126 protein-coding genes and 1 pseudogene (1 of these 127 only partly in view) are annotated in these 106,620 nt (G+C 71.6%); 47 read left to right on the forward strand and 80 right to left on the reverse strand.

What is annotated here, in order from left to right:
- On the forward strand, window positions 1–488 hold the end of the coding sequence (locus tag ACFRFH_RS04830; RefSeq protein ID WP_382461873.1) for an AAA family ATPase. Its footprint begins 634 nt before the window's first position; only the last 488 of its 1,122 coding nucleotides appear in the window; its start codon lies beyond the left edge, outside the window; it ends in the stop codon at window positions 486–488.
- 6 nt (window positions 489–494) lie between these two features.
- Here the strand turns inward: ACFRFH_RS04830 and ACFRFH_RS04835 are convergent, their stop codons facing one another.
- Together ACFRFH_RS04835 and ACFRFH_RS04840 are read right to left on the reverse strand one after the other, a co-directional pair.
- Window positions 495–1,373: an NmrA/HSCARG family protein gene (locus tag ACFRFH_RS04835; RefSeq protein ID WP_382461874.1), complete on the reverse strand. Its 879-nt coding sequence runs from the start codon at window positions 1,371–1,373 to the stop codon at window positions 495–497.
- A gap of 96 nt (window positions 1,374–1,469) precedes the next feature.
- Complete coding sequence (locus tag ACFRFH_RS04840) at window positions 1,470–1,733, reverse strand: hypothetical protein (RefSeq protein ID WP_382461875.1); 264 nt, start codon at window positions 1,731–1,733, stop codon at window positions 1,470–1,472.
- A 108-nt stretch (window positions 1,734–1,841) separates the two neighbouring features.
- Here ACFRFH_RS04840 and ACFRFH_RS04845 point away from each other — a divergent pair, with 108 nt between their 5' ends.
- Entirely contained in the window at window positions 1,842–2,663 is an 822-nt protein-coding gene (locus ACFRFH_RS04845; RefSeq protein WP_382461876.1) for an aldo/keto reductase, read from the forward strand.
- 7 nt (window positions 2,664–2,670) lie between these two features.
- Here the strand turns inward: ACFRFH_RS04845 and ACFRFH_RS04850 are convergent, their stop codons facing one another.
- Complete coding sequence (locus ACFRFH_RS04850; protein ID WP_382461877.1) at window positions 2,671–3,690, reverse strand: DMT family transporter; 1,020 nt, start codon at window positions 3,688–3,690, stop codon at window positions 2,671–2,673.
- Between the two features lie 116 nt (window positions 3,691–3,806).
- Between ACFRFH_RS04850 and ACFRFH_RS04855 the strand changes: the two genes are divergently transcribed.
- Complete coding sequence (locus ACFRFH_RS04855) at window positions 3,807–4,358, forward strand: CGNR zinc finger domain-containing protein (RefSeq protein ID WP_382458719.1); 552 nt, start codon at window positions 3,807–3,809, stop codon at window positions 4,356–4,358.
- Window positions 4,359–4,455: 97 nt separating this feature from the next.
- Window positions 4,456–5,505 carry a LacI family DNA-binding transcriptional regulator gene (locus ACFRFH_RS04860; protein ID WP_382461878.1) on the forward strand — a complete coding sequence of 350 codons (1,050 nt, stop codon included), beginning with the start codon at window positions 4,456–4,458 and terminating at the stop codon, window positions 5,503–5,505.
- A 90-nt stretch (window positions 5,506–5,595) separates the two neighbouring features.
- On the opposite strand, the gene ACFRFH_RS04865 is transcribed toward ACFRFH_RS04860, so the two are convergent.
- Window positions 5,596–6,231, reverse strand: coding sequence for a hypothetical protein (locus ACFRFH_RS04865; protein ID WP_382461879.1), 636 nt, complete (start codon window positions 6,229–6,231; stop codon window positions 5,596–5,598).
- Between the two features lie 26 nt (window positions 6,232–6,257).
- Window positions 6,258–7,145, reverse strand: coding sequence for an aldo/keto reductase (locus ACFRFH_RS04870; protein ID WP_382461880.1), 888 nt, complete (start codon window positions 7,143–7,145; stop codon window positions 6,258–6,260).
- Window positions 7,146–7,230: 85 nt separating this feature from the next.
- Here ACFRFH_RS04870 and ACFRFH_RS04875 point away from each other — a divergent pair, with 85 nt between their 5' ends.
- The 3 genes from ACFRFH_RS04875 to ACFRFH_RS04885 are packed head-to-tail and all read left to right on the forward strand — an operon-like array spanning window position 7,231 to window position 9,139.
- Window positions 7,231–8,148: a helix-turn-helix transcriptional regulator gene (locus ACFRFH_RS04875; protein WP_382461881.1), complete on the forward strand. Its 918-nt coding sequence runs from the start codon at window positions 7,231–7,233 to the stop codon at window positions 8,146–8,148.
- The gene (locus ACFRFH_RS04880; RefSeq protein ID WP_382461882.1) at window positions 8,145–8,366 is read left to right on the forward strand and encodes a hypothetical protein; all 222 of its coding nucleotides are present in this window, start codon (window positions 8,145–8,147) and stop codon (window positions 8,364–8,366) included. The genes ACFRFH_RS04875 and ACFRFH_RS04880 overlap by 4 nt, the downstream gene beginning before the upstream one ends.
- Window positions 8,363–9,139, forward strand: a complete 777-nt coding sequence (locus tag ACFRFH_RS04885) for an SDR family oxidoreductase (RefSeq protein WP_382461883.1) — start codon at window positions 8,363–8,365, stop codon at window positions 9,137–9,139. Before ACFRFH_RS04880 ends, ACFRFH_RS04885 begins: the two co-directional genes overlap by 4 nt.
- Window positions 9,140–9,217: 78 nt before the next feature.
- Here the strand turns inward: ACFRFH_RS04885 and ACFRFH_RS04890 are convergent, their stop codons facing one another.
- Window positions 9,218–9,880, reverse strand: a complete 663-nt coding sequence (locus tag ACFRFH_RS04890; RefSeq protein WP_382461884.1) for a fasciclin domain-containing protein — start codon at window positions 9,878–9,880, stop codon at window positions 9,218–9,220.
- A gap of 170 nt (window positions 9,881–10,050) precedes the next feature.
- Here ACFRFH_RS04890 and ACFRFH_RS04895 point away from each other — a divergent pair, with 170 nt between their 5' ends.
- Together ACFRFH_RS04895 and ACFRFH_RS04900 are read left to right on the forward strand one after the other, a co-directional pair.
- The gene (locus tag ACFRFH_RS04895; RefSeq protein WP_382461885.1) at window positions 10,051–11,604 is read left to right on the forward strand and encodes a molybdopterin-dependent oxidoreductase; all 1,554 of its coding nucleotides are present in this window, start codon (window positions 10,051–10,053) and stop codon (window positions 11,602–11,604) included.
- 18 nt (window positions 11,605–11,622) lie between these two features.
- Window positions 11,623–12,264 (forward strand): class I SAM-dependent methyltransferase, encoded by a 642-nt coding sequence (locus ACFRFH_RS04900; RefSeq protein ID WP_382461886.1) that lies wholly within the window; start codon window positions 11,623–11,625, stop codon window positions 12,262–12,264.
- Between the two features lie 148 nt (window positions 12,265–12,412).
- On the opposite strand, the gene ACFRFH_RS04905 is transcribed toward ACFRFH_RS04900, so the two are convergent.
- From ACFRFH_RS04905 to ACFRFH_RS04915, 3 genes are all read right to left on the reverse strand, one after another.
- Complete coding sequence (locus tag ACFRFH_RS04905) at window positions 12,413–13,507, reverse strand: ABC transporter substrate-binding protein (RefSeq protein WP_382461887.1); 1,095 nt, start codon at window positions 13,505–13,507, stop codon at window positions 12,413–12,415.
- Window positions 13,508–13,581: 74 nt separating this feature from the next.
- Complete coding sequence (locus ACFRFH_RS04910; RefSeq protein WP_382462730.1) at window positions 13,582–14,484, reverse strand: ABC transporter permease; 903 nt, start codon at window positions 14,482–14,484, stop codon at window positions 13,582–13,584.
- Between the two features lie 5 nt (window positions 14,485–14,489).
- Entirely contained in the window at window positions 14,490–15,344 is an 855-nt protein-coding gene (locus ACFRFH_RS04915) for an ABC transporter ATP-binding protein (protein ID WP_370055238.1), read from the reverse strand.
- 234 nt (window positions 15,345–15,578) lie between these two features.
- On the opposite strand from ACFRFH_RS04915, the gene ACFRFH_RS04920 reads away from it, so the two are divergent.
- Window positions 15,579–17,159, forward strand: coding sequence for an ATP-binding protein (locus ACFRFH_RS04920; RefSeq protein WP_382461888.1), 1,581 nt, complete (start codon window positions 15,579–15,581; stop codon window positions 17,157–17,159).
- Window positions 17,156–17,860: a response regulator gene (locus ACFRFH_RS04925; protein WP_382461889.1), complete on the forward strand. Its 705-nt coding sequence runs from the start codon at window positions 17,156–17,158 to the stop codon at window positions 17,858–17,860. Before ACFRFH_RS04920 ends, ACFRFH_RS04925 begins: the two co-directional genes overlap by 4 nt.
- Here ACFRFH_RS04925 and ACFRFH_RS04930 read toward each other — a convergent pair.
- Both ACFRFH_RS04930 and ACFRFH_RS04935 read right to left on the reverse strand, forming a co-directional pair.
- On the reverse strand, window positions 17,839–18,375 hold the full coding sequence (locus tag ACFRFH_RS04930) for a hypothetical protein (protein ID WP_382461890.1): 537 nt from the start codon (window positions 18,373–18,375) through the stop codon (window positions 17,839–17,841). The genes ACFRFH_RS04925 and ACFRFH_RS04930 overlap by 22 nt on opposite strands.
- A gap of 137 nt (window positions 18,376–18,512) precedes the next feature.
- Entirely contained in the window at window positions 18,513–19,403 is an 891-nt protein-coding gene (locus ACFRFH_RS04935) for a hypothetical protein (protein WP_382461891.1), read from the reverse strand.
- Between the two features lie 378 nt (window positions 19,404–19,781).
- Here ACFRFH_RS04935 and ACFRFH_RS04940 point away from each other — a divergent pair, with 378 nt between their 5' ends.
- The 3 genes from ACFRFH_RS04940 to ACFRFH_RS04950 all read left to right on the forward strand — a co-directional run bounded on the left by ACFRFH_RS04940 (window position 19,782) and on the right by ACFRFH_RS04950 (window position 22,209).
- Window positions 19,782–19,952, forward strand: a complete 171-nt coding sequence (locus ACFRFH_RS04940; RefSeq protein ID WP_382461892.1) for a hypothetical protein — start codon at window positions 19,782–19,784, stop codon at window positions 19,950–19,952.
- A gap of 80 nt (window positions 19,953–20,032) precedes the next feature.
- Window positions 20,033–20,641 carry an HdeD family acid-resistance protein gene (locus tag ACFRFH_RS04945; RefSeq protein ID WP_382461893.1) on the forward strand — a complete coding sequence of 203 codons (609 nt, stop codon included), beginning with the start codon at window positions 20,033–20,035 and terminating at the stop codon, window positions 20,639–20,641.
- Between the two features lie 44 nt (window positions 20,642–20,685).
- Window positions 20,686–22,209 (forward strand): ATP-dependent DNA ligase, encoded by a 1,524-nt coding sequence (locus ACFRFH_RS04950; protein ID WP_382461894.1) that lies wholly within the window; start codon window positions 20,686–20,688, stop codon window positions 22,207–22,209.
- Between the two features lie 261 nt (window positions 22,210–22,470).
- On the opposite strand, the gene ACFRFH_RS04955 is transcribed toward ACFRFH_RS04950, so the two are convergent.
- Window positions 22,471–23,874, reverse strand: coding sequence for an MFS transporter (locus ACFRFH_RS04955; RefSeq protein ID WP_382461895.1), 1,404 nt, complete (start codon window positions 23,872–23,874; stop codon window positions 22,471–22,473).
- Window positions 23,875–23,878: 4 nt separating this feature from the next.
- A complete protein-coding gene (locus ACFRFH_RS04960) occupies window positions 23,879–24,352 on the reverse strand; it encodes an ATP-dependent zinc protease (RefSeq protein ID WP_382461896.1) in 474 nt (157 codons plus the stop codon).
- A 25-nt stretch (window positions 24,353–24,377) separates the two neighbouring features.
- Between ACFRFH_RS04960 and rimK the strand changes: the two genes are divergently transcribed.
- On the forward strand, window positions 24,378–25,577 hold the full coding sequence (gene rimK, locus ACFRFH_RS04965; RefSeq protein WP_382461897.1) for a 30S ribosomal protein S6--L-glutamate ligase: 1,200 nt from the start codon (window positions 24,378–24,380) through the stop codon (window positions 25,575–25,577).
- Window positions 25,578–25,580: 3 nt separating this feature from the next.
- Here rimK and ACFRFH_RS04970 read toward each other — a convergent pair whose 3' ends face one another.
- Together ACFRFH_RS04970 and ACFRFH_RS04975 are read right to left on the reverse strand one after the other, a co-directional pair.
- Entirely contained in the window at window positions 25,581–26,522 is a 942-nt protein-coding gene (locus tag ACFRFH_RS04970) for a hypothetical protein (RefSeq protein ID WP_382461898.1), read from the reverse strand.
- Between the two features lie 121 nt (window positions 26,523–26,643).
- Window positions 26,644–27,783 (reverse strand): low temperature requirement protein A, encoded by a 1,140-nt coding sequence (locus ACFRFH_RS04975; protein WP_382461899.1) that lies wholly within the window; start codon window positions 27,781–27,783, stop codon window positions 26,644–26,646.
- Between the two features lie 41 nt (window positions 27,784–27,824).
- Here ACFRFH_RS04975 and ACFRFH_RS04980 point away from each other — a divergent pair, with 41 nt between their 5' ends.
- Entirely contained in the window at window positions 27,825–28,817 is a 993-nt protein-coding gene (locus ACFRFH_RS04980; RefSeq protein WP_382461900.1) for an aldo/keto reductase, read from the forward strand.
- A gap of 69 nt (window positions 28,818–28,886) precedes the next feature.
- On the opposite strand, the gene ACFRFH_RS04985 is transcribed toward ACFRFH_RS04980, so the two are convergent.
- Window positions 28,887–29,447, reverse strand: a complete 561-nt coding sequence (locus tag ACFRFH_RS04985) for a TetR family transcriptional regulator (RefSeq protein WP_382461901.1) — start codon at window positions 29,445–29,447, stop codon at window positions 28,887–28,889.
- Window positions 29,448–29,559: 112 nt separating this feature from the next.
- Between ACFRFH_RS04985 and ACFRFH_RS04990 the strand changes: the two genes are divergently transcribed.
- Window positions 29,560–30,486: an SDR family oxidoreductase gene (locus tag ACFRFH_RS04990; RefSeq protein WP_382461902.1), complete on the forward strand. Its 927-nt coding sequence runs from the start codon at window positions 29,560–29,562 to the stop codon at window positions 30,484–30,486.
- On the opposite strand, the gene ACFRFH_RS04995 is transcribed toward ACFRFH_RS04990, so the two are convergent.
- The 4 genes from ACFRFH_RS04995 to ACFRFH_RS05010 all read right to left on the reverse strand — a co-directional run bounded on the left by ACFRFH_RS04995 (window position 30,459) and on the right by ACFRFH_RS05010 (window position 33,768).
- Window positions 30,459–31,067, reverse strand: a complete 609-nt coding sequence (locus tag ACFRFH_RS04995) for a hypothetical protein (RefSeq protein ID WP_382461903.1) — start codon at window positions 31,065–31,067, stop codon at window positions 30,459–30,461. The two genes, ACFRFH_RS04990 and ACFRFH_RS04995, sit on opposite strands and share 28 nt — an antisense overlap.
- A gap of 9 nt (window positions 31,068–31,076) precedes the next feature.
- Window positions 31,077–32,501 (reverse strand): glutamate decarboxylase, encoded by a 1,425-nt coding sequence (locus ACFRFH_RS05000; RefSeq protein ID WP_382461904.1) that lies wholly within the window; start codon window positions 32,499–32,501, stop codon window positions 31,077–31,079.
- A 62-nt stretch (window positions 32,502–32,563) separates the two neighbouring features.
- Window positions 32,564–32,953 carry an META domain-containing protein gene (locus tag ACFRFH_RS05005; protein ID WP_382461905.1) on the reverse strand — a complete coding sequence of 130 codons (390 nt, stop codon included), beginning with the start codon at window positions 32,951–32,953 and terminating at the stop codon, window positions 32,564–32,566.
- 101 nt (window positions 32,954–33,054) lie between these two features.
- Complete coding sequence (locus tag ACFRFH_RS05010; protein WP_382461906.1) at window positions 33,055–33,768, reverse strand: esterase/lipase family protein; 714 nt, start codon at window positions 33,766–33,768, stop codon at window positions 33,055–33,057.
- A 98-nt stretch (window positions 33,769–33,866) separates the two neighbouring features.
- On the opposite strand from ACFRFH_RS05010, the gene ACFRFH_RS05015 reads away from it, so the two are divergent.
- Window positions 33,867–34,043 carry a hypothetical protein gene (locus ACFRFH_RS05015; protein WP_345838911.1) on the forward strand — a complete coding sequence of 59 codons (177 nt, stop codon included), beginning with the start codon at window positions 33,867–33,869 and terminating at the stop codon, window positions 34,041–34,043.
- Between the two features lie 29 nt (window positions 34,044–34,072).
- The gene (locus ACFRFH_RS05020) at window positions 34,073–34,255 is read left to right on the forward strand and encodes a hypothetical protein (protein WP_382461907.1); all 183 of its coding nucleotides are present in this window, start codon (window positions 34,073–34,075) and stop codon (window positions 34,253–34,255) included.
- 91 nt (window positions 34,256–34,346) lie between these two features.
- Here ACFRFH_RS05020 and ACFRFH_RS05025 read toward each other — a convergent pair whose 3' ends face one another.
- Window positions 34,347–34,652 carry a hypothetical protein gene (locus ACFRFH_RS05025; protein ID WP_382458678.1) on the reverse strand — a complete coding sequence of 102 codons (306 nt, stop codon included), beginning with the start codon at window positions 34,650–34,652 and terminating at the stop codon, window positions 34,347–34,349.
- A gap of 234 nt (window positions 34,653–34,886) precedes the next feature.
- Here ACFRFH_RS05025 and ACFRFH_RS05030 point away from each other — a divergent pair, with 234 nt between their 5' ends.
- From ACFRFH_RS05030 to ACFRFH_RS05040, 3 genes are read left to right on the forward strand one after another with little or no spacing between them, the layout of a single operon-like run.
- The gene (locus ACFRFH_RS05030; RefSeq protein WP_382461908.1) at window positions 34,887–36,062 is read left to right on the forward strand and encodes an imelysin family protein; all 1,176 of its coding nucleotides are present in this window, start codon (window positions 34,887–34,889) and stop codon (window positions 36,060–36,062) included.
- A complete protein-coding gene (efeB, locus tag ACFRFH_RS05035) occupies window positions 36,059–37,303 on the forward strand; it encodes an iron uptake transporter deferrochelatase/peroxidase subunit (protein ID WP_382461909.1) in 1,245 nt (414 codons plus the stop codon). The genes ACFRFH_RS05030 and efeB overlap by 4 nt, the downstream gene beginning before the upstream one ends.
- A 46-nt stretch (window positions 37,304–37,349) precedes the next feature.
- Window positions 37,350–39,020 carry a phospholipase C gene (locus ACFRFH_RS05040; RefSeq protein WP_382461910.1) on the forward strand — a complete coding sequence of 557 codons (1,671 nt, stop codon included), beginning with the start codon at window positions 37,350–37,352 and terminating at the stop codon, window positions 39,018–39,020.
- A gap of 92 nt (window positions 39,021–39,112) precedes the next feature.
- On the opposite strand, the gene ACFRFH_RS05045 is transcribed toward ACFRFH_RS05040, so the two are convergent.
- Window positions 39,113–40,006: an alpha/beta hydrolase gene (locus ACFRFH_RS05045; RefSeq protein ID WP_382461911.1), complete on the reverse strand. Its 894-nt coding sequence runs from the start codon at window positions 40,004–40,006 to the stop codon at window positions 39,113–39,115.
- A 33-nt stretch (window positions 40,007–40,039) separates the two neighbouring features.
- Between ACFRFH_RS05045 and ACFRFH_RS05050 the strand changes: the two genes are divergently transcribed.
- Entirely contained in the window at window positions 40,040–40,891 is an 852-nt protein-coding gene (locus ACFRFH_RS05050; RefSeq protein ID WP_382461912.1) for a MerR family transcriptional regulator, read from the forward strand.
- 132 nt (window positions 40,892–41,023) lie between these two features.
- Here the strand turns inward: ACFRFH_RS05050 and araA are convergent, their stop codons facing one another.
- The 6 genes from araA to ACFRFH_RS05080 all read right to left on the reverse strand — a co-directional run bounded on the left by araA (window position 41,024) and on the right by ACFRFH_RS05080 (window position 46,912).
- Window positions 41,024–42,541, reverse strand: a complete 1,518-nt coding sequence (gene araA, locus ACFRFH_RS05055) for an L-arabinose isomerase (RefSeq protein WP_382461913.1) — start codon at window positions 42,539–42,541, stop codon at window positions 41,024–41,026.
- Window positions 42,541–43,260, reverse strand: coding sequence for an L-ribulose-5-phosphate 4-epimerase (locus ACFRFH_RS05060; protein WP_382461914.1), 720 nt, complete (start codon window positions 43,258–43,260; stop codon window positions 42,541–42,543). The genes araA and ACFRFH_RS05060 overlap by 1 nt, the downstream gene beginning before the upstream one ends.
- Entirely contained in the window at window positions 43,257–44,873 is a 1,617-nt protein-coding gene (locus ACFRFH_RS05065) for a xylulokinase (protein ID WP_382461915.1), read from the reverse strand. The genes ACFRFH_RS05060 and ACFRFH_RS05065 overlap by 4 nt, the downstream gene beginning before the upstream one ends.
- Window positions 44,874–44,942: 69 nt before the next feature.
- The gene (locus ACFRFH_RS05070; protein ID WP_382461916.1) at window positions 44,943–45,941 is read right to left on the reverse strand and encodes a LacI family DNA-binding transcriptional regulator; all 999 of its coding nucleotides are present in this window, start codon (window positions 45,939–45,941) and stop codon (window positions 44,943–44,945) included.
- 123 nt (window positions 45,942–46,064) lie between these two features.
- Entirely contained in the window at window positions 46,065–46,469 is a 405-nt protein-coding gene (locus ACFRFH_RS05075) for an NUDIX domain-containing protein (protein WP_382461917.1), read from the reverse strand.
- Window positions 46,466–46,912 (reverse strand): SRPBCC family protein, encoded by a 447-nt coding sequence (locus ACFRFH_RS05080; protein WP_382461918.1) that lies wholly within the window; start codon window positions 46,910–46,912, stop codon window positions 46,466–46,468. Before ACFRFH_RS05080 ends, ACFRFH_RS05075 begins: the two co-directional genes overlap by 4 nt.
- 34 nt (window positions 46,913–46,946) lie before the next feature.
- Between ACFRFH_RS05080 and ACFRFH_RS05085 the strand changes: the two genes are divergently transcribed.
- Window positions 46,947–47,879 carry a 5'-3' exonuclease H3TH domain-containing protein gene (locus ACFRFH_RS05085; RefSeq protein WP_382461919.1) on the forward strand — a complete coding sequence of 311 codons (933 nt, stop codon included), beginning with the start codon at window positions 46,947–46,949 and terminating at the stop codon, window positions 47,877–47,879.
- 81 nt (window positions 47,880–47,960) lie between these two features.
- On the opposite strand, the gene ACFRFH_RS05090 is transcribed toward ACFRFH_RS05085, so the two are convergent.
- Entirely contained in the window at window positions 47,961–49,163 is a 1,203-nt protein-coding gene (locus ACFRFH_RS05090; protein ID WP_382461920.1) for a GDSL-type esterase/lipase family protein, read from the reverse strand.
- 100 nt (window positions 49,164–49,263) lie between these two features.
- On the reverse strand, window positions 49,264–50,193 hold the full coding sequence (locus tag ACFRFH_RS05095; protein WP_382461921.1) for an aldo/keto reductase family oxidoreductase: 930 nt from the start codon (window positions 50,191–50,193) through the stop codon (window positions 49,264–49,266).
- 102 nt (window positions 50,194–50,295) lie between these two features.
- On the opposite strand from ACFRFH_RS05095, the gene ACFRFH_RS05100 reads away from it, so the two are divergent.
- Together ACFRFH_RS05100 and ACFRFH_RS05105 are read left to right on the forward strand one after the other, a co-directional pair.
- Window positions 50,296–50,616, forward strand: coding sequence for a TetR family transcriptional regulator (locus ACFRFH_RS05100; protein ID WP_382461922.1), 321 nt, complete (start codon window positions 50,296–50,298; stop codon window positions 50,614–50,616).
- A complete protein-coding gene (locus ACFRFH_RS05105) occupies window positions 50,609–51,151 on the forward strand; it encodes a hypothetical protein (RefSeq protein WP_382461923.1) in 543 nt (180 codons plus the stop codon). The genes ACFRFH_RS05100 and ACFRFH_RS05105 overlap by 8 nt, the downstream gene beginning before the upstream one ends.
- A 31-nt stretch (window positions 51,152–51,182) precedes the next feature.
- Here ACFRFH_RS05105 and ACFRFH_RS05110 read toward each other — a convergent pair whose 3' ends face one another.
- Window positions 51,183–51,452: a hypothetical protein gene (locus tag ACFRFH_RS05110; protein WP_382461924.1), complete on the reverse strand. Its 270-nt coding sequence runs from the start codon at window positions 51,450–51,452 to the stop codon at window positions 51,183–51,185.
- A 56-nt stretch (window positions 51,453–51,508) separates the two neighbouring features.
- Here ACFRFH_RS05110 and ACFRFH_RS05115 point away from each other — a divergent pair, with 56 nt between their 5' ends.
- Both ACFRFH_RS05115 and ACFRFH_RS05120 read left to right on the forward strand, forming a co-directional pair.
- Window positions 51,509–52,129: a TOPRIM nucleotidyl transferase/hydrolase domain-containing protein gene (locus ACFRFH_RS05115; protein WP_382462731.1), complete on the forward strand. Its 621-nt coding sequence runs from the start codon at window positions 51,509–51,511 to the stop codon at window positions 52,127–52,129.
- Between the two features lie 10 nt (window positions 52,130–52,139).
- Complete coding sequence (locus tag ACFRFH_RS05120; RefSeq protein ID WP_382461925.1) at window positions 52,140–52,655, forward strand: tetratricopeptide repeat protein; 516 nt, start codon at window positions 52,140–52,142, stop codon at window positions 52,653–52,655.
- Window positions 52,656–52,784: 129 nt separating this feature from the next.
- On the opposite strand, the gene ACFRFH_RS05125 is transcribed toward ACFRFH_RS05120, so the two are convergent.
- From ACFRFH_RS05125 to ACFRFH_RS05140, 4 genes are all read right to left on the reverse strand, one after another.
- A complete protein-coding gene (locus ACFRFH_RS05125) occupies window positions 52,785–53,705 on the reverse strand; it encodes an AEC family transporter (RefSeq protein WP_382461926.1) in 921 nt (306 codons plus the stop codon).
- A 39-nt stretch (window positions 53,706–53,744) separates the two neighbouring features.
- Complete coding sequence (locus tag ACFRFH_RS05130) at window positions 53,745–54,191, reverse strand: VanZ family protein (protein WP_382461927.1); 447 nt, start codon at window positions 54,189–54,191, stop codon at window positions 53,745–53,747.
- Between the two features lie 63 nt (window positions 54,192–54,254).
- A complete protein-coding gene (locus ACFRFH_RS05135; RefSeq protein ID WP_382461928.1) occupies window positions 54,255–55,088 on the reverse strand; it encodes a tryptophan-rich sensory protein in 834 nt (277 codons plus the stop codon).
- A 57-nt stretch (window positions 55,089–55,145) separates the two neighbouring features.
- Window positions 55,146–55,928, reverse strand: coding sequence for a putative protein N(5)-glutamine methyltransferase (locus ACFRFH_RS05140; protein ID WP_382461929.1), 783 nt, complete (start codon window positions 55,926–55,928; stop codon window positions 55,146–55,148).
- A 78-nt stretch (window positions 55,929–56,006) separates the two neighbouring features.
- On the opposite strand from ACFRFH_RS05140, the gene ACFRFH_RS05145 reads away from it, so the two are divergent.
- From ACFRFH_RS05145 to ACFRFH_RS05165, 5 genes are all read left to right on the forward strand, one after another.
- Window positions 56,007–56,345 carry a hypothetical protein gene (locus ACFRFH_RS05145; protein ID WP_382461930.1) on the forward strand — a complete coding sequence of 113 codons (339 nt, stop codon included), beginning with the start codon at window positions 56,007–56,009 and terminating at the stop codon, window positions 56,343–56,345.
- A gap of 116 nt (window positions 56,346–56,461) precedes the next feature.
- On the forward strand, window positions 56,462–56,734 hold the full coding sequence (locus ACFRFH_RS05150; protein WP_382461931.1) for a hypothetical protein: 273 nt from the start codon (window positions 56,462–56,464) through the stop codon (window positions 56,732–56,734).
- Between the two features lie 101 nt (window positions 56,735–56,835).
- Complete coding sequence (locus ACFRFH_RS05155) at window positions 56,836–57,576, forward strand: hypothetical protein (RefSeq protein ID WP_382461932.1); 741 nt, start codon at window positions 56,836–56,838, stop codon at window positions 57,574–57,576.
- 119 nt (window positions 57,577–57,695) lie between these two features.
- The gene (locus ACFRFH_RS05160; protein WP_382461933.1) at window positions 57,696–57,959 is read left to right on the forward strand and encodes a Rho termination factor N-terminal domain-containing protein; all 264 of its coding nucleotides are present in this window, start codon (window positions 57,696–57,698) and stop codon (window positions 57,957–57,959) included.
- Window positions 57,960–57,985: 26 nt separating this feature from the next.
- Complete coding sequence (locus ACFRFH_RS05165) at window positions 57,986–58,867, forward strand: hypothetical protein (RefSeq protein WP_382461934.1); 882 nt, start codon at window positions 57,986–57,988, stop codon at window positions 58,865–58,867.
- Window positions 58,868–58,876: 9 nt separating this feature from the next.
- On the opposite strand, the gene ACFRFH_RS05170 is transcribed toward ACFRFH_RS05165, so the two are convergent.
- The 3 genes from ACFRFH_RS05170 to ACFRFH_RS05180 all read right to left on the reverse strand — a co-directional run bounded on the left by ACFRFH_RS05170 (window position 58,877) and on the right by ACFRFH_RS05180 (window position 61,664).
- The gene (locus tag ACFRFH_RS05170) at window positions 58,877–59,194 is read right to left on the reverse strand and encodes a hypothetical protein (RefSeq protein ID WP_382461935.1); all 318 of its coding nucleotides are present in this window, start codon (window positions 59,192–59,194) and stop codon (window positions 58,877–58,879) included.
- 74 nt (window positions 59,195–59,268) lie between these two features.
- The gene (locus tag ACFRFH_RS05175) at window positions 59,269–60,561 is read right to left on the reverse strand and encodes a sodium:proton exchanger (RefSeq protein WP_382461936.1); all 1,293 of its coding nucleotides are present in this window, start codon (window positions 60,559–60,561) and stop codon (window positions 59,269–59,271) included.
- Window positions 60,562–60,896: 335 nt separating this feature from the next.
- Window positions 60,897–61,664 carry an alpha/beta fold hydrolase gene (locus tag ACFRFH_RS05180; protein ID WP_382461937.1) on the reverse strand — a complete coding sequence of 256 codons (768 nt, stop codon included), beginning with the start codon at window positions 61,662–61,664 and terminating at the stop codon, window positions 60,897–60,899.
- Window positions 61,665–61,805: 141 nt separating this feature from the next.
- Here ACFRFH_RS05180 and ACFRFH_RS05185 point away from each other — a divergent pair, with 141 nt between their 5' ends.
- The 4 genes from ACFRFH_RS05185 (at window position 61,806) to ACFRFH_RS05200 (ending at window position 65,091) form a co-directional block, all read left to right on the forward strand.
- Window positions 61,806–62,801 carry a Gfo/Idh/MocA family protein gene (locus ACFRFH_RS05185; protein WP_382461938.1) on the forward strand — a complete coding sequence of 332 codons (996 nt, stop codon included), beginning with the start codon at window positions 61,806–61,808 and terminating at the stop codon, window positions 62,799–62,801.
- A gap of 103 nt (window positions 62,802–62,904) precedes the next feature.
- Complete coding sequence (locus ACFRFH_RS05190; protein ID WP_382461939.1) at window positions 62,905–63,924, forward strand: Gfo/Idh/MocA family protein; 1,020 nt, start codon at window positions 62,905–62,907, stop codon at window positions 63,922–63,924.
- Window positions 63,925–64,173: 249 nt separating this feature from the next.
- Window positions 64,174–64,353, forward strand: a complete 180-nt coding sequence (locus ACFRFH_RS05195; protein WP_370055298.1) for a hypothetical protein — start codon at window positions 64,174–64,176, stop codon at window positions 64,351–64,353.
- A gap of 36 nt (window positions 64,354–64,389) precedes the next feature.
- On the forward strand, window positions 64,390–65,091 hold the full coding sequence (locus ACFRFH_RS05200) for a hypothetical protein (protein ID WP_382461940.1): 702 nt from the start codon (window positions 64,390–64,392) through the stop codon (window positions 65,089–65,091).
- A gap of 13 nt (window positions 65,092–65,104) precedes the next feature.
- Here ACFRFH_RS05200 and ACFRFH_RS05205 read toward each other — a convergent pair whose 3' ends face one another.
- Window positions 65,105–65,476: a cupin domain-containing protein gene (locus tag ACFRFH_RS05205; RefSeq protein ID WP_382461941.1), complete on the reverse strand. Its 372-nt coding sequence runs from the start codon at window positions 65,474–65,476 to the stop codon at window positions 65,105–65,107.
- Between the two features lie 89 nt (window positions 65,477–65,565).
- On the opposite strand from ACFRFH_RS05205, the gene ACFRFH_RS05210 reads away from it, so the two are divergent.
- Complete coding sequence (locus ACFRFH_RS05210; RefSeq protein WP_382461942.1) at window positions 65,566–65,868, forward strand: hypothetical protein; 303 nt, start codon at window positions 65,566–65,568, stop codon at window positions 65,866–65,868.
- 62 nt (window positions 65,869–65,930) lie between these two features.
- Window positions 65,931–66,128, forward strand: coding sequence for a hypothetical protein (locus tag ACFRFH_RS05215; protein WP_382461943.1), 198 nt, complete (start codon window positions 65,931–65,933; stop codon window positions 66,126–66,128).
- A gap of 116 nt (window positions 66,129–66,244) precedes the next feature.
- Here ACFRFH_RS05215 and ACFRFH_RS05220 read toward each other — a convergent pair whose 3' ends face one another.
- From ACFRFH_RS05220 to ACFRFH_RS05230, 3 genes are all read right to left on the reverse strand, one after another.
- Window positions 66,245–66,496: a hypothetical protein gene (locus ACFRFH_RS05220; RefSeq protein WP_382461944.1), complete on the reverse strand. Its 252-nt coding sequence runs from the start codon at window positions 66,494–66,496 to the stop codon at window positions 66,245–66,247.
- 68 nt (window positions 66,497–66,564) lie between these two features.
- Window positions 66,565–68,811 (reverse strand): glycoside hydrolase family 3 C-terminal domain-containing protein, encoded by a 2,247-nt coding sequence (locus ACFRFH_RS05225; RefSeq protein ID WP_382461945.1) that lies wholly within the window; start codon window positions 68,809–68,811, stop codon window positions 66,565–66,567.
- A gap of 118 nt (window positions 68,812–68,929) precedes the next feature.
- Window positions 68,930–71,764 carry a hypothetical protein gene (locus tag ACFRFH_RS05230; protein WP_382461946.1) on the reverse strand — a complete coding sequence of 945 codons (2,835 nt, stop codon included), beginning with the start codon at window positions 71,762–71,764 and terminating at the stop codon, window positions 68,930–68,932.
- A 99-nt stretch (window positions 71,765–71,863) separates the two neighbouring features.
- Between ACFRFH_RS05230 and ACFRFH_RS05235 the strand changes: the two genes are divergently transcribed.
- Window positions 71,864–72,091 carry a hypothetical protein gene (locus ACFRFH_RS05235; RefSeq protein WP_382461947.1) on the forward strand — a complete coding sequence of 76 codons (228 nt, stop codon included), beginning with the start codon at window positions 71,864–71,866 and terminating at the stop codon, window positions 72,089–72,091.
- A gap of 84 nt (window positions 72,092–72,175) precedes the next feature.
- Here ACFRFH_RS05235 and ACFRFH_RS05240 read toward each other — a convergent pair whose 3' ends face one another.
- Window positions 72,176–72,364: a hypothetical protein gene (locus tag ACFRFH_RS05240; RefSeq protein WP_382461948.1), complete on the reverse strand. Its 189-nt coding sequence runs from the start codon at window positions 72,362–72,364 to the stop codon at window positions 72,176–72,178.
- Window positions 72,365–72,410: 46 nt separating this feature from the next.
- Window positions 72,411–73,004, reverse strand: coding sequence for a TMEM175 family protein (locus tag ACFRFH_RS05245; protein ID WP_382461949.1), 594 nt, complete (start codon window positions 73,002–73,004; stop codon window positions 72,411–72,413).
- An 82-nt stretch (window positions 73,005–73,086) separates the two neighbouring features.
- On the opposite strand from ACFRFH_RS05245, the pseudogene ACFRFH_RS05250 reads away from it, so the two are divergent.
- Window positions 73,087–73,518, forward strand: a pseudogene (locus ACFRFH_RS05250) (NUDIX hydrolase); the annotation flags it as partial.
- A 41-nt stretch (window positions 73,519–73,559) separates the two neighbouring features.
- On the opposite strand, the gene ACFRFH_RS05255 reads toward ACFRFH_RS05250, so the two are convergent.
- From ACFRFH_RS05255 to ACFRFH_RS05275, 5 genes are all read right to left on the reverse strand, one after another.
- Window positions 73,560–74,135, reverse strand: a complete 576-nt coding sequence (locus ACFRFH_RS05255) for a cysteine hydrolase family protein (RefSeq protein WP_382461950.1) — start codon at window positions 74,133–74,135, stop codon at window positions 73,560–73,562.
- 49 nt (window positions 74,136–74,184) lie between these two features.
- On the reverse strand, window positions 74,185–74,661 hold the full coding sequence (locus tag ACFRFH_RS05260; protein WP_382461951.1) for a hypothetical protein: 477 nt from the start codon (window positions 74,659–74,661) through the stop codon (window positions 74,185–74,187).
- A 253-nt stretch (window positions 74,662–74,914) separates the two neighbouring features.
- Window positions 74,915–75,130: a hypothetical protein gene (locus ACFRFH_RS05265; RefSeq protein ID WP_382461952.1), complete on the reverse strand. Its 216-nt coding sequence runs from the start codon at window positions 75,128–75,130 to the stop codon at window positions 74,915–74,917.
- 67 nt (window positions 75,131–75,197) lie between these two features.
- Complete coding sequence (locus ACFRFH_RS05270) at window positions 75,198–75,599, reverse strand: DUF6855 family protein (RefSeq protein WP_382461953.1); 402 nt, start codon at window positions 75,597–75,599, stop codon at window positions 75,198–75,200.
- 38 nt (window positions 75,600–75,637) lie between these two features.
- Window positions 75,638–76,666: a serine hydrolase domain-containing protein gene (locus ACFRFH_RS05275; RefSeq protein ID WP_382461954.1), complete on the reverse strand. Its 1,029-nt coding sequence runs from the start codon at window positions 76,664–76,666 to the stop codon at window positions 75,638–75,640.
- A gap of 102 nt (window positions 76,667–76,768) precedes the next feature.
- On the opposite strand from ACFRFH_RS05275, the gene ACFRFH_RS05280 reads away from it, so the two are divergent.
- Window positions 76,769–77,518, forward strand: coding sequence for a formylglycine-generating enzyme family protein (locus ACFRFH_RS05280; protein WP_382461955.1), 750 nt, complete (start codon window positions 76,769–76,771; stop codon window positions 77,516–77,518).
- A gap of 3 nt (window positions 77,519–77,521) precedes the next feature.
- On the opposite strand, the gene csrA is transcribed toward ACFRFH_RS05280, so the two are convergent.
- From csrA to ACFRFH_RS05430, 30 genes are all read right to left on the reverse strand, one after another.
- Entirely contained in the window at window positions 77,522–77,758 is a 237-nt protein-coding gene (gene csrA / locus ACFRFH_RS05285) for a carbon storage regulator CsrA (protein WP_382461956.1), read from the reverse strand.
- 65 nt (window positions 77,759–77,823) lie between these two features.
- On the reverse strand, window positions 77,824–78,573 hold the full coding sequence (locus ACFRFH_RS05290) for an ABC transporter permease (protein ID WP_382461957.1): 750 nt from the start codon (window positions 78,571–78,573) through the stop codon (window positions 77,824–77,826).
- 242 nt (window positions 78,574–78,815) lie between these two features.
- Window positions 78,816–79,592, reverse strand: a complete 777-nt coding sequence (locus ACFRFH_RS05295; protein ID WP_382461958.1) for a hypothetical protein — start codon at window positions 79,590–79,592, stop codon at window positions 78,816–78,818.
- Window positions 79,567–81,612, reverse strand: a complete 2,046-nt coding sequence (locus ACFRFH_RS05300; RefSeq protein ID WP_382461959.1) for a flagellar biosynthesis protein FlhA — start codon at window positions 81,610–81,612, stop codon at window positions 79,567–79,569. The genes ACFRFH_RS05295 and ACFRFH_RS05300 overlap by 26 nt, the downstream gene beginning before the upstream one ends.
- Window positions 81,609–82,730, reverse strand: coding sequence for a flagellar biosynthesis protein FlhB (locus ACFRFH_RS05305; RefSeq protein ID WP_382461960.1), 1,122 nt, complete (start codon window positions 82,728–82,730; stop codon window positions 81,609–81,611). The genes ACFRFH_RS05300 and ACFRFH_RS05305 overlap by 4 nt, the downstream gene beginning before the upstream one ends.
- Complete coding sequence (locus ACFRFH_RS05310) at window positions 82,730–83,485, reverse strand: flagellar biosynthetic protein FliR (RefSeq protein ID WP_370055329.1); 756 nt, start codon at window positions 83,483–83,485, stop codon at window positions 82,730–82,732. The genes ACFRFH_RS05305 and ACFRFH_RS05310 overlap by 1 nt, the downstream gene beginning before the upstream one ends.
- A gap of 2 nt (window positions 83,486–83,487) precedes the next feature.
- Complete coding sequence (locus ACFRFH_RS05315; protein WP_185275712.1) at window positions 83,488–83,760, reverse strand: flagellar biosynthetic protein FliQ; 273 nt, start codon at window positions 83,758–83,760, stop codon at window positions 83,488–83,490.
- 9 nt (window positions 83,761–83,769) lie between these two features.
- Window positions 83,770–84,567 (reverse strand): flagellar type III secretion system pore protein FliP, encoded by a 798-nt coding sequence (gene fliP, locus ACFRFH_RS05320; protein ID WP_382462732.1) that lies wholly within the window; start codon window positions 84,565–84,567, stop codon window positions 83,770–83,772.
- 71 nt (window positions 84,568–84,638) lie between these two features.
- Window positions 84,639–85,061 carry a FliO/MopB family protein gene (locus tag ACFRFH_RS05325; protein WP_382461961.1) on the reverse strand — a complete coding sequence of 141 codons (423 nt, stop codon included), beginning with the start codon at window positions 85,059–85,061 and terminating at the stop codon, window positions 84,639–84,641.
- A 3-nt stretch (window positions 85,062–85,064) separates the two neighbouring features.
- Window positions 85,065–85,757: a flagellar motor switch protein FliN gene (fliN, locus tag ACFRFH_RS05330; RefSeq protein WP_382461962.1), complete on the reverse strand. Its 693-nt coding sequence runs from the start codon at window positions 85,755–85,757 to the stop codon at window positions 85,065–85,067.
- A 14-nt stretch (window positions 85,758–85,771) separates the two neighbouring features.
- Window positions 85,772–86,659 (reverse strand): flagellar motor switch protein FliM, encoded by an 888-nt coding sequence (locus ACFRFH_RS05335; protein ID WP_382461963.1) that lies wholly within the window; start codon window positions 86,657–86,659, stop codon window positions 85,772–85,774.
- Window positions 86,656–87,489: a flagellar motor protein MotB gene (locus tag ACFRFH_RS05340; RefSeq protein ID WP_382461964.1), complete on the reverse strand. Its 834-nt coding sequence runs from the start codon at window positions 87,487–87,489 to the stop codon at window positions 86,656–86,658. Before ACFRFH_RS05340 ends, ACFRFH_RS05335 begins: the two co-directional genes overlap by 4 nt.
- On the reverse strand, window positions 87,486–88,307 hold the full coding sequence (locus ACFRFH_RS05345) for a motility protein A (protein ID WP_382461965.1): 822 nt from the start codon (window positions 88,305–88,307) through the stop codon (window positions 87,486–87,488). The genes ACFRFH_RS05340 and ACFRFH_RS05345 overlap by 4 nt, the downstream gene beginning before the upstream one ends.
- A gap of 2 nt (window positions 88,308–88,309) precedes the next feature.
- On the reverse strand, window positions 88,310–88,537 hold the full coding sequence (locus tag ACFRFH_RS05350) for a flagellar FlbD family protein (RefSeq protein WP_382461966.1): 228 nt from the start codon (window positions 88,535–88,537) through the stop codon (window positions 88,310–88,312).
- Between the two features lie 113 nt (window positions 88,538–88,650).
- Window positions 88,651–89,826, reverse strand: coding sequence for a flagellar hook protein FlgE (locus ACFRFH_RS05355; RefSeq protein ID WP_382461967.1), 1,176 nt, complete (start codon window positions 89,824–89,826; stop codon window positions 88,651–88,653).
- A 26-nt stretch (window positions 89,827–89,852) separates the two neighbouring features.
- Window positions 89,853–90,290, reverse strand: coding sequence for a flagellar hook assembly protein FlgD (locus tag ACFRFH_RS05360; RefSeq protein WP_382461968.1), 438 nt, complete (start codon window positions 90,288–90,290; stop codon window positions 89,853–89,855).
- Between the two features lie 16 nt (window positions 90,291–90,306).
- Complete coding sequence (locus ACFRFH_RS05365) at window positions 90,307–91,635, reverse strand: flagellar hook-length control protein FliK (protein ID WP_382461969.1); 1,329 nt, start codon at window positions 91,633–91,635, stop codon at window positions 90,307–90,309.
- Window positions 91,632–92,456: a C40 family peptidase gene (locus ACFRFH_RS05370; protein ID WP_382461970.1), complete on the reverse strand. Its 825-nt coding sequence runs from the start codon at window positions 92,454–92,456 to the stop codon at window positions 91,632–91,634. The genes ACFRFH_RS05365 and ACFRFH_RS05370 overlap by 4 nt, the downstream gene beginning before the upstream one ends.
- Complete coding sequence (locus ACFRFH_RS05375; RefSeq protein WP_382461971.1) at window positions 92,453–92,881, reverse strand: flagellar export protein FliJ; 429 nt, start codon at window positions 92,879–92,881, stop codon at window positions 92,453–92,455. The genes ACFRFH_RS05370 and ACFRFH_RS05375 overlap by 4 nt, the downstream gene beginning before the upstream one ends.
- Window positions 92,878–94,206, reverse strand: a complete 1,329-nt coding sequence (locus tag ACFRFH_RS05380) for a FliI/YscN family ATPase (RefSeq protein WP_382461972.1) — start codon at window positions 94,204–94,206, stop codon at window positions 92,878–92,880. Before ACFRFH_RS05380 ends, ACFRFH_RS05375 begins: the two co-directional genes overlap by 4 nt.
- Window positions 94,203–94,820: a FliH/SctL family protein gene (locus ACFRFH_RS05385; RefSeq protein WP_382461973.1), complete on the reverse strand. Its 618-nt coding sequence runs from the start codon at window positions 94,818–94,820 to the stop codon at window positions 94,203–94,205. Before ACFRFH_RS05385 ends, ACFRFH_RS05380 begins: the two co-directional genes overlap by 4 nt.
- Window positions 94,810–95,832, reverse strand: a complete 1,023-nt coding sequence (fliG, locus tag ACFRFH_RS05390) for a flagellar motor switch protein FliG (protein WP_382461974.1) — start codon at window positions 95,830–95,832, stop codon at window positions 94,810–94,812. Before fliG ends, ACFRFH_RS05385 begins: the two co-directional genes overlap by 11 nt.
- Entirely contained in the window at window positions 95,829–97,427 is a 1,599-nt protein-coding gene (gene fliF / locus ACFRFH_RS05395; protein WP_382461975.1) for a flagellar basal-body MS-ring/collar protein FliF, read from the reverse strand. The genes fliG and fliF overlap by 4 nt, the downstream gene beginning before the upstream one ends.
- Window positions 97,428–97,736: a flagellar hook-basal body complex protein FliE gene (locus ACFRFH_RS05400; protein ID WP_382461976.1), complete on the reverse strand. Its 309-nt coding sequence runs from the start codon at window positions 97,734–97,736 to the stop codon at window positions 97,428–97,430.
- Entirely contained in the window at window positions 97,736–98,128 is a 393-nt protein-coding gene (locus ACFRFH_RS05405; RefSeq protein ID WP_382461977.1) for a flagellar basal body rod protein FlgC, read from the reverse strand. The genes ACFRFH_RS05400 and ACFRFH_RS05405 overlap by 1 nt, the downstream gene beginning before the upstream one ends.
- A gap of 2 nt (window positions 98,129–98,130) precedes the next feature.
- Window positions 98,131–98,481, reverse strand: a complete 351-nt coding sequence (locus tag ACFRFH_RS05410; RefSeq protein WP_382461978.1) for a flagellar basal body rod protein FlgB — start codon at window positions 98,479–98,481, stop codon at window positions 98,131–98,133.
- A gap of 112 nt (window positions 98,482–98,593) precedes the next feature.
- Window positions 98,594–98,884, reverse strand: coding sequence for a hypothetical protein (locus ACFRFH_RS05415; RefSeq protein ID WP_382461979.1), 291 nt, complete (start codon window positions 98,882–98,884; stop codon window positions 98,594–98,596).
- Window positions 98,877–99,305: a flagellar export chaperone FliS gene (gene fliS, locus ACFRFH_RS05420; RefSeq protein ID WP_382461980.1), complete on the reverse strand. Its 429-nt coding sequence runs from the start codon at window positions 99,303–99,305 to the stop codon at window positions 98,877–98,879. The genes ACFRFH_RS05415 and fliS overlap by 8 nt, the downstream gene beginning before the upstream one ends.
- A 31-nt stretch (window positions 99,306–99,336) precedes the next feature.
- Window positions 99,337–100,782 carry a flagellar filament capping protein FliD gene (gene fliD / locus ACFRFH_RS05425; RefSeq protein WP_382461981.1) on the reverse strand — a complete coding sequence of 482 codons (1,446 nt, stop codon included), beginning with the start codon at window positions 100,780–100,782 and terminating at the stop codon, window positions 99,337–99,339.
- 82 nt (window positions 100,783–100,864) lie between these two features.
- Window positions 100,865–101,701 (reverse strand): flagellin, encoded by an 837-nt coding sequence (locus tag ACFRFH_RS05430; RefSeq protein WP_382461982.1) that lies wholly within the window; start codon window positions 101,699–101,701, stop codon window positions 100,865–100,867.
- Between the two features lie 200 nt (window positions 101,702–101,901).
- On the opposite strand from ACFRFH_RS05430, the gene flgN reads away from it, so the two are divergent.
- From flgN to ACFRFH_RS05455, 5 genes are all read left to right on the forward strand, one after another.
- Window positions 101,902–102,405: a flagellar export chaperone FlgN gene (gene flgN, locus ACFRFH_RS05435; RefSeq protein ID WP_382461983.1), complete on the forward strand. Its 504-nt coding sequence runs from the start codon at window positions 101,902–101,904 to the stop codon at window positions 102,403–102,405.
- A gap of 9 nt (window positions 102,406–102,414) precedes the next feature.
- Complete coding sequence (gene flgK, locus ACFRFH_RS05440; protein ID WP_382461984.1) at window positions 102,415–103,845, forward strand: flagellar hook-associated protein FlgK; 1,431 nt, start codon at window positions 102,415–102,417, stop codon at window positions 103,843–103,845.
- 7 nt (window positions 103,846–103,852) lie between these two features.
- On the forward strand, window positions 103,853–104,737 hold the full coding sequence (gene flgL, locus ACFRFH_RS05445; protein WP_382461985.1) for a flagellar hook-associated protein FlgL: 885 nt from the start codon (window positions 103,853–103,855) through the stop codon (window positions 104,735–104,737).
- On the forward strand, window positions 104,734–105,090 hold the full coding sequence (locus ACFRFH_RS05450; protein WP_382461986.1) for a flagellar assembly protein FliW: 357 nt from the start codon (window positions 104,734–104,736) through the stop codon (window positions 105,088–105,090). The genes flgL and ACFRFH_RS05450 overlap by 4 nt, the downstream gene beginning before the upstream one ends.
- A 100-nt stretch (window positions 105,091–105,190) precedes the next feature.
- Window positions 105,191–105,622, forward strand: a complete 432-nt coding sequence (locus tag ACFRFH_RS05455) for a flagellar protein FlgN (protein WP_382461987.1) — start codon at window positions 105,191–105,193, stop codon at window positions 105,620–105,622.
- A 7-nt stretch (window positions 105,623–105,629) separates the two neighbouring features.
- Here ACFRFH_RS05455 and ACFRFH_RS05460 read toward each other — a convergent pair whose 3' ends face one another.
- Window positions 105,630–106,421: a sigma-70 family RNA polymerase sigma factor gene (locus tag ACFRFH_RS05460; protein WP_382461988.1), complete on the reverse strand. Its 792-nt coding sequence runs from the start codon at window positions 106,419–106,421 to the stop codon at window positions 105,630–105,632.
- Between the last annotated feature and the right edge of the window lie 199 nt (window positions 106,422–106,620).

The following is a 106,620-nucleotide window of genomic DNA, read 5'->3' on the forward strand; positions in this document are numbered from 1 at the left end:
ACGTCCGCAATGCGCTCGAAGAGACCTTCTCGGCAAGCGGCATGAGCATCAGCCGTGAGCAGCTCACGCGCGCAGCGCAGTCGACGGGCGGCTACCCCTTCCTCATCCAGCTCGTCGGCTACCAGGTCTGGCGACTCGCGAACCGCCGAACTGATCGCACAGTCACCGACGAGGCCATGACGGAAGCCCTCGACGCCGCCCGGCGACGGCTCGGCAGCACGGTCATCGCGGCCGCCGTGAACGGGCTCTCCGACGTGGATAAGACCTTCCTGGTCATGATGGCCGACGACAACGGCCCGAGCCGAACGTCCGAGATCGCTTCGCGCCTGGGACAGACCACCAAGTACGCCGGCGTGTATCGCAAGCGTCTGATCGACGCTGCGATGATCCAAGCAACCGGTACCGGGCTGGTCGACTTCACCGTCCCGTTCATGAGGGAGTGGCTGCGCGAGCACGCCGCGTCGATGCATCGACCCGCTCGGCTCTGAACGGCGTCACCTCCCCGGCATCCACCCCGATTGCGCCAGCCACGCGCTCAGGTCCAGCAGCTCCGGGTCGAGCTCGCGCGTCGTCGCGAAATCGGCCTGGTACGCCGGCGTCTCCGCGAACCACCGGAACATCTGCGCCATGTCCCCGAACGACGCGACAGCTTCCAGCGGCAGCGCTTCATAGCGCGCGGGCAGCCCGGCGTGGCGTCCGATCGCCTCGGCGATGGCGTCTCCGGTGAGGCGGTCGCCCGCGATCTCCAGGCTCGACCCCTCCACCGGCGTCCCGCCGAGGAGGACCGCGGCGGCGACCCGCCCGATGTCGCGCACCGCGACCATCTCCAGCGGGACCTGCGCGGGCAGCGCCATCCGGACGACCACCTGGCCGTCCTCGACGCTGACCGACCGCGCCGCGAGGTTGTCCATGAAGAACACGGGCCGGATGATCGTGCGGTGCAGGCCGAGCGCGTCCAGGTGCTCCTCGACCCGGCGTTTGCTTTCGAAGTGCGGGATGCCCGTCCGCCGCTCCGCGCCGCCGACCGAGCTGTAGACGTAGTGCGGCACCCCGGCGCGGGCGGCCGCGTCGACCGCGGCGATCCCGGAGGTCGTCTCGTGCTCGATGCCCCCGCGCGGTGTGGTCATCGCGAAGGCGCCGGCGACGCCCGCGAACAGGCGGTCGAGGGAGGCCGGGTCGTCCAGGTCGCCGGCCGAGAGCTCGACGCCGCGCTCGGCGAGGCGCCGGGCAGCGGGCGCGTCGGGGTCGCGCACGAGCGCACGGACGCGAGCGCCACGCTCCAGGAGCGCGTCGACCACGGAGCCGCCCTGCTTGCCCGTGGCGCCGATCACCGCGAACGGGCCAGGGCCGGTCGAGCGCGCGTCAGTGTCCATGGTGTCCTCCTCCACGGCTCCGCTCATCGGGGCGTCACCGCGAACGTAGACCCCGGTCGGCCGATGCGGAACACCCGGAGCGCGGCCCGCGCCTGGTCACCTGTGCGCGTTGTCCTCCACGATGTGCCGCACGGCGCCGACGACGAGGTGCAGCATCCCGCCGAGCACCCCGAGCACACCGAGCCGGTTGCCCCAGGCGAAGACGTTCGCGGCTCCGGCGGCGTCGGTCCCGCGGATGGCGAAGCCGACGAAGTAGAGGACGACCGCGCTGATCAGCGCGACGACGTAGATGGTCACGAGGACGGTGATCGCGAGGTTCGGCGTCCGTCGGATCTTCGGCCTGCGCTCATCGGAGGACATGGCCGGATGGTAGCGACGGTGTGGAGGCGGTGGCTAGGACCGTCCCGGCGTCCCGAAACCCTCGGGGGCTACGATGACCGGCATCCGCCCGCCGAAAGGAGACCCCCTGTGCCCGTCCTCACCGACACCTTCGCCCTGTCCAACGGCGTCGAGATCCCGCAAGTCGGGTTCGGCACCTGGCAGATCCCAGACGGCCCGCTCACCTACGACTCGGTGCGCACGGCGCTCGACGCCGGCTACCGGCACATCGACACGGCGCGCGCCTACGGCAACGAGGCGAGCGTCGGGCGGGCGGTGCGCGACAGCGGCCTCCCGCGCGAAGACATCTTCATCACGACCAAGTGCCCGGCCGAGGTGAAGGACGCCGCGGGCGCGCGCCACGCGTTCGAGCGGTCGTCCGAGCTCCTGGACGTCGGGCCGATCGACCTCTACCTCATCCACGCGCCGTGGCCCTGGAACCACCAGGGCAGCGACCACCGCGCAGGGAACATCGAGGTGTGGAAGGTGTTCGAGGAGCTGTACGACGCCGGCCGGACTCGGTCCATCGGGGTGAGCAACTTCGTCGTCGCCGACCTGGAGTCGCTCATCGGCGGGACCAGTGTGGTGCCGCATGTCGACCAGATCCGCTGGTTCGTCGGGCACACGCAGCCCGAGACGACGGCCTATTGCCAGGAGCGCGGCATCCTCGTCGAGGGCTACTCTCCGCTCGCGACCGGGCGGCTGATCGGGGATGAGGACATCGCGCTGATCGCGGAGAAGTACGGCAAGACCGGCGCGCAGGTCAGCCTCCGCTACCTGCTGCAGAAGGACGTCCTCCCGCTGCCGAAGTCCACGACGCCGCACCGCATCGCGGAGAACGCCGAGCTGGACTTCGAGCTGAGCGCGGAGGATGTGGCCACGCTGGACGCACTCACCCCCCGCGGCCACTGACCGCAGTTCAGCCGAGGGGCACGTTGTTGTCGCTTGGGACGCCCGGAAGTGACAACGACGTGCCCTTCGAAGGCTCGGGGGTGAGGGAGGTGGGCTCGGCGGCGGCGGGCGCGGGCTCGGGCGCCGTGGGGTCGGCGCGCACCAGCGCGATCCCGCCGAGGATGAGCAGCCCGCCCACCAACTGCAGCGCGTTGAGCGACTCCCCGAGCAGCAGCCACGCGTAGAACGTCGCCGCCACGACCTCCAGCAGCCCGGCGAACGAGCCCAGCCGGGAGCCCAGCATGTTCGCGGCGGTGATGCCCGACGCGTAGGCCAGCGCGGTCGCGAGGACGCCGACCACGGCCAGCGGAACCCACCACGGTGCGGGGCCGCCGAAGAGCTGCACGTCGCGGGTGCTCACGACGAACGGGAGCAGGCCGGTCGCGCTCACCGCTGCCAGCGCGACGCCGCCGGTGAGCAGCCCGCCCGCGGCGAGAGCGACAGGCGGGAGGCCGTCGGACGGGCGCGCGGCGATGATGTAGTAGCCGGCGCAGCCGAGCATCGCGGTCACCGCGAGCGCGATGCCGACGAGGTCGAGCGGCTTCCCGCCGCCGGGCGACACGACGAGCAGCAGTCCGGCGATCGCGACGGCCGAGCCGGCGAGGACCACGGCCTTCGGCGCGCGGCGGGTGCGCGCCCACACGAACAGCACCAGCACCACCGGCGCCAGGTACTCGATCAGGATGGCCGTGCCGACCGGGATGCGCTCGATCGCGGCGAAGTAGAGCACCTGCGTCCCTGCCACGCCGACCAGGGCCATCCCGAGCAGGCGCCAGCGTCCCCGCCAGAGCGCGGCCCAGCGGCCCCGGAGGGCGAGGATCGCGAACGGCGCCAGCACGACGCCGCCGATCAGCACGCGCGCGGTGACCGCGGCGGCCGGCGACCAGCCGCTCTCCAGCAGCGGCTTGATGAACGCGCCGGACAGACCGAACGACGCGGCGGCGACGACCGCGACGACGAGGCCCTTGGACGTCTGGTTGTGTGCCATCGGAGGCCTCCTGCCTGCGTGTGCGAGACGGGTCCCGGCGGCACGGAAAGAGCCGGTGTCAGGACCGTAGTGGGTTATGATCCTGACGTTACTACTCGGCAAAGTAAGGAGTCAACTTGCATTTTGCCCCTGACGCGGAGGACGCCCTCCAGTTCGCCGTGGTCCTCTGCAACACCGTCCCGACGGCCTCCCGCAGCGGGGAGGACGAGCTCGCCACCCCGGCGCAGCTCGTCGCCCTGATGCACGAGAACCAGTACTCGGGGCGCATCGACGGCGACGAGGCGGAGCTCCAGCAGGTGCACGAGACCCGGGACCGCCTCCGCCGGGCCTGGACGATGGAGCGCGACGCCGCCGTCGCCGAGGTGAACGCCATGCTCGCCGACGCCCACGCCTCCCCCTACCTGATGCGGCACGACGGCTTCGACTGGCACCTGCACGCCACCTCACTGGACGCACCGCTCGCCGAGCGCATCAGGGTGGAGGTCGCGCTCGCGCTGGTGGACGTGATCCGCTCCAACGAGAACGACCGGCTGCGGAGTTGCGCGGCCTTCGACTGCGACGGGCTCGTCCTCGACCTGTCCCGCAACGGGTCCAAGCGGTTCTGCAGCGTGCGGTGCGGCAACCGGATGAACATGGTCGCGTTCCGGGCGCGGCAGGAGGCGGAGTAGCGGCTGCCGGGTGCGCGCCAGGTGCGTGAGAGGATGACGGACAGACCGATCCACCCCACCCGGAGCAGCCACACGCCATGACCACGGAGTACACGCAGTGACGGATGGGAAGCTGCCCACCATGCAGGCCGTCGCCGACACGGCCGGCGTCTCCCTGGCGACGGTGTCCAATGTCCTGAACCAGCCGTCCCGCGTCGCGCCGGTCACCCGGGAGAAGGTGCGGGCGGCGATCGAGTCGCTCGGCTACATCCGCAACGCCGCTGCGCGCGACCTCAAGCGCAGCCGGAGCGACGGCATCGGACTCATCGTGCCGGACATCCTCAACCGGCTGTTCGTGGACATCTCCCGCGGCGCGCAGATCACCGCGGGACGGAAGGGCCTGAGCCTGCTGATGGCCAACGCCGTCTACGCGTTCGAGTCGTTCGAGCCGCTGGTGGTCACCGACCAGCAGGACCAGTTCCTCGACTACTTCGCGGAGGAGCGCACGAGCGGCATCCTCTACGCGGCGATGAGCGACCCGACGGACGGGATCACCCGCATCCGCGGCCACGTCCGCCCCATCGTGGTGATCAACTACGACCAGCCGGGCGACTGGTGCTCCGTGCTGATGGACAACCGGCAGGCCGGGCGGATCGCCGCCGAGCACCTGGCCGGCATCGGCGTGCGTCGCGTGTTCTACGTGTCGCCGCCGGACGCCGCCCAGCCCATCGCCGACCGGCGCCGCGGGATCGAGGGGGCCGCGGCGACGCTGGGGCTGGAGCTGATCCAGGTGACCACGGAGGGCTTCCGCCCCGAGCACGGGCGCGCGGCGATGGCGGAGCTGCTGGCCGGCCGCCGCGATGACGAGCGCTTCGCGTTCGTCGGGCTCACGGACGACCTGGCGCTCGGCGCGCTCCGCGCCCTCCGCGAGCACGGCGGCCTGTGCATCCCGGAGGACGTCGCGGTCATCGGGCTCGACGGGACCCACGACGGCGCGGACTCCGACTGGGTGAGCCTGACCTCCATCACCCTGCCGGGCTACCGGATGGGCGAGGAGGCGATCCGGCTGGTGCTGGACGAGGCGCAGCCGGGGCACCGGCACGAGCGCGTGGTGCTGCCGGTGGGGATGCGCGTCGGGGCGAGCACGGTCCGGCCTGACGCCGGCTAGGCGCGCCCGCCCTTCAACAGGAAGACACGCCAGGATCTCCTTCTGAACGAGCTTCGGAAGGAGATTCCTAGTTGTGTCGCGGGCTTTCTCCTACTGGCGGTTGCGGGGTGGGAGGGGGGCGTGGTCGCGGGGTTGGGCGCGGAGCGCGAAACCGAAGGTGACGGCGGCGGCGAAAGCCGCGATCACGACCAGGAGGCCGAAGCCGAAGGCCGACGCCAGGGGATCGGCCAGGAGGGCGACAACCGCGACGATCCCGGAGACCACTTTCAGTCGTGTCCAGGCGCGAGGCGAGAGGGCCGACCGCACGCGTCCGATCGCGGGGCTCGGATCGTCGGCGATACGGAAGGCGGAACCCGCGAAGAGCGCCGCGCTCGTCATCCCGAAGAGGTGCGGGACCGCGAAGATCGCGAGTGCCGCTGTGCCGGCCGCCTCGGACCGCCGGAGCCATCGCACGTCGACATCGTCCCAGCGCGTGTACGCGCGAAAGCCGAACACCCACTGGGCCAACGCGACGGCGACGACGATCGAGGCCGTCGTGATCGCGTACGGCTTCAGCGACTGCGCCGGGAGGACCCAGGCGAGCACGACGGCCGGAACGGCGACGAGCAGCGGAGGCAGCAGCCAGTCCCACACCCGCAGCGGCACCCCGGGCGGCACGACGAGCGGCGCGCTGTCGTGCGCCGAGTCCGGCGCGGAGTCCGACGCCGGCGCATCACCCTGGGTCACGCCGCGAGCTTAGCGCCGCCCGCCCCTCACGCCTCGGGGATCACCATCGCGAACCGCTCCGGGCGCGCCACATCCGGGTCCGGCCCGTTGCGCACGCCCGCGTCGAGCGCGTCGATGCGGGCCAGCTCGTCAGCGCTCAGCGTGAAGTCGAAGACGTCGAAGTTCTCGGCGATGCGGCCGGGGTTCACCGACTTCGGGATGGCCGAGCGGCCCTGCTGGAGGTGCCAGCGCAGCATCACCTGGGCCGGGGACTTGCCGTGGGCGCGGGCGAGGTCGGCGAGCGCCAGGTCCTCCATCACGTTGCGGCGCTGCTCGCCCCAGCCCGGGTAGAAGGTGATCCCGCCGATCGGGGACCAGGCCTGGGTGACGATGCCGCGCGCGGCGTCCGCAGCCTGCACCTCCGGCTGGGTGAAGTAGGGGTGAAGCTCCACCTGGTTCACGGCCGGGACCACGCTGGTCTCGGCGAGCAGCCGGTCCAGGTGGTGCGGCAGGAAGTTGCTGACGCCGATGGCGCGCACGCGGCCGTCGGCGAGGAGGGTCTCCAGCGCTTTGTACGCGGCGACCGTCTGGTCGAAGCGGTCGGGCGCGGGCTGGTGGAGGATGAGGAGGTCGAGCTGCTCGAGGCCGAGCTTGGCCGTGGCCTTCTCCCAGGCGTGCAGAGTCCGGTCGTAGCCGTAGTCGGACACCCAGACCTTGGTCTCCACGAAGACGTCGGCGCGGTCGACGCCGGAGCGGCGCAGGCCCTCGCCGACCTCCCGCTCGTTGCCGTACGCGGCGGCGGTGTCTATGTGCCGGTACCCGGTCGCGAGTGCCGCCTCCACCGCCTGCGTGGTCTCCTCGGGCGGGCTCTGGAAGACGCCGAGCCCGAGCGCGGGCATCGTGACGCCGTTGTTGAGGGTGAGTTCGCTGGTCATGCCACCACGCTAAGCGCCCCCGCCGAGGGCAGGGAGGCCGCGCCAGTGCCTCCCTCGGCGCCCCCGCGCGGCGTAGCGTCGGGGTATGACCAACAGCGACGACGTGCGGGACTTCCTCACCTCCCGCCGCGCCCGGCTCACGCCGGAGCAGGCCGGGCTGCCCGCGTACGGCGGCAACCGCCGGGTGTCCGGGCTGCGCCGCGAGGAGGTCGCGATGCTCGCCGGGGTGAGCGTCGACTACTACACGCGGCTGGAGCGCGGGAACCTGTCCGGCGCCTCCGACAGCGTGCTGGAGGCGCTCGCCCGGGCGCTCCAGCTCGACGAGGCGGAGACCGCGCACCTCTACGATCTGGCGCGGGCCGCGGACGTCGCGCCGCGCATCCGCCGCCGGCGCAGCCCGCAGACGGTGCGGCCCAGCCTGCAGCGCGTCATCGACGCGATCACCGGCGCCCCCGCCTGGGTGCGCAACGACCGCGGCGACGTGCTCGCGGCCAACGAGCTCGGCCGGGCGCTGTACGTGGATCTGATGTCCGAGCCCGTGAAGCCGCCGAACGCCTCGCGGTTCACCTTCCTCAACCCGAAGTCGCGCGCGTTCTACGCGGACTGGGAGCGGGCGGCCGACGACATGGTCGCCATCCTCCGCTCTGCCGCCGGCCGCAACCCGTACGACAAGGACCTCACCGACCTCGTCGGCGAGCTGTCCACCCGCAGCGAGGAGTTCCGCACCCGCTGGGCGCGGCACGACGTCAAGTACCACCGCACCGGACGCAAGCGCGTGCACCACCCCATCGTCGGCGACCTCGACCTCGCCTTCGAGGCGTTCGAGTTGCCGGGCGAGCCGGGTCTGCGCATCAACGTGTACACGGCCGACCCCGGCACGCCGTCGGAGGACGCGCTGAAGCTGCTCGCGAGCTGGGCGGCGACGCAGCGGGAGGCGGAGGACGGCGCAGAGGCCGCCCGGCACGGCCCCGAGCACGCGACCGAACCCAGGAGCACGCCATGACCGCCCGCGAGACCGCGCGCGAGCGCCGCCGCTTCGCCCGGGACGTGCAGCGCACCATCGCCGCACTGCCGGAGGATGAGGACGCCCTGCTCCGGGTGGAGGCAGCGCTGCGGGCCGCGCCCGGGTTCGCCGCCGCTCCCCCGCTCTGGTGGCTGTTCCGCCGCCCGGCCGCCGATCTGGGCGCTGAGAAACCCGGCCGCACCAAGGAGAAGAAATGACCGACGACCCGCTCACCGTCCTCGTCGTCGGCGCCACCGGCAGCATCGGCCGGCTCGTCGTGGCCGAGGCTCTCCGGCGCGGACACCGCGTGCGGGCGCTGGTGCGCGACGCGGCCAAGGCCGAGCGCGTCCTCCCGTCCTCCACCGAGCTCGTCGTCGGCGACCTCACCCGGCCGGGGACGCTCGGCGCTGCGGTGGAGGGCGCCGACGCCATCGTCTTCACCCACGGCTCCGGCACCCGGGAGGCCGACGTGCGCGACATCGACTATGCCGGTGTCGTCAACGTGCTCGCGGCTGCGGCAGGCCGTCCCGTCCGGATCGCCCTCATGACCGCCGTCGGCACGACGCGGCCCGGCACTCCGTACGCGGCATGGAAGCGCCGCGGCGAGCGACTGGTCCGCGCGAGCGGGAACCGTTACACGATCGTGCGGCCCGGCTGGTTCGACTACAACAGCGCCGACCAGCGCGCGATCGTCTTCCGCCAGGGCGACACCGCCCAGTCGGGCACGCCCGCGGACGGCGTCATCGCCCGGGACGAGATCGCCCGCGTGCTGGTCGACAGCCTCACGAACCCGGCAGCGGATCACCGGACCCTGGAGCTCGTCGCGACCGACGGTCCCGAACAGGCCGACCTGACACCGCTGTTCGCGGCGCTCACACCGGATGCCCCCGGCGCCCTGGACGGCGCGCTCGACGCGGCGACCGCCCAGCCGGCGGCCGAGCCGCAGCGCTTCCGCGACGACCTCGCAGCGCTCGCGCACGTCTCCAGCTAAACCGAAGGGCACGTCGTTGTCGCTTTCCCGTGCGGGAAGCGACAACGACGTGCCCTTCGATGGTGTGCGCGGCTTCGGTTACTTGGCCGGGGGCATCAGCACCGAGTCGATGAGGTACACCGTCGCGTTGGCGGTGTGCACGCCGCCGCAGATGACGTTGGCGTCGTTCACCTTGAGGTTGTCGCCGGAGCCGGTGACCGTGACGGTCCCGCCCTCGACGGTCTTGTGGGTGCCCACGATGTCCTTCGGCGAGAGCTGGCCGGGGATGACGTGGTAGGTGAGGATGCTGGTCAGCGTCGGAGCGCCCGCGTCCGTCTTCAGCGTGTTGATCGTCGCGGGGTCGATCTTCTTGAAGGCGTCATCGACCGGGGCGAACACCGTGAACTGCCCGCTGTTGAGGGTGTCGACCAGGTTCACCTTGGGGTTGAGCTTGCCGGAGACGGAGGCGACCAGGGTGGTCAGCAGGGGGTTGTTGCTCGCCGCGGTGGCGACCGGGTCCTGGGCCATCCCCTGGACCGAGCCGGCGCCGGAGGGGACCTGCTTGGCGTAGGTCGCGCAGCCCGGGCCGACGAGGTCGGCCGCCGGGTCCATCGACGCGGACGCCGACGGGGACGACTTCGGCATGGACGAGCTCGTGTCGGTGGTCGAGGAGCCGGCTCCGGACGAGCAGGCGGTGAGCGCGAGCGCGGCGGCGGCGAGGATGCCGGCTGCGGCGAGGCGAGTGCGAGTGGTGGATCGCATGGTGTTCTCCTTCTTGGTGGTGCGCCTTGTGAAGCTCCGAGCAGATGCAGATCGGGAGGCCGCGTCGGTGGCCGTCAACAGGGATTCGTCCTCGGTGCCCGATCGGATTGGAAGTGGTCGCCGGCGCCCATGCCCCAATCCGCCGACCGCCCCCGCGCCGAACAGCACTCATGAGGATCAACAGGAGAAGCGTCGCGGCCTGGGGCTGGGCAGCACTCGCGGGAGCGGTGAGCGGTGGGGTCTTCGTCGCCGTGGCCGAGGTCGTCGCGCTCCTGGCGGCCCGGGAGGCCGGGCCGCTGATCGCAGTCGGATCATTCGTGATCGACATCGTGCCGCGCTGGGCGAAGGAGCTCGCGATCGAGCTGTTCGGCTCCAACGACAAGCTCTTCCTGCTGTCCTCGCTCGGGTTCGCGGTGTTCGTGGCGGCGGCCGTCACCGGCATCCTGGAGCTCTGGCGGCGGTGGGTCGGCGTCGCCCTGTTCGGGGTCGCGGGCATCGCGGCCGTCGCCGCCACCGTGACCCGGGCCGACGCGAGCCCGCTCGGGTTCCTGCCGTCCACGCTCGGCGCTCTCGCAGGTGCGGCGGCGCTGTACCTGCTCGTCGGAGCGCTGCGGCGCTGGCGGGATGCGCGCGACCATGACAGCGCGACGGCGGGCGTCGACCGCCGCCGGTTCCTCCTCTTCACCGGCGCCGGCGCGGCGTTCGCGGTGCTGGCCGGTGTCGGGTCACAGCTCGGGTCGGCCGCGACCTCCTCGATCGCGGCGATCCGTGCCGCGCTGCACCTGCCGGCGCCCCTGTCCAAGGTCACGGTCCCGGCCGGCGCCGACCTCCACCTGAAGGACCTGTCGCCGCTGTTCACTCCCAACAAGGACTTCTACCGGGTGGACACGGCGCTGTCCGTCCCCGCGATCGACCCGTCGACCTGGCGGCTCACCATCGACGGGATGGTCGAGCAGCGGGCGGAGTTCAGCTTCCGCGACCTGCTGTCGATGGGCCTGCGCGAGTATGCGATCACGCTGACCTGCGTCTCCAACCAGGTCGGCGGCAACCTGCTCGGCAACGCCCGCTGGCTGGGGGTGCCGGTGCGGGAGGTGCTCGCCCACGCCCGCCCCCGGAACGGCGCCGACATGGTGCTGTCCCGCAGCATCGACGGCTTCACCGCGGGCACGCCGCTGTCCGCGCTCACCGACCCGGGCCGCGACGCCATCCTCGCGGTCGGGATGAACGGCGAGCCGCTGCCGCTGGAGCACGGCTTCCCTGTGCGGATGGTCGTCCCCGGACTCTACGGCTATGTCTCGGCGACCAAGTGGCTCACCGAGCTGAAGGTCACGACGTTCGCCACCGACCAGGCCTACTGGACGCCCCGCGGCTACAGCGAGAAGGCGCCGATCAAGCTCTCCAGCCGCATCGACACGCCCCGGATCGACCGGTCGCTCGCGGCAGGACCGACGAAGATCGCGGGCGTCGCCTGGGCGCAGACGGTCGGCATCCAGAAGGTCGAGGTGCAGGTGGACGGCGGCCCCTGGCAGCAGGCCCAGCTCGCCGCACCCATCAACGCCGACACCTGGGTGCAGTGGTCGCTCGACTGGAACGCGACCTCGGGATCGCACACCATCGCCGTCCGCGCGACCGACCGCGCCGGACGGCTGCAGGAGGAGAAGCGCACGCCGATCGCGCCGAACGGGTCGACGGGGTGGCAGTCGACGCTGGTGCGGGTGGGGTAGAGCCGCCAGACTGGCGCCATGACCGACGCGAACACGGCCGCCTCGAAGGAGACGCAGCGCCAGCGTCGGACCTGGCGCCGGCAGGCCGCCCGCTACGACCGCTCGGTCGGCAAGGCGGAGCTGACCATGCTCGCGGGCAGCCGCGAGTGGGTCGGCGCGCGGGCGAGCGGGCGCGTGCTGGAGGTCGCCGTCGGGAGCGGGCGCAGCCTTCCGTACTATCCGGCCGGGGTCGAGGTGGTGGGCATCGATCTGAGCCCGGAGATGCTGGCGATCGCGCGCCGCAGAGCCGCCGAGCTCGGGAGAACCGTGGACCTCCGCGAGGGGGACGCCGAGGCGCTGCCGTTCGCCGATGGCGCGTTCGACACGGTCGTGTGCGCGCTCGCGCTGTGCTCTATCCCGCGGCCGGAGGCTGCGCTGGCCGAGATGGCGCGCGTCGTCGTGCCGGGCGGCTCCGTCGTGCTGGTCGACCACACCCGCAGCGACCGCGCCCTGGTCTATGCCGGGCAGTGGCTGCTCGAGAGGTTCAGCATCCCGCTGCAGGGCGAGCACCTGACCCGGCGGCACCGCGCCGAGGTGGAGGCTGCGGGCCTGGAGGTCGTGGAGCACGAGCGCCTGCGCTCCGGCGCGGTCGAGCGCATCCGCGCCACCCGCCCGCGCTGACCGCCGAGGGGCACGTAAACGCCCCTAAAAGCGCGTTTTAGGGGCGTTTACGTGCCCTTCGGCGAGGGCGGAAACGTGGAAGCCCGCCCGGTGCGTTGGATGGTTGGACAACACCGGGCGGGCTGGTCTTACAGAAGGGGCGAAACGATCAGCCGTTCGCGCCGGCCGGCGTCGTGGTGATCTTGGTGCCCTCCAGCTTGTTCGCGGCGTCCGCGTACTTGTTGGTGAAGGTGTCGCTGATCTTCACCTTCGAGGTGTCGACGCCGATGGTCTTCTCCATGTCGAAGATGACCTTCGGGCCGCCGGCGGGCATGATGCCGTCCGGGAGGAACTGACCCTTGTCGGTGGTCAGCCCGTCGATGTACTGCTGCTTGCTGATGGTGCTGTTCTGCACGAAGTCCTGCGGCATCTTGTTCGCGATGTCCGTGGCCGAGTGGTTCGCGATCCAGTGCATCGTGGCGACGAGCGCGTCGACGACCTTCTGCGCGGCGTCTTCGTGGCTCTTCACCCAGCTCGCGTTCGCGAGCAGACCGGCCGCGGGCCACGCGCCGCCGAGCGCCTTGGTCGCGCCCTTCGTGGTCGCCATGTCGACCGCCGAGACGGCGAGCTTCTGCGAGGTGAGCGCGCCGACCGTCGGCTGCGTGGTCATCACACAGTCCGCCGAGCCGCGCTGGATGGCCGCGATCGCGGTCGCTCCGGCGTGCACGGCGATGGTGTTGTACTCCTTCTTCGTCACGCCCTGCTTGGCGGCGAGGAACTGGGTGAGCTCGTCGGTGCCCGAGCCGAGGTCGGTGACGCCCATGTTCTTGCCCTTGAAGTCGGCGGCCGAGCTGACGTTCGCCTTCGGGTTGCACATCACCCGCTCGCCGGGGGCGCCGGAGAGCTGCACGAGGTTGATGACGTCCTTGCCCTTCGACTGGAAGTCGACGGTGTGGACGTACCACGCGCCCGCCATGTCCACCTGGCCGGAGGCCATGGCGTCCTCGGCGCCGACGCCGCCGTTCTGCTCGGTCGAGAGCTCGACGTTCACGCCGTACTTCTTGTAGAAGCCGAGCTGCTGTGCCAGCTGGTAGGGGAGGTAGATCTGCTTGTCGATGCCGCCGACCATCATCTTGACGGTCGGCACCGTGCCGGAGCTGCTGCCGGCCGCCGCGGTGCCGCCTCCACCGCCGGAGCAGGCCGCGAGGCTCAGGGCCACGACGACGCCCGCTGCCGCGATGGCACCGATGCTGCGCTTCTTCATGGGGGTTGTTCCTTTCTTCGTGCCGGACGGGTCCGGCGTTCTGCTTCGTTGCAGGACAGCTGGGGTTGGCGTGCTCAGATCGCCTGAGCCTCGGACCGGCTCGGCGGACGCCACTTGAGGAGGGACTTCTCCAAGAGGGTGATCAGGTACTCGGCCACGAGCGTGACCACGGCCACGATGACCATGCAGGCGAAGACCGTGTTCGGGTCGAAGCTGCCCTGCGCCTGGCTGATGATCAGGCCGACGCCGTGCTGGGCGCCGAGCACCTCGGCCACCAGAGCGCCGATGATCGCGAAGCCGAACGCCGTGTGGAGGCTGGCGATGATCCAGGTCATGGCCGACGGGATGGTGACGTGGCGGGCGACCTGCACCGGCGAGGCGCCGAGGACCCGGACGTTCGCGACCAGGTTCTGGTCGACCTCCCGCACGCCCTGGAAGGCGTTGAAGAAGACGACGAAGAACACGAGCACCGCCGCCAGGAGAACCTTCGGGAATACGCCGAGGCCGAAGGCCACGATGAAGATCGACCCGAGCACGATGCGGGGGATCGAGTTCACGACCTTGATGTACGGGCCGAACACCGACGCGAGGTAGCGGTTGGAGCCGAGCAGGATGCCGAAGACGACGCCCAGCAGGGTGCCGAGCAGGAAGCCGAGGAAGGCCTCCTGGACCGTGATCCAGAGGTTCTCCCAGATGGTCCCGAACGCCGTGCCCTGCGTGAACAGGTGCACCAGGCTGTCCCAGATGCCGGAGGGCTGGCCGTAGAAGAACTTGTCGACCCAGCCGGCGGAGGTGAACCACTGCCAGCCGCCGACCACGACGATGGCGACGGCGACCCGGCCGACCCAGATCCAGCCGACCCGGCGGCGGTGCGCGCGGCGCCCGGCGACCCGGAGTTCGGTCTCGCGCTCGGCGAGCGGGGTGGAGGCGGGCGTGCCCGTCTTCTTGTCTGCGTTGTTCTTCTCTGCGATCGTCATGGTGGTCACGCCGCCGCTCCTGCCGTCTGCTCGTAGGCCCGCGTGACCTCGTCACGGAGCGACTCCCAGATCCGGCCCTGGATGTCGAGGAATTTCTCCTCGTGCCGGATCTCCTGAACGTTGCCGCGCGGTCGCGGCAGGTCGATGTCGAAGACGTCCTTCACCGTCCCCGGGCTGCTGGTCATGATGACCACGCGGTCGGACAGCGCGACGGCCTCGTCGAGGTCGTGCGTGATGAACAGCACCGACGGCCGCAGCTCCTCCCACAGGGTGAGCAGCTCGGTCTGCATGATCGCCTTGGTCTGCACGTCGAGCGCGCCGAAGGGCTCGTCCATGAGCAGGATGCGCGGGTTGTTGATCAGCGCTGCCGCCATCGCGACGCGCTTGCGCATGCCGCCGGAGAGCTGGTGCGGGTAGCGGTCCTCGAAGCCGGCGAGGCCGACGCGGCGCAGCCAGTCCATCGCGAGGGCCGTGGCCTCCTTCTTCGGCGTGCCGAGGAGGATGGGGCCGATCATCACGTTGGCCAGCACGGTCTTCCACGGGAAGAGCGAGTCGGCCTGGAACATGTAGCTCACGCCGCTGGTGATGCCGTCCACGATCCGGCCGCCGACGCTGACGGAGCCGCCGCTCGGCCGCTCCAGACCCGAGACCTGGGCGAGAGTGGTGGACTTGCCGCAGCCGGTCGGGCCGACGATGGCGCAGAACTGGCCGGGCTCGACGGTGAGGGTCACGTCGCGGATGGCCGTGAAGGTCTCACCCTTCGGCGTGAGGAAGCGTTTCGTCAGTCCGACGATGTCGATGCGCGCCGCCTCCTCGGCCGCGGGGGCCGCGGCGGCGCTTCTGGGTCGGTGTTCGACCATGGTTCAAGACCTCTCTGTCTTCGGATGCACGAGTCGCGTGTGCATGCCGTGTGATCACCGATGCTCTCCCGCCGGCCCCGCAGCTGTCTCGCTTGCGCCCGATTCGCCGCGTTGTGTGCGTTGTCGCAGGTTTTGCGCATTCTGCGCGCACGCGCTCCCCAGCAGGAGGTGAAACAATCTCGGGTGATGCGACGACGGATCAGACGACTCTCGAGCCAGATACTCCTGGCTCAATTGGCGATCCTCGTCGTCTCGATGCTGGTCGGCTTCCTCCTGCTGGCGCAGACCGCCCGCAGCAACCTCGACTCCGACTACCAGGCGCGCGCCGCGGACATCGCGCAGACCTTCGCGGGCATCCCGAACGTGCAGAACTGCATGGCGAACGGCGGGACGGACTGCGACGCGACCATCCAGAACCTGGCCTCGCAGACCGCCAACAGCACCGGCGCCGCCTACGTCGTGGTGATCGACAGGAACCGCATACGTCACTCGCATCCCGACGCGGCGCTGATCGGGCAGAAGGTGTCGGAGCCCTTCGTCGTGGCGGACGGCAAGGTGCACCTGCGCACCGACACCGGTGCGACCGGCGTCAACGCGAACGCGAGGGTCCCGCTGTACGCACCCGCGTCCGACCAGATCGTCGGGGAGGTGTCGGTTGGCATCCGCGAGAGCTCGGTGGCGAGCGAGCTGCTGTCCGAGCTGCCCTCGTACGGCGCCTGGTTCGTGCTCGCGCTCGCCATCGGCGCGCTCGCCTCGTTCGGGCTGGCCAGCCTCCTCAAGCGCCGCACCTTCGGGCTGGAGCTGGACGAGATCGCGCGGCTGCTGCAGGAGCGCGAAGCCACGTTGCACGGCATCCGGGAGGGCGTCATCGCCATCGACCCGGCCGGCCGGATCACCGTCGTCAACGACGAGGCCCAGCGGCTGCTGCGGCTGCCGGAGGGAGCCAGGGGACGACTGCTCGCCGACGTGCTGGTCGCCGGCCCGATCCGCGACACCCTGACCGGCACCTCCGAGGTCAAGGACGCCATCGCGATCACCGACGACCACGTCCTCGTCATCAACCGGATGCCGGTGAAGCTCGGCAACCGGCCGCACGGCGCCGTGTTCACCCTCCAGGACCGCACCGAGCTGATCGGGCTGACCCGGGAGCTGGACGGCGAGCGCAGCTTCAGCGAGTCCATCCGGGCGCAGCAGCACGAGTTCTCCAACCGGATGCACGCGGTGTCCGGCCTCCTGGAGCTCGGCAGGACCAAGGAGGCGCTGGAGTACCTCAACGAGATCCGCGGCACGACCGCCGACCTGGACGCCACCCTGCGCTCGCACATCGGCTCGCCGCTGATCGTCGGCCTCCTGCTGGGCAAGGCCGCAGAGGCGAACGAGCGCGGCATCGAGCTGGTGATCGCGCCGGACACCGACCTCGGCGAGGCGCCGGAGCGGGTGCAGGCGCTGACGACGATCCTCGGCAACCTGATCGACAACGCGTTCGACGCCCTCTCCGGTGCTCCCGCGCCGCGGCGCACGGTGGTCAGCGTCGTGGAGACGCCGGGATCGGTGACGGTGCGGGTCGCGGACAACGGGCCCGGCGTCCCCAGCACCGAGCTCCCGCGCATCTTCGAGAGCGGGTACTCGACCAAGCGCGGCTCCCTCGTGCGGCACAGCGGCCTCGGGCTGTCGCTCGTGCACTCGACCGTGACCAAGCTCGGCGGGACGGTGACGGTGTCCGGCGGCCCGGGAGCGACCTTCACGATCGTGCTGCCGCGTCACACGGCCGTGGATGCCTCCGCTCCCGTGCGCAGGGAAGGAGCCGCGCGATGAGCGGGCAGCCGGGAACGCCGTCGCTGAGCGTGCTGGTGGTCGACGACGACTACCGTGTGGCCTCCGTGCACGTCGGATTCGTGGAGGCCGTGCCCGGCTTCCGCGTGGCCGGCCAGGCGCACACGGCCGCCGACGCCCTCCGGCTGGCGGGCGAGCTGCGGCCGGACCTCGTGCTGATGGACGTCTACCTGCCGGACGGCGACGGCCTCCAGGTCGTGCGGAGCCTCCTCGGCGAGCCGTCGGCGCCCGCGGTGATCGTCATCTCGGCCGCGAACGACATCGCCACCGTGCGCAAGGCCGTGCAGCTCGGCGCGCTGCACTACCTGGTCAAGCCGTTCGGGTTCGCGCAGCTCGCGGAGCGGCTCCAGGCGTTCCGGCGGGCGAACGAGGACCTGGGCGGCTTCCCCGAGGAGCCGACGCAGCACGACATCGACCGGGTCTTCGACCTGCTGCGGCCGGCGACGACCGTCCAGGCGGAGGAGCTGCGCCGGCTGGCGCCGACCCTCCAGGCGGTCTACGACGCGGTCGCGGCCGGCGACGGGAGCCTGTCGGCGAACGACGTCGCCGCGGCGGTGGGGATCAGCCGGACGACGGCGCAGCGCGCCCTCACCCAGCTGGAGCAGAGCGACGTGCTGAAGCTGGAACTGCGGTACGGCGCGACCGGCCGCCCGGAGCACCGCTACGGGATCAAGCGCCGCTGAGTCAGCAGCGCGTCGGCGCCCACTGCGGCGCCGACGACGAACGCGCCGGCCACGAGGGCCAGCCCGATGTAGATGAGCGTGCGGTCCGCGCGGTCCTCAGTCCGCTGCAACGACTGGCCGGCCACGATGACGCCGGAGCCGACCGGCTGGGCCACGATCGCGAAGCGGAGGCCCTGCCCGGTCTCCCAGCTCACGGCGTCGCCCTCCCCCGTGGCCTTCGCGGCATCCAGGACGCCGTGCGGCACCTGGGCCAGCCTGCCGCCGAGGTAGCCGTTCCCGGCGATCGGGGCGCCCTGCGCGTCGTACTGCACCCAGAACGTGCCGAGGTAGGTGGTGAGGTCGACACGGTCGGGCTGCGTGGATGCCGCCGTGGCCTCCCCGGTGGAGAGAAGCGCGCGCGGGGCGTCCTCCACCGCGTTGCGGCCCGCCTGCTGCTCGACGACGTAGAGCGTGGCGAGCCCGCCCGCGAAGAGAGCGTAGGCGGCGACGGCGACGATGATCCTGCGAAACCACATGCTCGCATGATGCGCCTGTGCGCGGCCCGGCGGCATCCGTCTCGCGAACGATTCCGGGCACCGCGCACACGCGAACGCGCCCCCACTCCCTCCCGCGCGAACGGGAGGAGGTGAGGGCGCGAATGCTGCGGTGGGCCTTAGTGGGCCGCGGTGACCGCCGACTCGATCTGGTCGGCGACCTGCTGCACCTGCGAACCGTAGCCGCCGCTGAGGGCGGTGGTCGCGAGGTGCTGGAGGTCGGCGGACTGGGCCGAGGCCGGAGCCGCGGCGAGCTGCGACAGGTCGCTGCGCAGCGAGTCCGGGAGCTTCGACGCGAGCTGGCTGTCGCCGGTCACGGCCGAGGCGATGCCGGTGACCTCGGAGCTGAGCTGCGAGGTGGCGCCCGACGTCGAGCCGGAGCCGAGGAGGTCGCCGCCCTGCAGGCCGGAGAGCAGGCCCTTGACGTCGAGACCCTTCAGGTCGAGGCCGCCCTGGGCGTCGCCGTCCTGGTGGTCGCCCGCCTGGTCGTCGCTGTGCTCGGTGGCGCCCTTGAGCTGGTCGGCGAGCTTCTGGATGGCGCTGCCGTAGCCGCCGCTCAGCGCGGTCGAGACGAGCTTCTTGGCGTCCGACGTGCGGTCCTGCGACGATGCGTTCGCGAGGGTCTTCAGGTCGCCCTGCAGGCTGTCGGGCAGCAGCGAGAAGACCGGGGTGTCCGCGACGACCTTCTTGGCGAGCTTCTGCGCCTTCGCGCCGTTGATGTGCCCGTTGAAGAGCGCGTGCACCTGACCGAACAGCGAGAAGCCGTGGTCGAGGTCGAACCCGGCGGAACCACCGGTCGAGCCCGAGGCGCCTGCCGTCGAGGTCGAGGTGGAGACCGTCGCCGAGCCGGAGCCGGCAGCACCGGTGTCGCCGGTGGCCGCGAAAGCCCCCTGCGCCCCTACGCCGATGAGAGCTCCAGCCGCCACGATCGAGGCGGCGCCGATCACGACGCGACGAGCGCCGAACGCGGTGCGAGTGCTTCCGGAGGTGTTCTGGATGGTGTTCTTCACATGAGTCCTTTCCGTCGCCCGCGACGAGGCCGGCAGGGGTGCTGGCCTGGGTCGTCCGAGGGCATTCGGTGACGTTACGAGACCCGTCTGGGCCTCCCGTCCGTACCCTCTGCGAGGTCGCGAAGAGCACTTGAAGCCGTCCGGGCATCGCGGTACCGGGCGATCATACCGACCGGTATGGAGCCTGCTCGGGGCTACCACGACCGGCCTCCACGGGTGCACCATGTGGGCAGCGGCGGGCCAGGCCGTCCGGCCGAGCCGTGAGAGAAGAGCGGGAGCACCGGGTTTCAGGCGGCCCACCCCACGGGCAGCGCCAAGCAGACAGCGGCTGGTCCCACCCGCCGCCGGACGGCCGCGACAGCCGGGAGGAGAACGACGATGGACGATCTCGAGGGGACGGCGGCCGAGCGTCTCGACCGGCTCGCCGCACTGGACGCCGGGGAGCTGACCCACGACTGGACGCGCCGCCAGCTCGAACGCGCCCTGCGGGACTGGTCGGAGGACCAGGACACGCTTTCCGTGATCGGCGAGGGACGCGAGGACTACTAGCGGTCAGGCGCATGACGTTTCATTTCACAGCGACCGGAAGGCTCTAGACAGGCGCGGTTCCGCAGCGCTACCTTCCGAGCATGTCCAGCACTCAACCATCCGCGTTCGCGTCGTTCTCGCTCAACGGGCAGGACCTGACGAAGTCGGCCATCAACAGCGTCCGCGTCGCTCTCGGGATCAGTGGCGCCGTCGCCCTCATCATCGGCGTCATCATCGTGTTCTGGCCGCGGACCGCCGCGGTCGGCCTCACGGTCCTGATCGCCATCTCGCTGCTCATCTCGGGCATCGCCTACCTCGGCATCGGCATCTTCGCCCGCGGGATCCGCGGCGGGGCGAGAGCCCTCGACATCGCCTTCGGCATCCTGCTGATCGTCGGCGCGATCGTGGCGTTCGCCAACCTGAAGGGCACGACGGCGTTCCTCGCGGTCTTCATCGGCATTCTGGTCGGCATCGCGTGGATCGTGGAGGGCGCGATGACGTTCGCGCAGCTCGGGGACGCGCCGTCCCGCGGCTGGTCGATCTTCTTCGGCATCCTGAGCATCGTCGCCGGCATCGTCCTGCTGTTCACGCCGCTGTGGGGGATCGTGGTGCTGTTCATCCTCGCCGGGATCAGCCTCATCGTGCTCGGGATCGTGCAGATCGTGCGGGCGATCACGTTCGGGCGCGGGATCGCGACAGCGGCGAGCTGAGCCGGAGCCCCGCGGGCGTCGGCGGCCGGTGGCACACTGGGCCTGTGCTCCTCGACACGATCGTCACCACGCTGGACACCGTCGCGGGAACGCGCTCGCGGCTGGCCAAGGTCGATGCGCTCGCGGGCCTGCTCGGCGACCTCCAGCCCGACGAGATCGCCCCGACCGTCGGCTTCCTGGTCGGCAAGCCGCGCCAGGGACGCGTCGGCGTCGGATGGCGCAGCGTCGGCGCGATGATGGGCGGGGACACTGCGGAGATCCCGACCCTCACCGTTCTCGACCTGGACGCCCTGCTCGGGGAGCTCGCCGCGCTCGGCGGGGAGGGCTCCGCGCGCGACCGCAGTGCCGCACTGGGCGATTTCGCGGCCCGTGCGACGGCGGGCGAGCAGGACCTCCTGGCCCGCGTCCTGCTCGGCGAGATGCGCACCGGCGCACTGGAGGGCGTCCTCCTCGACGCCATCGCCCGCACCGCCGACCGGCCCGGGCCGGACGTCCGGAGGGCTGCCATGCTGACGGGCGACCTCGGCGCGACGGCGGTGCTGGCGCTGACCGGCACGGCGGAGGAGCTCGCCGCGGTCGGCCTGGTGGTCGGCCGCCCGGTGCTTCCGATGCTCGCGGCCACCGCACCCTCCGCCGCGGCCGCACTGGAGACGACCGGCCGCGCGTCGGTCGAGTACAAGCTCGACGGCGCGCGCATCCAGGTGCACCGCTCGGGAGACACCGTGCGGGTCTTCACCCGGACGCTCGCCGATATCACCCACCGCGTTCCGGAGGTCGTGGAGATCGTGCGCCGGCTGCCCGCGCGCGACCTCGTCCTCGACGGCGAGACGCTGGCCCTCGACGAGGACGGCGGCCCGCGCCCGTTCCAGGAGACGATGTCCCGCTTCGGCGCCGAAGGGCGCGAGACGTTGCTGCACCCGTGGTTCTTCGACATCCTCCACGTCGACGGGCGCGACCTGCTGGACGAGCCGCTGTCCGTCCGGCTCGCGGAGCTGGAGCGCGTCGCCGGCGAGCATCGCATCCCCGGCGAGGTCACCGACGACCCGGACACCGCCGAGCGCGTCTCCCGCGACGCCCTCGCCGCCGGCCAGGAGGGCGTCGTCGTCAAGGCGATCGACTCGCCCTACGCCGCGGGCCGCCGCGGCGCGAGCTGGATCAAGGTCAAGCCGGTGCTCACCTACGACCTGGTCGTGCTGGCGTGCGAGTGGGGTTCCGGACGGCGCGTCGGGATGCTCTCCAACCTCCACCTCGGCGCGCGCGACCCGGACGGCGCGTTCGGCGACCCCGGCGGCTTCGTGATGGTCGGCAAGACGTTCAAGGGCCTCACCGACGAGCTGCTGCGCTGGCAGACCGAGGAGTTCCAGCGCATCGAGGTGCGCCGCACGCCGGGAACCGTGTGGGTGACGCCGACGACCGTCGTCGAGATCGCGATCGACGGCGTCCAGCGCTCGTCGCGCTACCCCGGCGGCATCGCCCTCCGTTTCGCCCGCGTCAAGCGCTACCGCGACGACAAGCCCGCCACCGAGGCCGACACCATCACCACCCTCCGCACCCTCCTCCGCGACTAACCCCCGCCGCCTCCTCCCGCCCCTCCGCACCCCCGCCCGCCGCGAACGGAGGACTCCACCCCTCCCCACCCCCGAATCTCCTCCGTTACCTGCCCTCCCGCCGCTTTCCGCCCGCGATCTCCTCCGTTAGCGACGTTGCGGCTAACGGAGGAGATGCGGTGCGACGCGCCCGGGAAAGGCGGTGAAGGGAGGAGTTGGGGGTGGGTGGAGGTGGGATCTCCTCCGTTCGCGACGGGGGGCTCCCTCGGCGCGCCGGGCGGGTCAGCGGCGGGCGGTGGCGCGGGCGCCGGCGTTGTGGGGGAGGCGGAGCGCGCCCGCCAGCGGGAGGAGGAGCAGGGCGGCCGCGAGGGCGAACGCCCAGTGGTAGCCCGGCATCGGTGAGCCGGTGACGCCCTCCGACACCGCGGTCGAGGCGCGCACGAACACGGCCACCACCGCGAGGCCCAGGGCGGTCGCGACCTGCTGCAGCGCGGAGGCGAGGGTGTTCGCGTTGTTCGTGTCCCCGGCGTCCACGTCCGCGAACTGGAGGGTGTTGTAGGCGCTGAACCCGATCGACCGGAACACCCCGCTCGCCACCAGCAGCAGGAGCAGCACCGGCAGCGGCGCCGCAGGCCCGACGCCGACGAACGCGGCGAGCACCAGCATCCCGAGCAGGTTCGACCAGATCAGCACGGTGCGGAAACCGAGGCGACGGATGAGCGGCGTCGTGAACGGCTTGATGGCCAGGTTCCCGACGAAGATCGCGATGACGGTCAGCCCGGCGACGGTGGCGCTCCAGCCGTAGGCGAGCTGGAACAGCAGCGTGAACAGGAACGGCGCGCCCGTGATGATCATGCGGTAGACGCCGCCGCTGATGTTCCCGGCGCGGAACGAGTGCAGCCGCAGCACGCTCCAGTCGAACAGCGCGTGCTCCCGGCCGCGCGAACGGGTGATGGTGGCCCAGCCGACCGCGATGGCCACGAGGATGGCCGCGCCGCCGGCGAGCTGCAGCCGGCCGTCCTCCGCGCTCAGCCCCTCCGCCCCGGCCGTCAGCAGCACCAGCGCGAGCGCGATCGCCGCGTAGCCGCGCCCGTCGAACGGGAGGTCGCGCTGCCGTTCCGTGTGCGGCACGAGCACCAGCCCGGCAACGATCGCGGCGACGCCGAACGGAAGGTTGATGAGGAAGATCCAGCGCCAGCCGATCGTGTCCGACAGGATGCCGCCGAGCGCCGGCGCGATCACCGGGGCGATGAGCGCGGGCCAGGTGAGGTAGGCGATCGCGTCGAGGAGGTCGACCGGGTCGATGTCACGCAGCACCGCCAGCCTCCCGACCGGCACCATGAGCGCGCCGCCGACGCCCTGCAGCACGCGCGCCAGCGTCAGCAGCGTCAGCGACGGCGCGAATGCGCACAGCAGCGACGCGAGCGTGAACACGACGATCGCGGTCAGCAGCACCGGCCGGATCCCGAGCCGACGGGACAGCCAGCCGGTCGCCGGGATGCCGGCGGCCACCGCCAGCAGGTAGGCGACCATCGCGACGCTCACGTCCGCCGGGGCGACGCCGAACTCGCGCGCCATCGTGGGGGCGGCGGTCTGGATGATCGTGCCGTCCAGGTTCTCCATGAAGAACGTGGCGGCCACGAGGAGGGCGAGGCCGCGGCTGAACGACACGGCCGTCCGCGTCACCGAGCTACGCCCTACCTCGGTTGCGGCGCCGGACATCCCGCGGCGCGCGGCCGGCGAGGAACGAGCGGCCCGGATCGACGACGAAGCCCTGCCGGAGGGCCTCCCGCCCCACGAGCATCCGGAAGCCCATCTGGTCTCGGTTGCTCAGCGTGGTCTCGGCGAGGACGGTCCGTCCGCCGAGCACGAGCTCCAGTAGCACGACGAAGCGGTCCTCGGCGTGACCCGACGAGCTGCGCACGACGCGGCGGTCGTGGATGGGGACCTCGACCACCGAGGCGTCGGTGTCGGCGTCCTGCCACGGGTGCACCGTGAACCGCACCCGGTCGCCGGGGAGCTCCTCCAGATCGAACGCGTGCAGCGCCGAGCTGCGGGCGCCGGTGTCGATCTTGACTTTGGTCCACGGAATGCCGATGCTGGGCAGGCTCGCCCATTCACGCCACCCCACGACGAGGGTGTTTGAATGGAGGTCACCGGCCATTCCCCTATCTTTGCAGGATCCATCGATGAAGCTCGCCATCCTCTCCCGCGCTCCGCACGCGTACTCGACCCAGCGGCTGCGTGCGGCCGCGCGCGACCGCGGCCACACCGTGAAGGTGCTCAACACCCTCCGTTTCGCGATCGACCTCTCCGGCCCCGAGCCCGACCTGCAGTACCGCGGCCGGCTACTATCCGACTACGACGCCGTCCTGCCGCGCATCGGCAACTCGATCACCTACTACGGCACGGCCGTCGTGCGTCAGTTCGAGCAGATGGACGTCTACACGCCCAACACGGCGAACGGCATCACCAACTCTCGTGACAAGCTGCGGGCCAACCAGATCCTGTCGCGGCACAACATCGGGATGCCGGCGACCACCTTCGTGAACAGCCGCGCCGACGTGCGGATGGCGATCGAGCAGGTCGGCGGCGCGCCCGTCGTCATCAAGCTGCTGGAGGGCACCCAGGGCATCGGCGTCATCCTCGCCCCGGAGGCGAAGATCGCCGAGTCGATCGTGGAGACGCTGCACTCGACCAAGCAGAACGTGCTCATCCAGAGCTTCATCTCGGAGAGCCGCGGCCGCGACATCCGCGCGCTCGTCGTCGGCGACCGGGTGGTCGCGGCGATGCGGCGGGTGGCGAGCGGCGACGAGTTCCGCTCCAACGTCCACCGCGGCGGCACGGTCGAGAAGGTCGAGCTGACGCCGGAGTACGAGGAGGCCGCGGTGCGGTCGGCCCAGATCATGGGTCTCCGCGTGGCCGGCGTCGACATGCTGGAGGGCCACGGCGGTCCGCTGGTGATGGAGGTCAACTCCTCGCCGGGCCTGGAGGGGATCGAGCGCGCGACCGGCCTCGACGTCGCGGGCGCGATCATCGACTTCATCTCCAACCAGGTGGCGTTCCCGGAGATCGACGTGCGCCAGCGGCTGACCGTCTCGCGCGGCTACGGCGTGGCCGAGCTGCTCGTGCACGGCGACGCGGACCTGATCGGCAAGACGATCAAGGAGTCCGGGCTGTGGGACCGCGACATCACGGTGCTCACGCTGCACCGCGGCGCCAACGTCATCCCGAACCCCCGCAGCGGCGTGGAGCTGCAGGCGGGCGACCGGCTGCTCTGCTTCGGCAAGCTGGAGGAGATGCGCTCGATGATCCCGGACCGGCGGAAGCGCCGCACCAAGGTGCGCCGCCTGCCGAAGGACCACATGGCGGAGGCCGCGTCGGCGTAGTCGCTAGGCCGAGCCGGCGTCCCACCAGCGCAGCACGCGCAGCGCCCGCAGGGTGATCCAGCGGCTCGGCATCCCCTCGTTGTCGCCGAAATCGAACCAGGCCGGGCCTTCGTGCCGGTTCTCCAGGCTCCAGAGCCCGTCGGCGTCGGCCTTGCCGCGCAGCAGCGCCACCGCCTCCGCGAGACGCGGGTCGCGGCGGTCGACGGCGCGGAAGTGCTCCAGGCCGCGCAGGATGTCGTGGAACCAGCGCACCGGGTTGCTGAGCATCGTCATCCGCGGGTCGGCCACCTCGCCGGTGCTCAGCCGGCGGAACAGGCCGCGCGCCAGGAGGTACTCCTCGCCGGTGCGCTGCGCGTCGGCCGTCGCCGTGTCGCCCCGGCCGGTCGCGTTCCAGGAGCCGAGGCCCTCCACCGCGCAGATGGTGGAGTGGAACGACGAGACCCGCGCGCCGTACTCGGCCCAGCAGTTCCAGGCGCCGTCGTCGAGCCGGCCGCCGGCGAGCGTGGCGGCGGCGTTCGAGCCGTCCTGGCCGAAGTAGGCGGCGAGCGCCAGCACCACGCCGTTGATGCACGGCTCGGTCTCGCCCTCGAAGTAGGGCTCGCCGGCGTGATCCCAGCGGACGTGGTCGCGCACATGGGAGACGGCCTCCAGCGCACGCGGGTGCGCGGGGTCGACGCCGAAGTCGGCGAGCTGCTGCAGGGTGAAGTGGGTGGCGGTCCACGCGTCGAAGAACGGGCGGTCCTCCTGTGCCCATCCCGGCCGGTAGACGCCGCCGTCCCAGCGGCCGTCCGGCCCTTGGGCGTCGAGGAGCCTCGCGCCCCAGCCCTCGGTCGCGACGCGGTCGCGCTCGGCGGCGACGGTCTCGTCAGAGGCGCCGGCGAGGTCGCGGAGCACCTGCCAGCGGATGCTCGGGTCGGAGTCGAGGAGCCACTCGATCGTGTCCATGTTCCGCATGCTACTCACCACCGCGGACACCCGTCCCGCGAAACGAGGGGACGCAACACGCCGCGTCGTCGCGCGGGAGGCGGCGTGTTGCGTCCCCCCGATGCTCGGTGCGGGGCGGCGCTCAGCGCCGGGAGCGCTCGGCCACCAGGACGAGGACGACGATGGCGATGAGCGCGGCGATGAGCGCGATGCCGGGCAGCTCGCCCGCCCGCAGGGGCAGCATCCACGCCGCGAGGAGGCCGGCCACGAGCGCGCCCGCAGCTCCGATGAGCCGGTACGCCCACGGCCCCAGCCGCAGCTCGCGGCGGTACTCCGCGTCGCCGACGAGGTAGACGGCGACACCGCCGGAGAGCAGCCAGGCCGCGGCCGGCGTGACCGGCGCGAAGGCGTCCTCCAGCGAGAGATGGAGGCCGGCAGCGACGCCGACGAGGCCGAACAGCATCACGAAGTGCGCGAGGTAGTACGCGGTGAGGGCGAGCGTCGTGCCACGCCGTCCGGACGCCCTCCCGAACGACTGCTCGGCCCGCTCGTCGTCGCCGGAGAAGTAGCACCACCACAGCGCCGCGACCATGGCGACCGTGGCCACCGCGCCGAGGACCACCTGCGGGCGGAGCCCCGACGCGCTCAGCCCGGCGCCGACCGACACGATGGACTCGCCGAACGCGATGATCATCAGGAGGCCGTGCCGCTCCACGAAGTGCGAGGCACCGAGTGCGAACGGACTCGACCGCGCCAGCAGCCCGCCCACCAGGAACAGCGCGAGCGGCGCGAGGAACAGCGCCCACTCCAGCCAGCCGGTCGCGTACCCGGAGGCGATCAGCAGCAGCGCCGCGAGAGCGTTCAGCGGCCCGACGCGCAGCATCACCCGCACCGAGCCGCGGCCTCCCCGGGCGATGAACAGCCCCGCGTGGATGATCACGACCGTCAGGTAGGCGACCCCGAACAGCACGCCCGACCCGGTGAACACGTCCGGGATGGCGAGCGACAGCACCAGGAACGCGGCCATCGCCGCGATCAGCAGCAGCCTGACCGGGACGGTGTCGGGCACGGCCTGGTTGGTGAGCCAGGCGAACGCGTCGTACATCCACCAGACGACCGCGAGGATGGCGGCGGCGCGCACGACCGACTCGACGCCGGGATGCTGCACGATGACGGCGGTGAGCTGCCCGATGGTGAACACGAACACCAGGTCGAAGAGCAGCTCGATCGTGGACACGCGCGACGCCACCCGCGCGATCCGGCCTCCGGTCACCCCGCTCACAGGGCAAAGGTAGCGGTGGGCGCGCCCTCTAGGCTGGCCCCATGCCCACTCCTTTCGTCGCCGATCCGGCGCGCTACGACTCGATGCCCTACCGCCGCGCGGGACGCAGCGGCCTCCAGCTCCCGCCGCTCTCGCTCGGGCTGTGGCAGAACTTCGGCACGGCGCGGTCGTTCGACACTCAGCGCGCCATCGTGCTGCGCGCCTTCGACCTGGGCGTGACGCACTTCGACCTCGCGAACAACTACGGGCCGCCTCCCGGCGCCGCCGAGGAGTTCTTCGGCCGCATCCTCGCCACCGACCTGAAGGCGTACCGGGACGAGATCGTGGTGTCGACCAAGGCCGGCTACCTGATGTGGCCGGGGCCGTACGGCGACTTCGGCTCGCGCAAGTACCTGCTGTCGTCGCTCGACCAGAGCCTGCGCCGGCTGGGCCTGGAGTACGTGGACGCGTTCTACCACCACCGACCTGACCCGCAGACGCCGCTCGAGGAGACGATGGGCGCGCTGACGACCGCCGTCGCCCAGGGCAAGGCGCTCTACACCGGCGTCTCGAACTACGACCCGGCGCAGACCACTGCGGCGGCGGCACTGCTCGCCGACGCCGGGACCCCGCTGCTGCTGCACCAGCCGCGCTACTCGATGTTCGACCGGCATGTGGAGGACGGCGCCCTGGCCGCGGTGGAGGCCGCGGGCGCCGCCGCGATCGTGTTCTCCCCGCTGGCCCAGGGGATGCTGACCGACCGGTACCTGAACGGTGTGCCGGAGGGTTCGCGTGCGGTCACGAGCGTGTTCCTGCACGAGTCGGACCTGACCGAGGGCGTGCTGACGAAGGTGCGCGCGCTCAACGACATCGCGGCAGGGCGCGGGCAGAGCCTGGCGCAGCTCGCGCTGCAGTGGGTGCTGCGGAACCCGGTGGTGGTGTCCGCGATCGTCGGGGCGAGCAGTGTGGCACAGCTGGAGCAGAACCTCGGCGCGGTGCACGCGCCGGCGCTGGAGGCCGACGAGCTGGCCGCGATCGACCGCGTGCTCGGCTAGGCCCACAGAGGGGTCGCGACATGCCGCTGTCCGCGACGCGTGGCGGCGTGTTGCGTCCCCCGTGGACGGCTAGGCGAGGGTCGGGAGCGTCGCGAGCGCCTCGTCGACGTGGGAGGCCAGCGTCGCGTCTGCGGGGCCGGCGATCCACTGGGCGAAGCCGACGTGGAACGCACCCACTGCGGCCTGCCCGGCGAGGCTGGCCGCGGGCTCCCGGACGCCGCGGGCGCGCAGGGCCTCCCCCGACGCGGCGGCGAGCGATGCCAGCTTGAGCAGCTCCCGCTCCTGCAGGCTCGGGTTCGCGGCGATGACGGCCGAGCGGCGGCGCGGGAAGTCCGCACCGCGGCTGTCGATCAGCGCCGCGGCCGCCCGCATCCCGGCGGCGGCCACCGCGAACGGCGGCGCATCGGAGGGCGCGGCGGCGATGGCGGCGAGCACGGCCTCCTGCATCACGGTCGATCCGGCGAAGAGCACCTCGCGCTTGTCGGCGTAGTGGCGGAAGAAGGTGCGCTCGGTGACGCCCGCGCGCTCGGCGATGTCGGCGACCGTGGTCCCCTCGAAGCCGCGCTCGGCGTACAGCTCGATGGCCGCCCTCTCCAGGCGGCCGCGCGCGTCCGGTGTCCAGCGTCCCACGGGACGAGTGTAGCCGGTTCCGGCCCGGTGATGACAGTTGCTGACATCGGTGCTATCGTGATGTCAGTCACTGACGACAGTCACTGACATCATCGACACCCGCAACGATCCCATGACTCGGGAGGTCATCCCCATGCGCGTCTTCGTCACTGGAGCATCCGGCTGGATCGGCTCCGCCGTCGTCCCCGAACTCCTCGCCGCCGGTCACCAGGTGACCGGCCTCGCCCGCTCGGAGGCGTCCGCCGAGCGCATCCGCGCCACCGGCGCGACCGCCGTCGCCGGCTCGCTCGACGACCTGGAGAGCATCCGCTCCGGCGCCGCGGCGTCCGACGCGGTCATCCACCTCGGCTTCAAGCACGACTTCTCCGACTACGCCGGCGCCGGCCGCACCGAGCGCGCCGTGGTCGCCACGATCGGCGACGAGCTCGCCGGCTCCGACCGGCCGTTCCTGTTCGCGTCCGGAATCGTGGCGCGTCCAGGCGAGCTGTTGACGGAGGATGTGCCCTCGCCCTACGTCGGCCCCGACGCCCCGCGCGGCGGCGGCGAGGCGTTCGCGTTCGAGTACGCCGACCGCGGTGTGCGGCCGGTCGCGCTGCGGTTCTCGCCGACCGTCCACGGCCGCGGCGACCACGGCTTCAGCGCCGAGCTGGTCCGCATCGCCCGCGAGAAGGGCGTCGCCGGGTACGTGGACGACGGGTCCAACCGCTGGCCGGCCGTCCACCGGCTCGACGCCGGACGCCTGGTCCGGCTCGCGCTGGAGCAGGCCACCCCGGCGGCGCGGGTGCACGCGGTCGGCGAGGAGGGCATCCCTGCGCGCGACATCGCGGCGGCGATCGGCGAGGGGCTCGGCCTGCCCGTGGAGTCCATCGCGCCGGAGGACGTGGACGCGCACTTCGGCTGGATCGGCCGGTTCTTCGGGATGGACATCCCTGCCTCCAGCGCGCTCACCCGCGAGCGCTATGGCTGGGCGCCGAGCGGGCCGACCCTGCTGGAGGACTTCGCCGCCGGCTCCTACTTCGAGGCCGTCGCCGCCCGCTGAGCGGCGGGCGCGGGCAGCAGGCCGAGCACGGCGGCGACGAGGAAGCACACCGCGCCGCCGACCGTGCCGACGCCCGTCCAGAACGGGCTGAGCAGGGTGTCGGTGCCGGGCAGCTCGAAGGCACCGACCGCCGCGAAGCCGAACAGCACGGAGCCGAGCAGGTTGAGCACGGCGCCGGCGCCATCCCGCCGCGACCCGCGTTGCCGGGCGACCGCCACCACGGCGATCAGGCTGGAGACCAGGAAGCAGATCGACCCGTAGGCGTCCGGCCGCCAGCCCGTGCCGCCGGCAGCGCCCGCGGGGACCGCCGCGGCGAGCGCGATCGTCGTGCTCGCGTTGAAGAACAGCGTCCCGACGAACTGGATGACGGACGAGCTCCGGTTCGGGACGCCGAGGGCCAGCCCCGCGCCGAGCGTGAAGAACACCGAGCCGACCACGAACACCACATTCGTGACGATCGCACCCAGCGCGGCCGCGACCGACGGCAGCGCGGCGAACGCGAAGCACGCCGCGCCGACCGCGAAGGAGGCGTCGGAGAGCAGGAGCCTCCTCCGCTCCCCGCCGCCTCCTCCGTCGCTCACGCCGGCTCGCTAGTGCGCGAAGTGCGTCCGCGTGCGCGCGGACTCCGTCGCCTTCGCTGCGACCGCGGTCGCCCCGGCCTTCTCCGCCTGCTCCCCCAGCTCGGCGACCACCGCGCGGATGTCGTTCACGAGGTCCTCGGCGAGGTCGGCGTTGAAGCCGTCGCGCACCACGATCCGCAGCACGGCGACGTCGGTCGCGTCGTCCGGCATCGTGTAGGCGGGCACCTGCCAGCCTCGGGCGCGCAGCTCGTGCGACACCTGGAAGACCGTGAACGGCGTGCCGTCCTTCAGCGCGAACGAGATGACCGGGATGGCGGAGCCGTCCGTGATGACCTCGATCGCCGGGTCCTCGGCGAGGCCCTTCGAGATGAGCAGCGCCGTGTCGCGCAGCGCCTCCATGATCGCGGTGAACCCGGCGCGGCCGAGCCGCACGAAGTTGTAGTACTGGCCGACGATCTGGTTGCCGGGGCGGGAGAAGTTCAGCGTGAACGTGGGCATGTCGCCGCCGAGGTAGTTCACCCGGAACACCAGGTCCTCCGGCAGGTGCTCCGCCGACCGCCACACCACGAACCCGATCCCGGGATAGGTGAGCCCGTACTTGTGCCCGCTGACGTTGATCGACACCACCCGCGGGAGGCGGAAGTCCCACTCCAGGTGCGGGTGCAGGAACGGGACGACGAAGCCTCCGCTCGCCGCGTCCACATGCACGGGCACGTCGGGCCCGCCCAATGCCGCGAGGGCGTCGAGTGCGTCGCAGATCGCCGCAATCGGCTCCAGCTCGCCGGTATAGGTGGTGCCGAGGATGCCGACGACGCCGATCGTGTTCTCGTCGACCGCCGCCGTGACTTGCTCCGGCGTGATGACGTACCGGCCCTTGGCGACCGGCAGGTACCGCGGCTCCACCTCGAAGTAGCGGCAGAACTTCTCCCAGACGACCTGCACGTTCGACCCGAGGACCAGGTTGGGCACGCCTCCCGGCTCGGAGCCTCCCGAGACCCCTGCCCGCCTGGCGCGCCAGCGCCACTTGAGCGCCAGGCCCCCGAGCATGACGGCCTCGCTCGACCCGATCGTCGCGGCCCCGGTCGGCTCGCCGGGCTCGGCGTGGAACAGGTCGGCGACGATGGACACGCAGCGGCGCTCCATCGCCGCGGTCGCCGGGTACTCGTCCTTGTCGATCATGTTCTTGTCGAACGCCTCGGCCATCAGGATCTCGGCCTCCGGGTCCATCCACGTCGTGACGAAGGTGGCGAGGTTGAGCCGCGAGCTGCCGTCGAGCAGCAGCTCGTCGTGGAGCAGCCGGTATGTGCTCGCCGGGTCGGTGGCGTCGTCCGGCAGGGTGGCCGGAGGGCTCTTCCGCGACAGGCGGCCGGTGTAGGCGGGGGCGAGCCGGGTGTCACCGCTCGCCGTCTGGATGTCTGACTCGAGCCGCGCCATGCGCCGCCCCTCTCTGCCTCGGCTCCGCCACGGGTCGGCGGCGCCTGTCTATCGGCAGCGGATCAGTTCGACTTGTCGAGCTTTCCGATCTCGTTGCCGCTGATGTCGTAGACGACCAGGGCGCTGCCCTTCGCCGTCCCGCTGGACGCCTTCGCCAGCCACTCGTCGACCCCCTGGCACGCCATCAGGGTGCTGGCGATCGGGCCGAAAGTGATGGTGTCGCCGTCGACGGAGCCCTTGCCGCTCAGACGGTTGCAGCCGTCCGTGCCGGAGAAGGCGCCGTCGTTCTCGATCGTGAGGTTCGGCTGCGACGCGGCCGTCGAGCCCCAGGTGCCGACGAGCGCCGCGCCGCTCGGGGTGCCGGCACAGCCGGCGAGGAGGGCGAGAGCCGCCGCTGTTGCGAAGCCACCGCCGATGAGACGAACCGGTGCGTGCCGGATCGTTCGCGTCATGTCGTTCTCCCCCTCTGCGGTCCGCCCGTTGCTGCGGGCCGCGTCACGAGGCGAGAATAACCGCGCGCGGCGAGCGCGCACCAGGGCCCTCACCCGGGATTTCATTCACTTGTGAGTTCGTCCACGAGCGCCAGAACGGCCGGGCTGCCGAGGATGCGGAAGTGGCCGCCGACCGGCATCCGGAGGTTGCGCGCGCCCGGCAGCGCGCAGCCTCCCGGGATGTGCGGGTCGTACCAGCCCCAGATCGACACGACGCGGCCGACGTCGGCGCCGTCGCCCGCCAGCTGCACCAGCTCGGGGTGGCCGGGCCGCAGCGCGCGCACGGCCGGGAACGGCACCAACGCCGCGAGCGGCGAGCCGTTGAACGGCGTGGCGATCGCGACCACGCGGCGGATGCGCGCCGACGCGTCCGGCCTCCCGAGCAGCAGGCGGGCGACGAGGCCGCCCTTGCTGTGCGCGACGACCGTCACACCGCTCAGGTGCTGCTCGCGCAGGTAGTGCTCCACCTGGTCGGCGGCCTCCGCGAGCGACATGCCCATGTGCCCCAGGGACGTGACGACGTGCACGGGATGGCCGGCGGCGTGGAGGCGGCGCGCCAGCGGGTGCAGGAACCGCCAGGTCTCGTAGATGCCGGGCAGCAGCACGATGGGCGCGCCCTCCCCGGCCTCGTCGACGAGCGCCTCGGGAGGGTCGTGGTCGAAGTTCGCCCGGAGCTGATGCCGGAGGACATACTCGTAGTCGGCGAGGAGCACGCCGGCCTTGCGGACGAAGAGCAGCGCGGCGCGGACCGGGCCGGGGCGCGCGTTCTCTTCCACAGGGTCAGCATCGCGCTGTCAGACCGCTCTTGCCAAGCTGCTGCTCTTGCCAAGCTCCCGCTCTTGCCAACCTCCGGGGCCGGGTGGATAGTTGCGGCATGGGCGATGTGATCGCATTCATCCTGTGCTTCGTGCTCTTCCTGGTGGGCCTCTTCCTGCTGGGCCTCGCGGACACGCTCCCCGCCTGGCAGGGGCTGGTGTTCTTCGCCGGGATCGTCTGCGTCGCGCTGTCGTTCGGCATCCCCGTGCACCTGCTCGGCCACTCCGAGCTCTAGGCGGACCGCCTGGCCCCTAGGGTGAGGGCATGATCGAGATCGACCCGACCGCGTCCGTCGCGCCCAGCACCGTCCTCACCGAGGACGCGACGCTCGGGCCGGGCGCACAGCAGGGCCTCGACTTCCCCGGCACCCTGTACGGCGTCCCTTGCGGCACATCGATGCGCGAGATCATGCGCAGTGCGAGCGCGGTCTACGACCCGCGGGCGTAGCCTCCGCGGGCGCGTCTACTCCCGTCGAGGGGCACGTAAACGCCCCTAAGACGCCGTTTTAGGGGCGTTTACGTGCCCTTCGGCGCTTCGACTACATGTCGGGAGGCGTGTGGACCCCGGCGTCGGCGCGGAAGCCGGCCGTGGCCTCCTCATACGTGGTGTGCTTCCGGGCGGGGTGGGACTCCGCGGGCGGCGGGACGTCGGCGCGGCTCAGCGCGTGCAGCACGAGCTGCTCGACCAGGTCGGCCGCAGTCGTCTCCCGATGGCGGGCGATGCGGACCAGGGCGGCGAACTCGCGCTCGCCGAGGCGGATCGTCAGGGGGATTCCTGCTGGCGCACGACCGGGGCCGTGAGCGCTCGCGGGCTCAGCGACATCAATAGCGTGAGAATCCTTCATGAATCGATCGTCTCATGGGCGCGCTCTCTTTTGAAGAACCCAAATCCACGAACGGTACGCGCAATTCGGATGGTGTCCAGTGGGACAGCCGTTCTGCTCGCGCACGATCGCCGATCACCCCCCGTTCGGGGCCGTGGCCGTGACGGTCGGGTGAACAGCGGATGAAGCACCCTCCGGGACGCACAGGCGGCTCCTAGGCTCGCTCCTGTCCACTCCTCAGGAGGCTCGTCGTCCATGTCCCAGCGCGCCCGGCTCACGGCGCTCTTCGGCGTACTGGCGGCCCTCGTCGTCGTGGCCGTGATCGTGGCCGTCGCGGCGCGGCCGGACGCCGTGCGGGCTGCGACCTCCTCGGAGGTCGAGGTCAATGCCGGGGCGGACGACTGCGGTCACGGCTGGGCCGACGACGGCCGGGCGCTCGGCGGAACGGTCTCCTTCGACGTCGCCAACCCGACGATCGCCGGCGTCGAGGTGTACCTCCAGGCGGTCGACTCGAAGAAGGTCTACCTCGACCTGGAGAGCATCGGCGCCGGCGCGCACGCGCACGCCCGCGTGGCGATCGGCTCCGGGCGGTACCGGTTCGTCTGCCTCCCCGCTGACGGCGACCCCGCGCACGGGCCGACGGTCCGGGTCGGACCGGCTCCGCCGGGCACGGCGCTCACCCCTGGGATGGTGCCGGTGACCCGCGCCGACCTCATCCCGCCGGCCAAGGCGTACGGCGCCTGGGTCGCCTCGCGCCTGCCCGCCCTGCGCCAGCAGGTGGCCGCCGTCGCGGCCGACGCCGAGGAGGGCGACTTACCGGCGGCGAAGCGCGACTGGCTGACCGCCCACACCACCTATGAGACGCTCGGCGCCGCCTACGGCGCGTTCGGCGCGGCCGGCGACGCGATCGACGGGCTGCCCGGCCACGGACTGACCGGCTTCCACGCCGTCGAGTCGCCGTTGTTCTCCGACGCGCCGGCGGCGGCCGTCGCCGGGCCGGCGCAGACGCTCGTCTCCGACGTCGACACCCTCCTCGCGCAATTCCCGAAGGCGCAGATCGACCCGGGCGACATGGGGCTGCGCGCGCACGAGATCGTGGAGGACGCGATCCGCGACGTGCTCGCCGGCGCGGCCGACGCCGGGTCGGGCACCGAGCTGGCCACGATCGACGCCAACCTGAGCGGCGCGGCCCAGGCACTGGCTCCGCTGCACGACATCCTCGCGGCGCGCTACCCGCAGCTCGCCGCGACGCAGCAGTCGATCGCCGCGACGCAGCAGCTCGTGGAGGGCTTCCGCGGCGCCGACGGGACCTGGACACGGCTGTCGGCGCTGACCACGGCCCAGCGCGAGCATGTCGACGCGGCGCTCAGCGAGACGGCAGAGCTGCTCGCGCCGGTCGCGGCCATCTGCGACCCGAGGAGGGAACCGTGACCGGGCTGGGGCGCAGGGACTTCCTCACCGCGGGCGCCGGCGCCGCGGCGGGGGCCGCCGTGGCAGGAGGTGCAGGCGCTGTGCTGGCGCCCGTCGCGGCGAGCGCGCACCCGGCTGCCGTGGCCCCGGCCGTCCGCGCGGGAGCTGTCCCATTCCACGGCGAGCACCAGCAGGGCATCCTCACGCCGGTGCAGCGCTCGGCCGCGTTCGTCGCGCTCGACGTGACAGCGGCCTCCCGCGCCGAGCTCGCCGACCTGCTCAAGACGATCACCGAGCGCGCACGCTTCCTGACCACCGGAGGCACCCCTCCCGACCCCGGGCTGACTGCGCCGCCGCGCGACTCCGGCGTCCTCGGCCCCACGGTCGTGCCGGACGGGCTCACCGTCACACTCTCGGCGGGGGCCTCCCTCTTCGACGGCCGCTACGGACTCGCGTCCGCCAAGCCTGCGCAGTTGCGGACCATGGACGAGTTCCCCGACGACTCCCTCCGCCGCGAGGTCTGCGACGGCGACCTCCTGCTGCAGGTCTGCGCGGACGACCGGGACGCGGTCACGCACGCGGTCCGCGAGATCGCGCGGGCGACCCGCGGCGGGATGGGCGTGCGCTGGCGGCAGGACGGCTTCGTCTCCCCGCCGCGGCCCAGCGGCACACCGCGCAACCTGATGGGCTTCAAGGACGGCACGAGCAACCCGGACGTCCACGACGCCGCCTTGATGAAGCAGCTGGTGTGGGCGCAGGGGACGGGACGCGAGCCCTCCTGGACCGCCGGCGGCAGCTACCACGTCGTCCGCGTGATCCGGATGCTGGTCGAGTTCTGGGACCGGGTGAACCTGCACGAGCAGGAGAACATGATCGGCCGCCGGCGCGACACGGGGGCGCCGCTCACGGCCTCCGCCGAGCACGACGACCCGCACTACGAGAACGACCCGACCGGCGACGTCATCCAGCTCGACGCCCACATCCGCCTCGCCAACCCGCGCACGGCGGCGAGCGCCGGCCAGCGGATGCTGCGCCGCGCGTACAACTACGACGGCGGCGTCGACGCCAACGGCACGCTCGACATGGGACTCGTCTTCGTCGCCTTCAACCAGGACCTCGACCGGCAGTTCGTGGCCGTGCAGAAGCGGCTCGCCGGCGAGCCGCTGACGGACTACATCCGGCCGTTCGGCGGCGGCTACTACTTCGCGCTCCCCGGAGCCCGCGACTCCTCCGACTGGCTCGGGCGCAGCATGCTCGCGTGAGCCGGAGGCATCAGGAAACACCCACCGACAGAAGGAAGCAGAAATCGTGTCCAGACTCTCTCGTCTGCGCCGCCGTCCGGTCGCCTCGGCCGGGCTGGCGCTGCTCGGCGCGGCGACCCTCGTGGGAGCCGGCGTCCTCGCCATGGCCCCCGCGTCGGCGTTCCCGGCCCACGGGACCCCCGACCACTCCAACCAGACCCAGACCCCGATCAAGCACCTCGTCGTGATCTTCGACGAGAACATCTCCTTCGACCACTACTTCGGCACCTACCCGAAGGCCGCCAACACGGACGGCACGACGTTCACCGCCGCCGCAGGAACCCCCGCCGTGAACACGCTCGCCAGCAGCGGGACCCTCACCAACAACCCGAACCTCTACGCCCCGCAGCGGCTGACCCCGTCGCAGGCCCTCACCTGCGACCAGAACCACGGGTACGCCGCCGAGCAGGCCGCGGTGGACAACGGCAAGATGGACATGTTCGTCCAGAAGACCGAGACCGACACCTGCACCGGCGCGTTCGGGCAGCCGGGCCTGGTCATGGACTATTACGACGGCAACACCGTCACCGGGCTGTGGAACTACGCGCAGAACTACTCGATGAGCGACAACATGTGGGACACCACGTTCGGCCCGTCGACCCCCGGCGCGCTCAACCTGATCTCGGGCCAGACCCACGGCGGCACCGCCTACGACCCGAAGACCGGGGCGGTCCTCCCGGCCTCCACGTCGGTCGTGTCGAAGAACGCCGCGGGCGTCGGCACCGTGATCGGCGACCCCGACCCGGTGTACGACGACTGCTCGGGCAGCGACCACACCTCCACCTCGGCGCTGGTCGGCATGGCCGGCAAGAACGTCGGCGACCTGCTCAACTCGCGCGGCGTCAGCTGGGGCTGGTTCCAGGGCGGCTTCACGCCGACCACCGCGTGGAACGGCCAGGCCGGCAGCTACGCCAAGTGCGACGCGACCACCGCGAACATCGGCGGCGCGACGCCGAAGGACTACTCGCCGCACCACAACCCGTTCTCGTACTACAAGTCCACGTCGAACCCGCACCACCTCCCGCCGACGTCGACCCAGGCGATCGGTCACACCGACCAGGCGAACCACCAGTACGACCTGACCTCGTTCGACAAGGCCGTGGCGGCGAACAACCTCCCGGCTGTCTCGTTCCTCAAGGCCCCGGAGGCCCAGGACGGCCACGCCGCCTACTCCGACCCGCTGGACGAGCAGAAGTTCCTCGTCAACGAGATCAACGCCCTCCAGAAGTCGAAGGACTGGAAGAGCACCGCTGTTGTCGTCACGTACGACGACTCGGACGGCTGGTACGACCACGTCGCGCCGACCGTGGCCAACGGCTCGAACGACGCGGCCGTCGACTCCACGGTCTGCACCAACCAGACGAAGATCGCGGGCGGCTACGCGGACCGCTGCGGCCCGAGCCAGCGCCTGCCGTTCCTCGTGGTCTCGCCGTGGGCCGCGCAGAACACGGTCGACCACACTGCGATCGAGCAGACCAGCCCGCTGAAGTTCATCGAGGACAACTGGGGCACGGGCCGGATCGGCGACGCGTCCTTCGACGCCCGCGCCGGCTCACTGAACGGGCTGTTCGACTGGAAGCACCCGCAGCAGCGCGAGGTGCTGCTCGACCCGGCCTCCGGCGCCGTCACGCAGGTCGTGCCCACGCACGGCCGCAGCGGCAACGCCGACGGCGAGTAACCCATAACGCGAGGGGCACGTTGTTGTCACTTTTCCGCCAGGAAAGTGACAACGACGTGCCCCTCGTCATTGGATATGCCGCGCGCGGGGGGTTAGGGAAAGTGGGATGCGGTGAACGCGAGCTGGGCGGGCGCCTCGCGCCGCCAGTAGTCGAGGTCGTGGCCTCCCGGGGTGAAGCCGCCGGCCGGCCGCGGGTGGAGGCCGGCGACGTAATCCTGGACGTTCGGGCAGAACCCGTCTCCCGTGCCGCAGTCGACCCGCAGCGGGATGCCGGCGAGCGCCGCCTCGTGCCCGAACGGCGTGTTCGCGGCGAAGTCGGCTGCACCGTCGAACGCGCCGTGGGCGGCCTCCTTCGCGGTGTGCCAGATCGCCGGGCTCTCCGCCACCACCGACGCGACGCGCGCGGGGCCCAGCGCGCCGGTGAGGTGGAGGGCGCCGTAGCCGCCCATCGACCAGCCCAGGAAGGCGACCTTCGTCGTGTCCAGCCCGGCCTTCGCCAGGAGCGGGACGAACTCGTCGGTCAGCATCGCGCCCGCGTCCTCCCCGGTGGCGCGGCGATGCCAGTAGGTGTTGCCGCCGTCCGCCGACGCGACGGCGAACGGGCGCGCGCCGTGCTGCACGGCCTGGGCGAGGAAGCGGTCGAGCCCGAGTCCGGAGCCGAACGCCGCGCGGTGGTCGCCCCCGAAGCCGTGCAGCGCGATCAGCACCGGGAGGGCGTCGCCCGGCTTCGACCCCGGCGGGTAGCTCACGGTCCAGCCGACGGTCGCGCCGAGTCGCGCGGCGGAGACGAACGAACCGCTGACGGCCGGGCCGGGAGCGACGTCGGGAATGCGACCGGGCGTGCCGTTCAGGCCCAGGAGCCGGTGCAGCTCCGAGCGGCCGGGCAGGATCCGCTCCTCCACGGCGAACGCCGTTCCCCCGCCGAGGATGCCGAGGGCGGCGACACCGATCCCGGCCCCGATCAGGGTGCGACGCGCGACGCTCATGCGCTCACCCTAACGGCGCTTGACCCTCACACCGTGTCAGGCTGGATCGTGGCCTCCAACATGTACACCATCGGAGAATTCGCCGCGATCGGGCGGGTGAGCGTCCGGATGCTGCGGCACTACGACGCCATCGGGCTGCTGCCGCCGGCGCGCGTGGACGAGCACAGCGGTTACCGCCGGTACTCGGACGCGCAGCTGACGAGCCTGCTGCTGATCGTCGAGCTGCGACAGCTCGGGATCGGCCTCGACGCGATCGCCGCCGTGCTCGCATCCGACGACCCGCGGCCCGCCCTCACGGCGGCGCTGCGGCAGCGCCGGGCCGAGCTCGCGGCCGGCATCGCCGACGACCGCAACCGGCTCGATCGCCTGGAGCGACGCCTCCGCCTACTGGAAGGAACAGAGATCATGACCACACCCGTCGAATACCGCCTGCTGGAACCGGTCACCGTGTACGCCGTCAGCGGCACCGCGCCCGGGATGGGGCCCGAGCTGGTCGGCCCGATGGTCGGGCCACTCATCGGCTCGCTCGACCAGGCGCTGGAGGCCGCGGGGCGTCCGCTGCTCGCGCCGTCCGTGTTCTGGTACGAGGCCAGGGAGGACGAGCGGCTGGAGGTGCACATCTCGTACCCGGCCGAGACGCCGCCGCGTCCCGGCGACGGCTACGAAGTGGTCGACCTCCCGGAGGTCCCGCTCGCTGCGACGCTGCTGCACCGCGGCGACATGACCGGCATCGGCGACTCGTGGATGGCGCTGATGGAGCGCATCGCCGCCGACGGCTACCACGTCACCGGCCCCACCCGCGAGGTCTACCTCGAGGCCACCGGCCACACCCCCGGCCCCGACTGGCTCACCGAACTCCAAGCCCCCGTAACCCCCACCTCCTGACCCCCTCCATCAATTCCGGAGTTGTGTACGCCGGGGCACGGCGTGTCGCGTACACAACTCCGGAATCGATTGTTTGGGACCCGGCCGCCGACGCCGATGACATGCCGGCGGCCGGGAGTGTGAGGCGCGCGGCTAGAGGCCGCGGGCTAGGCGGTGGTAGGCGGCGTTCCAGTCGAGTTCGCGGGAGAAGGCGCGCAGGGTTGTGTGCTCGTCGATGACGAGCAGTTCGGTGCGGGTCATGCGGGCGAAGTCCTCGAACGCCTGGATGCCGACGGCGGTGCTCATCACGGTGTGGTGTGCGGCGCCGGCCTCCAGCCAGGCGGTCGCGGACGTCGTGAAGTCGGGCGCCGGCTTCCACACGGCCCGGCCGACCGGGAGCTTCGGCAGCGGGGCGGTCGGCTCCACGACCTCCACGACGTTCGCCACGAGCCGGAAGCGGTCGCGCAGGTCCGACAGCGCCACGACGACTGCGGGACCGGGGTCGGCGGTGAAGACCAGGCGCACCGGGTCGTCCTTGCCGCCGATGCCGAGCGGGTGGACCTCCAGGGTCGGCTTCGCGCTGGTGAGCGACGGCGAGACCTCCAGCATGTGCGCGCCGAGGATGCGCTCGTCACCGGGCGTGAGGTCGTAGGTGTAGTCCTCCATGAGCGACGCGCCGCCGGGGAGGCCGGCGCCCATGACGTTGGCGGCGCGGACCAGGATGGCGGTCTTCCAGTCGCCCTCGGCGCCGAAGCCGTAGCCCTCCGCCATCAGGCGCTGCACGGCGAGGCCCGGGAGCTGCTTCAGCGCGCCGAGGTCCTCGAAGCTGGTGGTGAAGGCGCCGAAGCCGCCCTCCTCCAGGAACGACCGCAGCCCGACCTCGATCGCCGCGCCGTCCCGCAGCGACTGATGACGTTCGCCGCCGCGGCGCAGCTCGGGAGCCACGCCGTAGAGGTCCTCGTACTCGGCGACCAGCGCGTCCACCGCGGAGTCGGAGGCGGCGGCGACCGCGTCGGCCAGCTCATTCACGCCCCAGGTGTTGACCTGCACACCGAACCGCACCTCGGCCTCGGTCTTGTCGCCCTCCGTCACCGCCACGAAGCGCATGTTGTCGCCGAAGCGGGCGAGCTTCAGCGAGCGGGTGGCCGCGTGGCCGGCGGCGGCGCGCGTCCAGGTGCCGATGCGCTGCGTCACGGCCGGATTGCTGACGTGGCCGACGACCGTCGTGCGCGGCACCCCGAGCCGGGTCTGGATGTACCCGAACTCGCGGTCGCCGTGCGCGGCCTGGTTGAGGTTCATGAAGTCGAAGTCGATCTCGCCCCACGGCAGCTCGACGTTCGCCTGCGTGTGGAAGTGCAGCAGCGGCTTCTGGATGGCGTCGAGGCCGGCGATCCACATCTTGGCTGGGCTGAAGGTGTGCATCCACGCCACCAGGCCGATCACGGCGTCGTCGGCGTTGGCCTCCAACATGATGCGTCGGATGGCGTCGGAGTCGGTCAGCACCGGCTTCCAGACGACGCGGACCGGCACGTCGGCGGACGCGCTCAGCCGGTCGCTGATGCCGCGGGACTGCTCGGCGACCTGCGCGAGCGTCTCCGGTCCGTAGAGGTGCTGGCTCCCGGTGAGGAACCAGACCTCGTAGTGGTCGAGGGAGGTCGTGAGCTTCGGCATCAGGCGAGGGAACCTTCCGGGTTCTGTCCGTAGACGTTCTGGTAGCGGTCGAAGAGACTGTCGATCGCCTCCTGCGGGAGGGGGACGAGCGGGCCGCCCTGCCGGGCGATGTGGACGGTGCGGGCGACGTCCTCCGTCATGACTGCGGCCTTCACGGCGTCGCGTGCGTCGCGGCCGATCGTGAAGACGCCGTGGTTCTGCATGAGCACGGCCCGGCTGCGGTGGCCCACCAGCGTCGCGACGATGCCGCGGCCGATGGAGTCGTCGCCGATGATCGCGAACGGCCCGACCGGGATCGGCCCGCCGAACTCGTCGGCCATCGCGGTGATCACGCACGGGATCGCCTCGGCGCGCGCGGCCCATGCGGTGGCGTAGGTGGAGTGGGTGTGCACGACGCCGCCGACCCCGGGCATGCTCTGGTAGACGTAGGCGTGCGCGGCGGTATCGGAGGAGGGGGACCGGTCACTTCCGGCCGAACCGGGGACGACCTCGCCGTCGAGGGTGCAGAGGATCATGTTCTCCGGCGTGAGGTCGTCGTAGTCGACGCCGCTCGGCTTGATGACGAAGAGGTCCTCGCCGGGGACGCGGCCGGAGATGTTCCCGCCGGTCCAGACGACCAGGCCGTAGCGGACGAGCTCGGCGTGGAGGGCGGCGACCTGCTCGCGGGTGCGGCGGACTGCGGAGGACTCGGCGAACGGAGATTCGGGGGTGGCGGTCATCGGGCGGCTCCCTTCAGGGCGATGGAGGCGACGGCGGCGCGCTCGGCGGCCAGGCCATCGTCGTAGCGGGAGAGGTACGCGGCGAAGCCGGCCACGTCGTCCGGGTGCGGCTGCACGGTCTCGGCGGTGAAGCCTCCGAACACGTCGCGGTCGAGGTACACGGCGAGTGGCGTGCCGGAGCGGGCCGCGCGCAGGTACGCGGCGAGCACGGCGGCACCCCACGCCCCGCCCTCGGACGCGGTCTCGGCGACGGACACCGGCGCGTCCAGCGCCCCGGCCAGGAATCGCTGCGCGACGCCGGCGGTGCGGAACATCCCGCCGTGCGCGAACATCCGGTCGAGGGCGGCGCCCTCCGCGTGCAGCACGCGCATCCCGAGAGCGAGCGTCCCGAAGACGCCGTAGAGCTGGGCGCGGGCGAAGTTGGCGAGCGTCAGACGGCTGTCCGGGGTGCGGACGACCAGCGGGCGGCCCTCGTCCAGGCCGGTGATCGGCTCGCCGGCCAGGTAGTTGTAGGCGAGGAGGCCTCCCGCGTCCGGCTCGCCGTCGAGGGCCTCGCGGAACAGCGTCTCGAAGACCGCGTCGGGTGCGACCGGCGCTCCGGCGGCCTCCGCGAACCTCCCGAACAGCCCGGCCCACGCCGACAGCTCGCTCGCGCCGTTGTTGCAGTGCACCATCGCGACGGCGTCGCCGGCGGGCGTCGTCACCAGGTCGAGCTCGTGGTGCGTCTCGGCGAGCGGCCGCTCCAGGACCACCATCGCGAAGATGCTCGTGCCCGCGCTGACGTTGCCGGTGCGCGGGGCGACCGAGGCCGTGGCGACCATGCCGGTGCCGGCGTCGCCCTCCGGCGGGCACAGCGGGATGCCGGGCTGGAGCCCGCCCGACGGGTCGAGGAGAAGGGCTCCGGCCGGCGTCAGGTCGCCAGCCGGCTCACCGGCGACGAGGACGTCCGGAAGGAGGTCCCGCAGGGCCGGCAGCGTCGCTCTGTCCCGAATGAGGTCGTCGTAGCGGGCGACCAGCTCGGCGTCGTAGGTCTTCGTGGCCGCGTCGATCGGGAACATCCCCGACGCGTCGCCGACCCCGAGCACGCGACGGCCGGTGAGGCGCTCGTGCACATGGCCCGCAAGCGTGGTGATCGAGTGCACGCGCGCCAGGTGGGGCTCGGCGTCGAGGACGGCCTGGTGGAGGTGCGCGATCGACCAGCGCAGCGGGATGTTGACGCCGAACAACGCGCTGAGCTCGGCGCTCGCGGCGCCGGTCGTCGTGTTGCGCCAGGTGCGGAACGGCGCCAGCAGCTCCCCCGCAGCGTCGAAGGCGAGGTAGCCGTGCATCATCGCGGAGACGCCGATGGCGCCGAAGGTCCGCGGCCGGGCGCCGTGGCGCGCCTCCGCGTCGGCGACGAGCGCGGCGTACGCGGCCTGGAGGCCGGACCAGACGGCGTCGAGCGGGTAGGTCCAGACCCGGTCGGCGAACTCGTTCTCCCAGTCGTGGGAGCCGACGGCCAGGACGATCGCCGGGTCGTCGGCGTCGACCAGGCAGGCCTTGATGCGGGTGGAGCCGAGCTCGATGCCGAGGGCCGTGCGTCCGGCGACGAGGGCGTCGCGCTGGGTGTTCATGGTTCTCTCACTCCGTTGTGACCGGTCACATGTGATGGAACGAGTGTAGACGATCCCCCGCGGGAGGTGTCAAGCCGAGTCGCGGACCACGAGCTCCGGCGCCACGGGCGCATCGAACGCCAGCTCGCGTCCCTCGATCAGCGCCACCAGCCGTGCGACGCCGCGGCGGCCGAGCTCGGCGAAATCCTGCCGCACCGTCGTCAGCGGCGGCGCGAAGTACGCGGCCTCCGGGATGTCGTCGAAGCCGACGACCGCGAGGTCCTCCGGCACCCGGCGACCCCGCTCGCGCGCCGCGTGCAGCAGCCCGAGCGCCATCTGGTCGTTCGACGAGAACACCGCCGTCAGCTCCGGGTCGGCGAGCAGCTCCGCGCCGATCGCCGCCCCGGACGCAGCCGTCCAGTCGCCCTCCCGGGAGACCACGGGCTCCTGCCCGGCCGCGGCCAGCTCGGCCAGGTAGCCGTCGCGGCGTGCTCGCGCCTCCGACCAGTCGCCGGGGCCGCTGAGGTGCGCGATGCGGGTGTGGCCGCGCGCGAGCAGGTGCCGGGTGGCCAGCCGGGCGCCCTCCACCTGGTCGACGAACACGCCCTCGTCGCCCGCGACCCCCGCCCCGTGCAGGGCGACGGACGGGACCGCCAGCGAGAGCGCGGTCATGGCCTCCTGCACCGCCCGCTGCGGGGCGATGACGATGACGCCCTCCACCGACTGCGCCCCGAGATGGTCGACGGCCGCGCCGAGGTCCGCCGGGTCGAGGGATGCCGCGTGCGCGACGGTGACGAAGTATCCCGCGTCGCGCGCGGCCCGCTCGACGGCGTCGATGCTGGAGGCCGGGCCGAACAGCGAGGACGCCGACGACGCCAGCACGCCGATGGTGCGCGAGCGCGCGGTGGTGAGCATGCGCGCGGCGCGGTTCGGGCGGAAGTTGAGGTCGGCCATCGCCGTCAGCACGCGCTCGCGCGTCTCCGGCCGGATGCTCGGGTGGTCGTTGAGCACGCGCGACACGGTCTGCCGCGAGACGCCCGCGGCGGCCGCGACCTCCCGCACGCCCGGCGCGCGCCCGCTCTCACTCACATCCACACCCTAACGGTCACCCTCCCGCACACCCGGCTCCAGCCCGCCGAAGGGCACGTTGTCGCCCTTATTCGGCGGTTTTAGGGGCGTTTACGTGCCCCTCGGCGGATGCGGGCAGCGCGATCAGTCGATGAGGTCGAGGGCGGCGAGGCGCTCGAGGACCGCGTGCCCTGCCGGCGGGCACCGGTCGGCGTCGGCCGTCGTCACCCAGTGCACCGCATCCACCTCACCGGACGGCACCGGCTCGGCCGCGGTCTCCGCCCGGAACACGCGCATGTGCACCTGCCGGCCGTCCGGCTCGCCGTGCGCCTGCGTCCGCACCTCGAACAGCTCGGCGAGCGCGTCGACGTCGAGCGCGAGCGCGACCTCCTCCTCGGCCTCCCGTGCCGCCGCCTCGGCCGCGGTCTCGCCCGGGTCCACCTTGCCGCCCGGCATGTAGTACACATCGCGACCGCGGGAGGTCACCATGAGCACGCGCCGGTCGCGCATCACCGCGACGGCCGACACCAGCAGCGGTGCCAGCGTCATGACTCGACCAGCATCTTGAGCCGGCGGAGTCCCTTCTCGAAGTCGGGGCCGACCAGCTTGTCCAGGTTGAAGAACCGGCTGAAGAAGGTCTTCTCGCTCTCCATCCGCCAGATGACGCGCGTGCGGTCGCCCTCCCGCGTCAGCAGGAAACGGACATGGCTGCTCGACTTGAACGGCCGCGTGAAGTCGAGTGCGACGCCGACGCCGTCGGGCTGCACGGACTCGATCCGCATCTTCCCGGCCCCGGCCTTGCGGTTGCCGCTCCACTCGTAGGTCGAGCCGACCGCGCCCGGCTCACCGGTGTAGGTGCGCTTCAGCGCGGGGTCCATGCCCTCCCATGGCGACCAGTCCACCCAGCGCGGCAGCTCCGCGATGTGGGGCAGCAGCGCCTCGGGCGTGGTCTGGATGGTGTCGGTGCGTTCCACGACGATGGTTCCGGCCATGCGCTCACCTTAGCGGCCATGGCATGATCGGGCTGTGACCGGGCGAACGATGCTCCTCGACAGCGCATCCCTCTACTTCCGCGGGTTCTACGGCGTCCCCGACACGGTGCGCGCGCCGGACGGGACCCCGGTGAACGCGATCCGCGGCTTCCTCGACATCATCGCGAAGCTCGTGACCGACTACGGGCCGGAGTCGCTGGTGGCCTGCTGGGACGACGACTGGCGGCCACGCTGGCGGGTCGACCTCATCCCGAGCTACAAGGCGCACCGCGTGGCGCAGGAGGTCCCCGGCGGCGTCGACGTGGAGGAGGTGCCCGCCGAGCTCGTCGTGCAGGTGCCGGTCATCCGGGAGGTGCTGGACGCCCTCGGCATCGCGATCGTCGGCGCGGCGCAGCACGAGGCGGACGACGTGATCGGCACGCTCGCCACCGTCACTCCGGGCCCGGTGGATGTCGTGACGGGCGACCGCGACCTGTTCCAGCTCGTCGACGACGACCGGGACGTGCGCGTGGTCTACACGGCGCGCGGGATGAGCAACCTCGAGGTGCTGACGGACGCGGCGATCGTGGCCAAGTACGGAATCCACGCGCACCAGTACGCGGACTTCGCGGTCATGCGCGGCGACTCCTCCGACGGGCTGCCCGGCGTCGCCGGCGTGGGCGAGAAGACGGCGGGCGCGCTGCTCGCCGAGTACGGCGACCTGAGCGGGATCGAGGCGGCCGCCGCCGACCCGGCGAGCGCGATGAAGCCCGCGCTGCGGAACAGGTTCGCCGCCGCCGTCGACTACCTCGCCGTCGCGCCGACCGTCGTGGAGGTCGTCCGCGACCTCGCGCTCGGCGACGTCGACGCCCGCTTGCGCGTCCCCGGCGACGAGCAGCGCGCCGCCCTGGAGTCCCTCGCCGAGCGCTGGTCCCTCGGCGGCTCCCTCGACCGCTGCCGCGCCGCCCTCACCGCCGCCTCCTCCTGACCCCGCCGCCAACAGTTCCGGACTTATGCACGCCCCCGCCCGGCGTGTCGCGTGCACAAGTCCGGAATTGATGGCGGCGGGTCAGGAGGCGGGGTCGAAGCGCCAGAGTTCGCGTTGGGCGAGCAGCGCGAGCTCGCGGAGGACGTCGAGGTCCCCGTCCGACTCGGCCGGCTGCCGCGGCGAGCGGCCGAAGACGCACATCGCGCCGATGCGGGTGCCATCCGGCGCCTCCACCGGGTACCCGGCATAGAAGCGGAGGTGGGCGGGGCCGGTGACGAGCTCGCTCGCGGCGAACCGCGGGTCGTTCTCGGCGTCGGGCACGACCATCCCGTCCGGCGACTGGAGGGTGTGCAGGCACGCCGACTGCTCGATGGGGATCTCGCGCGGCGACGCCCCGACGGCCGCGATCGGCCACTCCGTGCGGTCGTCGAGAACCGTGAACATCGCGATCTCGGCGCCGAGCGTGCGCTGCGCGGTGCCGACCAGCCCCTCCAGCCGGCCGTCCTGCTTGTACTCACCGAGCCGCAGCCGTCTGATCGCCGCCACCCGGTCCTCGGCGGTGGAGGTGTGATGCCCGGCCTCGACGGGGTGGCCGATCAGGGCCGGGGCGAGTTCGTCGGTGATCCAGCGCGCCCAGAAGAGGTAGTCGGCCGGGCTCCTGTGTCGGCCGCCTTCGGGCTTCGGCGACTCGGGCAGCGGGAGGAACATCGCGCCCGTGGCGGCGCAGGCGTGCTCCGCCACGCGGTTCAGCCGCTCCGCGTGCTGCCGCACGAAGTCGCGGAAGTCGTCGTCGAACGGCGGCAGCGACCGGATCGGCTGCGCGCCGAGCCAGGCAACCAGTCCCGCACCGCTGCCGCGCACCTCCCGCAGCAGCGCGGCGACGTGGGCGCCCCACCGGCCGGGCTCGACCATGCGGATCGTGTCCGCGACCGTGGCGCTCAGGATGACGAGGTCGTACCGTCCGGCGCCCGCGCCGCGGACCATCCCGGCCAGCCGGTGGACGCCCGCCGTCTCGTGCGTCACGACATCCACGACGACGCCGCGTCCGGTGGTCGCCGCGATCGCCCGCGCGAGGGCGCCCGGCAGGGCGAGGTCGTGGCTTCCGATGCCCCAGCCGGAGACCGGACCGGAGCCCGCCAGCAGCACCCGGAGGCTCTGCCGGCCGGCGACGAACGCCTGCGGGGAGTCCGTCGGGCGCACCAGCGTCTGCCGGACCCCGCCGACGCGCAGGAGCCTCAGTCTCGCCGCGAGCCGCCGCGAGGCGCCGAGCCGGACGTCTTCCACTTGGATGACGGTAGCCCGCCCCGGCGCTCAGCGGCACCCACGGCTCGCCGGACGCGCCAGGGATTCTTGGCGCGCGAACGAGTACGCGGCAGTTCGCGGGCTACGGGAGGGTGTGGCCGGCCAGGCGGAAGAGGCGGTACCACTCCTCGCGGGTCAGCGGCAGGTCGGAGCCGGCGGCCGCCTCCTGCACCCGGCCCGGGTTGGTGGTGCCGAGGACGACCTGCATGTTCGCGGGGTGCCGGGTGATCCAGGCGGTGGCGACGCCGGTCGGCGTGACGCCGTACTTGCCGGCAAGCTCGTCGAGCGCGTCGTTCAGCTCCGCATACTCCTCGCTGTCGCCGAGGAAGACGCCGTCGAAGAAGCCCTTCTGGAACGGCGACCACGCCTGCAGCGTGATGTCGTTCAGCCGGGCGTAGTCGAGGATGCCGAGGTCGCGGACGATTGACTGGTCCAGCCCGCCCATGTTGGCCGCGACGCCCTGCGCGATGATCGGCGAGTGCGTGATGCTGAGCTGGAGCTGGTTCACCTTCAGCGGCTGCTTCACCCAGCGGCGCAGCAGCTCGATCTGGCCCGGCGTGTGGTTGGAGACGCCGAACGCGCGCACCTTGCCCGAGGCCTCCAGCTCGTCGAACGCCGCCGCGACCTCCTCCGGCTCCACCAGGGTGTCGGGGCGGTGCAGCAGCAGCAGGTCGAGGTAGTCGGTGCGCAGCGCGGCGAGCGACTCGTCCACGGTGGTGAGGATGTGCTCGCGCGAGAAGTCGAAGTAGCCCTTGCGGATGCCGACCTTCGACTGGATGACGACCTGGTCGCGCTCAGCGGCCGGGATGGCGCCCGCCTCGCCGAACCGGGTCTCGCAGCCGTGGCGCTCCCCGCCGTAGATGTCGGCGTGGTCGAAGACGGTGACGCCCGCGTCCCTGGCGGTGCCGACGAGTGTGCGGATCTCCTCGTCGGACAGCGGGCTGATCCGCATCAAGCCGAGGATGATGTTGGAAGCGGGCACAGCGATGTTCGGAAGACTCAGGGTTTTCATGCTTCCATCTAACCCCCCGTCAACCCCCTGGCCACATTCGCCCGGCAGGCTTACGGTCTACTGGGCGGGGGTTCGGGGCTCCGCGAGCGGAGGAGGGGACCGATGACGATGACGGCAGCGGCGAGGACGGCGGTCGAGGGGTTCCGGCAGGAGACACGGCTCGAGTCGCCTCAGTCCCACGGTCCCGGGTACATCGTGCACGCGCTCGGACGCGACTTCCACGTCAGCGACGAGATGGCGCGCATCTTCCTCAACCAGGTGGAGCGGGTCGCCGAGTCCGACGCGTCGGCCCTCGTGATCCTGCGCCACGCGCAGGGCGTCGAGCTGCTGATGATCACGGATGCGACCTCCTTCTCGATCCGCCCCACGACGGCGGCCGACCGCAGCGCCACCCGGGCGGCCTATCCTCGGATGCGTGGCTGACCCGAACGACCAGGACTCCCGTGACCGGGAGGCCGTCGCCCGCATCCGCGACGCGCTCGCGGAGGCCGTGACGCAGTTGAGCGAGGCGGGCGCCCGGGACGAGGCACGCGCGGTCCTGGTGCCGCGGCGCCGCACGTTCGGCATCCCGCGCGAGCCGGTGCTGCGACCGGAGGGGCGGGTCTGGCGGCTGGGCGTGCTGCTGCTCGGCCGCGACGGAACGCTGTTCGCGACCGGCCGGCTCGTGCGGGCGACACCGCCGGGGCGGACCCAGTACGTGTCGGAGTCGGCGGAGACCCGGCGTGCGTACCGCGCGGCGGCCGAGCGCGGGCACTTCCGCGACGGCGAGACCGTGGACTTCGACGCGCCGGAGATCGAGCTGACCGTGGAAGCGCTGCGGGCCACCACGGGCCCGCTGCTGCTACGCGACGGCGAGGCGCTCGTGCGGTGGAGCGCGTCGTCGGAGCAGACCGTCGGCTTCGCCGCCTATCTGGCGGAGCGCGTGGAGCTGCTGGCGCACCCGCCCCAGGGAGCCTGAGCCGGCACGGGAGCCTGACCCCGGCCAGCGCTCACGCCTCGGTCGGGGTGGTGTCCGCCTTCTTGCCCGTGACCTCGTCGAGCTTGTCCGACGCCTTGCCGACGGCTTCGGTGACCTTGTCGCTGAGGTCGGAGGCGGCCTGACCGGCGAAGTCGCGAACACCGTCCTTCACCTGCTGCACCTGGTCCGAGCCGGAGAAGCCCTGCCATTTGTTCCGCATGTTCTCGTACGTGCCGCGACCCGCCCGGGAGCCGATCACGAACCCGACGGCGACGCCTGCCACAAAGATGATGACCTTCATGGGCTGCACCGTACGCGCGCCGCGGCGACGGCACCAGGAGCAGAATGGGCCGGGTGATGGAACCGATGCCGGACTCCGACGACGCGGTGGCACGCTTCGAGCGCGCGGCGGCGGTGTGGTCCGAGCGGGCCGGCGCCGTGCCCGTCCCCGTGCCGCCGGAGCTCGCCGGTGCGCTGCTCGTGGAGGGCGCGAGCGACCGCGCCGCCTGCCGGGAGGCCTCCCGGCTGCTCGGGGTCGACCCGGCCGCCGCGGGGGTGGCGATCCTGCCGATGGGCGGCGCGATGAGCGTGCGCCGGTTCGTCGGGATGCTGCGCCCGGCGCATCTGCGGCTGCACGGACTGTGCGACGCCGGCGAGGCGCGCTACTTCGAGCGGGCCGGGCTGGACGAGGCGTCCGTGTCGGTGTGCCGGCCGGACCTGGAGGGCGAGCTGCTGCGGGCGCTCGGCGCCGAGCGGGCGGAGGCCGCGCTTGCGCGCGAGGGCGACCTGGGCCTGTTCCGCACGTTCCAGCGGCAGCCGGCGCAGCGCGAGCGGCCGGTGCTCGCCCAGTTGCACCGGTTCCTGGGCACGACCTCCGGTCGCAAGGAGCAGTACGGGCGCGTCCTCACCGAAGAGCTGGGGCCGTCGGAGCTGCCCGCGCCGCTGCGGGAGGCCGTGGAGAGCGTGCTGCGCCCGTAGGCTGGTGCGCATGCCCGCCACCTCCCCCGAGCTGCTCGACCGTCTCGCCCTGCTGTTCGCCGCGCGCGACCGCGAGAACATGGCGCCGACCATCGAGGCGTTCCTGGCCGTACTCGCCGAGCACCCCGACGACGCGCACGTCCTCTACGAGGTGGGCGGCTCCTACGACACCGCCGGCGAGGAACTGACGGCGGCCGGCTACTACGAGCGCGCGCTCGAGGTGGGGCTGGAGGGCGACATCCGCCGCAAGTGCCTGCTGCAGTACGGCAGCACCCTGCGCAACCTGGAGCGCTTCGACGAGTCGCTCGCAGTGCTCGACCGCGCACGGGACGCGTTCCCGGAGTCCGAGTCGGTGCGGGTCTGGCACGCGCTCTCGCTGCACGCGGCCGGGCGCAGCGACGCCGCCGTCGCCGAGCTCATGGAGCTCGCCGCCGACCGCATCCGCACCCCCGACCTGCTGCGCTACGAGGCGGGGCTCCGCGGCAACGCCGAGTACCTGCGCGAGCTCGACGAATCGCGCCTCTGACATTCGTCACGAATCGCGCCTCTGACCGCGCCACACGCGACATTCGTCACGAATCGCGAGCCCGACATTCGTGACGAATCGCGGCTCTGAGCGCGTCAGAGGCGACATTCGGCACGAATGTGCGCCGGGTCAGGCCAGGAGGGCCGCGATGACGAGCAGCACCGGCACCGCGAAGAGCGTCGTCAGCAGCACGATGTCGCGCGCCACCGGCATCCCCCGCTCGTAGCGGGCGGCGAAGTTGTAGACGTTCTGCGCGGTCGGGAGGGCGGCGAGCGCGACCGCCGCGAACAGCGCGTGCCCCTCGAGGCCGAACGCGTACCGCGCCACGGCGAACGCGACCAACGGCATCCCGACCGACTTGAGGAGCACCGCGGTCGCTATCTCGACCCGCCCGTGCCCCGCCTGTAGCGGCCGCGACCCGTGCAGCGACATCCCGAACGCCATCAGCACGAGCGGCACCGCGGCACCGCCGAGCAGCTCGAACGGCTGGTAGACCGCGGCCGGGATCGGGATGTGCAGCACGTCCACGAGGATGCCGAGCAGGGAGGCGATGATCATCGGGTTGCGCACCGGCTGGGTCAGGATCGACCACAGCGACACCGTCCCGCGGCTGGTGATGTCGAGCACCGTGAGCGCGATCGGCGCGAACACGATGAGCTGGAGCAGCAGCACCGGAGCCACGTACGACGCGCTGCCGAGCACGTAGACCGCGACCGGGAGGCCGATGTTGTTGGCGTTGACGTAGCCGGAGCCGAGCGTCCCGATCGTCGTCTCCGCCGCCGGCCGCCGGAAGAACAGCCGCGACAGCAGCAGGAAGAGGCCCGCCGCGGCCAGCGCGGCGATGGCGGCGACGATGAGCTGGGTCGAGAACACGACCTTCAGGTCGGCGTGCGCGAGCGTCACGAACAGCAGCGCCGGGTTGGTGACGAAGAACGCGATCCGGTTGAGCACGTACGGCGCGGTGGGCCCGCCGACCCGGAACCGTCCGGCGAGGTAGCCGACCAGGATGACGAACGCGATGATCCCGAAACCGGTCAGCACTCCAGCCATCGCGTCGGCGTCTCCTCTCGTCTCCCCCGGACGATCGTGTCAGGTCGTCGGCGAAACGCGTGCATCCGCGCGCCGCCGCGCCACCATGAGCACTCCGATCCCGGTGCCGATCAGCGCCCCGAGGGTGTTCGCGATCACGTCGTTCACGGTGCCGAACCGGGCGGGCAGGAGGAAGTGCTGGGTGAGCTCGATCGCGATGCTGCAGAGCAGGCCGGCGAGCGGGCCCACCCACCAGCGGCGGAGGCCGGCGATCAGCACCAGGAGCAGGGCGGGCGGCACTAAGAATGCCACGTTGGCCGTGAACTCGATCGCGTCGTAGGCGTCGAGCGGCCGGAGCCCGATGACCGCCCCCGCACCGAGGATGCGGAACAGCAACGGGTCGAACGGGCGGTCGACAGGCGTCGGCCACAACCCCACGGCGGCGACGAACGCGGTGTAGGCCAGGAGTCCGGCGGCCGCGCGGCGGCGGGTACGGCGGGCGGGCATCCACTCAGCGTAGGTGCCGATCTTCGAGAAATCCTGTGTGTCAGACCTCAGGTTCCACCAGGGTCAGCTGCGCCGCACGCGCCCGCCGCGTGCCACGCGAACCGCCACGGCGACCATGATCACGAGGACCCCCGCGGCGAGCGCCGTGACCGCCACCACGGCGCTCGGGAGGCCGCCCACCACGCGCGAGACGGCGATCCACACGAGTCCCCACGCCGACGCGAGCGCGGGCGTCAGCCGGCCGCGGTCCCACACCGCGAGCGCGCAGGCCACCACGGCGAGCGCCGTGAGCACTGCCATCGCCCAGACCTCCGGCGTCATCCCGAAGCCGGTGAAGCCGGCCGCCTGCAGCCAGGCCGCCACGTCCGCGGCCGTCGCCACGATCACCCAGCCGAGGTAGAGGCCCACGGTCCCGTCGAGGAGGACGGCGTCGGCGGTCGTTCCGCCCGGCTCGTGCCGCAGCCGCGCGAACGCGACGACGAGGACGACGAGCAGGAGGACGATGACCGGGACGCTCAGCGCGAGCAGTCCGGCCTGAACCGCCAGAATCCACGCGGTATTGAGGACGAGCGAGGCGATCATCCAGTAACCCACCGCGCGCTGGCGGTGACGGGCGGCCTGCGACGGCAGCGCCTGCCAGATCGCGTAGCCGGCCAGGCCCAGGTAGATCACGGACCAGATGGCGAACGCCGGGCCGGCCGGCGCGAGGAGCGTGGCGTCGGGTCCGAGGGCACCGCCCGCGACGCGTGGGATGGGCCGGCCTCCCGCGAGCCCGGATCCGTACACCGCGCCGCACAGCGCGAGGACGGTCGCGGCGATCACTCCGCTCTGCCGGATGCGGTCGAAGACGGTCGGGTGGGTCACACCGAGCGGCAGCCTTCGGGTAAGGCTGGTCATGAGGTGGAACTTAGACCGAAAACAGGAAAAAGGGTATCCCTTGCGCCGCCGCGGGTTCTAGGGCGTCGGAGGCCGCCGGGACGCGATCACGACCGTCCCGTCGAGGTCGTCGTCGGTCAGCACGCGCGCCGCGAGCCCGGACGCCTCGAACAGGGCGGCGGTGCGCGCCGCCTGTTCGTCGCTGGTCTCGATGACGATCGAGCCTCCCGGCGCCAGCCAGTCCGGGCCCTCCACGGCGATCCGGCGGTGGAGGTCGAGGCCGTCCGCGCCGCCGTCCAGCGCCACCGCCGGCTCGTAGAGGCGCGCCTCCGGCGGCATCAGCGCGATGGCGTCCGTCGGGACGTACGGTGCGTTCACCGCGATCACGGCGAGCGCCGCGCGGAGCTCGGTCGGCAGCGGGGCGAACAGGTCGCCCTCGAACACGCGGGCCGGGTCGAGGTTCGCCCGGGCGGCTCGCACGGCGGCCGGCTCGACATCGGCCGCGTACACCACCGCGCCGGGCACACGGGAGGCGATGACCGCACCGATCGCGCCGGCCCCGCAGCACAGGTCGAGCACCGCGTCGCCCGGCCGGGTCAGCGCCGCCGCCTCCCGCGCGAGCAGCTCGGTGCGGCGGCGCGGGACGAAGACGCCCGCATCCACACGGATGCGCAGGCCGCCGAACTCGGCGAAGCCCAGCAGCGGCTCCAGCGGCTCGCCCGCAACGCGGCGGCCGACCAGGGCCTCCAGCTCCTCCGGCGATGCGGCCGCCTCGAGCAGCAGCGCGGCCTCCTCCTCGGCGAAGACGCAGCCCGCGGCGCGCAACCGGCGGACGATGTCATCCTCAGCGATCGGGCTCACCGGCCCATGGTAGCGGGGAGCAGTCAACCCCCTTGCCGCAACCTTGACCGCTTGCCGTTCCGCACGTATTGATGGGTTATGAAGAGGATTCACTACGCGAGCGGCTCGGTGCTCACCGGCGACGCGATCGCGGACGTGCTGGTGAAGTACGCGGCGGCCCTGGCGACCAATACGGCCGCCGCCGAAGTGCACGCGCCGGCGATCCTCGAGGACGGCGCGGTGGGCGAGATCGTGATGCTGCTCGGGCCGGCCAGCCAGATCATGGCCGAGTCGGAGCACTTCGACGGGCCAGAGTTGCTCGACGACGACTTCGTGAACGGGCTCGACGACCGGGTGGCCGCACTCGGCCCGCGCAGAGCGACGTTCGTCAGGCTCGGCACGGAGGGCTCGGACGACTTCGACGTCGACATGCTGTGAGCGCCCCATCCGACGAAATGACCGGCCGCGAGCGGCCCTCGATACAGTTCTGCACTGGTAGAAAGGGGATGGGCGCGTACTATCTGGCGGGTAAGGCAACTTCGGGGAGATAGGGCATGCAGGTGTTCCACGTCTACATCGATGAACTGAGGTTCACGTTCGTCGATCGCGAGCCCGTCGAAGAGTTGAAGCGGCGGGTCATCCAGGCGAGCCGCAACGACGGCGACTTCGTGGCCATCACGCAGTCGAGCCGTCCGCCGAGCGAGATCTTCGTGACCAGTCAGACCCGTGTGCGCATCGAGACCGCCAGCATCCCCCGTGAGCCGGCCACGGCCAGCGACCACGAGGAGGACGACTCGTTCTGGTTCGACTTCGACTCGCTGACCTGACGGCCGCTGGGCCACGCACGACGCGCCGGCCCGTCTGACGGGATGCGCGGCACGCGCGCGGACTGTAGCCGGAATTTCGGTATTCCAGTATCGTCGCGAACATGACCATTCCTGAGGACGAGAACACGCCGCAGCCTCCCGACGGCGGCAACACAGCCGGCGCCGTCCCGCCGGTCCCCGAGCCCACCGAGCCGGCCGCAGCGCCGACCGAGCCCGCCGCGCCTGCGGCCCCCGCCTCCGACGTGCCTCCTGTGCCGCCGATGGCACCGCCCGCCGCGCCCGCCGGCGCTTACCCTCCCGCGCCTCCCGCGCCGCAGGCCGGAGCCGTCCCGCCGCCGCCCGGTGCCTTCCCGTCGTACGCGGCCGTCCCTCCGGCGCCCGTCGCCGCACCGACCCGCATCCCGACGACCGTCAACACGGCGTTCTGGCTGTACATCGCGAGCGCCGTGCTCAGCGTGATCGGCGGCATCGTCACCATCACCTCGGCGAGCAGCAACCGAGCGGCGTTCATCCGCACGCTGCAGACCCAGAACCTGCACGGCCAGAACATCGACACGCTGGCCACCGCGGCGATCGGCGTCGCCATCGGCCTGTCGGTCGTCACGCTGATCTTCTGGGCCATCGTGTTCGTGCTGTTCGCCTTCTTCATGCGGCGCGGCGCCAACTGGGCGCGAATCGTCCTCACGGTGCTGACCGTGCTGTCTCTGGCGAACATCCTGCCGGGCTTCCCGTTCGGCCTCATCCAGGTGATCGCGTCGATCGTCGCCGTCATCCTGATCTGGCTGCGGCCGTCGTCCGCGTGGTTCGCGGCGATCAAGGCGTCGAAGGCTCCGCGCGCGTAGTCACCACCGTCGAAGGGGTCCGCGGCCGTCCGGTCGTGGACCCCTTCGACGTTTCTCAACCCCTGGCGCCGGCCGTGCCTCGGCGTACCGTGCGGGCCGGACGACGAGAGGAGCGCATCATGCCCGGACGGGAGAACTCGCTGAAGGACCCGGAGCTCTACGAGAAGCTGCGCGACGAGGGCAACTCGAAGGAGAAATCCGCTCGCATCTCCAACGCCGCCGCCGCTCGCGGCCGGAAGTCCGTCGGCCGTACTGGCGGCGAGTCCGGCTCCTACGACGACTGGACGGTGCCGGAGCTGAAGAAACGCGCCAAAGAGCTCGGCCTGAGCGGCTACTCGAAGAAGACCAAGTCGGAACTCGTGAAGGAGCTGCGCGACCACTGACCCACCGTCACGCGTACACTCGCGCCATGAACCTGCGCGACGTGGCCGCGGAGCTGTACGGGGTCGAGCCCGCGGAATTCGTCGCCGCGCGGGCCTCGGCCGCCGCGGGAGCCGACCGCGAGCTGGCGAAGGGCATCAAGGCGCTGCGGAAGCCGACGGCGTCCGCCGCTGCGGTCAACGCGCTGACGCGACGCGACCCCGAACTGGTCGACCGCATCCTCCAGCTCGGCGACCGGATGCGGGACGCCTTCGCCGCGCGCGACCGGGACGCCATCCGCGACCTGACCCGGGAGCGGCAACGGCTGCTGCAACGTGCCCTCCGCGACCTGGGGACGAGTGCGGCGGTCGGCCGCGAAGTCGAGGAGACCCTCCAGGCCGCCGTCGTGGACCCGGTCGCGGCGGCCGCGGTGCGCAGCGGGATGCTGGTGCGCGCGCTCGAGTCGACCGGAGTGGAGTCGGTGGACCTGGCCGACGCGGTCGCACTGCCGCTGGGCGAGGAGGCGCTTGCCGCCGCCGCGGAGCGGAGCGCCGAGCCGCTGGCGGCCCCGGAGCCCGCGAAGCCCAGGAAGGCGGCCCCGCCGCAGGAGGAGAGCGATCACGCACCCGGCGCCGGGACCGAGTCCGCCAGCGACCGCCGCGAGCGCGAGCGCACGATCCGCGCGGCCGAGCGCGCTCTCGAACGCGCTCGGGCCGACGCCGAGACCCTCGACGACGAACTGGACGCGGAGGTCGACCGCCGCTCCGACCTCCAGGCCGAGCGCGACGCGCTCGAACGCCGCCTTCAGCGCACCGAGGCCGAGCTCGCCGAGTCGAAGGCCGCCGAGCGCGCGCTCAGGCGGCGCATCCCGGAGCTGCAACGGGCCGTGCGTGACGCCGAACGCGCCCTCGACGAGGCCCGCGGCGACTGAGCGCTCCGGTCAGAAGGGCAGGTGCTGGTCGGCCTCGTCCTCGGCCATCACGACCATGCCGCCGGTGCGCTGCGAGGTGTGCATGAGCGCTTCGAGCCACTGCGAGTTGATCGCGGGAGGCCGGCTGCCGGCGAACTGGAAGGCGAGCGGGATCTCGCGGCTGATCCAGAGCGACACACGCCCCGAACCCTGGTCGACGGGGACGTCCCAGTTGAGGAGGAAGCTCTCGTGTCGGCGGAGTTTGGCGACGACGGCGAGCTTGACGTGGCTCAGCACGCGATCGTCGAGGTCATATTCCTGACCTGCGCCGTAGAGCAGTTTTCCCATAGCTGCCATAGTGCCTTAGATGGACCCCGAAGTGCTGGCCGAATAAAGGGGATTGACACACCCTCGCTATCCCGTTACGGCCGAGGCTCCGACCTCCGGAAGGGCGCAGCCAGCGCTCTCGCGAATCCACGACCTCGGACTGCGAACAGCACGACGGCCAGCAGCGCGTAGCCGGCCGAGACGATCCAGCGCGCGTCCGTCGACGGGAACACGAAGGTGGCCGCGAACAGCGCGAACAGGGCCACCGCCCACCGCCAGTCGAACCGCAGCGACAGCAGCATGGCCACGCCGAGGAGGGTCTGCGTCGCGGTGAGCACGAACTCCTCGGTCTGCCGGCCGTCGAGCGGCAGCGCCCAGCCTCCGCCGCCGATCGCGTGCGCCAGCGGGAGGGTGCCGACGAGCGCCGTCCACTGGTTGACCTTGCTGGCGAGCAGGATGCCGAGGCCGGCCGCCGCCCGGCCGCGCACGACGAAGAGCACCGCGATCACGAACTCGGGCGCCTCGGAGGCGAGCGGAGCGAGCCACTGCACGAGCAGGAAGTCGTCGACCCCGAGGGCGCGGCCTCCCGAGATCAGGCTGTGCGCGAACGGCTCGGCGAGCGCCAGGATGACGAGGGCCGCGACCGCGAAGATCGCGACGACGGTCGCACGGCGCGCGCGCGTCGGCAGCGCGCCCAGGTCGCGGGCGACGCCGACGAGCTCGGGCTCCTCGGTCTCGGTGTGCGCCACGCGGACCAGGTAGTAGACGAACAGCGACACAAGAACGACGCCGAGTGCGACGTCGATCCGGCCGGTCAGTGGGATGACCAGCGTCAGCGCGGACGCGATCAGGAGCAGGCCGAGCTCGGTGCGGTTCTCCCTCGGTAGGGCGATGGCGAACGGCCGACGCCGCACATCCGGATCGGGCGAACGACGGGCGCGCAGCGCGCGGAGCGCGAGGAACGCGACCAGCAGGAGGAACGGCCAGCCGAACCCGAGCAGCAGCCGGTTGGACCCCGTCATGTTGGCGGCCGCGTACGGGGCCAGCGACGGGTCGGACCCGGCGGAGAACGCGAAGTAGAGGTCGATCGCGTACTCCGGAAGGATCGCGACGACCGCGAGGAGGCCGACCGCGAGGCCGCCGGAGATGTCCAGCTCGGCGGCCTCCCCGGCCCACGCGAGCGCGAACGCGGCCGCGACGATGGCGAGCCCGAAGGAGAGCATCCCGACGAGCGGCGGGAGGTCGACCCCGGTGAGGCGCAGCGCGACGCCCTGGGCGGCGACGGCGACGACGATGCCGAGCGGGAGGAGGAGCCGCACGGCGGGACGGCGGGGCCGGGTGGTGGCGGGGGCCGGGGCGGGCCTGACAGTGGGGGCGGGTCCGGGCATCGGACGGTCCTCTCGCTCGCGCGGCGACCGGGCGCGCGAGGAGACCGGCCACCGCTGACGGGTGGCCGAAGGTCTCGCTCGCCCCGCGGACGCTGCCGCGAGGTGGCACGCCGGGCCGGGCTTCGTGGCCGGCCAGTATGTCGACGTGCCGCGGGGAGCTACTCCCCTTCGACCTGTCCAGCCTGTCAGCGCGCGCAGCCCCGCAAGGCCCCGGCGGGCGGATTGCCAGCGTTTCGCGCGGCCTAACTCGGCGGCTCGGGCGGCCTGGCCCCGATGTCAGCGGTGCGTCAGGTCAGCGGTGCGTCAGGTCAGCGGTGCGTCAGGTCAGCGGTGCGTCAGGTCAACGGCGCATCGAGGAACGCCAGCAGGTGCGGCAGGAAGGCGCGCAGCGCGCGGTCGTCGCCCGCCGCGGCCAGCGCTTCCCCCAGGTAGTCGCCGTGCGTGCCGGGAACGATCAACAGCCGGGCGTCGGGCAGCAGCGCCGCAACCGCCACGAGGTGCCCGGCGCGGACCACATCGCGGTCGGCGCCCACGACCAGTGTCGGCGCAGTGACCGAGGCCACCAGCGCGTCCGGGAAGTCCGCGAAGCCGAGCATCAGCGCGCGGTCGAGCTCGAACATCCGTCTGGCGTGCTCCGGGTCACGGCTCACCGCCAGGTCGGCCTCCGCGTAGACGGCGGGGAGGTCCTCGAAGCGGCCCGCCGCCAGGCCCTCCCAGAAGCCGTCGACCATCGCGTCGCGCCGCAGCGGGGCGGATGCCAGGACCAGCTTGCGCACCAGCCCGGGATGCCGCGCGGCGAGCTGGAACGCGACCTGACCGCCGTTGCTGAAGCCCAGCACGTCGACCGGGCCGACGCGCAGGTCCGCGAGTACGGCGGCGACATCGTCGGCCGACTCCTCGAACGACGGCTCCCGGTCGCCGGCCGCCGTGCGGCCGTGCGCCTGCAGTTCGACCGCGAGCACCGAGCGGCTGCGCTCGAGCAGCGGGAGCAGCATCCCCCAGTTCGACTCGATCGTGGAGCCGCCGCCGTGGATGAGCAGCAGCGGCGGGTGCGGCGAGTCCTCGTCGCCGTGCCATTCGCGATGCAGAGCGATGCGCGTCACAGTGCCCGACGCTACCGCCCGCGCGCGCTGCGCACTACTTCTGCTGCCAATCCGGCAAAAGACGTGCGGCGGACGAGGAGAAGTGGTTAGGCTGGTCGGGTTCGCGCGCATCGAATACCAGGCAAGGAGGCCTTCACAGGCATGTCCAATCCACTCGCTGTCGCTGCGCTCGGCTTCTGGCACGTCCACGGCAAGGATTACGCCCGCGACGCCCAGGAGCATCCCGGCACCACGCTCGTCGCCATCTGGGACGACGACCCCGAACGCGGTCGAGAGGCCGCCGAGAGGTTCGGCGTCGAGTTCGTCGCCGATCTCGACGAACTGCTCGCCCGTGACACCCTCGACGGCGTCACGGTCACCACCTCCACCGACCAGCACGTCGACGTGATCTCGCGCGCCATCGCCGCGGGCAAGCACGTCTTCACCGAGAAGGTGCTCGCCGCGACCGTCGCGGACGCGGAGGCGCTGGTCGCCACCGCCGACGCCGCGGGCGTCTCGCTCGTGGTCTCGCTGCCGCGCCTCCATCACGGCTACACCGCCGCGATCGAGGAGGTCCTGGATGCGGGGACGCTCGGCGAGCTGGCCTACAGCCGGGTGCGTCTCGCGCACGACGGCTGGATCGCCGGCTGGCTCCCCGACCGGTTCGGGAACCCGGCCGAGGCCTACGGCGGCGCTCTCACCGACCTCGGGTGCCACCCGATCTACCTGACCCGCCTCTTCCACCGGAGCGAGCCGCAGCGGATCACCGCGACCTATGCGAGCCTCACCGGCCGGGAGGTCGACGACAACGCCGTGGTCACGGCCGAGTTCGACGGCGGCCGCATCGGCGTCATCGAGGCGAGCCTCGTGCAGACTCCCGGCGACTTCAGCATCGAGCTGCGCGGCACCCGTGGCGCGCTCTCGTACGGCGGGGCCGCGGGCGGGCTCTTCGTGAACACCGGCGACGGCTGGCAGGAGCTGCCGGTGCCCGACGACGGCGCAGGCGCGTTCGACGAGTGGGTGCGGCGCATCCACGATGGCAGCAGGGCCGACGCGAACCTCGACCATGCGCTCGCGCTCACCCGCGTCGTGGTCGCCGCGAACGCCTCCGCCGCCGAGGGCCGCCCCGTCGCGCCCGCGCTGACGCCCACACACTGACGCGCTCCCACACCAAACCATCCTCAGCCGAGGGGCACGTAAACGCCCCTGAACGGCACTTTTTGGGGCGTTTACGTGCCCCTCGACCACTTGGAGTTTCCCTATGTCCAGCACCACTGTTCGTATCGGGTTGATCGGGGCCGGCGGCATCGCCGGCGCGCATGTGGAGGGCTACCTCCGCAACCCCGACGTCATCACCTTCGCGGCCGTGGCCGACCCCGTGCGCGAGAGCGCGGAGCAGCGTGCGGCGGCGGCCGACGCGGCGATCTACGCCGACTACCGCGTCATGCTCGCCGAGGCGGACATCGACGCCGTCGACATCTGCCTCCCGCACCACTTGCACAAGGACGCGATCGTCGCCGCGGCCCGCGCGGGCAAGCACATCCTGTGCGAGAAGCCGCTCTGCCTGACCCCGGAGGAGGCCGCCGAGGTCTCCGCCGCCGTCGAGGAGGCCGGCGTCACCCTGATGTGCGCGCACAACCAGCTCTTCCTGCCGGCCGTCGCCCGGGCGAAGGAGCTGATCGAGTCCGGCGCGATCGGCCGCGTCTACGAGGTGCGTACGACGGACTCCTTCTTCAACGACTTCGACCCGGCCAACATGGGCTGGCGCGCGCACGCGTCGACCTCGGGCGGCGGCGAGCTGATCGACACCGGCTACCACCCCACCTACCTGCTGCTGCACCTGGCCGGCGGCGCCCCGGTGGAGGTCACGGCGATGCTGGCCACGCACCGCCTGTCGTTCATGGAGGGCGAGGACTCGGCGACCGTGCTGGTCCGCTTCGACAACGGCGTGATCGGCACCGTCGTCACGAGCTGGGCGTACGAGGCGGCGCCGGGCACCGAGAAGTTCTCGGCGGTCGGCGAGTTCGGCAGCCTGACCTCCGACGGCACGACGCTCACCCTGAAGACGCGCGGGGAGGCCGAGCCAACCGTGCTCGAGCTGGAGCCGGTGCACGAGTTCGGCGAGGAGCTGAACCACTTCGCCCGCAGCATCCTCGACGCCACCCGCCCCCTGCACACCCAGAAGGAGGGCATCGAGGTACTCGGCATCATCCTCGGCGCCTACGAGTCCGTCCGCACCCGCGCCGTAGCCACCATCCCCGCCCTCCTCCCCGCCACCTAACGGAGGCGTCGAACGTCGAAGGGCACGTAGACGCCCTGAAACCGCGGTTTTCAGGGCGTTTACGTGCCCTTCGGCGATGGTGCTTCCCAGCGAATCCATAGACAATTGACACTCAATCTATTTCATTTCAACAGCCTGAAAACTGTTCCCAAATCGCGCCTGTTGGGGTTAAAGTGACGCATGAGCACTCCGAGGATGGGGCGCACTACTGGTGGTCCCGAACATCCGCGACACGATGACTTCGTCGCGGTGCCCTACTTGCGTCAAGGGCAGCTCATCTCCCTGATCCGCTGGAGCCAGGTCAACGGCGAATGGCGGTACACCACCATGCTCGCCCAGTACCTCCATCGCGACGAGGAGAGCTGGTACCTCGTGATCAACGGCCAGCGCGCCAAGATCAGCCGCGCGGAGTGGGCCATCTTCAACTGATTCCGCGGTGCGGCGCCGCGGCGTACTGTCCGTCGGGTGAACGATCACGACGACGACAGCCGCGCCCGCGCGGTCGCCCCCGAGCACCGCTGGCCCGCCGTGATCGGCACGCTGGTCGCGCTCGTGGCGTACGCCCTCCTGCCGAGCGTCGTGCCGCCGATCGCGCGCTGGTCCGTCGTGGGCGTCTGCGTGCTGATGCTGGTCGCGCTCATCATCTACAACCCGCACCGGCTCGCCCGGGAGTCGAAGTGGTCCCGGCGCGCGGAGATCGCGCTAGCGGTGCTCATCCTCGCGGCCAACCAGATCGCGTTCGCGGAGACCGTCGTGCGGCTGCTCAACAAGCACGGCAACGGGCAGGAGATCCTGCTCGCCTCCCTGCAGGTGTGGGTCACGAACGTGATCGCGTTCGCGTTGGTCTACTGGACGATGGACCGCGGCGGCCCGGTCGCGCGCATCGCCCTGCCGAGGAAGAAGCTGCCGCTGGCCGACTTCCGGTTCCCGCAGGACGAGGACAAGGACGACGTGATCGAGGTCTCGCGCGGTTCGAGCCAGGTGATGGACTGGGTGCCGAACTACGTCGACTACTTCTACTTCTCGCTCTCCAACTCGATGGCGTTCAGCCCAACCGACACGATGCCGCTGACCCACCGGGCCAAGCTGCTGATGGCACTTGAGTCGTTCGCGGGGTTCGTGCTGCTGGCGCTAGTGATCGCGCGGGCGGTGTCGTTGATCGGCTGAGCGCGGCGCCCGCTCAGTCCGGCAGCTCCCGCAGCGCGCTCGTGCGCTCCCCCGGCTGGTCGCCCGTGTTGACGGTGCCTTTCGGCTCGAACATCACGACCAGCGCCTCGTCCTCCGCGAACGGGCAGTGCTCCGCGCCCTTCGGGACCACGAACACGTCGTGCGGTCCCAGCTCCACCTCGCGGTCGCGGAGCTGGATGACGAGGCGCCCCTCGATCACGAGGAACAGCTCGTCGGTGTCCGGATTCGAATGCCAGATGAACGAGCCCTGCAGCCGGGCGACCTTCACGTCGTAGTCGTTCACGCTGGTCAGCCGGTGCGGCTGCCAGGGCTCGGGGACGAGCGCGAACGCCGCGTCGATGTTGTGGACGTCAGGAGTGCTCATGCGGCCCAGCGTAGGCAGCGCATCTTGCCAAGGACAGCCCCTCGGGCGTTTGATGCTCCCAAGGAGCGTCCACCGACGGAAGGATGAGCATGTCCGCCAGCGAACTGGAGATGTCGAGCGTGCGCTACCCGTATCGGGAGCGCATCTTCCACGTCGAGAAGAAGGCACCGGGCGAGTGGGTCGTGCTCGACGAGTCCCACGCCGAGCTGGGGCGGCTGATCCGGGTGTCCGCGGAGGGCGAGGAGCACGAGCCGGTCTTCGGCGCGATCCCCGTCGGCTATCTGGAGACGCTGCACGAGGGGTCGGACTGGAAATTCCTGGTGGCCGCGCTCATCAACGAGGCTCTGGACGAGCCGCCCACGCCGTCGGTCGTCCACCCGGGCGGGGCCTGACGCTCGGGCCGAATCCTCCCCTTGTGGGCGTTCGCGGAGAGGCGGCGGCTACGATACCCGCAATGAACGCAGCGCTGCGCACGACGCTCGGCTGGGTGGCCGCGGTGCTGCTCAACCTCGGCGCTGTGCTCTTCGTGGTGGGTCTGATCCTGCCCCGCTCCGGCGACGCGTCGATCCTGGACGTCGGGATCGGGATGCTCGTGGCCGGCGTGATCGTCGGCGCGGTGTGGCTGTATGCGAGCCGGCGGCCGAAGCGCTGAGGCGCTGACGGGGTGCTGAGGCGCTGACGGGGCGCTGAGACGCAGAGCGGCCCCGCCCGGATGACGGTGGGCGGGGCCGCAGTCGCTGCGGCGCGGTCATCGGACCACGCGGCCGGTCACTCGTCCGGCTGCTCCGGATCGTTGACGAGGTCGGGGTTGGACGGCTGCTCGGTCGGGTCGAAGTCCGCTGGCGGCGGCTCGGCGCCGTCGTCGCCCTGACCCGCGCCGTCGGCTCCCCGGCCCGGCGCATCCGCGGCGGGGCCGGCGACATGCCTGCCTCCCCCGCGTCCACGCTCGAAGCGCTCTGCATCGTCCTCGGCGGGTACGCCGAGGTCGTCCGTGTTCGGAAGTCCGCTCGTGTCGCTCATGCGGCCCACGAAACGCCGAACCCCCCTGCGTCCGCAAGGGGGTTCAGCGTCGCCGAAAGGGGCGTACGCTACCGGTTCGCCGCGGCCACCAGCTGGTCCAGCTGCTCCGCGGTGACCGGGCTGCCCGGGAACGAGGCCGCGCGCACCAGCGGGATGGACTCCGCCATCCGGCGCAGGCTCGGGTCGTTGAGCATGGCGCCCATGCCCTGGGCCTCCGCGCTCTGGGCGAGCGCGGCCGTCAGGATGGGTCCGCCGACCGGGTGGCTGAGCCACTCGCCGAGCGTCGAGTCGACGGTGAGCGGCGCCGCGCGCCCGTCGCCGGCGAGGGTCACGACGGCCGAACCGCGCAGGTCGCGGGACGACGCCCCGACCTCCACGACGTAGTCGCCGCCCTCCACGGTCCAGCCGCCGAGCTCGGTGTCGAAGTAGGCGAGGTCCTCGGTGGCCAGGTCGATCACGGCCGCCGCGGTGGCGCCCGCGGCCACTGCCACGCTGGCGAAGCCCTTCAGCTCGCGCACCGGGCGCTGCACGCGGGAGGCCGGGACGGACACGTAGACCTGGACGACCTCCCGGCCGTCGCGGTCGCCGGTATTGGTGACGTCCACCGTCACGCGGACGCCCTCCGCCGTCGCGGTCGCGGTGGGCGCCCCGAACGCGAACGTCGTGTACGAGAGGCCGTGGCCGAACGGGAAGGCGACCGCCGCGTCGCGCGCGTCGAAGTCGCGGTAGCCGACGAAGAGTCCCTCGCCGTAGCGGACGTGGCCCTTCTCTCCGGGGAAGTTGAGGTACGAGGCGGTGTCCTCCAGCCGCACCGGGATGGTCTCCGCCAGCCGGCCGGACGGGTTGACGACGCCGAACAGCACGTCCGCGACCGCGCCGCCGCCGGCCTGGCCGAGCAGCCAGCCCTCCACGATGGCGGGCACACGGTCGGCCCAGCCGGAGACGCGCACGACGCCGCCGTTGGAGAGGACGACCGTCACACGCGGATTGGCGGCGATCACGGCCTCCAGCAGGGCGGTCTGCGCGGGCGGCAGCTCGAGGTGCTCGCGGTCGAAGCCCTCCGACTCGTCCTCGCCGGGGAGGCCGAGGAACACCACGACGTCGTCGGCGCCGGACGCGACCCCGACGGCCTCCGCCGTCAGCGCCACCTCGTCGGCGTCCACGCCGAGTGCGTAGCCCGGGGCGAAGACGACTGTCGCGTCGCCCGACAGCGCGTGCAGCTCGTCGAGCGCGTTGTCCAGGCGGGTCGGGACGATCTGGGAGGAACCGGCGCCCTGGTAGCGCGGCGTGCGGGCGAACTCGCCGACGACCGCGATCGTGCGGCCGGCGTCGGTCGCGAGCGGGAGGACGCCCTCGTTCTTGAGCAGCACGATGCTGCGGCCGGCGACCTCCCTGGCGAGGGCGTGGTGCGCCTCCGCGTCGTAGGTCGCCTCCGCGTCGGCCCCGGCGAGCGCCTTGCCGACCAGGTCGATCACGCGGTCCGCCGCTGTGTCGAGCACGGACTCCGCCAGCGAGCCGTCGCGCACGGCGGCGACGAGCTGGGCGTCGGTGACGCCTCCGCTGGAGGGCATCTCCAGGTCGAGTCCGGCGACGAGCGCGCTCACCCGGTCGTTGACCGCGCCCCAGTCGGAGACGACGAGCCCCTCGAAGCCCCACTCGTCGCGGAGGACCGACGTGAGCAGCCACGGGTCCTCGCTCGCGTAAACACCGTTGATCCGGTTGTAGGAGCACATGACCGTCCACGGCCGGGCGTGCGTCACGACGTGCTGGAAGCCGCGCAGGTAGATCTCGCGCAGCGGGCGCTCGTCCACGTCGGCGCTCACGCGCAGCCGGTCGGTCTCCTGGTTGTTTGCCGCGAAGTGCTTGAGCGAGGCGCCGACGCCCTGCGACTGGAGTCCGCGGACCAGGGCGGCGCCGAGCCGGCCGGAGACGATCGGGTCCTCGGAGAGGTACTCGAAGTTGCGTCCGCACAGCGGCGAGCGCTTGATGTTGATGCCCGGCCCGAGCAGCACGCCGACGCCCTCGGCCTTGGCCTCCTCGCCGAGCGCCGCGCCGACCCGCTCCAGCAGCTCGGCGTCCCAGGAGGAGCCGAGCGCGACCGCGGGCGGGAAGCAGGTGGCCGGCACGCTGTCCCCGATGCCGAGGTGGTCGCCGCCCTGCGCCTGCTTGCGCACGCCGTGCGGCCCGTCGGTCAGGTAGATGGAGGGGATGCCGGCGCGGTCGACGCCCTCGGTCTCCCAGAAGCTGCGGCCGCTGGTGAGCGACGCCTTCTCCTCGACGGTGAGTTCGGATGCTCGGGCAAGGCTGTCGACCATGATTCTCCTTCGGATGGTGACCAATACCATACACCACTCGGTTTTAAGCGTGGACATTCGTGCCGAATGTGGGTTCTGGGCGCGCGTAAGGCGACATTCGGCACGAATGTACCCCGCGTCAGAGTCGCCGCATCAGATCTCGCAGCGCGGTCATGTACTGCGTGGACGACTGGTACCCGGGGTGCGTCGCCACCTTGACAAGGTAGAGCGGCGGCCCGAACTCGTCCGCGCCGCGGTCGATCTCGTTGTCCTTGAAGGACGCGTCCGGGAAGCCGAGGTAGTCGGTGCGGCGCCACAGGTTCACCCATGCCACCGCGCCGTCCGGCTGGGTCAGCAGCTCGCGCAGCGTCGGCTTGTCGCGTTCGGCGGGGTCGCGGCCTCCCGACCCCTCGACGTCGTGGTCCTCCACGACCTGCCTCAGCCAGGGGTCGGCCTTCCACAGCGACGGCGCCCGGCTCGGGAGGGTGCCGAGCGCGGCGGGGCCGAACAGCTCGGGGAAGAAGCGGCCGAAGTAGGCGCGGAGTTGCGTGCCGTAGGTGAGCAGGGCGACGTTCCTGAGACCGTCGGTGGTGTCGGCGCCGAGGGTGAAGATCGTGGAGACGGCGAGGACTGCGCCGAGGCTGTGCGCGCTGACGACGACCTTGCGGCGCTGGCGCGAAGTCAGCGCCCGCAGCTCGTCGCGGGCGCGCTCCTCGGCGGTGCGGCGGTCCCCCACCGTCCCGGCGCCCGCGGCGATGTCCGCCTCCAGCCACGCCACGATGCGGTCGCGCAGCTCCGGGATGACGCGCTCGGCGTAGCAGGGCGGCCCGAACGGGTGACCGGCGCGCGGGAGGAAGCACATCAGGTCCCACATCACGCCGACCGGGCGCTCCTTCGTCGTCAGCGCGTTCTCCGCGATCGTCACGACAGCGGCGACCGAGATCAGGCCGAGCGCTGGGAGGGCGAGGTCGAGCAGGGCGGGACGCAGCGGCTGCGGGAGGGCGATCGCGACGATGATGCCGAGCGCGAGCAGCGCGGCGAGGAGGCCGAGCACCGGCTCCCCGCGGTGGAACAGGGCGGCCGAGCGGCGGGCGTTGAGCATCCGGAAGTCCAGCTTCCCCGCCGACTTCACCTGCGGCACCCGCCCGTCGCGGTAGCTGTGCAGCGGCTCGCGGACCGCCCGGCCGCCGACGGTCTCCGGCGTCGTCAGGCGCGGCGTCGTGCGCATCCGCAGGAGGGCGACGACGAGCACGAAGAGCACGAGCACGACGGCGAGCACCGGCACCGTCCCGCCGAAGTTGCGGTACGCGACCGGCGTCGTCAGGCCGCCGGGGGTCAGCGGGCAGATCGGGGTCGGGCCGCCGGTCGCGGCGAGCGCGCACTGTGTCCCGAGCACGAGGAGGGTCGACAGCAGCATGGCCCCGCCGAGGGAGAGCAGCATGATCACGCCGGGGCCGGTGCCGCGCCAGCCCTGGTAGGCGAAGCTGCGGCGGCGGCCCATCGGCCAGAAGATCACCAGCGCGGCGAGCAGCACAGCGGCCAGGGCGGCGAGCAGGTACGCGGCCATTGTGAGCGGCGCGAGACGCAGATCCTTCGGGGTGGACACGACCGCGACCAGCAGCGAGACGCCGCCGACCGCCACGACGAGCACCGACAGCCAGCGCGGCACCCCGCGGCGCCAGCCGAGCGCCGACAGGGCGATGGCGAGCAGCACGCCGAGGATGATGGAGGGCGCGATCACCAGGCCCAGGAACGAGGGCGCGTGCTCCACGGTCGGCTCGACGGGCAGCGCCACGGCCACCCCGACCGCGACGTACACCACGATCGCGGCCAGCAGCATCCAGCCGGCCACGGCCTCCCTGTGCCGCAGCTTCAGCCGGATGAGCGTATGCCGACGGGCGTTCCGGAGGTCCGGCTGGACGCCCGCCATCCCCCGCTCGGCTCGGCCGCGCACGGTGGTGTCGACATTTCGCACGACCAGGGCGACGACCACGACCAGCCCGGCCGCGCCGAGGACGGCGCCGACTGTCAGCCACCAGCGTGACAGGAGCGGGGTGGTCGCCGGGTCGAGGCACTCCGGCGGGACGTCCACGCCGGCGGGCGCGCACGTCCAGAACACGCCGTCCCAGCCGACCAGCAGCGCCATCAGGAAGAACGCGGCCGCCGTGTGCAGCAGTTCGCTCGGGGCCTTCACCCGGGTGATCCCCCAGAACCCGTCCGTCGCGAGCGGGCGGCGCGGGGTGGCGGCCTGGCCCTCCGCGACACCGCTGAGGTCGCCGGCGGCGCGGATCTTCGCGGCCGTGCCGAAGATCCCGGCCTCGTACCGCGTGCGCGCCTGGTGCGAGACGAAGAACAGCAGCAGCACGCCCGCGATGGGGACGAGCGAGAGGAGCGCGACCCGGATCCCGCGGTGGTCGAGTCCCGGCGAGGTGAAGAACGCGGTCACCCAGCCGGGCAGCGCCGGGCACAGCGACGGGCGCACCAGGCACTGCGTCCCGATCAGGTCGAGGCTCACCGACGCCAGCGCGCACACATAGAGGAGGGTGAGGCCGAGCGCGAACACCCGCAGCGACGCCGCCCCGCGGCCGGCCTGCCATTCGCCGGTGCGCGGCTGGTCGGGGATGCGGCGCGTCCAGTAGGCGGTGTTGCACAGCCCGAACGGCAGGATGAGCAGCCAGGCCAGCTGCACGAAGAACTGGCCGATCGCCACGAGCGCGCCGCCGCCGTAGCGGGCCAGCATCCCCCACGAGTAGCCCTCGCGCCGGATCACGGTCGGGGGCGTGGCCGGGTCGGACGGGTCGGACGGGCCGACGGTCGGGACGTAGAAGCCGCCGTTCTCGTCGGCCTGGTCCGGGCGCACGTCGCCCGGCGCGACGCCGAGCATCTCCGCCGGCGGCGTGTTCTTGATCCCGTGGATCCTCAGCTCCAGGACGGTCGGCCCGCGCGTGGCGAAGACCGACGGCGACCGCGCCATGCCCGCAGGGTACCGGGGGGCGGACCGGTGCGTCTACAGGCGGTGCACGACTGTGCAGGACTCTGGTCGCGCGGCCCGCGAAAGCGTAATCTCCTCGCTATGAGCAACCCTGAAGAGCCCACCGGCGACGCCCGCGAGAACCTCGAGGGCAGCTACACCGAGTCCGACGACGAAGGACCGCACGAGCGCACCGTCCACGGCCAGTACACCGAGACCGAGGAGAACCCCGGCCCGGAGGCCGACGTCGAGGGCACGTACACCGACGTCGACGAGCCCGCGGATGCACCCGAGGGCGACTACACCGAAGGCGACTACCGCGAGCCCTGAGCGCGCGCCCCGATTCCGACCACCGAGGGGCACGTCGTTGTCACTTGTGACGCCCACAAGTGACAACGACGTGCCCCTCGCGGGTCAGGAGTAGCGCTTGCGGGCTTTGTCGGCCTGCTTCTTGGCGTTTTTGCGCGCTTTCTTGACGTCCGGGTTGTTCCAGAACGCGGTCACCGACTCGACGATCTGGTCGTAGCGCTCCCGGCCCGCCCGTGAGCCCAGGACATAGGCCGCGGCGATGACGAGGAGCACGAAAAAGGTCTTGGGTCGCATGCCGCGACGATAGCCCCCGGCCGGGCCGGTGGGAAGGGTCGTCCGGTCAGGCGCCCGCGTGCTCGCGCGAGCGCGTCAGCCTGCCCAGAAGGAGGTGGAGCGGCCGCGAGAGGAACAGCAGCAGCAGCCACAGCATCCCGACGCCCGGGAAGAGCACGGCCAGCACCCCGGAGATGACCAGCAGGATGATGAACGTCCAGCCGCGGAGCAGATCGGACTGGCCCCTGGCCTCCTCCAGCAGCATCCCCGGCGTGCGCACGATGAGGATCTCCATGAGCTGCATCGCGAGTGTCGTCAGCAGCAGATTGCCGATGTAGAGCGCGTAGACGTCCGGCTTCTCGCTCGGGCTGTCAGAGAGCACGTTGGCGGTGAACGGCATGAACACGATGCATGCCAGCCACAGCATGTTGAGCCACAGCAGCGCCGGCGTGTAGCTCTCGATCCAGTCGAAGACCTGGTGGTGCACCATCCAGAGCCGGGCGATGACGACGAACGAGATCCCGAACGCGAGGAACTGCCAGAAGTTGTGCTGGAAGTAGGGACCGATGCCCTCCTTCGCGACCTCCGGGCCCGCATCCACCAGCGGGAGGATCAGCAGGGTGATCGCGATGGCCACGACGGCGTCGGAGAAGTTGACCAATCGGTCGAATCCCCGCTGTGTCCGCACCACCGCCATACCGACATACTGCCTGACCGCCGCCCGTTCATGCGAGACTGCGGGGATGCCGCACCTCAACACCGGACCGGGCGAGTACGACCTCACGGCGAGCGCGCTGATCTTCCGCGAGCTCGACGGCCGCACCTGCCTGCTCGTGCACCGCCACCGCAAGCGCGGCATCCTGATGCAGCCGGGCGGGCACGTCGAGCGCGCGGAGGACCCGTGGGCCGCGGTCGCGCACGAGCTGCGCGAGGAGTCCGGCTACGACCTGGAGCAGCTCCTGCTCCTCCAGCCGGCGCACCGGATCGCGCGCGCCGAGGGCGTGGCCGTGCTGCCGACCCCGCTCGTCGTGGACGTGCATCCGATCACCGACGACCACGCACACACCGACATCGTCTACGCGTTCGTCGCGACCACCGACCCGGCCGGGGCGCCGGGCGAGGACGAGTCGCAGGAGCTGCACTGGCTGCCGGTGGACTCCCTCGCCGGCCCGGATGCGCCGGCCGACCTGGCTCCCGGCCTGGCGGAGGTCGCGCTCTACGCGATCGACGCGATGAAGTCGTCGATACTGGTGACGGTCACGCCGCCGCGGGCGAACACCTTCGCGGTGAGCACCTGGTGGACCTCGGGGTCGGAGTCCCAGCAGCCGTCTTCCAGCACGACCAGCCGGTAGTCGCGGTCGGAGGCGTCCCGCACGGTCGAGAGGACGACGCCGCTCGTCGCCACGCCCGCGAGCACGAGGGTGTCGATGCCGCGTGCGTCGAGCTGCTCCTTCAGGTCGGTGGTGCTGAAGGCGCCGACGCGCTTCTTGCGGACGACGATCTCGCCCTCGGCGGGCGCGATGCGCGGGTCGATCTGCGTCTCGGGGCGGCTCGCGTCGAGGCGCTCGGCCGCTCCGGCGAAGCGGGAGCGCGACGGGACCGTAGCCGCCTCCTCCGCGGTGAGGGCGACGCGCACGTAGCCGACGGTGACTCCGGCGCTGCGGGCGGCCTCCCTGGCGCGCGTCAGGCCGCCGAGGAACGCGTCGGCGTCGGGCATGCGGGAGAGGATGCCCGGCTGGAGGTCCATGAGCAGGAGGGCGGTGGTTGCGGGGTTCAGGGGGAGATCGTTCACATGGATAAACTACCTCGCCTGGTCAGCGGATCTGCTCCCAGTCCTCTGCCTAAATGAGCGCCACGTCCCACTTGAAGACGAGCTCATCGTGTCGAAGGGGACGTCCGGCAAAGTACGCAGCGCGCTCCAGCCCCGCCACCATGATGTCCGGCGGCAGGATATGGGCGACGACATCGAGAGCCGTGTACTCGTTGAGCGGGGTGTCGAAGGGAAAGCCGATCGCGATCCAGCCCTCTTCAAGCGATCCGTCCTCCATCACCAGTACGTCCACCACGACATCAGCAGAGCCGCCCCCGTACGTCTCGCTGAACACCGTTCCCGGATTCGAGCGCGCATCGCGATACAGACCAGCGCCGACAGCCGAGATGCCATCGATGAAGTTGGCGGGTGTTATGTCTTCGAGCAACTCGTAGTCGTCGGCGGTCGGCAGCAATTCGTCGCGCCCGTGAAGCAATTCGAAGTAGTTGTAGGCGTCACGGAGTTCTCCGCTGGCATGGGTGGGACTGAAGGCGAGGAGCCAACACACGTCGTTTCTGGCATCCCAGCGAGTAACTCCACGCCATCGATTGTGATGGAGGCTCAGATACGCGCCGTGTGGTTCGAGGCCCCGAATGGGTTCGCCCTCGTCAGGGGCGACCTCGCGTTTATTGACGAACGCCCGGAGGACGTCATGTCGGGTCCGAAAGGAGCGCGCGTCTCGGCCAGGGTCTTCGTCGGACAGGAGGAGGTCGTCCCGCAAACAGCGAGCCGTCACCCTCAGATGGGGCGAGAACACGGAGTCAGATAGACCTCAACGCCGCAGCCGCGCGCTCAGCGCGCTCGCGCCGCTCGACACGCTGGCGCTCTTCGATCTCGGGTCCGGTCATCCGGCGCGCCTCGTCGATTCGCTGTCGAACATCTCCGATCGGCATGGCATCGATCTCCGCGACCAGTCGTTCCGCGCGGCTCTGGTGAGCCTCTGCAGCGGTTGCAGCTGTGTGGGTGATCGTGGCCATGAAGGAAGCATAACCATGCCGCATGGACGGCGGCGGGGTGAAATCGCTGACCAGGAGGGTGAAACTCCTACTTCGCCCGCGCCTTGTTGTTGCGCGCGTCGTGCGTCAGCTCGATCAGCCCGAGCTGCTCCAGCAGCGGCGGCAGATACATCCCGAAGCGCCCGCGGTAGCCCTTGCGCAGCCCGTACCAGCCGCCGACCGGGTTGACCGGGTCGCGGCCCCAGGCCTCGATCGTGCCGGCGACCACCGGCTTGTTCTCGTCCGCGGCGCCCAGCGGCACCCAGTCGCCCTGCTCGCGCAGCCACGTCGCGAGGTCGTCGATCGCGCTCGCGTGGTAGCTCAGGCGGGTCGAGCCGACCTGGCAGACCAGTGCGGGCGGGTCGGCCGCGTCGTCGCGGTACATCGTGTACTCCGAGGTGCCCGGTGCCGTGGTCAGCCGCCACGGATCATCCTTGGTGCCTGCGCTCATGGTTCCTCCTAGTGTCTCTGCGAGAAGTCTGGACCCGCTCAATCGCACGCCACCAGTACCGCATCGCTCACGTCGCTGAGGTGGCGGAGGGCGCGGCGGCGCTCGTCGGCGGTGTTGGTCAGGTAGGCGAGCACGATGTCCCGCGCCGGGTCGGCCCAGACGTTGCAGATGCTGCTGCCGTTGTGACCGAACGTGCGCGGGTCGGCCCGGGAGCCGGTCGGCCGGGCCAGACCGATCGGGCCGCCGAGCTGGAAGCCGTGCGCCCAGCGCACCGGGTGGCCCATGATCCGGTCGGGCTCGCCGTCGCTGGAGACGGCCCGCGCCGCGGCGATGGTCTCCGGCGTGAGGACGCCGTCGCCTCCCGCCAGCAGCAGGTGGTAGAACTCGGCCAGCTCGCGGCCGTTGGTGCTCACCGCCGCGGCCGGCACCGGCACCGCGCGGGTGCGCGGCCGGTTGAAGAGGAGGGTCCTCGCCCGCTCGGGAGCGCTCAAGGCGCGGAGCGGGACGGCCCGGCCGGCGGCCGCGTCCGGGAGGCCGAGGGTCGTCTCGGTCAGCCCGGCCGGGCGCAGGAGGTTCTCGGCGATGAACTGCTCGGCCGGCGTCCCGCTGACGCGGCGCACCAGCTCGCCGAGGATGAAGCCGAAGCTCAGGACGTGGTAACCCACGACCTCACCCGCGGCCCAGCGCGGACGCGCGTCCTCCGCGGCCGCCACGGACCGCCGCGGGTCGGTCATCCGCACGGTGTCGCCGAGCAGCGTGCCGGTCGAGTACGGCACGCCGGCACGGTGGGTGAGGACGTGCCGGATGGTGATGTCGGATTTCCCGCCGCGCGCGTACGCGGGCCAGTGCGCGGCCACGGGGTCGTCGAGCCGCAGCATCCCGCGCTCGGCCAGCAGATGGACGGCGAGCGCGACGAAGGGCTTGCTCACCGAGAACGTGTAGAACAGTGCGTCGCGATCGCAGCCGACGCGGCGGTCGAGGACGACCTCCCCTCCGCGGACGACGGTGAGCCACGACGCGCCCCCGCGGCTGTCCACCAGGTCGAGGACGCGGCGGAAGTCGGGCATGACCGCATCATCGCGTTCCTCCGGGGAGCATGCAAGGCGTGGGTACCGGCGCTGCGAGACATTCTGAGGATTCGGCACGGCGTTTGTGCCAGGGTGGGACCCGTGGAAGGCGCGGACATCGACCTGGCGTACATCCCGCCCGGCGCGGTGCAGCTCCACGACGCCCGGCTGAAGCGGCGCTGGACGGTCGAACTGGAGTCGTTCGAGATCGGGGTGTTCCCCGTGACGGAGGAGCAGGTCGCCGAGCTGATCGGCGAGCCCGCGACGCATCCCCGGCGGCCGGCGACCGGCATCAGCTGGCTGCGCGCGGTCCGGTTCTGCAACGCGGCGTCCGAGTGGGAGGGCCTCGACCCCGCGTACTCCGTCGACGGCGAAGATGTCACCTGGCACGTCGACTCCGACGGCTACCGCCTCCCGACCGAGGCCGAGTGGGAGCACGCCTGCCGCGCGGGCTCCACCGGACCGCACTACGGGCCGCTGGCCGAGGTGGCTTGGACCAGCGCCGACGGCCTCGCCGCACCGCATGACGTGGGCGGGAGGCTGCCCAACCTGAACGGCCTGTTCGACACGCTCGGGAACGTGTGGGAGTGGTGCTGGGACTACCTCGACCCCGCCCGCTACGACGACTACCGGGTGTTCCGCGGCGGCGGGTTCGCCGACGACGCCTGGAGCGTGCGGGCGTCGGTGCGGCGCGGCGGCTCGCCGCGGACCCGGCACGAGGACCTCGGCTTCCGGGTCGCGCGCGGCGGCTTCGACGCCGAGGGCGCGGCGCAGGGCTGGTCCGCGGAGGCCGACCGCGAGCGCGCGGCGCTGGAGTTCCCGCTCCCGCCGGGGTGGACGCCGCGGCGCTGACCGCTAGAGCCCGAGCGACCGCTTGATCAGGGTCTCGGCGTCGTCCGGCCCGACGGCAGGGGCGGTCGCCTCCAGGTTGGCCTCGGTGACGGCCTTGACCACCTCGTCGCGCTGGATGCGGATGCCGCGCGGGGCCTCGATGCCGACTCGCACGCCGTCGCCGCGGACGTCGAGGATCGTGACGACGATGTCGTCCCCGATGAGCACGCGCTCGCCGACCTTCCGGGTCAATACCAGCATTGATCCAGCCTATCGGGCACGCGACCCCTCGCCCACTCCCCCATCGGGCCGCCCGATCCCCGCGGTCAGCGCAGCCGTGCCGGGCGGACCCGCACCGGCGCGAGCCAGGCCGCGACGATCACCGCGGTGATCGACCCTGCCGCCATGATCGCCGCGAGCACGACCACCTGGAACCGGCCCGCCTCCAGCGGCGAGACCCCGCCGAAGATCGCGCCGACGAACGCGCCGGGCAGCGTGACGAGCCCCGTCGTCTTGGTCTGGTCGACGGACGGGATCAGCGCCGAGTAGACCGCTCCCCTCGCCTGTTCCAGGGTCGACTGCCGTGGCGTCGCGCCGAGGGACAGCCAGCCCTCCACCTCGTCCCAGTGGTCGTCGACCGCCTCGGTGAACCGGCGGCCGGAGAGTGTCGCGATGCTCATCGAGTTGCCGATGACGATGCCGCCGATGGCGAGCGCGTACCGGGCCGAGAACTCGATCGCGCCGGTGAGGAAGACGACGGAGAAGGAGACGACCACGCCGGTGAGCATCGCCGTCCCCATCATGAGCGCGTGCTCCCCCGACCAGCCGATGCGGTGCGTGGCGGTCGCCGCCGCGACGCCGAACATGACCAGGAGGGCCAGCGCGACCCAGACCGGATCGGTGATGACGCCGGCGAGGACCACACTGATGATCGCGAGCTGGGCGGCCCCGCGGAGGATCGCGAGGGCCGGGGCCCAGCGGTGCGGCACGCGGTACGCGGCGAGGACGGCGGTCGCCAGCAGCGCGAGCACGGCGACCCCGAGGAGGGTGGGCGCGAGCTCGGCGAAAATGGGCACGTCCCACCCTAATCCGGGGGCGTTTCGCACATGATCATCCACAGGGTTGCACACCGTGTGAATTACGAAGATGTAATTTCGAAGGTCTCTTCGAATTCCCGATAATCCTACGAAAAATGCAGATCAGCTGCCAAATCAACCTGAAAGCCAATCTGAGAGCCCTCTAATCTCGGGCGTGTCCTCCACACCTGAGGGCAGTTGTTCCACCCGTTTTCAACAGAGTTATCCACAGGTGGAGAAACTCAACGGTCGCTCCACCCGACCGGTACCCCCAAAAAGGAGGTCGAGTCCGGCGTCGTCGTGTACGCGACGCCGATCGCGGCGATGGCGTCGACACCGCCGCCGGCCTCCGCGACCAGGTTCGCCCAGACCCGTGTGTCCTCCGGTTTGCGGGTGACGTCGACGGCGATCCAGACCTGATCGGGGACCACGTCGTGGAGGATGCCGGCGTAGCGGGACGCGTCCGCCGGGGCTTCGCCGACACCGATCGCGACGATGGTCGAGCCGTTGCGCCGCACGCCGTCCGCCCGCGCCTGCAGAGCCTCCCGGCGGCCGCCGACGTGGCGGGAGCCGGTACGACCGACGGTGCCGGCCACGGCCACCTCGATCGCGGGGGTGGCCAGCGCCATCGCCCGCGCGACGGTCAGGGCGTCCTCCCGGAGGCCGAACACGAAGACGAGGTCGCCGGGGTTCGTCGCCAGCCGGGGCGCCGGGCGGGTCGGCTCCTCGAAGCGCTCGGGACGCAGGGCGGGGGAGGGGACCGGCGCCGGGTCGATGACGATGGTGGTGGGCTCCACCGGCACGGGCAGGTACCGCGCAGGGACGAGCGCCTCGGGATCGGTCTCGGCGATGATCTCCTCCATGACCTCCTCGAACTGCGAGGAGGCGTTCGCGTGCTGGAAGCGGACCTCCTGCTCGTCGGCGTCGGCCAGCAGGCCGGCGATCACGTCGGACGGCGCGAGCTCGTGGAGGTCCTTCTTCGGACGCCAGGCGTTATGAGGCCAGAGTCGGGGTGACAATTCGAATTACTCCGATCGTTTCGATGGGCGCCGGGGAGGTGGTGGCCTCGTTGTAGGACAGGACGGGGAGGGCGGGCGCCTGCGCGGCGATGAGCCGGCGGACCGCGGGGCGCAGCTGCGGAGCGCAGACGAGCACGGCGCCTTCGTGCTCGGTGGCGGCGGAACGGACCTCGGTGAGGACCTGCTCGAGCACGGGGGGATCGAGGACGAGCTGCGAGCCGTACTCGGTCTGGCGCTGGCCCTCCAGCATGGCCTGCTCGAGCATCGGCTCGAGGGTGATGACGCGGAGGGTGCCGTCGTCCACGTACGGGTTGGAGAGAGCGGCGCCGAGAGCGAGCCGGGCGGCCTCGACCAGTCCCTCCGGTTCGAGCGAGACCTTCGCGCGGAGGGTGAGCGCCTCGTAGATGCGTGCGAGGTCGTTGATCGGCACCCGCTCGGCGAGCAGCCCCTGAAGAACGCGCTGCACCTCCGCGAGGCTGAGCAGCGCGGGCACGAGCTCATCGACCGCGGAGGGGTTCACCCGCTTCACGCCCTCGGTGAGCACGCGGACGTCCTCGCGGGACAGCAGGCGGGCGGCGTTGGCGGTGACCGCCGACGACAGGTGCGTGACGACGACGGAGACGCGGTCGATGACCGTGGCGCCGGACAGCTCGGCGGTGTAGCGCAGCTCGGCGGCGATCCACTTGGCGGGGAGGCCGAACACCGGCTCGATCGTGTCGACTCCGGCGAGCGCGGCGAGGTCGTCGCCGAGGGCGAGCACCTTGCCGCGCGGCGCCTGGCCGCGGCCGACCTCCACGCCGGCCACCGTGATGCAATACGTGGCCGACGGCAGCTCGCCGTTGTCGCGCGTGCGGACCGGCGGGACGACGATGCCGAGCTCGATCGCCAGCTTGCGCCGCAAAGCGCGCACCCGGCCGAGCAGGTCGTCGGAGCCTCCCGAGACGATGTCGATCAGGTCGGTGGCGAGCTGGATCTCCAGCGGGTGCACCCGCATGTGCTCCAGCAGGTCGTCCGTGGTGTCGCTCGCGCCCGTCGTCTTCTCGGCGACCGCCTTCGCGCGCGCCTCGGCGGCGGCCTTGGTCGCGCGCGCCTTGATGCGCTGGGAGGCCCAGATCAGGATGCCGCCGACCGCGAGGAACGGGATCATCGGCATGCCGGGGATGAGCGAGAGCGCGATGGCGGCGGCGGCGGCGATCGCCAGCGCGACCCGGGACTGGGTGAGCTGCGCGCCGGCCTGCGAGCCCATGTCGGAGTCCGCGCCGGACCGCGTGACGATCATGCCGGTGGACACCGCCATGAGCAGCGCCGGGATCTGCGCGGTGAGGCCGTCGCCGATGGTGAGCAGCGTGTACTTGTTCAGGGCGTCGGTGATCTGCATGCCGTTCTGCAGCATCCCGATGCCGATGCCGCCGATCACGTTGATGACGATGATGAGGATGCCGGCGATCGCGTCGCCCTTGACGAACTTGGAGGCGCCGTCCATCGCGCCGTAGAAGTCCGACTCGGCCGCGACCTCCGCCCGGCGCTCCCTGGCCTGGGCGTTGGTGATCAGTCCGGCGTTGAGGTCGGCGTCGATCGCCATCTGCTTGCCGGGCATCGCGTCGAGCGTGAACCGGGCGCCGACCTCGGCCACGCGCTCGGCGCCCTTCGTGATGACCACGAACTGGATGACGACGAGGATGAGGAAGACGACGGCGCCGATGATGATGTTGCCGCCGACTGCGACGTTGCCGAACGTCTCGATCACCTGGCCGGCGTAGCCCTGGCCCAGCACGAGCCGGGTGGAGGCCACGTTGAGCCCCAGCCGGAACAGCGTCGCGATGAGCAGCAGCGAGGGGAAGACCGAGAAGTCGAGCGGCTTGCGCGCGAACATCGTGGTCAGCAGCACGACGAGCGCGAACGCGATGTTGACGACGATCAGCGTGTCGAGCAGCCAGGCCGGGATCGAGACGACGAGCAGGAGCACGATGCCGACGACGCCGACCGGCACGGCCAGGAGCGACAGGTTCTTGTTCTTCACGAGTGGGCCAGCCTCCTGGTGTCGATCGGAGTGCGCGCCCGCGTGGCTGCAGGCAGAGTGTGGATGTCGGCGAGGGAGCCGCCGCGCCGCCTCAGCGCCATGACGAACGCGAGAACGTGCGCGACCGGCGTGAAGAACTCGGCCGGGATCTCCTGGCCGAGGTCGCAGGCGGCGTGCAGCGCCCGGGCGAGGGGCACGTCGGAGACCATCGGCACGCCCTTCGCCAGGGCCTCCTCGCGGATGCGGGCCGCGATCAGGTCCGCCCCCTTCGCGACCACCTTCGGCGCCGACGCGCCCGGCTCGTACTTCAGCGCCACGGCGACGTGCGTCGGGTTGACCAGCACGACGCTCGCGTCCGCGACGGCCGCGATCATGCGGTTGCGACTCATGGCGAGCTGCCTGCTACGGCGCTGCGCGCGGATCATCGGGTCGCCCTCTGCGCTCTTGTGCTCGTCCTTGACCTCGCGCTTGGTCATCCGGCTCGCCGTGCGGTTGCGGCGCAGCACCACGACGAGGTCGATGGCCGCGAAGAGCAGGCCGCCACCGATCGCGAGCTGGAGCAGCGAGCCCATCGCACCCTGCGCGGTCGCGACGAGCGCGGGGACGGAGAGCCCTCCGGTCTGGAGGACGAGGGGGATCAGCCCCTGGATGACCACATACAGGCCGATCCCGACCAGCGCGGCCTTCCCGAGGGTCTTGGCGAGCTCCCACGCGCTGCGTGCGCCGAACATGTTGCGGATGCCCTTGAGCAGGTCGAACTGCTCGAAGTGCGGTTTGAGCTTCTTGAGGTGGATGCCGCCCTGCGCGGCCGTCGCGGCGATGACCGTCAGCGCGACGACGACGAGCAGCGGCCAGACGGTGCCGAGCACCGACAGGAGACCGGTGCCCAGCGAGGAGAGCGCGCTCGCGGGCGTCGGGTCGCGGATGATGTCGCGGAACGCGAAGATCTGCGACTCGGCGGCCTGCTGGGCACTGGCGATGATCATCGGGATCAACGCCGTCGCGACGCCGACCGACAGCCAGGCGGGGAGGTCACGGGCCTTCTGCAGCTGTCCCTTCGAGCGCACCGACTTGAGGTGCTTCTCCGTGGCCTGCTCGGTGCGTTCCTGCGCGGACATCAGGGGCCTCCCATCGCGTGGACGGCCTGCCCGGCGAGCGCCTGGACGATCATCGGGAGCGCGACGATCCCGAGTGCGCACAGCACGACGGCGAGGAGGACCAGCGCCGGCGGCCCGAGCGAGTAGACGTTGAGGGCGGGAGCGACCCGCGAGAGCAGGCCGAGCGCGGCGTTCGCGACGAAGAGCACGGCCATGATCGGGCCCGCGATCTGCAGCGCGGCGAGCAGCATCTGGGTGACCGAGCCGGACAGGGTCTGCGTGATCGACCTCCAGTCGACCGACATCGTCAGCGGAACCGCCGTGAACGAGCGGACCAGGCCGCCGAGCACGAGCTGGTAGCCGTCGCTGACGAACAGCAGCGCCAGCGCCGTCATCTGGAACAGCCGGGAGAACTGGGCGGCGTTGATGTCGGCGGCCGGGTCGTACTGCTGCGCCGCCTGCAGGCCGCCGGAGAAGTCCAGCAGCGACCCGGCGGACTCGATCGCGGAGAACACCAGGTAGACGAGGAAGCCGAGCACGGCGCCCGTCGCGGCCTCGCCGACGAAGTCGAGCAGGAACTGGCCGGTCGAACCGGGGGAGTAGTGCTGCGCCGCCTGAGGCGCGACGACGATCCCGAGCAGGACGGCGAGCATCCCTTTGATCTGCAGCGGGAACGCCTGGTACGAGAACGGCGGCGCGATCAGCACGAACAGCAGGATGCGCACCGAGACCAGCGCGGTGGCCTCGATCGCGCTCAGGTCGATGGGGATGTTCATCGTCAGCCCCCCAGCAACGTGGGGATCTGCTGGAACAGGTACTGCGTGAACGTCACGAGCTGCTCGATCATCCAGTTACCGCACACGATCAGTGCGATGGAGACGCCGATCGCCTTCGGCACGAACGAGAGGGTGACCTCCTGGATCTGGGTGATCGACTGGATGAGCGACACCGCGAAGCCGATGGCGAGCGCGGTCAGCACCATCGGCGCGGCGAGCTGCGCCATCAGCAGGAGGGCCTGCGTGGCGATCTTGAGGACGGCGGCGGAGTTCACGGTCGCCCCCTACTTGTAACTCGCGACGAGCGACTGGATGATCAGGCCCCAGCCGTCCACCAGGACGAAGAGCAGGATCTTGAACGGCAGCGACACCATGACGGGCGGGAGCATCATCATGCCGAGCGACATCAGCCCGGCGGAGACCACGAGGTCGATCACCAGGAACGGCACGTAGATCACGAAGCCGATGATGAAGGCGGCGCGCAACTCGGAGATGACGAACGCGGGGACGAGCGTGGTCAGCGGGACGGCGTGGAGGTTCGCCGGGTTGGCGCGGCCGGCGGCGCGGGTCATCAGTGCGATGTCCTCCTGCCGGGTGTGCGCGCCGAGGAAGGCCTTGAGCGGCGCCTCCGCGGCTTGGAGCGCGCCGCCGAAGTCGAGGTGGCCGGCGAGGTAGGGCTGCACGGCGTGGACGTTGATGTCGGTGATGGTCGGCGCCATGATGAACAGGCTCAGGAACAGGGCGAGCCCGGCCAGCACCTGGTTCGGCGGCACCGACTGGAGGCCGAGGGCGTTGCGGGCCATCGAGAGCACCACGAACACCTTGGTGAACGACGAGACCATGACGAGCAGGCCCGGTGCGACGGAGATGAGCGTGACGCCGAGCAGCGTGACGATCGTGTCGGCGGGTGTGCCGTTGATGCCGTTGATCGAGATGGTCGGCCCGCTGGAACCGCCTGCCGGACCGGACGGCCCGACCGGGGGCGCCGGCGACGGCAACGGCGTGGGGACGGCGTGAGCGCTGCCCGCGGTGAGCAGCACGATGCCGGCCACCGCCGCCAGCACCAGGAGTGCGAGGACGATCGGGCGGGCGTAGCTTCGGCGCCCGCCCGTGAGCGCTGCGCTGCGGCGCGCGCCCGTGAGCGCGGCGGCGCTCACCGCGGGGTCCGGAGGGACTGGGCAGCCCTCCGCCAGGTGTCGGGGGAGGTGATCGCCTGCGTGAAGCTCGGCGCGGGCGCCGGCGTGGGGGAGAGTTCCGGCGCGTCGTCCAGCTCGCCCAGGTCGTCGGGGACTTCGATCGACTCCTCGGCCGCGAGCGCGTCCGCGAACGTGTCCAGCTCGCGCGACTTGAGCACCACGACGGAGCTGTCGGTCACGCCGAGCACGAAGTGGGTGCCGTCGGCCTCCACGATCACGACGCGGGACTTGCCGCCCAGCGACTGCCGGCCGATGACGGTGACCGGGCGCTTGCTCCTCTTCTTGCTCCACTTCGCGCTCCGGCGCTGCACGAACCAGATGAGTCCGATGATCAGCGCGAGGGAGACGGCGACGCGGAGCGCGGTGAAGAGGGTGTCCACGGGTCAGACCAGTGCGTCGGCGGTGTCGAGGATCTGGGTGACGCGCACGGCGTAGTCCTGGTCGACGACGACGATCTCGCCGTGTGCGATCAGGCGGCCGTTGAGCAGGATGTCGGCGGGCGACCCGGCGGAGCGGTCCAGCTCGATCACGGTGCCCGGCTCGACCCCGAGCACGTCGCGCACCGACATTCGCGTACGTCCGATCTCGACGGTGAGCGCCATCTCGACGTTCGAGATGCGGCCCAGCCGTCCGGCGACGTCCGACGTGGTTCCGGAGGACGCCGAGCGCACCGCGTCGCCGCGGATGGCGAACCAGGCGACCTCCTGGCCCGACCGGTCGGTGACGGTGAAGCGGTGCGCCGCGGCGTCGGAGAAGAGGTGGGTGGCGTCCTCGATCCGGGAGTCGCCGAGCACGCCGGAGCCGAGGTGTTCGGCCGCGGCCGCCAGGGTGGGCTGCAGGACATCGGCGAGGCCGACCCCGAGCTGGCCGCCCGTCTCGGCGAGGACGACCTCCTGGTCGCGGACGGCGAGCGCGAGCTCGGCGGACGGCGAGCCGATGAAGCTCGCGACGACCGCGTGCGTGGCGGTCGCCGGCGCCACGGCCGGCTCGGCGGCGGCCGTGACGGTGAGCTCGCCTATGCCCAACGGGGCATGCGTCAGAGTCTGCGCGGCAGCGGCATATGCGTTCTGGGGCATCAAGGGGTTCTCCATCAGTTCTTGTCCTCAGCGGTGGTGACGACGACGGCGAGGCGCGACCCGGCGGCGCCGATGGCGGCGGTGCCGACCGGCTCGCCGCCCGCCGCGACCTGGATCGGCCTGCTGACCGGGTGGGGCAGGCGGATGACATCGCCCACGGCCATCCCGAGCACGGACGCGGGGGTCACGTACGCGGAGGCGAGCCGGGCGCTCACCTCGACCGGGACCTGCGCGAGTTGGGCGTGCAGCAGCTGCTTGGCGTTGTCGACCTGCACGGTCGGGTTCGACTCGCCCAGCCGCTCCAGCAGCACCCGGGCCGGGAGGGCGATCGTCGCCTCCGCGACGTCCTCGCCGACGTGCGCGGCGAACCGCGCCACGATCATCAGCTCGTTCGTCGGCGCCGCCTGGGCGAACTGCGAGTTGTACTGGATGGCGTCGATCCGCACCGCGTTGGTGAACAGCGGGCCGAGCGAGTACTGGAGGTCTTCGAGCGCGTCGTTCATCAGCCCGACGACCAGCGCGTGCTCGATCGGGGTGAACGTGCGGTCGAGCAGGGGGAGCGGGCGGTTGCCGCCGAGCATCGCGTTCACCCAGCGCAGCGCGGCCCCGGTGGGGAGCTGGATGACGCCGCGCGGGTCCACATCGCTGATCGAGCACAGCACCATCGCGGTGCTGGACGGAAGCGCCGCCGCATACTCGTCGTACGTGTGCATCGTGACCTGCTCGCAGGTCACCTGGGACAGCACGCGGACCTTCGCGGTCAGCTGGGTGCCCCACTGGCGCGCGAAGGTCGCGAAGGCGAGCTCGAGCACGCGGGAGTGCTCGCGGGCCAGGGTGGTCGGGCGGCGGAAGTCGTACGGCCGCACCTCGCGCTCGGCCGGCTGCGTCATGGTCTGGGTCATCCGCCCGCTCCCTTCGCCGCGACGATCCCCGGGATGAGGTCGCGCACCTCCTGCGGCTGCGCCGACCGGACCACGATGTCGACCCGGCGGTCCTGGGCGAGCTGGGCCGCATCCCCGGTGGCCGTCGCCGTCGCCGAACCGTCGCTGACGGCGTAGATCCGCGTCGCCTGGATGCCGGAGACATCCGTGAGCCGGCGGAGCACCGAGATGGCGCGCGCCGCGGCGAGGTCCCAGTTGTCGGCGTAGGGCGGACCGGCCGGCCGGGTGTCCGCGTGACCCTCGACCGAGATCGTGTACGACGTGGGGTACAGGACCGGCCCGACGTTGTCGATGATCTGCACCGCCAGGGGCGTGAGCGTCGCGAGGTTGGAGTCGAAGAACGCGTTCCCGCCGATCAGGCCGATCGTCAGGCCGCGGGCGTCGATCGTGTACGAGACCGCGCCCTGCAGGCCCTGAGAGGTCAGCCGGGCGTTGATCGCCGCCTGGATCGCGCGCAGGTCGGCGACCTCCAGCTTCGCGGCTTCGAGGGGCGACATCGGGGGAGTGGTGGAGGCCGACGACGGCACCGGGGTGGGTTCGGCGTCCTTCGCCGCGACGATCACGCCCTTGGCGGTGTCGACCTTCTGGCTCACCTTCTCGCCGAAGCCGGTCTGGAGCGAGTTCTTCAGCTCGTTGAACTTGTGCGCGTCGATCGACGACATCGAGAACAGGACGATGAACGTGCACATCAGCACGGTGACCATGTCCATGTAGGAGGCCATCCAGCGCTCGTCGTTGGCGTGACCCTCGCCGTGTGCGTCGGCGCCCGGCCTGCGACGTCCGCGGCTCACGGCCCGACCGCGGGCGCTGCCTCGGAGACCGGGGCGGACGCGTCGTTCTTGGCCTTGCTGCGCTTCGGCTTGGGGCTGTAGGGGACCATCGCGGTGAGGCGTTCGGACAGCGCACGCGAGGAGGTGCCGGACTGGATGGCGAGCACACCCTCCACGACGATCTGCCTGCGCTCGGCCTCGAGCTCGGCGAGCCGGCGCAGGCGCGTGCCGAGCGGGAGCCAGATGAAGTTGGCGGAGAGCAGGCCCCAGAGCGTGGCGACGAACGCGCTGGCGATCATCGGGCCGAGCTTGTCCGGGGTGGAGAGGTTGCCGAGGACGTGGGTGAGCGAGACGACGGTTCCGACGATTCCGATGGTCGGCGCGTAGCCGCCGAGGGCCGAGAAGAACGTGGAGGAGACGCGGGTGGCCTTCGACCAGGTCGCGATCTGATCCTCGAGCAGGATGCGCAGGTCCTCGGAGTCGGCGCCGTCGGCCACACCCTGCAGGGCGCTCGCCAGGAACGGGTCCTTGACCTCCTCCGCCGACGACTCCAGCGAGAGCAGTCCGCGCTGGCGGGCGACGTCGGCGAGGTCGAGCAGGGTGGCGACCGTGCCGGAGAAGTCCGGCTTTTTGCCCTTGAACGCGCCGGGGACCGCCTTGAACGAGTCGAGTGCGTCCTTCACGGTCGCGCCGGCGATGCCGACGGAGATGGTGGCGCCGAGCACGAAGACGACGGGGCCCACCAGCAGGAGCGACGCGAAGCTCGCCCCCTCGATCGTCACCATCGTGGCCAGCGAGCCGAAGGCCGCGACGATCCCGATGATCAATGCCAGATCCATGGTCAGCTCCCTTCGCCCGAGTCGGCCGGACGTCCCAGCCGGTATGCGCGGTCGAGCACCTCTGCGCGCCAGCCGGCGATCCGGTCGATGACCTCGGCCATCGTCTCCGTCACCACGTAGCGCACGCCGTCGACCATCGTCAGGGTGGTGTCGGGGTCGGCGTTGATGCGCTCGATCAGGTCCGGGTTCACGGCGAACGGCACATGGTTCAGCCTGGTCACCGTGATCATGAGGACTCCGCAGAGAGGGGAAGGGATGGATCGCCTCCGTGACGGAGGTGCTCGCCTTCCCCTATCGGCAGGTCGGACGGTTCCGTAAGCCCGGCGACGCTACTCGCTCAGGGTCACTGCGTCTTCAGCTGCAGGAGCTCCTGCAGCACGTCGTCGGACGTGGTGATCACGCGGGCGGAGGCCTGGAACGCGCGCTGCGCCACGATGAGGTTGGTGAACTCGCGCGCCAGGTCGACGTTGGAGCCCTCGATCGCGCCGCTCGTCAGCGTGCCGAGGCTGCCGCTCCCCGCCACGCCCACCTGGGGGAGCCCGGAGTTCGGGGTGGCGATGAAGTTGGAGTTGCCCGCCTTCTGCAGGCCGCCCGGGTTGGTGAAGTTGGCCAGGGCGACGCGGCCGATGGCCTGCTTCTGGCCGTTGGAGAACGACCCCATGATCGTCCCGTCGCCCTCGAGCGAGAACGACTGCAGGGAGCCGGCGGCCGTCCCGTCCTGCGAGGCGAAGTTGACGCCTCCGGAGCCCGCGAAGCCGGTGACCTTGGACATGTCGATCGTGACGCCATTCACCGTGAGGGTCTGCCCGCTGGTCATCGCGCCGTTCGTGAACGTGATCGAGCCGGAGGCGGTGGCGCCCGTGGCGTCGGTCGCGGTGACATTCCAGCCGGCGCCGGTGCGGGTGAACGTCGTGCTCAGGTTACGCTGCGCCCCGGTCGCGTCGTAGACGGTCACCTGGCTGTTGAGCGTGGACCCCGCGGCCGCGTCGTCGGCCAGGTTGCCGGACATCGTGGCGTTGGAGGTCGCGCGCGCCGCGGACAGCCCGCTCGTCGACAGCGTGAGGTTGGACACCGGGGCGGACGAGTTGACGACGCCGTTGGCGGCCGGCCAGCCCTGCACGATCGCGCCGTCCGGGCTGACCAGGTTGCCGGAGGCGTCCGTGGTGAACGCGCCGGAGCGCGTGTACTGGGTCTGGCCGCCGTTGTTGACGATGAAGAAGCCGTCGCCGTTGATCATCAGGTTGGTGCCGACGCCGGTGGTCTGCGCCGCGCCCTCGGTGAAGTTGGTCGCGGTCGCCGCGACCCGGACGCCGAGGCCGACCTGGGCGGGCGACGTGCCGCCGTGGTTGCCCGTCGGCGCCGAGGCCGTGCCGATCATCTGGGAGAGGGTGTCCTCGAACTCGACGGAGGAGGACTTGTAGCCGGTGGTGTTGACGTTGGCGATGTTGTTGCCGACCACGTCGAGCATGGTCTGCTGCGCCTGGAGGCCCGAGACGCCGGAGTCGAGAGAACGGAGCATGGGAGTGTGCCTTTCGGTGGTGGGGACTAGGAGGCCGGAGTCTGCTGGACGCCGAGGATGCCGGAGAGGGGGAAGGTGCCGCCGTTGACGGACACGGTCGGGGTCGCCCCCGAGAACGAGACGCCGGTGACGACGCCCGACTGGTGCGCGCCCGCGAGGTCGTTGTAGCTCACGGTCTTGCCGATGAGGTCGGCGGCCGCGGTCTGCATCTGCAGGTTGAGGGCGGTGTTGCTGCTGGAGCCCAGCGCCGTCATCTGCTGCATCATCCCGAGCTGCGTGGTCTGCTGGACCATCGCGGCCGAGTCCATCGGCGAGCTCGGGTCCTGGTTCTTGAGCTGCGTGACGAGCAGGTTCATGAAGTCGTCGGCGGTCAGCGACTGGTGCGGCGCCCGGGTGGGCTGCGTCGACCAGAGCGAGGTCGTCGAGGCGGTCGAGGTGGGGTCGGTCGAGATGGGGGTGACCATGTGTTCTCCTTCGTGGTCAGACGACGATGTCGAGGGTTCGGGCGCCGGGGAGGGCGACGGAAGGGGCGACGGGCTGTGCCGGGTCGGCGGGATCGGCGCTTCGGACGGGGGACTGCTCGTCCGGAGTGTCGGCGGGCGCGGTCGACCCGCGCCCTGTCGCGCTGCCCTGGTCCGGGGACGTCCACGCGGAGCGGCCGCCACCGCCGCTCTCGGTCCCCGGCGCGTTCTGGTCGGAGACGGAGACCGAGGCGTTCGCGGTCGTCGCGTTGAGGTCGCGCCGCAGGTCCGTGAGGATCTGCCGGATGGCGTCACGTCCGGCGTCGCTGGGCGCGAACAGCTCGATGCGGACGCCGGTGTCGCTGACCCGCGCGTGCACCGTGACGGGACCGAGGTCGTCGGGAGCCACGCGCACGATCACGACGTGGTCGCCGTCGGGCTGCCGAGCGAGGGTCATCACCGGCTGGGCCAGTTGCTGCTGCAGCGGCGGCGCCGGCGTCGAGGGGGTGGAGGCGGCGGGGGCGGCCGCGGCGAGCGCGGTCGCGAAGGTCGGCGCGGGAGCAGGTGCCGGCACGGGAGTCGCCGCTGCGGGAGTCGTCGGCAGCGCGTCGCCTGCGTTCGGCGTCGACGGCGCGGACGGCGTCTTGGCGGCCGGCCGAGCGGGCGCGATCACCGGAGCAGGCGCGGAAGTCTGCGCGGCGGTGGCCGGAGCGGCTGTGGCGATCGACTGGGCGCTCGCCTCCCGAGCCGGGGCGGGAGCGGCCGCCAAGGCCGCAGCCGTTGGCGCTGCCGTGGGCGCTGCCGTGGCCGCGATCGGCGCTTCGACAGCAGCGGACGACGCGGACGTCTGCACCGGAGGCGCGGGCGTCGGCGCAGCGGGAGGAATCGGCGCGGCGGCGAGCGCCTGCTGGACCGCGAGCTGACCCGCAGCGAACACGTCGGCCACCGCGGGGGAGGGTGCGTCATGGTGCGGGTCCGCGTCGGCCGTCCGCGTGGACCCGCTCTTGCCGTGGGGTCCCTCGTCCGGAGCCGACGGGGCGGTCGTCGTCGCGGCGTCGGCGAGCGGCGCCGGGGCGGGTGTCGCCAGGCCGAGGAACACGGCAGGTGTCGGCGCGGGCGGCGCGGTCTGCGGTGTCGTCGGCGTGGTCGCGGCGGCGTCGGCGGACGGCGCCGGGTCGACGGGAGCCGCCGGAGTCGTCGGCGCTGCGGTGTCGCCCGCAAGCGCGGAGAGGAGGGCGGTGCCGAACGCCGTTCCACCACCACTGGATGAGGAGGCATCGGACGGCGACGCGGGCGCGAGCAGGGCCGCGGCCCCCGCGCTCCCGAACCCCGTGACGACGGCGCTCACGAGTTCATCCCCGAGCTCTGACCGAGCAGTGCCGTCAGTGCGCTGCCACCTCCGGACCCCAGGAGGCCGGAAAGCGACGACCCGCCGCTCGACCCGAGCAGTCCGGCCAACGACGCCCCTCCGCTCGACCCGAGCAGCGCCGCAAGCGACGACGTGCCTCCCGAGCCCAGCAGCCCCGCCAGCGACGACGTGCCTCCCGTGCCGAGCAACGCCGCCAGTGCGGAGGCCGACGTCGTGCCGGAGGCCGTCGGTGTCGCCCCGGTCGCGTTCGGCACGATCCGGCGGATCGTCACCACGTTCGACGGGGAGATCCAGTTGTCCATCTCTTCGACCTGGCCGCCCGGCTTGGGCGCCTGGATGATCTTGCCGTTCCCGGCGTAGATGACGATGTGCTCTCCGCCGTTGCAGACGATGAGGTCGCCCGGCTGCGCGTCCGCCAGCGACGGCACGCTCTGGCCGATCGTCCCCTGGCCGGAGACCAACCGCGGCAGCGAGATCCCCATGTCGCCGTAGACGCGCTGCACGAGGCCGGAGCAGTCCAGGCCGGCGCTCGTCGTGCCGCCGAAGACGTACGGGACGCCGATGTACTTGCGGGCGTCCGCCACGATGTCCGCGCCGGTGGTCCCGTTGTTCGCCTGCTGGCCGGCCGCCGGGGTGACCTGCGCGCCGGTCGTCCCGGTCGCCGCGGCCAGGCTCGTCGCGAAGGCAGACGAACTGGTGGTCTGCGCAGCCTGCGCCTCGGGCGTCGGCTGCCCACCGGCGAGCTGGACCATCTGCGACTCGATCTGCTGGATGCGGCCCACGGCCTCCGTGATGCTCATACCGCGTCCCTCCTGCTCTCGCGCCAGCCCTGGATGGCCACCTCGTCGAGCGCGGACTGCTCCTCGCGCAGCTCGCGGGCGACCTCGGCCTCCGTGTGCCGCCGGCGGAGCTTCTCGAGCGAGACGGCGGACGCACGCGCTGCGCCGTGCGCCGACCGGGCCTCCCCGGCCTCCCGGGCGGCGAGCTCGTGCAGCGCGGACAGCTCGCCGAGCAGCACCTGCGCACTCGTCCGGGCGGCGACCACGGACGAGAGGGTGGCCGAGTCGACGGCGTCGGAGCGGACCCCGGCCAGCGACGCGCGCGTCCTGGCACCCCGGGCGCGGACCGCGTCCACCGCCCGGTTCGCGTCGGCGAGCTCCGCCGCCGCCCGCTGCTCCTCCAGGTCGCGCACGCGCAGGAGGCCGGCCAATCCGAAACGCTTCATGCCGCTGCTCCGAACGCTCGGGTCAGCTCGCGGAGCGAATCCCACGCCCCGTCCGCGGTGGACCGCTGATCCATGCCCTGCTGGAGGAAGCCGTCGATGGCCTCCTCGAACCGCACCGCGGCGTCGACCCGGGCGTTGGCCCCGGGCTTGTACGCCCCGACGTCCAGCAGGTCCTGAGCGCTCCGGCGAGCAGACAGCACTGAACGGAGCGCTGTGGCGTCGGCCAGCCGGTCCTTCGGGGTGATCTTGGAGGCGAGCCGGGAGATGGACCCCAGCACGTCGATCGAGGGGAAGTGTCCGGTGATCGCGAGGGCGCGGTCCAGGACGACGTGCCCGTCGAGGATCGAGCGCGCCGCGTCCGCGATGGGCTCGTTGTGGTCGTCGCCGTCGACCAGGACGGTGTAGAGCCCGGTGATCGATCCCGTGGCCGCGGCACCGGCGCGCTCCAGGAGCGACGCCAGGGTGGAGAACGTCGACGGCGGGTAGCCGCGGGTCGCCGGAGGCTCGCCCGCCGACAGCCCGATCTCCCGCTGGGCCATCGCCACGCGGGTCAGCGAGTCCATCATCAGGACGACGTGCTGGCCGCGGTCGCGATGCCACTCCGCGATCCGGGTGGCGACGAGGGAGGCCCGCAGCCGCATCAGCGCGGGCTCGTCGGAGGTGGAGACGACGACGATCGAGCGGGCCAGCCCCTCGGCGCCGAGGTCGTCCTCGATGAACTCCCGCACCTCGCGGCCGCGCTCGCCGATCAGCGCGATCACGGACACCTCGGCGTCCGTCCCGCGGGCGATCATCGACAGCAGCGACGACTTGCCCACGCCGGAGCCGGCGAAGAGACCCAACCGCTGCCCGCGGCCGGTGGACACCAGGGTGTCGAGCGCGCGCACCCCGAGCTGTAGGGGCGAGGTGATCCTGGCGCGCTCCAGCGGGCCGGGCGCGGTCTTGGCCAGGCCGACGTGCTGGGTCGGCGGGAGCGGGCCCTTGCCGTCGATGGGACGGCCGAGACCGTCGATGACCCGGCCGAGCAGCGCGTCGCCCACAGGGACGGCGGGAGCCGCCGGAGCGGAGTGCACGGGTGTGCCGATGGGATGCGCGGCCGAACCGGACAGCACCATGCAGGTGAGCAGCCCCGGCCGAACGGCGACGACCTGAGCGGCGGTGTCCACACCGGGCTCGCCGATCGCGACGAGGTCGCCGACCGCGCCCTCCAGGCCGGCCACCTCGATGCCCAGGCCGACGACGGAGGCCACACGGCCGATCCGCTCCGGCGCCGCCGACCGGACGGCGACCGCCAACCGGGCGCCTCCCGGCGCGTAGCCGCTCATGCGGGGTCTCCGGTCAGGACGGTGCGCGCACGCGCGAGCCCCGCGTCGATCCGGGCGTCCAGCCAGCCGTCGCGCAGGACGGCGACAGCATCGCTCGGGGCGATGGACGGGTCGGGGACGATCTCCGGGAAAGCGCCGGTCTCCTGCGCGACCGCGCGGGCGTCGTCCGGGTGCATCCGCACCGAGACCAGCTCTCCGGCCGGAGTGGCGGCGATGACGCGGCGCAGCGTGTCGGCCGCGTCGACGTGCCCGTCGGCCACCTCGCGCTGGAGCACGGCCTCGGCGAGCGCGAGCGCCGCCTCCACCAGGGCGTCGTCGGCGGTGGCGACGACCGGGACGGCAAGCGCGCGCACCCCCTCCGCGGCCGCGGCGAGCGCCGCCAGGGCGCGCCGGGTCGCTGCGGCGGACTCCGCCTCCGCCGCCTGCCAGTGCTGGAGCCGGGCGCGCTCGGCCGCCTGATGCTCGGCCTCCGCGCGGCGCAGTCCCTCGCTGTAGCCGGCGGCGAACCCGCGAGCCCGCGCGCTGGAGGCGCCGCCCTCGGCGTCGATGGCGACGGCCGTGCCGGACGGCCCGACCTCGGGGTACCGCACGGGAGCGAACGCGCTATTCGACATACTCGTCCTCGTCCGAGCGGTGCACCGTGATCGTGCCCTCCGCTTCGAGGTCGCGGATCGCGCGGACGATCTCGGCCCTGGCCTCCTCGACGCGGGAGAGCCGGATCGAGCCGAGCACCGACGACTCCTCGTCGAGCACCTCGAGGTTTCGCTCGGAGAGGTTGGCGCGGATGACGTCCCTGGTCGCCTCCGGGGAGCCCTTCATCGCGATGGCCAGCATCGAGACGTCGATTCCGCGGAGCACCTGCTGCACGTCGCGCGGCTCCAGCTTCACGATGTCGGCGAAGGTCAGCATCCGCGAACGCACCTCGGCGGCGAGCTCGGGATCGCGCTGGTCCAGCTCGTCGAGCAGCGCGCGCTCGTTGGCGACGCTGGAGCGGTTGATGATGTCGACGAGAGGCTGCACTCCGCCGACGGCGTCCTGCTGGTCCTTGGTCTTGACGACCGATCCCGCGCGGCTGCGCAGCGTGTCGGCGACGGTGCGGGCCACCTCGGGGCTCACGCTGCCCATCGTCGCGATGCAGTGCGCGACGTCGGTGCGGATCTCGGGCTTGAGCGCCGCGAGGACCCGCGATGCCTGGTCGGCACGCAGGTGCGCCAGCACGGTGGCCATCGTCTGCGACAGCTCGCCGTCGAGTAGGAGGGCGACCTGCGTGGGGTCGGCAGTGTCCAGGAACTCGAAGGCGCGCCCGGCGAGCGAGGACGCCACGCGGGACATCACGCCGGCGGCCCGCTCGGAGCCGAACGACGCCTCCAGCAGTCCGATCGCCGCGCTCCGTCCGCCGCTGACGCGCGCCGCCGGCTGGAGCGCGAGCTCGTGGAACTCCACGAGCGCCGCCTCGGCCTGCTGCCGGTCGACGCGCTTGAGCGCGACGATCTCGGCCGCGATCTCCTCGGACTCCGCCTCGCTGAACTGCTGCATGACGCGCGCAGCGGCCGCCTGATCCAGGTTCATCAGGATCAGGGCGGCCTTCTGCGCGCCCGTCAGGGGCGCGACCTTCGCGTCGGTCACGGTGTCGTCTCCTTCTCACCCATCAGGCTGAGGAGGAAGTCCGCCGCGCGGCGCGGGTCGTCCACGGCGAGCTGCTCGATCTCGGCCCTGCGCTGCTCCGACTCGATCGAGACCGGGGTCGGCGGGGGGGTCTTCAGCGGGGCCGTCGGAGCGGTGACCTGCGTGAAGGCGAGGGTCGGGGCGGCCAGCTCGTCGTACCGGTCGTCGCCGTCGACCTCCGCGTTGCGGCGTCGGCGACGGAAGACGATGAGCGCGATGATCATCGCGACCACGATGCCCGCGGCGATCAGGCCGGTGCGGACCCAGGAGTCGAGCTGTGCCTGCTGGGTCTGTGCCGCGGCCTGTGCCAGCGCCTGCTTCGCGGCCTGCGCGTTCGTCTGCGAGAAGTTCACCAACTGCACGCCCACCGCGTCGCCGCGCGTGGTGTCGATGCCGGAGGCGTTGGCCACCATCGTCTGGAGCTGGCCCGGGCTCACCCCGGCCTTGTTCGCCGCCGCGCTGTCGACGGCGACGGAGACCGTCTGCCGCTGGACGCCGCCGGCCGGGATCTGCTGGGTGACGCTCGTCTTGTTCAGCGCATTGTCGCTCGTCGTGTTGTCGGAGCTGTAGCTGCCGTTGCCTCCGCTGTTCGCGGCGGTGTTGGCGACGCCGTTCGTGGTGGAGCTGGTGCCGAGCACACCCGACTGCGCCGCGGCGCCGGTGCCGGTGTAGGTCTCCTTCTGCGACGACGAGCTGGTCTGCGGCGCCCCGGTCGGGATGCTGTAGCTGTCGGTCGTCTTGGTGGACGTCGAGTTGTCCATCAGCGCGCTGACGACGACCGTGGAGTTGCCCGAGCCGAGCACCTTGTCGAGCATCGACTGCACGCTGGACTGCACGGCGCTGTCGTAGGCCTTCGCCTGGTCGCCGGTCGAGCCCGCGGCGGTTCCGCCGGTGGTCGAGAGCACGTTGCCCGCGGCGTCGATGACGGACACGTCGGTGGGCTTCATCCCCACGGTCGACGACGAGACGAGGTGGACGATGGCCTGGACCTGCGCCGGCGTCAGCGTGGTGCCGGCGCTCTCGTCGACGAAGACGCTGGCCGTCGGGTCCTGCGCCTGGTCGGTGAACACCGTCGGCTGGGGGATGGCCAGCTTGACCGAGGCGGTCTTGACCCCCTGCATCGCGTCGATCGTGCTGGCGAGCTCGCCTTCCATCGCACGCTTGTAGGTGACGTCCTGCTGGAACTCGGACGTCGTGACGCCCATGTTGTCGAGCAGGGAGTAGCCCTGGTTGCTGCTCGCCGGGAGGTTGGCCGCTGCCGCCTTCAGTCGCTCCTGGTAGACCTGCGCCTGCGGCACGAGGATCGTGTTGCCGCCGTCCGTGAGCTGATACGGAACGTTGTCGGTGCGGAGCTGCGTGGTGATCGCCGAGGCGTCGGAGGCGGAGATCCCGCTGAACAGCGGGACGTACTGCGGCTGGCTCAGCCAGAGCGACAGGCCGGTCACGCCCAGGACGAGCACGAGCAGCGCGAGGACCGAGACGGTCTTCTGCGCGAAGCTGAAACCGGCGATCGTCGCGCCGATGCGCTTGAGGACCGCCTGGAGCCGGGCCGGCACCTAGCCCCCCATCCGCATGATGGTGTTGAACGCGTCGACGGCCTGGTTGCGCAGCGTCGCCATGAGCTGCACGGTCGTCTGCACGCGGGCCGCGGCGACGGTCGCGTCCTGGATGTCGTTGAGGTTGCCGGTGACCGCCTTCACGTTGGCGGCGTCGGACGTGCTCTGCAGCTGCTGGAGGTTGTTCACCGCTCCGGTGAGGGCGGCGCCGAAGCCGCCCGCGCCCGCTCCTGAGGACGGGGCGGTGACGGCCGGAGCCGCCTGCTGGACGTTTCCGAGGGAGATCGCTCCGATGGCCGGGATGCTCATCACTTGGCTCCGATCTGCAGTGCCGACTGGTACATGTCCTTCGCGGCGGTCACCGCGTTCGAGTTCGCCTGGTACGCGCGCTGCGCCTCGATCAGGTCGGTCATCTGGCTGGCCATGTCGATGGTCGTCTGCTTCACGTAGCCCTGCGCGTTGGCGTTCGGGTCGCCGGGGGAGTAGACGAGCTGACCCGCGGCCGAGCCGTAGACGATGCCGCCGATCGAGACCCCGTTCATGCCGGGGTTGGCCTGCGCCTGGACGAACCGCTCCTGGAAGGCGGGGTTGTTCGGGGAGGTGGTGTCGTTGACGTTCGCGAGGTTGTCGCTGATCGAGTCCAGCCAGGTCTGGTTGAGCGTCATGCCCGTGCCGGAGATGCCGATGGCGTCGTAGCTCATGGTCAGTTCACCGTCGCAGCGGCACGGATCTCACTGAACTGCTGGGACATCGCCTGCGAGGCCGCCTGGAACTTCAGCCCGTTGCTCACCTCGGCGAGCGTCTCCTGCTCCAGCGAGACGTTGTTGCCGTTCAGCCGGGTCGGGTCCATGCTCGTCGTCGGCGCGATGGAGGAGGCCGGCAGCAGCCCGCTGTGCGCCGCGACCGACTTCTCGAGGGCCGAGGCGAAGTCCACGACCTGGGCGTGATAGCCGGGCGTATTGATGTTCGCGATGTTGTTCGAGATCGCGGTCTGCGCCGCGGCATAGCCGTCGAGCGCGGAGGACATCGCGTTCATCGTCACGGATTCGAGCAAGGCTCACCTCATGAATGGTGGTATTCCAGGGGAGGAGGCCGATCCGTGGCCCGCAGTGAGCTATCCGTGCTCATAGTGGCCTATCGGCAGGAACGGCAGCCGCGTTAGCGTCCTAGCCGATCAGATCGAGGTAGACCGGAGGTTCTGCTTCCGAGCGCGGCGCCTGCACGCTGCCGAGCGACTCCAGCTCGGCGCGGATGTGCTCCTGCTGGTCATGCAGCCCGTCGATCGCGCGCTGCTGCGCGGCCTGCACCGCCTGGGCGCGCTCGGCGAGCGCCGCCGGCAGCGCGGGCAGGAATGCGCCGGGGAGCCACGGGTCGAGCCCCGCCGGGCCGGCCGCCTGCGCGCGCGCCTCCAACTCGTCGAGCGCCTCGGCCCACGCGTTGTCGGCCGTTTCAGGCAATCGCCACGACCTCGCTGTTCTCGTCCGCGCCGTCGGTCTCCCACGAGGTCCCCGACGAGAGCGAGTCCGCCGCCTGGTGCCAGGCCTGGCGCAGCGGCTCCAGCAGCGCGATCGCCTCGATGACGAGGGCGACATCCCGGGTCACCCGGCAGTGGATGAGGGCGTTCGAGACGTAGATGTAGAGGCCCAGCAGGCTCTCGGCCGCGTTCCAGACGTCCAGGCGCAGCGAGCCGGCCAGCGCCGTGAGGATGTCGACCGCGTGGGTGAGCCTGTAGTCGGCGACCGCGATGTCGTCGGCGTCGAGCGCGTCCTTCGCGCAGTTCAGGTCGAGCAGCAGCCGGTCGTACAGCATGGTGAGCAGCCGCGACGGCGACGCGGAGAGGATGGCGTTGTCGCGGTAGGTCTGTGCCGCTGTCGGCATGTCGATCCTCGTGCTTTCTCGGGGGGCCGCGTCAGTTCGACGACGACGGGTTCATCGCGTTGATCTGCTGGGTCAAGTAGTTCTGTTCGTTCTGGAGCTGGCCGAGCGTCGTCACGAGGGCCGTGTACTGCGCGGTCAGCAGCTTGCGCTTGGCCGCGAGCATCGTCGTCCAGTTGCTCACGCCCGTCTGGTCGTTGGAGATCTGGGTCTGCTGCGACGTGATCGAGGCGGTCACGGTGCCGGTCACCGGGTCGGACGCCGTGGCGCTGACGGCCTGCACGCGGGAGGCGATCGTCTGCACGGCGGCCATGGTCCCTGCGGGGTCGCTCGCGAGGGCGGCCTGGAATGCCGCACTGTCGAACTTGATCGACCCGTTCGACTGGATCGAGATGCCATAGGTGGCGGGGGAGACAGTGCCGCCGGGCCCGACCGGAGCGGACACCGCCGATTGCAGGTCGCGGTAGACGCCCTGGAGGAGGAGGCTGCCCGTGAAGGTCCCGGCAGCCGTCGTGCTGGAGCCGTCCGTGTTCTGGGTCGTCGTGACGGCGGACTGCTGCGAGATGTACGAGAGCAGCGTGTTCACGCCGGAGACCAGGGAGGAGGCGGTCGAGGTGATGCTGGCGCTGTCCATCGTGGAGGTGAGCGTCACCGGCGCGGCGGTGGGCTTCGCGACGGTGACCGTGACGCCCTGGACGAGGTTCGCGAAGGTGTCGGTGGACGAGGAGACCGTCTGCGCCGCCGCGGTGCCCGGCCACAGGGTGACCGTCGCGTCCTGCGCAGCGGTGACGGTGGCGGCGCCGGTCTGGGTGAGGAGGTTCGTCGCGGTGCCTGCCGTGTAGGCGGCGCTGGTGCCGGCGTAGACCTGGAACGCCGAAGCGGCGCCGGTCTGCGTCGACGTGAGCTGGAGCCGGTACTGCGGGTTGCCCGAGGCGTCGGTGCCCGAGGCCACCTGCGCGGCGGTGACGCCGGCTCCGGCGGCGTTGATGGCGGTGACCACGTCCGAGATGCTCGAGGATGCGGCCGTGATGCCGTGCGCCGTGCCGGTCGAGTCGACGATCGTGATGGCGCCGCCCGCGTCCGGCCAGGTCGTCATGACACCGGTGACGGACACCTGCGCCTGCGCGACCTGGTTCACCTGCAGCGAGAAGGAGGTCGGCGACGCCGCAGTGGTCGCGGTCGCCGTGACGGACGGATCCGTGCTCGCGACGGTGAGGAGGTTGAGGCCGTTCGTGGCCGCGGCTCCCGTCGCGCTCGTCTGGAGCGCCTGGAGCGTCACGTTGAGGTTCTGGAACGCCGAGAGGGCGGTCTGCTCCGTCTTGACCTTGGCCTGGAGCTGCGTCTGCGGGATGGACTCCGCGGTCATCAGGGCGTTCACGATGGCCGTGGGGTCGAGGTTGTTGACCAGGTTGGAGACCGTGACCTGGCCGTTGCCGCCCACGGTGAGGGAGGGCAGGGAGATGGTTCCGACAGAGCTCATCCGAGTTCCTCCGATCCGCGATCAGGTTGAAAGGGTGCGGGCGGCGACTGAACCCGAATCAGTCGCCGCCCGCCTGAGGGTGTCAGCCCTGGAGCAGCTTGAGGATGAGCTGGCTCTGCTGGTTGGCCTGCGAGAGCATCGCGGTGCCGGCCTGCATGAGCACGTTCTCCTTGCTGTACTTCGCCATCTCGGACGCCATGTCGGTGTCCGCGATCTGCGAGTTGGCGGCGGTCAGGTTCTGCGAGTTGACCGCGATGTTCTGCGCGGTCGCCGTCAGCACGTTCTGGGTCGCGCCGAGGGTGGCCTGAGCGGTCGAGACGGTCTGGATCTGGGCCTGGATCGCGGTGATCGAGGTCTGCGCGTCGGTCGCGTTGTCGAACTTGAGCGCCGCGACGGCGGTGCCGATCGTCTTCACGTTGGCCGTGCCGAGGTCGAGCGAGACCTTGTCCCCAGCGTTGGCGCCGGTCTGGAAGTTCAGCGCAGCAGGGCCGGTGGCCGTGCCGTCGAGCAGCGCGACCCCGTTGAAGTTCGTGGACGTGCCGATCGAGGTGAGCTGGGCTGCCAGGGCGGTGACCTGCGTCTGGATGTCCGTGCGCGAGGCGACGTTGTTCGTGTCGTTCGCGGCCTGGACGGCGAGGCTGTTGATCGTCTGCAGGATGTTGGACACCTGGGACAGCGCGCCGGAGGCGGTCTGGATCAGGTTGATGCCGCTGGCGGTGTTCTGCCCGGCCTGGTTCAGGCCGCCGATCTGCGCCTGCAGGCCCTGCGAGATCGCGAGGCCGGCCGGGTTGTCCGCAGCGGTGTTCAGCTGCGAGCCCGTGGACAGCTTGTTCATGCTGCTCTGCAGAGCGGCCTGGTTGGAGTTGAGCGAGTTCGTGACCGAGAGAGCGCTCAGGTTGGTGTTGATGGTCATTGCCATGATGTTCGAATCCTCCGTGAGAGTGTGCAGAGCCGGTCCATCCGTGGGCCGACGAATGGACCTATCGGCAGCCCGGCCACGGATGTAAGCACCCGATCGAAATCCGTTCCGTGTCCCCCGAAATGCTTACAAGCGCCCCGTTCCTGCCGATAGCGGAAGGTACGGCAGACAACGTGTGTGCCCTTTGCTATGGATGGCTGATGGGAGCGTGGAGCGCGGTGGGCGCCAACGAACTGTCGAACGAGCTCTGGCGACAGAGAGAGCTCCTGGAATTGCTGCTCTACAAATTCGAGGTCGAGCAGTTGCTCCTCGCCTCCGGCAAGGCCCGCTGGGTGCCGCATGCGACCCGCGAGGCGGAGGTCGTGATCGAGCGGCTGAGGACCGCGACGCTCTCGATGAGCGTCTCCGCGTCCGCCCTGGCGATCGAGTGGCGCCTCCCCGCTGACACCCGGCTCCGCGAGCTCGCGGCTGGCGCCCCGGAGGGAGCCTGGCAGGGCATCTTCGCGGCCCACCTGGAGGCGCTCGTCACCCTGACCCGGGAGATCCGCACCGTGCGTGCCGGCAACGACCGCCTGCTGCGCAACGCCCTCCGCGCCGCCCAGGACACCTTCGACGCCGTCTCGGACGGCGCGTCGGTCTACACCTCCGACGGGACGACGGACCTGCCCTCTGCACGCGCCCGCCTCGTCGACGCGACCCTGTAGGAGACGACCGTGTCCGGCAACCTTCTCGGCTCCCTCAACACCGCCTTCTCGGGCCTCGCCGCCGCTCAGGCCGGCATCGAGGTCACCGGCGACAACATCGCCAACGCGACCACCCCCGGCTACGTCCGCCAGCAGGTCGACCTGGAGGCCGTCGGCGGTCCCGCCCAGGTCGGCCCCTTCGCCCAGGCCGCCACCGCCGGCCAGGGTGTGCGCGTGGCCGGCATCGTCCAGCTCGGCTCGTCCCTGCTGGACGCCCAGGCCCGGTCCGCCGGCGCCGCCGCCGGCTACAGCGGCGTCACGGCCTCGGGCCTGAGCGCGCTGGAGTCGACGCTCGGCGAGCCGAACAGCGACGCCATCTCCGGCTCGCTCTCGAAGTTCTGGTCCTCCTGGCAGGACGTGTCCAACCAGCCGGGCGCGGCCGCCCCGGTCGCCGCCCTGCTCGGCAAGGCGGGCTCCCTGGTCCGTCAGATCGCCACCGCCTACCGCTCGGTGCAGTCGCAGTGGTCGCAGACCCAGAAGGATCTGGCCACCACGGCCGCGCAGGTGAACTCCGACGCGTCCAAGGTCGCCCAGCTCAACGGGCAGATCCGCTCGGTGGCCGCGTCGGGCGGCGACGTCAACGCGCTCATCACCCAGCGCAGCACCCTCCTGACCGAGCTCGCCTCGCTCTCCGGCGCGGCCATGACGAACAACGCCGACCAGACCGTGACCGTGAGCATCGGCGGCGCGAACCTGGTGCAGGGCACCGTCGCCCGGTCCCTGTCGGTCACCGGATCGACCACCCTGGAGGGCGCAGCAGGGTCGGCGGCCGGAGTGCAGTGGTCCGACGGCGTCGGCCCCGTCTCGCTCAGCAGCGGAAAGCTCGCGGGCGACCTCTCGCTCCTGGCGCCGGCGACCGCATCCGGCAATGGCGGCGCGATCGCGGAGACGGCGGCGAAGCTCAACACCCTCGCGACCTCACTCGCCCAGCAGGTGAACGCCGTCAGCGTCACCGGGACGACCTCCACCGGCGCCACGAACGCCGCGTTCTTCGGGATGTCGGCGAGCGGCCCCGCGGCGCTCGGCCTGAGCGTGCTCCCGACCGACGCCTCCGGTGTGGCCGTCGCGGCGGCAGGTGCGGGCGCGGCCGACGGCTCCATCGCGGACGCGATCGGCCAGCTCGGCGCCGGCGCCGGCTCGCCCGACGTCGCGTGGTCGACGGGCGTCATCGCGCTCGGCACCGCCACCAGCAACGCGACGCAGCAGTCCACGCTCGATCAGAGCGCACAGGCCGCCGCGACAGGCGCGCAGTCCTCGCAGGAGTCGGTGAGCCTCGACGAGGAGAACATGAACCTGATCGCGTACCAGCACGCCTACCAGGGCTCGGCGCGTGTCATGACCGCACTCGACTCCATCCTCGATCAGCTCATCAACCACACCGGACTCGTCGGATTGGGATAGGCCGAACATGTCATTCCGTGTCACCGAGTCGACGCAGCTCGCGTCGGCCCAGCGCAACCTCCAGCTCAGCGCCCAGCGGCTCAACCAGCTCGACGAGCAGGTTTCCAGCGGGCTCGCGATCAGCAAGACCTCCGACGACCCGGCGGGCGCCGCGACCCTGCTCGACCTGCAACGGCAGCTCGCGCAGAACACGCAGTACCAGCGCAACGCCGGCGACGGGACGGCCTGGCTCGCGACCGCGGGCACGGCCCTCTCGTCGATGAACGACACCCTCAACCAGGTCCGCGACCTGACGGTGCAGGCGGCCAACACGGCCACCCAGACCCCGAGCTCGCGCACGGCCATCGCCACCCAGCTGCAGTCGCTGAAGCAGACGCTGCTGACGCTGGCGAACACGCAGTACCAGGGCCGGAGCGTCTTCGCGGGCACCTCCGACGCCGGCAGCGCGTTCAACCCCGACTACACCTTCAACGGGACGGCCGGCTCGTCGGTGAACCGGCGCGTGGGCACCGACCAGACCGTCCGGGTCGACGTCGACGGGTCGTCGGTGCTCGGCACCGGCGCCTCCTCGGTCTTCGCGCTGATCGACTCGATCGCCGGCACCGTGAGCAGCGGAGGGAACGTGGGCGGGCAGCTCACCGCGATCGACGCCGTCGCCGCGAACATCCGGGGCGCCGAGGCGACCGTCGGCAGCGCCCAGAACCAGCTCACCGGGGCGACCTCGGCGCTCACCACGCAGGCCACGACGCTGCAGACCACCCAGAACGGAATCCAGAACGTGGACGCCGCGCATGCCATCCTGGAGATGCAGACGCAGCAGGTCGCGTACCAGACCGCCCTGGCCGTCACAGCCAAAAGCATCCAGCCGACCTTGATGGACTACCTCCGATGACAGTGCAGATCAGCTTCCAGGAACCGCTCGCCGGCCTCGGGTCGTTCACCGAGTACGACTTCGCCCCGCTCGACGGCGCCCGCGACACCTACACGCTCCGGGCGAGCGCGCAACCGACGATCCGGCTGTTCCTGGTCGACGCGGCAGCGTATATGCCGGACTTCGTGGGGGAGCTGGACCGGCCGGCCGGCCGGGAGTCCGGCGTCTTCCTGGTGGTGACACCGCACGCCGACGAGGTGACGGTGAACCTCCTCGCGCCCATCTTCATCGACCCGGTCACCCGCACCGGCGAGCAGGTGATCGCCACGGACGACCTCGCCCGGGTGCAGGTGCCGCTGCGCCGAACGGCCTGAGAGGAACCCGCCCTCGGTTTGCGCCGGGACGGCAAGTAGTGTGTACGCAACGCGGACCTCGGCCCGCACACCCGAGTGCGCTTCACGAATGGAACTGCCGATGACGACGAACGAGGCCAACGAGCTGACGGCCCAGCTCTGGCGGCAGCGGGAGCTCCTGGAGATGCTCCTCTTCAAGTACGAGGAGGAGCGGCTGCTCCGCACGGCAGGAATGACCCGCTGGCTGGCGCACGCCTCCCGCGAGATCGACGTCGTCACCGGACGGCTCGGCAAATCCAGCCTCTCGACCGCCGTCGCCATCTCGAGTCTCGGCGAGTCCTGGGGACTGACGCACGGCGCCCTCCTGCGCGACCTCGCCGAGGGCGCGCCGAGCCCGATGTGGGCCGAGATCTTCACCGACCACCTGCGCGCGCTGGTGGAGGTCATCACCGAGATCCGCGAGGTGCGGGCGCAGTCGACCGCGACCTACCGCGCGAACGGGGAGATCGATCACACCGAGCAGAGCGCCAGGCTGATCGACACCGTCCTCTGACGATCGGTCAGGCCGTGACCCGCTGCGTGACCGCCGTCGGGTGCGCGGTGAACTCCGCGAGCTTGGCGAGGTAGGCCGACCGCTTCGTGCGGGGGTTCCTGTCGGGCAGCGGGAGCACGCCGGCGTCCCGGTCGAAGTGCAGGAGCCAGCCTTCGTGCAGCAGCTTCATCGCCTCGGTCCGCGCCAGCGACACGGCCGCGTGCGTGACGCCGAGCTCGGCGGCCACGTCCTTGACCTGCCTGTCTTCGAAGAAGAGCCGGGTGACGATCAGGTGCAGCCGCTCCGGGAGGGCGTCGACGGCCGCGCGGAGGAACGTCTCGCGCTCCGACGTCTCCGCCGACTCCTCCGGGCCGAGGATGGCCGAGACCAGCTCCTCCGACCGCTCCTCGATCGCGACCGGTCCGGTCGCGGACTCGCGGAGGGTGGCGACGACGGTCGCGCGGTCCACGCCGAGGGAGACGGCCATCTCGTCGATGGTGGGCGTGCGGCCGAGCGTCTGGTAGAGCCCGTCCCGGATCAGCAGCGTCTCTTTGATCGTCTTGCGGGTTCCGCGGGAGACCCAGTCCTGCGAGCGCAGCTCGTCCGCCAGGGCGCCGGAGATCCGGGTGCGGGCGTACGCGCCGAACGGCACGCCGCGGTCGGGGTCGAAGGAGCGGGACGCCTGGAACAGAGCGAACTGGCCTGCGGAGGCCAGCTCATCCCTGTCGAGATGGGTGCCGCGGTTGCACAGGTCGGAGACGATGTAGCCGACGAGCGGCAGGTGCTCGATGACGAGCTGATCGCGCGAGTGTGTGTTCACGTATTCCTCTGTCGTTCGCGGTCTTAGGGCAGGACCACGGCGGGTTTCGGTGGGTGTAAATCACGCTCGGGTGCGCACTTCACCTCTGCGCCCGATTAGGGGTAGACGCTTCGGCACTCTTGAAATTAGCGGGCTGACCAGCATCCTGTAACGACCCAAGTCGGGTGACAAATGAATGCATTGCAATCGCGGAGCCATC

Origin of the sequence: Leifsonia sp. NPDC056824, from assembly GCF_042789575.1 — a bacterium.
In the GTDB taxonomy this organism is placed as follows: Bacteria; Actinomycetota; Actinomycetes; order Actinomycetales; family Microbacteriaceae; genus Leifsonia.

What these genes read in the sequence shown, in the direction of transcription:
- ACFRFH_RS04835 (WP_382461874.1), bottom strand. Translation starts at nt 1,373, where the DNA reads ATGGACACTGACGCGCGCTCGACCGGCCCTGGCCCGTTCGCGGTGATC.
- ACFRFH_RS04840 (WP_382461875.1), bottom strand. Translation starts at nt 1,733, where the DNA reads ATGTCCTCCGATGAGCGCAGGCCGAAGATCCGACGGACGCCGAACCTC.
- ACFRFH_RS04850 (WP_382461877.1), bottom strand. Translation starts at nt 3,690, where the DNA reads ATGGCACACAACCAGACGTCCAAGGGCCTCGTCGTCGCGGTCGTCGCC.
- ACFRFH_RS04870 (WP_382461880.1), bottom strand. Translation starts at nt 7,145, where the DNA reads ATGACCAGCGAACTCACCCTCAACAACGGCGTCACGATGCCCGCGCTC.
- ACFRFH_RS04875 (WP_382461881.1), top strand. Translation starts at nt 7,231, where the DNA reads ATGACCAACAGCGACGACGTGCGGGACTTCCTCACCTCCCGCCGCGCC.
- ACFRFH_RS04880 (WP_382461882.1), top strand. Translation starts at nt 8,145, where the DNA reads ATGACCGCCCGCGAGACCGCGCGCGAGCGCCGCCGCTTCGCCCGGGAC.
- ACFRFH_RS04885 (WP_382461883.1), top strand. Translation starts at nt 8,363, where the DNA reads ATGACCGACGACCCGCTCACCGTCCTCGTCGTCGGCGCCACCGGCAGC.
- ACFRFH_RS04890 (WP_382461884.1), bottom strand. Translation starts at nt 9,880, where the DNA reads ATGCGATCCACCACTCGCACTCGCCTCGCCGCAGCCGGCATCCTCGCC.
- ACFRFH_RS04895 (WP_382461885.1), top strand. Translation starts at nt 10,051, where the DNA reads ATGAGGATCAACAGGAGAAGCGTCGCGGCCTGGGGCTGGGCAGCACTC.
- ACFRFH_RS04900 (WP_382461886.1), top strand. Translation starts at nt 11,623, where the DNA reads ATGACCGACGCGAACACGGCCGCCTCGAAGGAGACGCAGCGCCAGCGT.
- ACFRFH_RS04905 (WP_382461887.1), bottom strand. Translation starts at nt 13,507, where the DNA reads ATGAAGAAGCGCAGCATCGGTGCCATCGCGGCAGCGGGCGTCGTCGTG.
- ACFRFH_RS04910 (WP_382462730.1), bottom strand. Translation starts at nt 14,484, where the DNA reads ATGACGATCGCAGAGAAGAACAACGCAGACAAGAAGACGGGCACGCCC.
- ACFRFH_RS04915 (WP_370055238.1), bottom strand. Translation starts at nt 15,344, where the DNA reads ATGGTCGAACACCGACCCAGAAGCGCCGCCGCGGCCCCCGCGGCCGAG.
- ACFRFH_RS04925 (WP_382461889.1), top strand. Translation starts at nt 17,156, where the DNA reads ATGAGCGGGCAGCCGGGAACGCCGTCGCTGAGCGTGCTGGTGGTCGAC.
- ACFRFH_RS04930 (WP_382461890.1), bottom strand. Translation starts at nt 18,375, where the DNA reads ATGTGGTTTCGCAGGATCATCGTCGCCGTCGCCGCCTACGCTCTCTTC.
- ACFRFH_RS04940 (WP_382461892.1), top strand. Translation starts at nt 19,782, where the DNA reads ATGGACGATCTCGAGGGGACGGCGGCCGAGCGTCTCGACCGGCTCGCC.
- ACFRFH_RS04945 (WP_382461893.1), top strand. Translation starts at nt 20,033, where the DNA reads ATGTCCAGCACTCAACCATCCGCGTTCGCGTCGTTCTCGCTCAACGGG.
- ACFRFH_RS04960 (WP_382461896.1), bottom strand. Translation starts at nt 24,352, where the DNA reads ATGGCCGGTGACCTCCATTCAAACACCCTCGTCGTGGGGTGGCGTGAA.
- rimK (WP_382461897.1), top strand. Translation starts at nt 24,378, where the DNA reads ATGAAGCTCGCCATCCTCTCCCGCGCTCCGCACGCGTACTCGACCCAG.
- ACFRFH_RS04970 (WP_382461898.1), bottom strand. Translation starts at nt 26,522, where the DNA reads ATGGACACGATCGAGTGGCTCCTCGACTCCGACCCGAGCATCCGCTGG.
- ACFRFH_RS04980 (WP_382461900.1), top strand. Translation starts at nt 27,825, where the DNA reads ATGCCCACTCCTTTCGTCGCCGATCCGGCGCGCTACGACTCGATGCCC.
- ACFRFH_RS04990 (WP_382461902.1), top strand. Translation starts at nt 29,560, where the DNA reads ATGACTCGGGAGGTCATCCCCATGCGCGTCTTCGTCACTGGAGCATCC.
- ACFRFH_RS05000 (WP_382461904.1), bottom strand. Translation starts at nt 32,501, where the DNA reads ATGGCGCGGCTCGAGTCAGACATCCAGACGGCGAGCGGTGACACCCGG.
- ACFRFH_RS05005 (WP_382461905.1), bottom strand. Translation starts at nt 32,953, where the DNA reads ATGACGCGAACGATCCGGCACGCACCGGTTCGTCTCATCGGCGGTGGC.
- ACFRFH_RS05015 (WP_345838911.1), top strand. Translation starts at nt 33,867, where the DNA reads ATGGGCGATGTGATCGCATTCATCCTGTGCTTCGTGCTCTTCCTGGTG.
- ACFRFH_RS05020 (WP_382461907.1), top strand. Translation starts at nt 34,073, where the DNA reads ATGATCGAGATCGACCCGACCGCGTCCGTCGCGCCCAGCACCGTCCTC.
- ACFRFH_RS05025 (WP_382458678.1), bottom strand. Translation starts at nt 34,652, where the DNA reads ATGAAGGATTCTCACGCTATTGATGTCGCTGAGCCCGCGAGCGCTCAC.
- ACFRFH_RS05030 (WP_382461908.1), top strand. Translation starts at nt 34,887, where the DNA reads ATGTCCCAGCGCGCCCGGCTCACGGCGCTCTTCGGCGTACTGGCGGCC.
- ACFRFH_RS05045 (WP_382461911.1), bottom strand. Translation starts at nt 40,006, where the DNA reads ATGAGCGTCGCGCGTCGCACCCTGATCGGGGCCGGGATCGGTGTCGCC.
- araA (WP_382461913.1), bottom strand. Translation starts at nt 42,541, where the DNA reads ATGCCGAAGCTCACGACCTCCCTCGACCACTACGAGGTCTGGTTCCTC.
- ACFRFH_RS05060 (WP_382461914.1), bottom strand. Translation starts at nt 43,260, where the DNA reads ATGACCGCCACCCCCGAATCTCCGTTCGCCGAGTCCTCCGCAGTCCGC.
- ACFRFH_RS05065 (WP_382461915.1), bottom strand. Translation starts at nt 44,873, where the DNA reads ATGAACACCCAGCGCGACGCCCTCGTCGCCGGACGCACGGCCCTCGGC.
- ACFRFH_RS05075 (WP_382461917.1), bottom strand. Translation starts at nt 46,469, where the DNA reads ATGACGCTGGCACCGCTGCTGGTGTCGGCCGTCGCGGTGATGCGCGAC.
- ACFRFH_RS05080 (WP_382461918.1), bottom strand. Translation starts at nt 46,912, where the DNA reads ATGGCCGGAACCATCGTCGTGGAACGCACCGACACCATCCAGACCACG.
- ACFRFH_RS05095 (WP_382461921.1), bottom strand. Translation starts at nt 50,193, where the DNA reads ATGAAAACCCTGAGTCTTCCGAACATCGCTGTGCCCGCTTCCAACATC.
- ACFRFH_RS05100 (WP_382461922.1), top strand. Translation starts at nt 50,296, where the DNA reads ATGACGATGACGGCAGCGGCGAGGACGGCGGTCGAGGGGTTCCGGCAG.
- ACFRFH_RS05110 (WP_382461924.1), bottom strand. Translation starts at nt 51,452, where the DNA reads ATGAAGGTCATCATCTTTGTGGCAGGCGTCGCCGTCGGGTTCGTGATC.
- ACFRFH_RS05115 (WP_382462731.1), top strand. Translation starts at nt 51,509, where the DNA reads ATGGAACCGATGCCGGACTCCGACGACGCGGTGGCACGCTTCGAGCGC.
- ACFRFH_RS05120 (WP_382461925.1), top strand. Translation starts at nt 52,140, where the DNA reads ATGCCCGCCACCTCCCCCGAGCTGCTCGACCGTCTCGCCCTGCTGTTC.
- ACFRFH_RS05125 (WP_382461926.1), bottom strand. Translation starts at nt 53,705, where the DNA reads ATGGCTGGAGTGCTGACCGGTTTCGGGATCATCGCGTTCGTCATCCTG.
- ACFRFH_RS05130 (WP_382461927.1), bottom strand. Translation starts at nt 54,191, where the DNA reads ATGCCCGCCCGCCGTACCCGCCGCCGCGCGGCCGCCGGACTCCTGGCC.
- ACFRFH_RS05135 (WP_382461928.1), bottom strand. Translation starts at nt 55,088, where the DNA reads ATGACCAGCCTTACCCGAAGGCTGCCGCTCGGTGTGACCCACCCGACC.
- ACFRFH_RS05145 (WP_382461930.1), top strand. Translation starts at nt 56,007, where the DNA reads ATGAAGAGGATTCACTACGCGAGCGGCTCGGTGCTCACCGGCGACGCG.
- ACFRFH_RS05150 (WP_382461931.1), top strand. Translation starts at nt 56,462, where the DNA reads ATGCAGGTGTTCCACGTCTACATCGATGAACTGAGGTTCACGTTCGTC.
- ACFRFH_RS05155 (WP_382461932.1), top strand. Translation starts at nt 56,836, where the DNA reads ATGACCATTCCTGAGGACGAGAACACGCCGCAGCCTCCCGACGGCGGC.
- ACFRFH_RS05160 (WP_382461933.1), top strand. Translation starts at nt 57,696, where the DNA reads ATGCCCGGACGGGAGAACTCGCTGAAGGACCCGGAGCTCTACGAGAAG.
- ACFRFH_RS05165 (WP_382461934.1), top strand. Translation starts at nt 57,986, where the DNA reads ATGAACCTGCGCGACGTGGCCGCGGAGCTGTACGGGGTCGAGCCCGCG.
- ACFRFH_RS05170 (WP_382461935.1), bottom strand. Translation starts at nt 59,194, where the DNA reads ATGGGAAAACTGCTCTACGGCGCAGGTCAGGAATATGACCTCGACGAT.
- ACFRFH_RS05175 (WP_382461936.1), bottom strand. Translation starts at nt 60,561, where the DNA reads ATGCCCGGACCCGCCCCCACTGTCAGGCCCGCCCCGGCCCCCGCCACC.
- ACFRFH_RS05185 (WP_382461938.1), top strand. Translation starts at nt 61,806, where the DNA reads ATGTCCAATCCACTCGCTGTCGCTGCGCTCGGCTTCTGGCACGTCCAC.
- ACFRFH_RS05190 (WP_382461939.1), top strand. Translation starts at nt 62,905, where the DNA reads ATGTCCAGCACCACTGTTCGTATCGGGTTGATCGGGGCCGGCGGCATC.
- ACFRFH_RS05205 (WP_382461941.1), bottom strand. Translation starts at nt 65,476, where the DNA reads ATGAGCACTCCTGACGTCCACAACATCGACGCGGCGTTCGCGCTCGTC.
- ACFRFH_RS05210 (WP_382461942.1), top strand. Translation starts at nt 65,566, where the DNA reads ATGTCCGCCAGCGAACTGGAGATGTCGAGCGTGCGCTACCCGTATCGG.
- ACFRFH_RS05215 (WP_382461943.1), top strand. Translation starts at nt 65,931, where the DNA reads ATGAACGCAGCGCTGCGCACGACGCTCGGCTGGGTGGCCGCGGTGCTG.
- ACFRFH_RS05220 (WP_382461944.1), bottom strand. Translation starts at nt 66,496, where the DNA reads ATGAGCGACACGAGCGGACTTCCGAACACGGACGACCTCGGCGTACCC.
- ACFRFH_RS05225 (WP_382461945.1), bottom strand. Translation starts at nt 68,811, where the DNA reads ATGGTCGACAGCCTTGCCCGAGCATCCGAACTCACCGTCGAGGAGAAG.
- ACFRFH_RS05230 (WP_382461946.1), bottom strand. Translation starts at nt 71,764, where the DNA reads ATGGCGCGGTCGCCGTCGGTCTTCGCCACGCGCGGGCCGACCGTCCTG.
- ACFRFH_RS05235 (WP_382461947.1), top strand. Translation starts at nt 71,864, where the DNA reads ATGAGCAACCCTGAAGAGCCCACCGGCGACGCCCGCGAGAACCTCGAG.
- ACFRFH_RS05240 (WP_382461948.1), bottom strand. Translation starts at nt 72,364, where the DNA reads ATGCGACCCAAGACCTTTTTCGTGCTCCTCGTCATCGCCGCGGCCTAT.
- ACFRFH_RS05265 (WP_382461952.1), bottom strand. Translation starts at nt 75,130, where the DNA reads ATGGCCACGATCACCCACACAGCTGCAACCGCTGCAGAGGCTCACCAG.
- ACFRFH_RS05270 (WP_382461953.1), bottom strand. Translation starts at nt 75,599, where the DNA reads ATGAGCGCAGGCACCAAGGATGATCCGTGGCGGCTGACCACGGCACCG.
- ACFRFH_RS05275 (WP_382461954.1), bottom strand. Translation starts at nt 76,666, where the DNA reads ATGCCCGACTTCCGCCGCGTCCTCGACCTGGTGGACAGCCGCGGGGGC.
- csrA (WP_382461956.1), bottom strand. Translation starts at nt 77,758, where the DNA reads ATGCTGGTATTGACCCGGAAGGTCGGCGAGCGCGTGCTCATCGGGGAC.
- ACFRFH_RS05305 (WP_382461960.1), bottom strand. Translation starts at nt 82,730, where the DNA reads ATGTCCGCGCAGGAACGCACCGAGCAGGCCACGGAGAAGCACCTCAAG.
- ACFRFH_RS05310 (WP_370055329.1), bottom strand. Translation starts at nt 83,485, where the DNA reads ATGAACATCCCCATCGACCTGAGCGCGATCGAGGCCACCGCGCTGGTC.
- fliN (WP_382461962.1), bottom strand. Translation starts at nt 85,757, where the DNA reads ATGCCCCAGAACGCATATGCCGCTGCCGCGCAGACTCTGACGCATGCC.
- ACFRFH_RS05335 (WP_382461963.1), bottom strand. Translation starts at nt 86,659, where the DNA reads ATGACCCAGACCATGACGCAGCCGGCCGAGCGCGAGGTGCGGCCGTAC.
- ACFRFH_RS05345 (WP_382461965.1), bottom strand. Translation starts at nt 88,307, where the DNA reads ATGGATCTGGCATTGATCATCGGGATCGTCGCGGCCTTCGGCTCGCTG.
- ACFRFH_RS05350 (WP_382461966.1), bottom strand. Translation starts at nt 88,537, where the DNA reads ATGATCACGGTGACCAGGCTGAACCATGTGCCGTTCGCCGTGAACCCG.
- ACFRFH_RS05355 (WP_382461967.1), bottom strand. Translation starts at nt 89,826, where the DNA reads ATGCTCCGTTCTCTCGACTCCGGCGTCTCGGGCCTCCAGGCGCAGCAG.
- ACFRFH_RS05360 (WP_382461968.1), bottom strand. Translation starts at nt 90,290, where the DNA reads ATGGTCACCCCCATCTCGACCGACCCCACCTCGACCGCCTCGACGACC.
- ACFRFH_RS05370 (WP_382461970.1), bottom strand. Translation starts at nt 92,456, where the DNA reads ATGAGCATCACGGAGGCCGTGGGCCGCATCCAGCAGATCGAGTCGCAG.
- ACFRFH_RS05375 (WP_382461971.1), bottom strand. Translation starts at nt 92,881, where the DNA reads ATGAAGCGTTTCGGATTGGCCGGCCTCCTGCGCGTGCGCGACCTGGAG.
- ACFRFH_RS05380 (WP_382461972.1), bottom strand. Translation starts at nt 94,206, where the DNA reads ATGAGCGGCTACGCGCCGGGAGGCGCCCGGTTGGCGGTCGCCGTCCGG.
- ACFRFH_RS05385 (WP_382461973.1), bottom strand. Translation starts at nt 94,820, where the DNA reads ATGTCGAATAGCGCGTTCGCTCCCGTGCGGTACCCCGAGGTCGGGCCG.
- ACFRFH_RS05400 (WP_382461976.1), bottom strand. Translation starts at nt 97,736, where the DNA reads ATGAGCATCCCGGCCATCGGAGCGATCTCCCTCGGAAACGTCCAGCAG.
- ACFRFH_RS05405 (WP_382461977.1), bottom strand. Translation starts at nt 98,128, where the DNA reads ATGAGCTACGACGCCATCGGCATCTCCGGCACGGGCATGACGCTCAAC.
- fliS (WP_382461980.1), bottom strand. Translation starts at nt 99,305, where the DNA reads ATGCCGACAGCGGCACAGACCTACCGCGACAACGCCATCCTCTCCGCG.
- fliD (WP_382461981.1), bottom strand. Translation starts at nt 100,782, where the DNA reads ATGAGCTCTGTCGGAACCATCTCCCTGCCCTCCCTCACCGTGGGCGGC.
- ACFRFH_RS05430 (WP_382461982.1), bottom strand. Translation starts at nt 101,701, where the DNA reads ATGGCAATGACCATCAACACCAACCTGAGCGCTCTCTCGGTCACGAAC.
- flgN (WP_382461983.1), top strand. Translation starts at nt 101,902, where the DNA reads ATGGGAGCGTGGAGCGCGGTGGGCGCCAACGAACTGTCGAACGAGCTC.
- flgL (WP_382461985.1), top strand. Translation starts at nt 103,853, where the DNA reads ATGTCATTCCGTGTCACCGAGTCGACGCAGCTCGCGTCGGCCCAGCGC.
- ACFRFH_RS05450 (WP_382461986.1), top strand. Translation starts at nt 104,734, where the DNA reads ATGACAGTGCAGATCAGCTTCCAGGAACCGCTCGCCGGCCTCGGGTCG.
- ACFRFH_RS05455 (WP_382461987.1), top strand. Translation starts at nt 105,191, where the DNA reads ATGACGACGAACGAGGCCAACGAGCTGACGGCCCAGCTCTGGCGGCAG.